This window comes from Agrobacterium sp. 6Ca8 (assembly GCF_055382765.1).
Window position 1 is genome coordinate 1 of sequence record NZ_AP026434.1, and the last position, 115,343, is coordinate 115,343.

A 115,343-nucleotide genomic window follows, 5' to 3' on the forward strand; every position below is an offset into this window, starting at 1 on the left:
TCCAATCTGCGACAGCACGAAAGGTCAGGCGGTGGGCGCCGGACCCGTTGATACTCTAGTCGATGAGTAGAGATTAAACACCTGCCAATGTCTACCCTTCACTTTCCGCCGGCGGGATCGCTCATTGCACATTTGGTGCGCAGGATTCTCAAAGTTAGCCGCGGCAAACTTTCGCTCTGATCGCTCCATGTCAATTTTAAAGGAAGCCAAAAAACGCGTCTCAGCCAGAACGGAGACGAAGTTAGCCGCGGCTAACCGAAAAACTGTCACAAAAAGCAAAACTGATTCTTCCACAATGCCTTAGCGGTACTTCTGCATCCGGGAAAAAAGCCTATTGCGCCAAAAAGAGAATCGGCGCTTATATCTCAGTTGCGGAAAAAACCGTCTTTTTCGAAAAAAACCGCAACTGCAATATCGAGCGAAAGTAGATCCATGACACAGAGTGCCGACTCAAGATTTGCTGCAGGGGCACCCGACCTCACGAGCCTTATACAACAGCATTCGGCTGCATTGTCAGCCCAATTGCAGGCGCATAATGCGAATACGTTTTCACCGCATACCGAAAAGAGTATGCGCCATTTTTCGCCGGCAGAAACCGCCCGGCTGATCGGCATCGGTGAAGCCTATCTTCGTCAGATCGCCGCTGAGCGTCCGGAGCTCGATGCAGCGCAGGCATCCGGTCGTCGTTCCTATTCGGTAGAGGATATGGACGAGATCAGAAAGTTTCTCGATCAGGGCGCCCGCGGCGCGCGTCGCTATCTGCCCCACCGTCGCGACGGCGAGGAATTGCAGGTCATCGCCGTCATGAATTTCAAAGGCGGTTCGGGTAAGACCACGACATCCGCGCATCTGGCACAATATCTGGCACTGCGTGGTTACCGGGTTCTGGCTATCGATCTCGATCCGCAGGCCAGTCTCTCCGCTCTCTTCGGTCACCAGCCCGAAATGGATGTCGGCCCGAATGAAACGCTCTACGGCGCGATCCGCTACGATGACGAACGCCGGCCGATCGCCGAAATCGTTCGCGGCACCTATATTCCCAACCTTCATATCGTTCCAGGCAATCTGGAACTTATGGAGTTCGAACATGATACCCCGCGCGCACTGATGCGCCGCGCACCGGGCGACACTCTGTTCTTCGCTCGCATCGGCCAGGCAATCGCCCAGGCCCAGAATTTCTACGACGTCGTGGTCATCGATTGCCCACCGCAACTCGGTTACCTGACGCTTTCGGCGCTGACGGCAGCAACATCGGTTCTCGTGACAGTTCATCCGCAAATGCTTGATGTCATGTCCATGAACCAGTTCCTTGCCATGACTGGCGATCTTCTCGCTGAAATCGGCAGGGCCGGCGCACGCTCCGATTATAACTGGATGCGTTACCTCATCACGCGTTTCGAACCGAGCGATGGGCCGCAGAACCAGATGGTGGCTTTCCTGCGCTCGATCTTCGGTGAAAACGTCCTCATTCACCCGATGCTGAAGAGCACGGCCGTTTCGGATGCCGGATTGACCAACCAGACGCTTTTCGAGGTGGAAAGAACCCAGTTCACGCGCTCCACCTATGACCGCGCACTGGAAGCCATGAACAACGTGAACGCTGAAATCGAGGGATTGATTAAAAAAGCGTGGGGTAGGGCAGCATGAGCAGAAAACAGATTTTCGCCAATCTTGGCACGCCAGGCACAGACAACGATACCACTCCCGAGCGGTCCCGTCCGCGTGTCAGACCCATCCTCGGTTCTCCCGAACTGGTGACGGATGTGTCGAACTCGCCAGTCGGCATGATCGGCCAGTCTCTGAACGAAGTGTCGGAACGCTCCAAGCGTGCTGAAGAGATCGAAAAACGGCTCGCAGAGGGCCTTACGATCGTTTCGCTCAATCCTGCTGATATCGACCCATCCTTCATACCCGACCGCATGCCAGCCTCGGAAGAGGCGGATGCAGGCCTGGTGGAGGCTATTCGCGAGCAGGGCCAGCAGGTTCCCATTCTGGTTCGCCCGCATCCTGAATTTCCGGGACGTTATCAGGTCGCATTTGGCCATCGCCGTCTGCGCGCAGTTTCCAACCTGGGTATTCCGGTCAAGGCCGTGGTTCGCGATCTCAGCGACGAACAGCTGGTTGTCGCCCAGGGACAGGAAAACAACGAGCGCCGTGACCTAACCTATATCGAAAAGGCGCGCTTCGCCCAGAAACTGCAGATGCGGTTTCCGCGTGATACGATCATGGCGGCGATGTCCCTGCACAAGGGCGATCTTTCCAACATGCTATCGGTTGTCGGTCGCATTCCCGAGGATCTGGTCGATCTTATTGGTCCGGCACCCACCGTCGGTCGCCGTAACTGGATGGATCTCGCAGATCAGCTCTCCTCGTCACAGGTCAAGGAAGCGGCGCGCGCTTATGTACGGGAGCCATCCGTTGCCGCTCTTCCGTCCGAAGAACGCTTCAAGTCGCTTCTGGATTTTCTGAAACCCAAGGCACAGGCAAAGAAAGCCGGTGTCTGGTCTTCGGAAACTGGCAGCAGACTGGCAAAGGTGGTCGAAAGCGACCGCAAGCTGGATATATCCATCGACAAGAACGAGGCGCCGGAATTTGCCGATTTCGTTCTGGAACATCTTCAGGCGCTGTTTGCCGAATACCGGTCCAAGCAGTGATTGTTAATACCAACGACTAACAGGAGACGCATTACAAAAGAAAAAAGCCCCCGAACGTTGCCGCACGGAAGCCTTTCTTTGATCTAAGCAACCAAAGAATCTCATTTCCGCGAATCATAGTCAAGAGTCTTGGCATCGAATTTTTCGGTGAGCGATTTTCTTTTGCCTTGTGAAAGGTGAAAGACATGGACAGCACATGTGTAACGACGCCCTTTGGGCGGCGAGCGATGTCGTTTGGCGTCCTCGCAACTCAGTTTGCCGCGCAGAAAAATAAAAAGACCGAGGCGGTCGATAAATGGAAACTCTACCGTTCGGTCTGTGAAGCCAGACCATTGCTCGGCGTGACCGATCGTTCTCTCGCGGTCTTGAACGCCCTTCTGAGTTTTTATCCGAAAAATGAACTCTCCAGCGAAGCCGGTTTGGTCGTCTTTCCGTCGAATACGCAATTGTCATTGCGAGCACATGGAATGGCAGAACAGACATTGCGCCGCCATCTCTCGGCTCTCGTCGAGGCCGGTCTCATCATCCGCAAGGATAGTCCGAACGGAAAACGCTACGCCCGTAAGCACAGGGGCGGAGAAATCAGCGAAGCCTATGGTTTTTCGCTGGCACCGCTTCTCGCCCGCAAATCGGAAATCGAGGAACTCGCCGAACGCATCGTTCGCGAGCGGCTCGACCTTCAGCGGCTTCGTGAAAACATCAGCCTGTGCCGCCGCGATATCCAGAAGCTTTGCGAAATGATAGCCGCCAGCGGTGAAGTCGTAACGTCAGAAGGATTCCAGGCGCGCTACAATGCCATTGCCCGGTCTCTCGGCCGTAATTCAAAGCCTGTCGAACTCAAGGAAATCGCCGGATTTTTGGTCTCCCTGCGTGCAGAAGTGACCAACTATCTGGAAAATATTGAAAATTCGGAGAAATCGGGCGGCAATGACTGCCAAAATGAGCGCCTCATAAAGAATTCAGAATCCGAATCTATATCTAAACCGCAAAATTTGCGTGAACCGGTAATCGTCGCACCTGCCGACACGACAGTCGTACAGCCAGAATACGCCGTACCCGTCAGTGCAAAACCGTCATCGCAACAGCCAAAGCCTGTTCTTCATAAGCAATTTTTTGTTCCTGATATTGTTTTGGTTGTGAAGGCTTGCCCGGACATTTCCCTCTATGCACCCGGAGGAGCAGTGACTGGATGGCGTGATCTGGAAGTGGCGACATCAGTCATCAAAACCATGTTCAACGTTAGCCAGTCGGCCTACCAGGACGCCCTCACTACTTTCGGTCGACAGGGAACAGCGGCGATTCTTGCCTGCCTGCTGCAAAAGGCAGACCAGATCAGCTCGCTGGGCGGATATCTGCGCAATCTCACCCGTAAGGCCCACGAGGGCGGGTTTGATCTTCAGGCCATGCTTCTGGCGCAACTGCGGGGTCGAACTGACGGGATAGAGAGAAGCATGGCTGTATGAGTTCTTGAGGACGGACAGAAAATGGCGCCGGCTTGCCGAATTCCCAGTCTGCAGCTACATTGACGCTGTTTCTGTAAGACTCCGAAGATTCGCTGTGAGGCTGCCAGTGTTTACGAACAGACTGTGCTGGCAGGGGTTCCCATGGTTAATGCAAAGTAATGAAAGTTAAGCCTTGATTGACTTTCGTTTGAGTTATTCCATGATTGGTTTCAATCGCTTGAGTCCGGGTATCTTTTAGCGGTAGTGCGATGATACGGGCAGGAAAAGCGCGATTTTTATGCGTTTCTTGCGTGACTAGACCGGGGTAATGCCGAGATTTCGATATGGCACGATGTTGGAACTGAACCTTCCTTAAGATCGTGCGTTTCCCTACCTATGTGGGAAGGGGGCGGTGAGCCTATGGTTTTTCCAGACGATATGGAGCTGGCTGTCGCTGTTTACATGGCGGACATTGCCTTGCCTCGACATACCGCCATCGAAAAGCTCTTGAGGGCGGGACTTGAAGATGCCGGTTATTTAACCGGAGGTGAGGGGCGGCCGCCGGAAATTATCGACGGGCAACCAAGTTCAGACTATGTGCAATATCGAACCTATCTGGACGAGGACAGCTGAAAGACGGCTGGAACCAAACCGGGCGAGGGCTGTTTATGGCGCAGTCAATTGTGACAGGATGTGCCGATGTTCTCCAAGTCCCTCTTTATCGCGACAATTGTCATCTCCGCGACGAGCCACCCGATATTTGCTCAGCCTTTAGAGGTCAGCATATTGGAACCGACCAAGACCCCTAGCGCCGAATTCTCGCCTGGGGCGACCGCATCGAATTATATTACCGATGTCTCCGGCAAGACAGTGCGTCTAGTAGGACCGCGTTTTTATCCCGACAATGCGCGGGCGCTGCAGTTTCCCGGCCGGGACTCGAATGTTAATTCTTCGGTTGAAGCGCAACGCTAACGCGATCGCAATAATTCATATTGACGAACAGGGGCAGAATGGGAACCGAAAGCGAAACGTCCGGGCAGAAACCGGATGCGCAAACCTGGATCAAACAGGACGGGCACGAAGCAGAAAAGGCGACCTTTCCTGAACTGTTCTTCGATCTGGTTTTCGTTTTCGCGCTCATTCAGCTTTCCCATGCGCTAGCAAAGGACTTCGGACCGACAGCTGCGCTTGAGGCGGGCATACTGATATTGTCACTTTGGTGGTTGTGGATACACACCACCTGGATCACCAACCTGCTGAATACCGAAAAGGAGCCTGTCCGGATTCTGCTTTTCGTCCTGATGTTCGGCGGGGTTCTTTTGGCCATCGCGCTGCCGGAGGCTTTTGCGGAACAGGGTTTCGTGTTTGCCCTTATCTACAGTGCCATGCAGGTGGGACGGAGCCTGTTTGCACTTTATGCCTTCAAGGGAGAGGACAGGCAGTCTTTTCTGGTTTTTGTGCGCGTGACGATCTGGCTAGTCGTATCGAGCCTGTTCTGGCTGGCTGGTGGGCTTGTCGATCTGACGGATCGAATCCTCCTGTGGGGTATAGCACTCGCGATAGAATATGCCGGACCGGCTTTTCGTTATGTCGTCCCGGGATTGAAAGCAAGCGATGCGGACAAGCTGCATCTTTCCGGCGAGCACCTTGCGGAGCGCTGTGCGCTTTTCGTCATCATCTGTCTCGGGGAAACGATCCTAACCACCGGCCGCACGGCCACGGAATATATGAATTCTGGCCTCACATTCATCGTCTTTTGTTCGGCCTTCGTCAGCACCGTCACAATGTGGTGGATCTATTTCCATCACGGGCAGGAAGAGGCCTCCAGAAAGGCCGAACATGCCGACGAGAAAGCGAAGATTGCCCAGAATCTTTTCAACTACGGACATTTGCCTATAGTGGCCGGCATCATCCTCACGGCAGTTGGAGAGGATTTCAGCCTGTCCCATGCCCATGAAGGGACGACGATGAGGGAGTCACTCGCCATTCTTGGCGGCCCGATCCTGTTTCTAGCCGGTAATATCGGCGTCAAGATTGCTGCCACCTATCAGCGGCCGATCTCGCATTTTGCCGGAGTAGCGGCGCTCTGCCTGCTTCTGCCGGTGCCGGGCGTGCCGCTTTTTGCGCTGCAACTGGCAAGCACGGGGATTTTGCTGCTGGTGGCGCTGTGGGAATATCTGGCGCTGAAAAAATCAGTCGCCAACGCCTAAGCAATGGCGAAATCGCGTGCCCTGTCGTTCCACAGCCGCAGGCTGCGGGCATAGGCCTCTTCAAAAGGCAGAACCATATCATTGACCAGCATCAGGGCAATGGCAGCGGTGGAGACGATGATGGTTTCCGCCCTCTCGTCTCTGGCCGCCCCCGTCCAGACGGCGCGCCAATATTCGAAGGTGGTGAACATGGTCGGCATTTCGGCCGGTGGCGTTTCGCGGGCGGGAATGACGAACTCGACATCTTCGCCCTTGGAAAGACCGAAGATCCGGGTGCTGCGGAAGGGAGTAAATTGTGCGAAATCCCGCGTATTGCCGAGAATGGCAAGGCTCTCGACGGAAAGCAGCCGCGCCGTATCGCGATGAAGCTCCTGATAGGAGGGGCGGGCGACGCCGATAATGGTGCTTCTGGCGCGAAGCGGATTGAGAAGATGCACGACCGTATTGAGCGGCAGGCGCATTTCCAGAATGCCGTGCAGGCCAAGCAGGCTCTGAAACTGTAACGATAGTCCACCGATCGGCAGATAGGCGATCCCTTGCGAGGCAGTGGCCTTGGCCGCCTGCGAAAGTGAATGGCAGAGCGGTATGCCGCAGGCTTCAGCGGCGAGTTCGAGCTTACCGCCATTTTCTCCCTGGCCCACATGGCCGTGTAACAAGACGCTATATCCCGCCATGGATACGAGACGCGCGGAATGCAGGAACCAGGGTGCATCGCGGTGTTTGGGCGACATATAGGCCGGCCAGTCGAGATCGACCGATGCGGGCGCTTGCTGGTCTCTTTTTATATGGCCCCACATGGCTTCGATAAAACCGGCAAGCTCTGCCGCGGTCACACCGCGATATTGCATGGTCGCAAGCAGCGCTCCTATCTGTATGGGATCTGCATCGCCTTCGAGAATGATCGAAAGCGCGTCCATCGCCTCTTGCTGGCTGAGCGGGCGGCTGTTGCCGATGCCCATTGCAGAGGTCGCTATATATTTGGCGAGCCTGTGCTGCGGATCGGCATTGTGGCCGATGCGGGCAAGGCGGTCCGCTATATTTTCCGGTGTCGGCTGACCTTCCAGAAGAACGCTGGGGCGCAGCGAAAGAGGCGGCGCCTTCATCAGCACCGGCCGTTCCCAGCCGCTAACATTGGCGGCGGCGGGAGCTGCCGCTTTTTCCTGTGAATAATCGATCAGGTTTTCCGCCTCCGCCGCCAGCGAACGAATGCGCAGCCGCATGGTCTCGGCAAAGGGGGTGGGTCGCAAACCCTGGCCGGTGCGTAAGAACAGCTGGTCGCCGTATTTCTCGCGCAGCTGCTGTAGTATGCGGCTCATCGATGATGTCGGCAGTCCCATGCCTGCCGCTGCGCGGCTGACGCTTCCTTCCCGCAACAACGCATCGAACGCGACAAGTAGTTTCAGCTGACCAAGCCTGTCGGGCTTTGTCGGGGAAGCTGGTTCTTCTTTTCTCTTGCCGGTTGTCATCTTGCTGTTTTTTTACCCCGCCCCCGATTAGAGGGCGCCTTTTTGCAATTTCTGGAATTTAGAACTGTTCGAAAACAAACGCGTTGCGCCAGACCTCCCTCCTAAATAAGTGGGGGTAAATTCTCAAGTTAAATGCGGGGGCGTAACATGGAATTGAAGTACCGCGGGCAGGATATGGCCGCGACGATAATAAAGGCTGGCATTTCCGTCGCTATGGCGGGAACGGCGCTCAGCGTTGCCTTGCCTGCTGTCGCGCAGCAGGCGACCGACGGAACCACCGTTCTTCAGCAGATCGTGGTGACCGCGTCCGGCTTCGAGCAGAATGTAAAGGATGCTCCGGCCAGCATCACGGTTGTGACGCGAGAAGATCTGGAAAAGGGGTCTTACCGCGATCTGACAGACGCCTTGCGCGAAGTTCAGGGCGTATCTGTCACCGGCATTGCCAATGAGAAGGATATTTTCATTCGCGGATTGCCCGGCGCTTACACGTTGATCCTGGTTGACGGTAAGAGGCAGAGCACGCGCGATGCCCGTACCAATGGTAATTCCGGCTTCGAACAGAGTTTCGTACCGCCGGTTTCGGCGATCGAACGCATCGAGGTCGTGCGCGGCCCGATGTCCTCTCTTTACGGTTCCGATGCCATGGGCGGCGTCATCAACATCATCACCCGCAAGGTTGGCGATGTCTGGTCTGGCTCCGTCACCAGCGAGGGTACGGTTCAGCAACATTCAAAATTCGGTAATAGCGGTCAGGTGTCCTGGTATGCCAATGGGCCGATCCTGAAGGATCGGCTGGGGCTGCAGATCTGGGGCAGGGGCTTCACGAGCGGCGAAGACCGCATATTGAATGGTACGACGGGCGCGAAGGAATATGATTTCAATGGACGTTTGACCTTCACGCCGAATGAGGATCACGACATCTATCTCGAGGCTGGCAAAGCACGGTTGCGCCGCGATGCCGAGTCCGGCGAGACGCTGGCAGCCAATGCAGACGGCACCTACAACACCAATACGCGCGACCATTGGTCATTGTCGCATACCGGCCGGTGGGGACCGACCACGTCTGAATTCTCCTTCCAGCAGGAATGGGCCGAGCGCACCAACTTCACCAGAAACTTTCGCACGGGACGCGTCACTGAAAATCCGCGCTCGCCGGAGGTTCGCAATAGCGTTCTCGACGGCAAGTTCACCACGCCGTTCGAACTGTTCGGCAACCATACGCTCGTCACCGGCGGTCAATATTTCGAGGCACAGCTGAAGGACCAGAATCCGGGACGCCGTACCGGTCGCGACGAAACTTTCTCGGCGACGCAATGGGCGCTCTTCGTCGAGGATGAATGGCGCATTGTCGATAGCTTTGCGCTGACGGGCGGCCTTCGTCTGGATAACCATGAAAAATATGGCAATCATTTCAGCCCGCGCCTTTACGGCGTCTGGAGCGCAACCGACGATCTTACGATCAAGGGCGGCATTTCAACAGGTTTCCGCGCACCGGAAATCCGCCAGATCGCACCGGGTTACGCCTATACGACTGGCGGCGGTGGGTGCACCTATGCCTCGAACGGCACCTGCGGCGTGATCATCGGCGATCCGGGTCTGGAGGCGGAAAAAAGCACGAGTTATGAATTGGCAGCACTCTGGGACAATGGTGATGTTGCCCTCGGTGCCACCTATTTCTACACAGATTTCAAGGACAAGATTTCCAACGCGCTGGTGCTCAATCCGGATGGAACGCCTGCCCGCTGGAGTGAAGATAGCAATTATCGCCTCTGGTACAATTACAATATCGACGACGCGGTCATTCAGGGCATAGAACTGACGGCAGCATGGTATGCGACGCCGGAACTGACATTGCGCGGCAACTATACCTATACGCATTCCGAACAGAAGACGGGCGATTACGAGGGTTTTCCGCTGGCGCGGACACCGGAGCACATGGCCAATCTGAGAGGCGAATGGGTCACCCCGGTGGACGGGCTGGAAGCCTGGGCTTCGGTGAACTACCACGGATCGGAAATCAATGCGGGTCCGCGCATCGGTACGAACGGCAAACCGGTTACGATCAACGGCAAGGCCGGGCGTAAATATGACGCTTACACCACCCTCGACATCGGGGCGAAATATGCGGTGGCCGAAAATGTCGATCTCAACGCGGCGGTTTACAACGTATTCGACAAGGAAGTCGGCGCTGACGATTTCAACACGGTCATGGAAGGCCGCCGCTTCTGGATCAGCATGACCGCCAAATTCTGATCCGCGATATTTAAGAATTCAGAGGCGCCCGATGGGCGCCTCTTTTTACCATCCATACTATTGACCTCAACTATGGTTAAGGAATTATACCGGCTGCTCTCTAGTGTGTTTCCGCGTTTTTCAGAGCGGAGGCCGTTCAGAAAACGGAGCCGGCATGGAAAATACCATCTTTAAACACAGCCTGACGGTTGGGGAGGTTGCGCGTCGTAGTGGCGTCGCCGTTTCCACCATCCATTTTTACGAGGCGAAGGGATTGATCGAAGGCTGGCGCACCAGCGGGAACCAGCGTCGTTATCATCGCGCCGTCCTGCGGCGCATTGCCATTATCCGCATTGCGCAGCGGGCAGGTATCCAGCTCAGCATCATCAGGGACGCCTTGGCGGATTTGCCGCAGGACAGGGTGGCGACGACCGCTGACTGGCGCGTGTTCTCGCAGTCTTGGCGGGAAATGCTGCAGCTTCGTATCAACAACCTGATTATGCTGCGCGACCAGCTTACCGGCTGTATCGGTTGCGGTTGCCTCTCACTTGATGACTGTCCCTTACGCAATCCGAACGATGTTCTGGCCGATGCCGGCGCGGGCCCGCGCCGTCTCGTATCCGTCAAATGAGCAAGGTTTCCGGCTGGCTGCTTTAAAAGCAATTGTTCCTACTCGACGTCGGCCGGAACCCAGACACTGACGCTGCCGCCATTGGTGGAAAACAGACCCTTGCCATGCTCGTCAAGGGTGATCTGCTCGTGACGGTGACCAAGGAAATCGCGCCATACAGCTCCCGCCTGCTCAGGGCCGAGATCAATCTGTTTTTCCGCCGCCTCGCCGTTCGACATCACCACAACGCAGCCCGGCTCATCGGCGGTACCGTGGCGAATAAACGCAACGCAGCTCGGGTCGTCGAAAATATCCGTCTGGGCACCGTTGGAAAAGCGGCTGCGTGCCTCGATAAGCTTCGGAAGGCATTCGATAGCCGGCATGACGATCTCATGGTCGTTGCCGTCATTGCCGGTGTCTGTATAGGTCGTACCGAAAAGATCGGGATAAAAGACGCAAGGCACACCTTCTTCGCGCAGCAGAATGATCGCATAGGCCAGAGGCTTGAACCAGGGTTCTACCGGCGCTTCCAGAGATTGCAGCGGCTGCGTGTCGTGGTTGTCGACAAGCGTGACGGCGTGATCTGGAACAGCGGAAAGCAGCGAACCATCGAAGATAGTGCGCATGTCGAAATCGCCGCCCTGCTTGGAAGCGTCATGGAAGCGGTGGTGAAGGGCGACATCGAAGAGCATCAGCTGCTTGTCCACCAGATCGAGATAGCTTTTCAGCGCGTCTATATCGGGGTGCCAGTATTCCGCGACAACGAAGAGGTCGGGATTAATCGTGTCGCGCATATGGCCTACCCAGTCGCGGAAGAACCATGCCGGAATATGTTTGGCCGCATCCAGACGAAAACCATCCACCTGCACCTGTTCGGCAAGCCACCGGCCCCAATATTTCAGTTCCTCGTAGACAGCCCTGTTTCGGAATTCGACATCCGCGCCCATGAGATAATCGAAGTTGCCGTTCTCCTCGTCGACCTCTTCATTCCATTCGCCGTCGCCATATTCGTTGACGAGACGGAAAATGCCGTCCTCATCAGGCTCTTCGATATGGTCGACGCCGCTGAAGCACTTCAGGTCCCAGATGAATTTGGAATGTGTGCCGTTTCGGCCGGGAAAGGTGAAGCGCGTATAGGCGTGCGCCTCGAAATCCTCGTCCTCTATCTCGGTGCGGTCATCGGGATTGACGCGGCGAACCCGCACCTTCTCTCGTTCATCCGCGCCCATCTTGTGATTGAGAACCACGTCGTGAATGACGCGGATGCCGTTTTCCTTCAGCGTCCGACCGGCCTGTTCGAGGGCAGCGCGATCACCGTATTTGGTCGCGACTGTTCCCTTCTGGTCGAATTCGCCAAGGTCGAAGAGATCATAGGTATCGTAACCTACCGAAAAACCGCCCGCAGAACCCTTGTAGGCCGGCGGTAGCCAGACGTCGGTAATACCCATTCGGGCAAGGCTTTCCGCCTTTTCGGCCACCTCGCTCCATAATTTCCCTCCGTCCGGATAGTACCAATGGAAGAATTGAAGCAAGGTGCGTCCGGCCATATTTCCCTCATGATGGTTAGCAGGTCGCGCCATAAACGGCCCGGCGGCGAAAGGGTTCCGCCACCGTATTGACCAAACTTCGATTGTGAGGGGACCACCTTCCCTGATCGGTCCGGTGGCCTGGTCTATGCGTTATTCCGCAATTTCGAGAAGTGCCGCGCCCGCCTGAAGATAGTCGCCTTCCTTGACGATCAGGCGGACCTTGCCGGCCTTCGTCGCCACGATTTGCGTTTCCATTTTCATGGCTTCCATGACGGCCAGAAGATCGCCTTTGGAAACAGTTTCGCCATCGGTCACCTTGAACGATTGCAAGGTGCCGGAAACGGGAGCGATAATTTCACCTTCCTTCTCCTTGACCGACGCGCCGGGGGCGACGGCATTGCCGCCGCTGACAGCGCCGAGGCCGGAGAGCAGCAGGTTCGGCAGGCCGACAGAAACACGCTTGCCGTCGATTTCCAGAAAGGTGCGCGTGATGGAAGGGTCTTCAGCCGGTGCAGGACGTTCCATGGCGTCAGGCATGGCGGCGAAATCGGTCTCGATCCAGCGGGTATGAACCTTGAAACCGTCGGTGCCGATGAAGTCGTCCGTCTCGATTGCGGCGCGATGGAACGGCAGAACCGTGGCAATGCCTTCGATACGGAATTCTTTCAGCGCGCGGCGCGCGCGGCGCAGAACCTGATCGCGGTCGGTACCAGTAACGATGAGCTTCGCCATCAGCGAGTCGAATACGCCAGGCACGCTGGAGCCGCTGACGACGCCGCTATCCATACGGATGCCGGGGCCGGAAGGAGCATCGAAAATCGAGATCGTGCCGGGTGTTGGCAGGAATCCTCGGCCGGGATCTTCGGCATTGATGCGGAATTCCATAGAGTGGCCGCGCGGTTCCGGCGTTTCAACCACCCGCAGGGTGTGGCCCTCGGCGATGCGGAACTGCTCGATGACGAGATCGATACCGGTGGTTTCCTCGGTAACGGGATGTTCCACCTGCAGGCGCGTATTGACCTCCAGAAAAGAAATCGTGCCATCAACGCCGAGCAGGAATTCGACGGTGCCGGCACCGGAATAGCCCGCGGCGGCACAGATCGCCTTTGCCGCGTCGTGGATTTTTTGTCGCTGTTCGGCAGACAGGAACGGGGCCGGAGCCTCCTCTATCAGCTTCTGGTTCCGACGTTGCAGCGAGCAATCGCGGGTGCCCAGCACCAGCACATTGCCGTGCTTGTCGGCCAAAACCTGCGCCTCGATATGGCGGGGCCGGTCGAGGAAGCGTTCGAGAAAGCACTCGCCGCGACCGAAAGCGGCGGTCGCTTCGCGAACGGCGGATTCGTAGAGATCGGCGATCTCTTCCATCTTCCATGCGACCTTCAGGCCGCGCCCACCACCGCCATGCGCCGCCTTGATGGCGACGGGCAGGCCGTATTCTTCGGCAAAAGCGGTGACTTCGGCGGCGGTAGAGACGGGGCCGTCACTGCCGGCCACCAGCGGTGCGCCGACGCTGGTGGCGATGCGCCGCGCTTCCACCTTGTCGCCCAGCGCTTCAATGACATGTGGGTCGGGGCCGATCCAGCTAAGGCCGGCATCGATAACCGCCTGCGCAAATTCGGCGCGTTCGGACAAAAAGCCGTAACCGGGATGCACGGCATCCGCGCCGGCGCGTTTGGCAATCGCGATCAGCTTGGCGATATCGAGATAGGTTTCGGCGGGGCGGACGCCTTCCAGCGCATAGGCCTCATCCGCCAACCGAACGAATAGCGCATCCTGATCGGGATCGGCATAAACGGCAACCGATTGCAGGCCGTAATCACGGCATGCGCGTATGATCCGCACCGCGATCTCGCCGCGATTGGCAATCAGCACTTTTTTCATCGCTATTCTCCCTACAGACTTTTAGCCGCCGCGATTTCGGCAAAAGGGCCGATCGGGCGGAACTTGATTTTGGCATTGACGGGGATTTGCCCCGCAAGATCGAGATGGTATTCCGCGACCGCGCCGATGACGGGATAGCCGCCGGTCAACGGGTGGTCGGCAAGGAAAAGAACGGGCTGGCCGCTATGGGGAATCTGGATTGCTCCGGTGGCCGTGCCTTCGCTCGGCAATTCGGCACTGTCCCTGCGCTCCATCGGCACTTCGCCGGCAAGGCGGATGCCGACGCGGTTCGATTGCGGCGTGACCTGCCAGAGCTGGCCGGTCAGCGTATCGAGGCCCTTTTGCGTGAACCAGTCGGTACGCGGTCCGAGAACCACGTCGAGCGTCACAATATCGCCGGTTGCTGGCGGATCGAAGGCCGGAGCCTCGTCGACAGACACGCTGGAAAGTCCTGTCTTTTCGCCCTTCAGCGGCAGACTAGTGCCCGCAGTCACGCTTTCTGGACCGACTACGGCGAGCGTATCCGTCGCATAGCTGCCCAGCACGGGCTCGATATCGAACCCGCCACGCACAGCAAGATAACAGCGCATGCCCTTCGGCGGCTGACCCAAGGTTACGATATCGCCGGGTTCGAGAGACACGGGAACATGGGTTTGTGCGGTGAAACTGCGATCTGCGGTCTTGACGGTGATGGGGCAGGGCGCGCCCGCAATGCCGATGACGGCGCGGCTCGTGCTTTTGAAGGAAAAGCCGCCGAGCGTCAGCTCGAGACACGGCGAGTTAACGGGATTGCCGACGATACGGTTGGCGGCGTTAAACGCGCCACGATCCAGTGCGCCGGAGGCGGAGACGCCCTGTCCGGTTTGGCCGAAGCGGCCGAGATCCTGAAAAATGGCGGGCATGGGGGCCGCGAGCACCTCGAAATGCGGGCCTTCTCTTGTCATCTCAGGGCGGGCGGTGCGCGGCGCTGAGGTGGGAACATCAACCGTTCTTCCGGCCTTGTCCATATCGAAGAAACGCACGCGATAACCCGGCTGGAAAAGCGCGCCGGGATCACGGTCTATATCCCACATCTTCACCGGGGTGGTGCCGATGATCTGCCAGCCGCCGGGGCTGTTTTGCGGATAGACGCCGCTGAAGGCGCCAGCCAGCGCCACCGAACCCGCCGGAATGCGGGTACGCGGGCTTTGCCGGCGCGGCACGTGAAGAGCCGTATCGCCGCCAACCAGATAACCGAAGCCGGGCGCGAAACCGCAGAAGGCCACGGTGAATTCGCTTTCGGTATGACGGCGGATGACTTCGTCGATGCTCATGCCGGTCAGTTCGGCAACGTCGGCCAGATCTTCGCCGTTATAATGGACGGGTATTTCCACCAGATTGTCCGAGGGCGCGATTTTTGCGGAGAGATCGCGGCTGGAAAGCCGTGCAACCAGCGCCTCTGCGCCAATCTTTTCGGGGCGGAAACGGATCATCAGGGTGCGGGCAGCCGGAACCGTTTCGTCGATGCCCTCGATCGGATCGTTCTGAAGCGAGGCGAACAGGGCCAGCGTTTCATCGAGATCGGCAAGTTCGACGAGAATGGTGGTGAGGCTGACGGGGAGAAAACGCATCATATCCTCACGCGTGATAGGCAGAATCGGGAATGTCGGTGATGAACATGTGCCCGGGCGCATGGGTAATCGCGAACGGCACGCCGGACGCCATGACTGCAGCCTGAGGCGTCACGCCGCAGGCCCAGAAAACTGGAACCTCGCCGGGTTCAATCCGCACGGCATCACCGAAATCCGGCTTCGCGAGATCCGATATGCCAATTTCTTCCGGCGCGCCGACATGCACGGGCGCACCGTGAACCGCCGGAAAACGTCCTGAAATTGTCGCGGCATCGGCCACGCGCGAAGCCGGGATCGGTCGCATGGAAACGACCATGTTGCCCTTAAATCGGCCGGCCGGCCGGCAGGGGCGGTTGGTCAGATACATCGGAACGTTGCTTTTGTAGGTCATGTGACGGATTTCGATACCCGCTTCGACCATTGGCGTTTCAAAGGTAAAACTGCAACCGATCAGGAAAGCGACGAGATCGTCACGCTCTGCCCAGGCGGCGGTCGCATCCGCCGTTTCCTCGGCAAGTTTGCCGTCCCGCCAGATACGGTAAAGCGGCAGGTCGGTCCTGAGATCGGCACCGGGGGCAAGAAGCGTGGTTGGTGAGCCGGGATCTGAAACATCGAGCACCGGGCAGGGCTTGGGATTACGCTGCGCATAAAGCAGGAAATCGAAGGCCCAGTCGCGCGGCAGCACGATCATGTTGGCCTGTGTGAAACCGGGAGCGATGCCGGAGGTCGGCGCAACGAGGCCGCCACGATAATCGGCGCGGGCCGTCCGGGCGGCATGCGCATTGGTGTGGCTCAGAAAGGATAAGGGTATCGTCATTGGTCGCCCTTTTAGAGAATGGATGCAAAAGAGCGGATTTCGATGCCCTCGGCTTCGAAACGGCGGCGGATTTCCTGGGCGATCGCCACCGCGCCGGGGCTGTCGCCATGCACGCAGATGGATTGTGCTTCGATCTTGATGCTGCTGCCGTCGATGGCTTCGAGTGTTCCTTCGCGGGCAAGCTGCACCATCCGGTCGGCGATTTTGGCAGCGTCGTGCAGTACGGCGCCCGCCTCACGGCGCGAGACGAGTTGGCCTTCGGGCGTGTAGGCGCGGTCAGCGAAGGCTTCCGCGACGACAGCAAGGCCTGCCTTGCGGGCGAGATCGAGGATGGGCGCATTGGCAAGACCCATCAGCACCAGCGAGGCATCGACGGCCTTTATACCGTCGATGACCGCTTGTCCCTGTTTCGCGTCATTGGCGATGCGGTTGTAAAGCGCGCCATGCGGCTTCACGTAACGCACCGTGGTTCCGGCAGCGGCGGCAACACCCTTCAGTGCGCCTATCTGGTAGATGACATCGGCGATCAGCTCTTCGGAGGTCACATCCAGATCGCGGCGGCCAAAGCCGACGCGGTCCGGGTAGGAAACATGGGCGCCGACGACCACGCCTTTTTCGGCAGCGGCCTTGACGGTCCGGTAGATGCCGGCCGGGTCACCTGCGTGAAATCCGCAGGCGATATTGGCGCTGGAAACGATGGCAAGCATCGCCTCGTCATCTCCCATGCGCCACGCGCCGTAACTTTCGCCAAGATCACTGTTGAGATCGATAGCGGCCATGTTTGCCTCCCTTTAGAGCATTTCCAGCAAAAGTGCGTAGCGGTTTTGCGTCGGGAAAATGCGTAATAACAAATATATAGAGCGTTTCCGCTTTTCTCCGAAATGCGGAAACGCTCTAGTTTATTACAGGCCGAGCAGGCCAAAAATGGTGCCGGCGGACTTGTAGCCCATGTACCACGTCAATGCGCATGTCAGAACGCCAAGGCCGAGCAGAATGCGCGAGTAGCGATGGCCGCCCATCAGGTCTTCGCGCTTCCATGCGGCAAACAGGAAGATGCTGAGGCCGATGGGCAGGATAAGACCGTTCAGGCCGCCGACGAAGACCAGCATGGCGGCGGGCGGCGTCGTGATGAGCAGGTAGCAGACGAGCGAGACAGCGATGAAGATGACCGTCGCCATGTTGCGGGCGCGTTCGGTCATGTCCTGCTTGAACACGGGCAGGAACGAGACGGAGGTATACGCCGCGCCGATGACGCTTGTGATGGCCGCAGCCCAGAAGATGATGCCGAATAGGCGGAAGCCGAGATCGCCCGCGGCCGACCGGAAAGCCTGTGCGGCGGGATTGGCGGCCTGGCCCGATGTATCGATGACGACGCCGCTGGCGACAACGCCGAGAATGGCGAGGAACAGCACGTAACGCATGATGCCGGTGACAGCGATGCCGGTCAGAGCGGCGCGGTTGACGGCGGGCAGGTTTTCAATGCCGACCATTCCCCGGTCCAGCAGGCGGTGCGCGCCGGAATAGGTGATGTAGCCGCCAACGGTGCCGCCGACGATGGTGGTGATGGTCGCGAAATTGATCGTGTCCGGCAGGAAGGTCTGGCGGAAGGCATCACCGACCGGAGGCGCGGATACGAATGCAACGTAGAGCGTCAGCACGATCATCAGGATACCGGCGAAAATGATGAACCGGTCGACGGCGAGGCCAGCCCGTTTGGAAACGAAGATGGCGATGGAGAAGATTGCGCTGATGGCGCCGCCGATTTTCGGATCGAGCCCGAAGATGGCGTTCAGGCCGAGGCCGGTGCCGCCAATATTGCCGATATTAAAGAAAAGGCCGCCGATGATGACGAGAATGGCGAGAAGATAGCCGGAACCCGGAATGGCAGCATTGGCGATGTCGGACGCACGCATGCGCGTCAGCGTTACGATGCGCCAGATGTTGAGCTGAACGACGAAGTCTATGAGGATGGAAGCAAGAATGCCGAAGGCGAATGCGGCACCAAGCTGCATGGTGAATGTCGCCGTCTGCGTGATGAAGCCGGGACCGATGGCAGATGTTGCCATCAGGAAGATTGCTCCCAGAAGAGATGCACGTTTTGACATTTTGAGATCGGCAGTCGGGGTGAGCTTTTTCTGCTCCATGGATTTTCTCCGCTCCTGTCGCAATCCGCCCCTCGCGGATGCTTTATGACACCGATCTTGTCTTGTTCCGTGAGATTGTCAATATTGTTCAACAATAAATGATAATCGTTCTTTTATTTTGTCTATTTGTTGGACGTTATGAGTATGAATTCATCACGTTTTTTTGGCGCTTTGCTGAAGCTTTGTGCTATGGGCAATCATGCCGTGTCCGAACATGCCTGTCACGGAATTCCCAATGTTGCATTGCTCTTAAGGAAAGCGCCATGACGGAAACGATAGAGGGTCTGCCGCTTGCGGATCGATTGGCAAAGGGTATTCGCACCCTGCTGATCTCCGGTGAACTGATGCCGGGCCAGCGTCTTTCGGAAGCAGCCTTCAGCGAACGTTTCGAGGTCTCCCGCAATTCGCTGCGTGAAGCCTTTCGTCTCCTGACCAAGGATGGTCTGCTGCGTCACGAGGCCAATCGCGGCGTTTTTGTCGCCGTTCCCACCCTGGCTTCGGTGATTGATATTTACAGGGTGCGGCGCATGGTGGAATGCGGGGCGCTGCGTCAGGCCTGGCACAAGCACCCGGCCATCCGCACAATGCGCACGGCGGTCGATGATGCCAGGATAAAGCGCGACCAGGCAGACTGGTTAGGCGTGGGCAGCGCCAACATGAAGTTCCACGCCGCCGTGGTCGACCTTCTCGACAGCGCTCGTCTCAGCGATTTTTACGAGCGAATCGCCGCTGAGCTCAGGCTTTGTTTCGGCCTGCTGAAAGACCCGGAACAGCTCCATTCCCCCTTTGTGGACATGAACAGCAAGATCCTGTCACTGATGGAAGAGGGCAAGGCGGCTGAGGCCGGTGACGAGATGGAAATCTATCTCAATCTTTCCGAGCGGACGGTTTTGAAGGCGCTCGAACGTGCGTCCTGAGAAATCAGGCGGAGCGGGATGAAAACGTCCCTTTCACGTCCGCTCCATTTTTATATCGGCGCCTGATTGCCAAGTTTGTTGCGGTGCGTCATCAATGCCGACATGACGCTTCGCGACCTCACCATTCTCGTTATAGACGAAAACGCGATCCGCGCCTCGATCATCGAGGAGGGGCTGCGCGAGGCCGGGTATCATCGCGTGACGGTCATCCATGAGGTGCACGGCGTGGCGCGGACCATCGAGACGCTGCAGCCCGATGTCATCTTCATCGACCTTGAAAATCCCAACCGCGACATGATGGAGCATCTGTTTCAGTTGACACGCACGGTCGGCCGGCCGATCGCCATGTTTGTCGACCGCTCCGATACCGCGTCCATCGAGGCGGCCGTTGAGGCCGGTGTTTCCGCCTATGTCGTTGACGGGCTGAAGAAAGAGCGCGTCAAACCCATCCTCGATATGGCGGTCAGCCGCTTCAACGCTTTCAGCCGTCTGCGACAGGAACTTGCCGAAGCAAAATCGGCGCTTGAGGAGCGCAAGGTCATCGAGCGCGCCAAAGGCATTTTGATGAAAATGCGTGGCCTGTCCGAAGAGGAGGCTTTTGCGCTTCTGCGGCAAACGGCGATGAACGAGAAAAAGAAAATATCCGAGATCGCGCAAAGCGTGGTCACCGCGGCCGGTCTGTTGATGTAACGAACCCGCCGGCGGGACAGTCGAGGAGTGTATGATATGGCGGCACAGGAAAAATCGGCCGGTTCAAAAGCGGGCGCGCCGGCAATTGTTGGCAGCGACCGGCAAAAAATCCTGCGGGCAGGTTTTATTCCTCTTGTCGATGCGTCCGTCCTCATTGCTGCGGCGGAATTCGGCTTTGCCGAGCGCGAAGGCCTGACGCTCGATCTCGTCAAGGATGTGTCCTGGGCGAATGTGCGCGACCGGCTGGCATTCCGGCAATTCGACATTGCCCATATGCTGTCGCCGATGCCCGTTGCCTCCATGCTCGGACTCGGCTCCAACCCTTCGCCGACGATCACGCCGTTTTCACTTGGGCGCGGCGGCAATGCGATAACGCTTTCGACGCGGCTTTTTGCCCGGATGAAGGCGTTGACGGGGCTTTCCGAAACGGCGGGGGCGCTGGAAAATGCGAAGGCCTTAAAGCAGGTGCTGGATGACATGCGAGCGCGGGGCGAAGCTACACCGACGCTCGGCATGACCTACCCGTTTTCCTCGCACAATTACGAATTTCGCTATTGGCTCGCCGCTGGTGGCATTCATCCCGATCACGACGTCAAACTGGTGGTCGTACCACCGCCATTGACGTCGGATGCATTGGCGGCGGGCGCCATCGATGGTTTCTGTGTCGGTGCGCCGTGGAACATCGTTGCCGCCGAGCGCGGTGTGGGCAGGATCGTCGCTGCCAAGCAGGATTTGTGGCCGTCTGCGCCGGAAAAAGTGATCGGGATGCGGCCTGAATGGGCCGAAAGCCAGCAGGAAACGGTCAGCCGGCTGCTGACGGCGCTCGATGCCGCCGCACGTTGGTGCGACCTTGCGGAAAATCACGATGAGCTGAGCAGGACACTTGCCGATCCGCGTTATATCGGTGCGCCGCAAAGCATCATCCGCCATGTGCTTGCCGGTGAATTCAACATCGACAGCCAGGGCAACCGCCGGGTCATCGACAAATATTTCCTCTTCCACGGCGGCCATGCCAATTATCCGCGCCAGAGCCAGGCATTGTGGATTTACAGCCAGATGATCCGCTGGGGGCAGACGGAGTTTTCGCAAGGTGGTGTGGAGGCCACCCTGTCCGCTTACCGTCCAGATATTTATCGGGCGGCACTGGGCGATGCCAATGCGCCCGATGATGCCGATATTCGAGTCGAAGGGCAGGAGGCGGGTGACCGGTTCGTGGACGGTTTTGTTTTCGATCCCGCAGACATTGCTGGCTATGTGAATGGCTTTTCCGTGCGCAGTTCTGCCCCGTTTTCCATCTCCCAAGGCGAGGCCTGACAGCGGTCGGCCGGGCAAGCTGCGCAAATTTCAAGCGCGGAATTTATCCATTTGCGCAAACCATAGACAAAATTTCTACTGATTAAAATTTAATCGTCCGATTCAATCTCGGAAATTCCGTTTTTTTTCCAAGGCGATAGCTTCCATAAGTAAAACTGGCACGCCTCTTGCATCTTCGTCTTTGCACTGGTCAACGGCGATCGGGGCGAGCAGGGCGCGGCATAAGCGCTTTCACAGACATAGACGTCGCAAGGTTTTGCTGCCCGGAACACCTCCCGTTCCGAAGGCGCAAACACCGAGCGGCGTTTTTTTATTTTCAGGTTTTTTCGCAAGCGAACGCGCCACCCATGCGGTGGTCCAATAAGGGGAAGATGCGAATGAAAAAGATATTCTCGGGCGATGTCAGCCGCCGCACCATACTGAAGACGACAGCCGCCGCAGCCCTTGTTACCGCCGTGCGCACCGCTTTTCCGTCAGGCGCTTTCGCAGCCACGGCTGAGCCGGAAGTGAAGGGCGCGAAAATCGGCTTCATCGCGCTGACCGACGCCGCCCCGCTTATCATCGCGGCGGAAAAGGGACTGTTCGCCAAGCATGGCATGCCGGATGTCGAGGTTCTCAAACAGGCATCCTGGGGTGCGACACGTGACAATCTCGTGCTCGGCGGCGCATCGAACGGCATTGATGGCGCGCATATCCTGACCCCGATGCCCTATCTCATGCATACCGGCAAGGTGACGCAGAACAACGTGCCTGTGCCGATGGCGCTTATCGCCCGCCTCAACCTCGACAGCCAGGGTATTTCCGTCGCCAAGGAATATGCTGAAACCGGCGTTCAGCTCGACGCGTCCAAGCTGAAGGCGGCTTTCGAGAAGAAGAAGGCAGAAGGCAAGGAAATCAAGGCTGCCATGACATTTCCCGGCGGCACGCATGATCTGTGGATCCGCTATTGGCTGGCCGCCGGCGGCATCGACCCGGACAAGGACGTCTCCACCATCGTCGTTCCGCCGCCGCAGATGGTCGCCAACATGAAGGTCGGCAATATGGACGTCTTCTGTGTGGGCGAACCCTGGAACGAGCAACTCGTCAATCAGGGCATCGGCTTCACTGCCTGTACCACCGGGGAACTCTGGAAAGGGCATCCCGAGAAGGCGCTCGGCATGCGCGCCGACTGGGTGGAAAAGAACCCCAACGCCACCAAGGCATTGCTGATGGCCGTGATGGAGGCCCAGCAATGGTGCGATGAGATGGCGAACAAGGAGGAGATGTCCACGATCCTCGGCAAGCGCCAATGGTTCAACGTGCCACCGAAGGACGTTCTTGGCCGCCTCAAGGGCAATATCAATTACGGCAACGGCCGCGTGCTGGAAAATACCGGTCTGCAGATGAAGTTCTGGCAGGATCACGCGTCCTATCCCTTCCGCAGCCACGACAGCTGGTTCATCACGGAAAACATCCGCTGGGGTAAATTTGCACCCGATACGGACGTGAAGGCGCTGGTTGCCAAGGTGAACCGTGAGGACATCTGGCGCGACGCTGCAAAGGATCTCGGTGTTGCCGATATTCCCGCCTCCACGTCGCGCGGCAAGGAAACCTTCTTCGACGGCAAGGTCTTCGACCCGGAAAACCCGTCGGCCTATCTCGAAAGTCTTTCCATCAAGGCAGCCTCCTGAGGAGGAGACACGGGTGTCGCCCCTCCTCCGCCGGGTTGCCATTTAAAGATGGACACCAAAGGCCGGATGAGGGGCGAGATCCTGACCGCAACCGAAATCCAAAGGAAACGCCATGTCCGCATTGGCTCGAAATTTCAAGGAACAGCCGCAGCAACCGGTGGTACAAAAGGCAAACGTCGTGACCCTTCCGCCCAAACATCCCTCGCGGTTCAATCTGCGTAAACTGGTTGCTGCGGCGGCCCGCAATATCATACCGCCATTTGTCGTCCTCGCCGTTCTGCTGGGCGTCTGGCAGGTGCTCTGTTCCGCCCCCGGCTCGTCCCTGCCGCCGCCAAGCCAGGTATTCGAGGAAAGCTACGATCTCATCGTATCGCCGTTCTTCCATAATGGTTCGCAGGATATCGGCCTCGGCTTGCGCGTGCTGGTCTCGCTGGAGCGCGTGGCATACGGTTTCGGCCTTGCGGCCATCGCCGGCATCATTCTCGGTGCGGTCATCGGCCAGTCGGTCTGGGCCATGCGCGGCCTCGACCCGATTTTTCAGGTCCTGCGCACCGTGCCGCCGCTCGCCTGGCTGCCGCTTTCACTTGCCGCCTTTCAGGACAGCAATCCGTCGGCCATTTTCGTGATCTTCATCACCTCCATCTGGCCCGTCATCATCAATACGGCGGTCGGCGTGCGCAACATTCCGCAGGATTATCGCAACGTTGCGAAGGTGCTGCGGCTCAACCAGATCGAATTCTTCTTCAAGATCATGCTGCCGTCGGCCGCCCCCTACATCTTCACCGGCCTGCGCATAGGCATCGGCCTCTCCTGGCTCGCCATCGTGGCGGCGGAAATGCTGACCGGCGGCGTCGGTATCGGCTTCTTCATCTGGGATGCGTGGAACTCCTCGCGCCTGCCCGACATCATCGTGGCGCTCGCTTACATCGGCGTTGTCGGCTTCATGCTCGACAAGCTGGTAGCGGCGCTCGGCAAGGTCATCACCCGCGGCGCTGCGGCCAACTAAAAGGGCGACCATCATGAACGCTTATCTGAAACTCGATCATATCGACAAATATTTCGACAAGGGCGGTTCGCGCGCCGAGGTGCTGAAAGGCATCAACCTGACCATCGGCAAGGGCGAATTCGTCTCGGTCATCGGGCATTCCGGCTGCGGCAAGTCCACCATGCTCAACCTCATCGCCGGGCTGACCAAAGTCTCAGCAGGCGTCGTGCTTCTGGAAAACCGTGAGGTCAACGAACCTGGCCCGGAACGCGCCGTCGTATTCCAGAACCACAGCCTGCTCCCCTGGCTTTCGGTTTATGAAAACGTCAACCTGGCCGTCGCGAAGGTCTTCAGCAGTACCAAGACCAAAGCGGAACGCCACGACTGGGTCATGCGCAATCTGGATCTCGTGCAGATGGCCCATGCCAAGGACAAAAAACCGTCTGAAATTTCCGGTGGCATGAAACAGCGCGTCGGCATTGCCCGGGCGCTCGCCATGGAGCCGAAAATCCTGCTGCTGGACGAGCCTTTCGGCGCACTGGATGCGCTGACTCGCGCCCACCTTCAGGACGCCGTGATGGAAATCCACGCCCGGCTTGGCAACACCATGGTCATGATCACCCACGATGTGGATGAGGCGGTGCTGCTGTCCGACCGTATCGTGATGATGACCAACGGTCCCGCCGCCCATATCGGCGAAGTGCTTGACGTGCCGCTGCCGCGCCCGCGCAACCGCATCGAGCTTGCATCCGACAAGACCTACCTCAAATGCCGCGAGGCCGTGCTGAAGTTCCTTTACGAACGTCACCGCTTCGTCGAAGCTGCGGAGTAACCACCATGGCGCAAAAACTCGTCATCATCGGCAATGGCATGGCGCCGGGGCGCATGCTGGAAAACCTTTTCGAAACCGCCCCCGGCCTATACGACGTCACCATTTTCAACGCCGAGCCGCGCGTCAATTACGACCGCATTATGCTCTCGCCAGTACTCTCAGGCGAAAAGAGCTATGAAGATATCGTCATCCACAATGACGAATGGTACGCGGCCAACAATGTGACGCTGCACAAGGGCGCCAAGGTCACCGGCATCGACCGCGACAACAAGACCGTAACCAGCGAAAACGGCATCACCGTTTCCTACGACAGGCTAGTGATCGCCACCGGTTCCCTGCCCTTCATCATTCCCGTCCCTGGCCATCAATTGCCGGGCGTTCTCGCCTATCGCGATCTCGACGATGTCACGAAGATGCTTGAAATCGCCGAAGGCAAGGGCCGCGCCATCGTCATCGGCGCCGGCCTTCTGGGTCTGGAAGCAGCTTATGGGCTGAAGCGCCAGGGAATGGACGTCACCGTCATCCATCTGATGCCGACGATCATGGAGCGGCAGCTCGATCCGGCAGCGGCCTATCTTCTGGAAAAGGCGCTGAACGAGCGCGGCATCGACATCATCACCAAGGCCAATACCAAATGCATTCTCGGCGCGGAGAAGGTCGAAGGCATCGAGTTGGAAGACGGTCGCGTCATTAAAGGCGACATGGTGGTGATGGCGGTCGGCATCCGTCCAGCCTCGGGTCTCGCCAAGGAAGCCGGCATCGCCGTCAATCGCGGCATCGTCGTGGATGATGGCATGATGACGTCGGATGCCTCGATATATGCGCTTGGCGAATGCGCCGAGCATCGCGGCATGTGCTACGGGCTGGTCGCGCCGCTTTATGAATCTGCGCGGGTGCTGGCGGACCGGCTTTGCGGCGGTTCAGCCGAGTATCATGGTTCGGTCACCAATACCAAACTGAAGGTCACCGGCATCAACCTGTTTTCCGCCGGCGATTTTGCCGAGGGCGACGACCGCGAGGAAATCGTGCTACGCGATGCCACCGCCGGTGTCTACAAGCGCCTGATCCTCAAGGAAAATCGCATCATCGGCGCGGTTCTTTACGGCGAGACGGCGGATGGTTCGTGGTTCTTCGACCTGATGAAGAAATCGACCGACATTTCCGCCATGCGCGAAACCCTGATCTTCGGCCAGGCCTATCAGGGAGGGTCCCCGCTGGACCCTATGGCGGCCGTTGCAGCCTTGCCGGATGATGCGGAAATCTGCGGCTGCAACGGCGTCTGCAAGGGCAAGATCACCTCGGTCATCACCTCGAAGGGGCTGACCTCGCTGGATGATGTGCGCGCCCATACCAAGGCATCCGCCTCCTGCGGCAATTGCACCGGTCTTGTCGAACAGCTGATGACGCTGACGCTTGGCGACAGCTACAATCCCGCTGCCGTGCAGCCCATGTGCAAATGCACCGATCTCGGCCACGATGATGTGCGCCGTCTCATCAAGGCCAAGGGCCTGAAGACCATTCCCGCCGTGATGCAGGAACTGGAATGGAAGACCTCCTGCGGCTGCGCCAAGTGCAGACCGGCGCTCAACTACTATCTCGTCTGCGATTTTCCCGACGAATATGCCGACGACTACCAGTCGCGTTATATCAATGAGCGCGTCCATGCCAATATCCAGAAGGACGGCACCTATTCCGTCGTTCCGCGCATGTGGGGCGGTGTCACATCTTCCTCCGAACTGCGGGCAATTGCGGATGTGGTCGACAAGTTCGAAATCCCGATGGTGAAGGTGACAGGCGGGCAACGCATCGATCTTCTCGGCATCGAGAAGGAGGATTTGCCGGCGGTCTGGGCCGATCTCGGCAAGGCCGGTTTCATTTCCGGCCAAGCCTATGCCAAGGGGCTTCGCACCGTGAAGACCTGCGTTGGAGAACAATGGTGCCGCTTCGGCACGCAGGATTCCACCGGCCTCGGCATCCGCATCGAAAAATTCATGTGGGGCTCATGGACGCCCGCCAAGCTGAAGCTTGCCGTTTCCGGCTGTCCGCGAAACTGCGCTGAGGCGACATGCAAGGATATCGGCGTCATCTGCGTCGATTCCGGTTTCGAAATCCACTTCGCCGGTGCCGCTGGTCTCGATATCAAGGGTACGGAAGTGCTGGGCCTCGTCCATACCGAGGATGAGGCGCTGGAGCATATCGTGGCGTTGACCCAGATGTACCGCGAGCAGGCGCGCTACCTCGAGCGCATCTATAAATGGGCCAAGCGCATCGGTTACGACGAAGTCCGCCGCCAGATCATGGACGATGCCGACAAGCGCCGGGCCTATTTTGACCGCTTCGTCTTCAGCCAGAAATTCGCGCAGGTCGATCCTTGGTCGGAACGTGTGTCCGGCCACGACAAGCACGAATTCAGGCCGATGGCGGCAATCGGTTTCAACGAGGCAGCGGAGTGAGAACGATGGACAGCAACTGGATCGATATTGGCGACATTTCCGACATCCCGCTGCGCGGCGCGCGCTGCGTGAAAACGCCTATGGGCAAGATCGCCGTGTTTCGCACGGCTGAAAATCAGGTCTTCGCCATCGAGGATCATTGCCCGCACAAAGGCGGCCCGCTGTCTCAGGGCATCGTGCACGGGGCTTCGGTGACATGTCCTTTGCACAATTGGGTCATTTCACTGGAGACCGGCAAGGCGTTGGGGGCGGATGAGGGGGAGGTGAGGACCATTCCTCTCCGCAATCTCGACGGGCGGCTTTCGATTGCGCTCGAAACTTTGATGATTGCGGCGGAGTGATATCAGATGTTGCCGACGATACTCCCCTCTGTCCTGCCGGACATCTCCCCCTCGAGGGGCAAGATCGACAAGTGGCACGCTTCTCGCTTCATCTCTGTTGTCGGAGACGCAAGCTGTGAAATAGAGCCGGTGCCGCAATTGATCTACCCTTTTGAGGGGCAGATGTCCGGCAGGGCAGAAGGGGGTAAACGCCACTTGTTCAGGGGGCAAACCCATGTCCATTGAAACGAAAACCACCTGTCCCTACTGCGGTGTCGGCTGCGGCGTCATCGCCACCGTTGCCGATGACGGCATCGTTTCCGTCAAAGGCGATCCGGACCACCCAGCCAATTTCGGTCGGCTGTGTTCCAAGGGTTCGGCTCTGGCCGAGACCATCGACCTCGACGGACGGCTGCTCCATCCCGAAATCCACGGAAAGCGGGTGGCATGGGACGAAGCGCTTCAACTCGTTGCTTCAAGATTTTCCGAGGCCATTTCCGAGCACGGCCCGGATTCGGTTGCGTTTTACGTTTCCGGCCAATTGCTGACGGAGGATTATTACCTCGCCAACAAGCTGATGAAGGGTTTCATCGGATCTGCCAATATCGATACGAATTCAAGGCTTTGCATGTCGTCTTCGGTCGCCGGCCATCGCCGCGCCTTCGGGGCCGATACGGTGCCCGGCACCTATGAGGATATGGAGCTTGCCGATCTGGTAATCCTCACCGGATCCAATCTCGCCTGGTGTCATCCCGTCCTCTATCAACGGCTTGCTGCCGCAAAGGCGGCGCGGCCGGACATGAAGGTGGTGGTCATCGATCCGCGCCGGACGATGAGCGCAGATATTGCCGATATGCACCTCGCCATCCGCCCGGATGGGGATGTGGCCCTGTTTACCGGTCTTCTGGCCCATCTTTCCGGCAGTTCCGCGTTCGATAATGCTTATGTTGGAAACCACACTGTAGGCCTCGATGCCGCGATGCAGGCAGCGACCGGGCACAGCCTGCCGGAGATTGCCGATAAGACCGGTCTGACAATCGCGGAACTGATTTCCTTTTACGAATTGTTCGAACGCACGCAAAAAACCGTCACCTGCTACAGTCAGGGCGTCAACCAGTCGCAAAGCGGCACCGACAAGGTCAACGCCATCATCAATTGCCACCTCGCCACAGGCCGCATCGGCCGGCCGGGCATGGGGCCGTTTTCGCTGACCGGCCAACCCAACGCCATGGGGGGACGCGAGGTGGGCGGGCTTGCCAATATGCTGGCGGCCCATATGGCGATCGAGAACGCTGAAGACCGCGATCGCGTGCAGCGCTTCTGGGCCTCGCCGGCGATTGCGCAGAAGCCTGGCCTCAAGGCCGTGGATATGTTCCAGGCGGTTGCCGATGGCCGCATCAAGGCGCTGTGGATCATGGCCACCAACCCCGTCGTTTCCATGCCGGATGCCAGCGCCGTCGAGGCGGCGATCAAGGCCTGTCCCTTTGTCGTGGTGTCCGATGTCATCGCCAAGACCGATACCGCCCGCCACGCACATGTGCTGTTGCCATCGCTCGGCTGGGGTGAAAAGGACGGCACGGTCACCAATTCCGAACGACGTATTTCCCGCCAGCGCGGTTTTCTTGACGCGCCCGGCGAAGCAAAGGCCGACTGGTGGCAATTCGCCGAAGTTGGACGGCGCATGGGTTTTGACGCCGCCTTCGGCTACCGGCAACCTTCTGAGGTTTTCGCCGAGCATGCCGCTCTCTCCGGCTTCGAGAACGCCGGAAGCCGCGATTTCGATATTGGCGGGATCGACCGTGATTCCTACAATACGATGACACCGTTTCAATGGCCAAAAGCCGAACCCGGTGAAGCCGCCACGACCCGCTTTTTCGCGGATGGCCGCTTTTTCCATGCGGATAGCAAGGCCCGCTTCATCGCCACGGCACTGCCGGAGACCGGCAGGACATCGGCGGACTACCCGCTGACGCTGAACACCGGCCGTATCCGCGACCAATGGCACACCATGACCCGCACTGGCAAAAGCCCGCGGCTCACTGCCCATATCGCCGAACCCTTTGCCGAACTTCACCCGCGCGATGCACAGTTGCTGGGCATCGAAAGCGCCGATCTGGTGGAGCTTGAAAGCCCGCACGGCAAGGTCCTGCTGCGGGCTCTGGTCAGCGAGAGGCAGGCGCGGGGAGCTGTGTTTGCGCCGATGCACTGGAACGACCAGTTCGCCTCGCAGGCCCGCATCGATATGCTCGTGCCAGCGGTCACGGACCCGCATTCCGGCCAGCCCGCTTCGAAGAATGTCGGCGTGAGTGCACGACGTTTTGTAGCGAAAGCCTATGGATTTGCGATCTCCCGCACCCGGCCTGATGCGCCGGGCTGCGCCTATTGGGCAGTTGCGAAGGCGGATGGCGGCTACCGCATGGAGCTTGCCTTCGAGGAACAGCCGCAGGACTGGACGCTCTGGGCGCGACAGGTTTTCGGAATCGATATCAGGGTTGAGCCTCTGGGTTACAGTGACCGGCAAACGGGCGATCTGCGGCTTGCTTTCTTCGACGGCGATACCCTGCTGGCAGCGCTGTTCGTCGCCAGAGAGCCGGTGGCCGTTGCCCGCAACTGGGCGATTTCACAGCTGAACGAACGCCATGAGGATTTGCGCATGCGTTTTGCGCTGGTTGCCGGGCGTCCCGGTGCCGGTCGCGCCGATCCGGGGGCGACGGTCTGCTCCTGCTTCAATGTCGGGGTCAACCAGATCACGGCCGCGATCCGCAATGGCTGCCACAGCGTCGAAGCCATAGGTGCTGCGTTGAATGCCGGAACCAATTGCGGCTCCTGCCGCGCCGAGATCAGGGGGATCATCGATGGATGCCTTAAAACCGCAGCGGAATGAACCGAACCGCATGGAGAAGCTCGCCAAGTTGCCGGTCTTCTGGGGGCTTGAGGGCAAGCGCGTGGTGCTGGCGGGCGGATCGGATGGGGCCGCATGGAAAGCGGAACTGCTGCTTGCCTGCGGGGCGGAACTTCATCTCTATTGCGAGGAAAGCGAGCTTTCGGAATGCTTTGCCGCGCTCGTCTCGACAAACCAGATGCTGACATGGCATGACCGTTCCTGGGGTCCGGATAGTTTCAAAGGCGCGGAACTGGCGCTGGCGGATTGTGAAACCGACGAAGAGGCGGAAAGATTTTACAATGCCGCGCGCTCAGCCGGCGTGCCTGTCAATGTCATCGACAAGCCGGAATTCTGCCAGTTCCAGTTTGGCTCCATCGTCAATCGTACGCCGGTGGTGGTGTCGATCTCCACCGATGGCGCCGCACCCATTCTGGCGCAGGCCATTCGCCGGCGCATCGAGACTTTGCTGCCGCACGCTCTCAAGGATTGGGGGGCGCTTGCCCAAACCATCCGAGAGCGGGTCAATATACGCCTCGCGCCCGGCACGGCGCGGCGATCATTCTGGGAGAAATTTGTCGACCGGGCGTTTACCGAAAGGCTGGATGAGGGCAGCGAAGAAAGGCTGCTGACAGACATCGGCACGCAGGCCGGTCGGAGAGGATCGGGACGTGGCCTTGTGACGCTGGTCGGTGCCGGACCGGGCGATGCCGAGCTGCTGACGCTGAAAGCGGTACGCGCCCTGCAGGCGGCGGATGTCATTCTGTTTGACGATCTGGTTTCATCCCAGGTGCTGGAACTGGCGCGGCGGGAGGCGAAGCGCATGCTGGTTGGCAAGCGCGGCGGCCGGGAAAGCTGCAAGCAGGAAGATATTAACGACATGATGATCCGCCTTGCCAAGGCCGGCAAAAGGGTGGTGCGGCTGAAATCCGGCGATCCGATGATTTTCGGACGCGCCGGCGAGGAGATCGCGGCGCTGGAGGCTGAAAATATCCCGGTCGAAATCGTACCCGGCATCACCGCGGCAAGCGCCATGGCTTCGCGGCTCGGCGTTTCCCTCACCCACCGCGATCACGCCCAGTCGGTCCGCTTCGTCACCGGACACTCCAGACAGGGCAAGCTGCCGGAGAATATCGACTGGCAGTCGCTGTCGAACCCTTCTGTGACCACGGTTTTTTACATGGGCGGGCGAACCGCTACCAGCATCGAGGAAGCCCTTCTGGCGCATGGTATGCCGGCCTCGACGCCCGTCGCGATCATGATTTCCGTCAGCCGCGAAAATGAGCAGCGCTGGTGTGGTTCGCTCGTGCAACTGGCTGCGGCGGTTGAGCGACTGGGCGTGAACGAGCCTATACTGATCGGCATCGGTGATGCGTTTGGTGCTGCAATCTCTGCGTTTTCCGAAATCGGCCTGCCGGAGCCGGTCCCGATGTCAATTCAGAAAGCCGGCTAATAATCTTGCTGGTCCGTGCGGATACGTTTTTTCGCATACCTCCGCAAGTGGACCTGATCGGCGCCACAAAACCGTCCCTTGACATTGGTTTTTCGTTCGCTCTTCAATAAAACGAAAAAATTGAAAGAGGAGGGAGGGTGAAATGATGCTCACACCGCGTCAGGATGAAATCGTTGCGCTGGCGAAAGCAAGCGGGCGTGTGCTGGTGGACGAGCTGGCCACGCGGTTTTCGGTAACGCCACAGACGATCCGCAAGGACCTCAACGATCTCTGCGATACGCGGGTGCTGACGCGCATCCATGGCGGCGCACTTTTTCCGAGCGGCAACGAAAACGTCAAATACGAGGCACGCCGTGCGATCGCCTCCTCCGAAAAGCAGGCGATCGGCGCCGCTGCGGCTGCCCTCATCCCCAACAACTCCTCGCTTTTCATCAATATAGGTACGACGACCGAGGCGGTGGGCGAAGCGCTGGCGGATCATCACGAGCTGATGGTCATCACCAACAATATTAATGTTGCCAATAGGTTACGGGTTTTTCCGGGCATCGAGGTGGTGATCGCTGGCGGCGTCGTGCGCGGTTCCGATGGCGGCATCGTCGGTGAGGCCGCAGTGGATTTTATCCGCCAGTTCAAGGTCGATTTCGCCGTCATCGGCGTTTCTGCAATCGATGAAGACGGCGCTTTGCTGGATTTCGACTTTCGCGAGGTCAAGGTTGCCCAGGCGATCATGTCCAACGCTCGCCACGTCATTCTTGTATCGGATTCACTGAAGTTCGAGCGGACGGCGCCGGTGCGCATCGGCCATCTTTCACAGGTGCACACCTTCATTACCGATCATTGTCCGGTCGATTCGATCCGATCCATCTGTGCCGATCATGACGTCAGGTTGATTGAAACCGAGGTTGGGGAGTCTTGATCCGAACTGCCCTGGAATTTCGTTTGACATTCGTTTTGTCTTCAAATTAGATGTCCGTGCTTTCAATATATCGATGAGGAGAGCGTCGATGAAAGCGCGGGAGGGTCCATGTCTGACGAGGCAATCCACGATGTTTTCGTGATCGGCGGCGGCATTAACGGCTGCGGCATCGCGCGTGACGCTGTCGGCAGGGGTTATTCCGTTGCGCTTGCGGAAATGAACGATTTTGCCTCCGGCACCTCTTCGGCCGCCACAAAGCTCATTCATGGCGGTTTGCGTTATCTCGAACATTACGAATTTCGTCTGGTGCGAGAAGCGCTGATGGAGCGCGAGGTGTTGTGGGCCATGGCGCCGCACATCATCTGGCCCATGCGCTTTGTTCTGCCATTCCAGAAGGGCGGCGTGCGCCCGGCCTGGCTCGTGCGTCTCGGGCTTTTTCTTTATGACCATCTCGGCGGCCGCAAGCTTTTGCCCGCCACCCGCTCGCTCGATCTGCGCCGTGATCCCGCAGGGAAACCGCTGAAGCCGATTTTTGCCCGGGCTTTCGAATATTCTGACGGCTGGGTGGACGATGCCCGTCTTGTGGTGCTGAACGCCCGCGATGCCGCCGATCGCGGCGCCTTGATCCTCAACCGCACGCAGGTCGTTTCGGCACGCCGCGAAGGCGCCTTCTGGCGGGTCGAAACGAAAAATGGTGCCGGAGAAACCGCGACCTACCGGGCGCGCATGCTGGTAAATGCGGCCGGCCCCTGGGTGGACAAGGTTCTGGCCGCGACATTCGGTAAAAACAATGTCCACAATGTCCGCCTCGTGCAGGGCAGCCACATCATCGTGCGCAAGAAGTTTTCCGATCCGCGCGCCTATTTTTTCCAGAACCCGGACGGGCGCATCATCTTCGCCATCCCTTATGAGCAGGATTTTACCCTGATCGGCACGACGGATCGCGACTATACCGCCGACCCCCGGGCTGTTAAGATCAGCGACGAGGAGATCAGCTATCTTTGCAGCGCGGCGAGCGAATATTTCGCTGAACCGGTGACGTCGGCCGATATCGTCTGGACCTATTCCGGCGTGCGGCCGCTGTTTGACGACGGCGCATCGAAAGCGCAGGAGGCAACCCGCGATTATGTGCTGAAAACCGAAGGAGCTGAAGGCGAAGCTCCGCTTCTCAATATCTTCGGTGGCAAGCTCACCACCTATCGGCGGCTTGCCGAACATGCTCTTGAAAAAATCGGTGATGCGCTGGGTGAAAAGGGCTCGCCGTGGACGGCCGGTTCACATTTGCCGGGCGGAAATTTCGGTGCCGAGGCTTATGCGGGAGAGGTCACGGCCCTGCGGTCGCGTTATCCGTTCCTCGATGAGAGGCATGCGAAGCGGCTCATCCGCTGCTACGGAACGGACGCCGCGTCGATTATTGGCAATGCCGGGGACATGGCAGGGCTGGGACGGCATTTCGGCGGCACGCTTTATGAGGCCGAGGTGCGCTGGCTGATGGCCCGGGAATGGGCGCTGACGGCGGAGGATATTCTGTGGCGCCGCACCAAGCAGGGGCTTTTCTTTACCCAAGAAGAGGTGCGCGGGCTGGAGGATTATATCGATGACATTGCAGGTGGACGCTTGAAGGCAATCTGACGATCCGATCAAAAAGCGGAGGAGGCTTTGGATCACCATGCTTGAATTGCGAAACGTCTCGAAGATGGCCGGCGGTGAATATCATATTCACCCGACCGATCTGACGTTGCAGCGCGGAAGCCTGAACGTCCTGCTTGGACCGACACTTTCGGGCAAGACGACACTCATGCGGCTGATGGCCGGGCTGGACAAGCCAAGTGGCGGTACGATTCTCTTTAATGGGGAGGACGTGACGGGCTGGCCGGTTCAGAAGCGCAACGTCGCCATGGTCTATCAGCAGTTCATCAATTATCCGGCGCTCAGCGTTTATGAAAACATCGCCTCGCCGATGCGCGTTGCCGGCAAGGACAAGGCAACGATCGACAAGGAGGTGAGGAAGGCCGCCGAGCTTCTGAGGCTGACGCCCTATCTAGATCGTACGCCTCTCAACCTCTCCGGTGGCCAGCAACAACGCACGGCACTTGCCCGCGCCATCGTCAAAAACGCCAATCTGGTGCTCCTCGACGAGCCGCTCGCAAATCTCGACTACAAGCTGCGTGAGGAGTTGCGTGAGGAATTGCCGCGTATCTTTGCGGAATCCGGTGCAATCTTTGTTTACGCCACGACGGAACCCTCCGAAGCTCTGCTGCTTGGTGGCAATACCGCGACGCTGAACGAGGGCAAGGTAACGCAATTCAGCCGCACGATCGAGGTTTACAGGCGTCCGGTGGATATCGTAACCGCGAAAATCTTTGCCGATCCGCCACTCAACACCATCGAGGTCATCAAGACGGGCGGCGCCTTCACGCGCGCCGGCCATGCGGTTGTGCCGGTGCCGGCGCATCTTGCTGCCATGCCTGACGGTCCAGTGACCATTGCCTTCCAGCCACATCATCTTTTCCCACAGCAAAAGGGGCAGGCGGCGCAATCCATCCGGGCGCGGACACTGATCTCGGAGATCGCCGGATCGGAAAGCTTCGTACATGTGGAATTTTCTGGCCAGCGTTGGGTGATGCTGGCGCAGGGCATTCACGACATCGAGCCGGACACGGAGATCGAACTGTTTCTCGATACGCGGCACCTGATGGCTTTCGATACGCACGGCCACGCCATCGGCGAAGCGGCTTAAGGGGAGATCGATCATGGCACGCATCACGCTCGATCATATTCGCCACGCTTACAACGCCAAGGCGCAGGCGGCAGGTGATTATGCCCTGAAGGAAGTTCATCACGAATGGGAGGATGGCGGTGCCTATGCGCTGCTTGGCCCTTCCGGCTGCGGCAAGACCACGTTGCTCAACATCATTTCCGGCTTGCTGCGCCCCTCGGAAGGTCGCATCGCCTTTGACGGAACGGATGTCACCGATCTTTCCACCGAAGATCGCAACATCGCCCAGGTATTCCAGTTCCCGGTCGTTTACGACACGATGACAGTCTATGACAATCTGGCTTTTCCGCTGCGCAACCGGCAAGTGCCGGAAGCCGAAGTCGACCGCCGTGTGCGGGAAATTCTCGAGATGACCGATCTTTCCGGCATGGCCAAACGCCACGCGCGCGGACTTACGGCGGACCAGAAGCAGAAAATTTCGCTGGCGCGCGGGTTGGTGCGATCCGACGTCAATGCCATCCTCTTCGACGAGCCGCTGACGGTGATCGATCCGCATATGAAATGGGTGCTGCGCTCACAGTTGAAGCGCCTCCACCGCCAGTCCGGTTTCACCATGGTCTACGTCACGCACGACCAGACCGAAGCGCTGACTTTCGCCGACAAGGTGGTGGTCATGTATGACGGACAGATCGTCCAGATCGGCACACCCGCCGAGCTTTTCGAACGCCCGGGACATACGTTCGTCGGTTACTTCATCGGTTCGCCCGGCATGAATGTGATGCCTGCCAGCATCGATGGCGCAACGGCGGTTGTCGGCGGCCTTGGCGTTCCGCTTGCCGGCGTGCCGGTGGTGGATGGATCGAAGCGGATCGAAATCGGCATCCGCCCGGAATTCGTTCGGCTGGAGCGGGGTGGCATGCCCATCACCGTCGACAAGGTCGAGGATATCGGCCGGCAAAAGATCGTTCGCGCCCGGTTCGCCGGCCAAAAGCTTGCGATTGTCGTTCCGGAGGAGGAGGACATTCCGGCAGAAGCGGGTGTTCGCTTCGATCCGGCCGCTATCGGTGTCTTTGCCGATTCCTGGCGTGTGAAGATGGGGGCCTGACCATGGAAAAGACCTGGAACAACAAAGCGTGGTTCATGGTGCTGCCGGTTCTGGTGCTGGTCGCCTTTTCCGCCGTCATCCCGCTGATGACGGTCGTGAATTATTCGGTGCAGGATACCTTCGGCAACAACCAGTTCTTCTGGGCGGGAACCCAATGGTTTCAGGAAATTCTTGGCTCCGACCGTTTCTGGAACGCGCTCGGACGCAATCTGGTATTTTCCGGCATCATATTGGCGATTGAAATTCCGCTCGGCATATTCATCGCGCTCAAGATGCCCAAATCCGGCATCGGCGTGCCGGTCTGCCTCGTCACCATGGCGCTGCCGCTTTTGGTGCCATGGAATGTGGTAGGCACAATCTGGCAGGTGTTCGGTCGCAGCGATATCGGGTTGCTGGGTTATTACGCCAATCAGCTTGGGCTTGATTACAACTACGTCAACGATCCCGTCGACGCATGGATCACCGTCGTCATCATGGATGTGTGGCACTGGACAAGCCTCGTCGTCCTCCTGTGCTACGCCAGCCTCGTCTCCATTCCGGATGCCTATTATCAGGCAGCAAGGATCGATGGCGCATCGCGTTTTGCGGTTTTCCGGTTCATTCAGTTGCCGAAGATGAAGCGGGTGCTGCTGATCGCGTTCCTGCTGCGCTTCATGGACAGCTTCATGATCTATACCGAGCCTTTCGTCGTCACCGGCGGCGGCCCCGGAAATTCCACCACCTTCCTGTCCATCGATCTCGTCAAGGTAGCGCTCGGCCAGTTCGATCTGGGTCCCGCGGCGGCCATGTCGCTGATCTACTTCCTCATCATCCTGCTGTTGTCCTGGGTGTTCTACACCGTGATGACCAGCCACGACGCGGAGACTTGAGACATGAGCGCCTCTGATGTCACCACAAGCGTGGAACTCAACGGTATCGGCAATCCACCGGTAAGAGCCAGTTCGGCGAGAATATCGGGCCTTGCTGCGAATTCACGATCGCGCCGCCGCCATGGGCCATCGCGCTTTTCCTGGCTGGTGCCGACGATCTACATCATCCTGCTGCTCGTGCCGATCTACTGGCTTATCAATATGAGCTTCAAGACGAACACGGAAATTGTCTCGTCGATGACGCTTTATCCGCACCAGCCGACGTTGCAGAATTACCGGACGATTTTCACGGATTCATCCTGGTATTCGGGTTACATCAACTCGATCATCTACGTCGTCATGAACATGGTGATCTCGGTCTCGGCGGCACTCCCGGCGGCCTATGCCTTCTCGCGTTACCGCTTCCTGGGCGACAAGCACCTGTTCTTCTGGCTTTTGACCAACCGCATGGCGCCACCTGCCGTCTTCGCGCTGCCCTTCTTCCAGCTCTATTCCGCTTTCGGGCTGATCGACACGCATATTGCCGTGGCGCTGGCGCATTGCCTGTTCAACGTGCCGCTGGCGGTGTGGATTCTCGAAGGTTTCATGTCGGGTGTACCGAAGGAAATCGACGAGACCGCCTATATTGACGGCTATTCCTTCCCGAAATTCTTCGTGAAGATTTTCATGCCGCTCATTGCCTCCGGCATCGGTGTCGCCTGTTTCTTCAGCTTCATGTTCTCGTGGGTCGAGCTTCTGATCGCCCGCACGCTGACGACGACCGACGCCAAGCCGATTGCCGCGACCATGACGAGAACCGTTTCTGCCGCCGGCATGGACTGGGGCCTGCTTGCCGCCGCCGGCGTGCTGACGCTCATTCCCGGTGCGCTGGTGATCTGGTTTGTTCGCAATTACATCGCCAAGGGCTTTGCGCTGGGGAGGGTTTGACATGACGAAGATGCCCGATTTTACCTGGATGGCATGGACCTGGCAGACGGCCGCGTTTTTCGGTGCCATCGCCGTGTTGCTGGTTGGGATGTGGTTCTGGGAACAGCTCTCGCCCGGCGGCAACCCCCGCTTCGGCCTGCTGCGTTTCGAGACAACGCGTGGCGACAGGTTGTTCATTTCGCTGCTCGGCAGCGCTTTCATTCATCTTGCATGGCTCGGGCTGGTCGGCCCGAACCTGTGGTGGGCTCTCGCTCTATCGGCGGTTTACGCAATTGGCGTTTTCCGTTTCGTCTAGAGTAGGAAGAACGGTGCGGCGGAGGAAAACCGCACCCGGCAGACTTCGTGCAATCGCAACCCTTGGGAGGACTGATATGCGACGGCATCTGATGACGACGACGGCAGCCATGCTGCTGGCAATGACAGGTTCCGCTTTCGCCGGAATGGAGGAGGCAAAGCAATTTTTGGACAAGGAAATCGGCGATATGTCGTCGCTTTCGCGTGCAGATCAGGAAAAGGAACTGCAATGGTTTATCGATGCCGCGAAACCTTTTGCTGGCATGGACATCAAGGTCGTTTCCGAATCCCTGACAACACATGAATATGAATCGAAGGTCCTGGCACCGGCGTTTACCGCTATTACCGGCATCAAGGTCACGCACGACATCATCCAGGAAGGTGACGTCGTCGAAAAGATTCAGACCCAAATGCAGACCGGCCAGAACCTCTATGACGGTTGGGTGAATGACAGCGACCTCATCGGCACGCATTGGCGTTACCAGCAGGTGCGCAACCTCACGGATTTCATGGCCAATGAGGGCAAGGACGTCACCAATCCCGGCCTGGATCTCAAGGACTTCATCGGCAGCGCCTTTACGACGGCACCGGACAAGAAGCTCTACCAGCTTCCCGACCAGCAATTCGCGAACCTGTACTGGTTCCGCTACGACTGGTTCAACGACGACAAGAACAAGGCCGATTTCAAGGCCAAATACGGCTACGACCTTGGTGTGCCCGTAAACTGGTCGGCCTATGAGGATATTGCCGAATTCTTCACCGGCCGTGATGTCGGCGGCAAGAAGGTCTTTGGCCATATGGACTATGGCAAGAAGGACCCGTCGCTTGGCTGGCGCTTCACCGATGCCTGGCTTTCCATGGCCGGCAACGGCGACAAGGGCCTGCCAAACGGCCTGCCTGTCGATGAATGGGGCATCAAGGTCAACGACAAGTCGCAGCCGGTCGGCTCGTGCGTGGCACGCGGCGGCGATACCAACGGTCCGGCGTCGGTCTATTCCATCGAGAAATATCTCGAATGGCTGAAGAAATTTGCGCCGCCAGAAGCGCAGGGCATGACCTTCTCCGAATCCGGTCCGGTGCCGGCGCAGGGTAACATTGCCCAGCAGATCTTCTGGTACACAGCCTTCACTGCCGATATGGCCAAGCCCGGCCTGCCTGTCGTAAACGAGGACGGTTCGCCGAAATGGCGCGTCGCACCTTCCCCGCATGGCGTCTATTGGAAGGACGGCATGAAGCTCGGTTATCAGGACGTGGGTTCGTGGACGCTGATGAAATCCACCCCTGACGATCGCGCCAAGGCCGCATGGCTTTATGCGCAGTTCGTAACTTCCAAGACCGTGGATGTGAAGAAAAGCCATGTTGGTCTGACCTTCATTCGCGATACCACCATCCATCACAAGAGCTTTACGGACCGGGCCGCCAAGCTTGGTGGTCTGATCGAGTTCTATCGCTCGCCCGCTCGCGTGCAATGGTCGCCAACCGGCACCAACGTGCCTGACTATCCGAAGCTGGCACAGCTCTGGTGGCAGGCAATTGGCGATGCATCTTCGGGTGCCAAAACCGCTCAAGCCGCAATGGACTCGCTCTGCGCCGAGCAGGAAAAAGTCATGGCCCGTATCGAGCGCGCCGGTGTGCAGGGCGATATCGGCCCAAAACTGGCGGAAGAACACGATATCGACTACTGGAACAAGGACGCCGTTTCGAAGGGCAATCTGGCACCGCAGCTGAAGATTGCCAACGAAAAGGAAAAGCCGGTCACCGTCAATTACGACGAGCTGGTCAAAAGCTGGCAGAAGTAATGTCTGCGTGAAATCTTAAACCGGGGCGGCTTTGCCGCCCCGTCATTGCGTTTGAAAGGGAGTGACATAATGGGCGGTTATATTCTGGCGATCGATCAGGGGACGACATCGACAAGGTCGATGGTCTTTGATCGCGACATGCGGGTCATCGGTGTCGGCCAGCGAGAATTTCCGCAGCATTTCCCGGCCTCCGGCTGGGTCGAACACGATGCCGAGGATATCTGGAAAAGCGTGCTTGAAACAATCCGGCTGGCGCTTGCCGATGCCGGTATCTCCGCTTCCGATATCGAGGCGATCGGCATCACCAACCAGCGCGAAACGACCGTGCTGTGGGACCGTAATACGGGTGAGGCCGTGCATCGGGCCGTTGTCTGGCAGGATCGCCGTGCTGCACCAATTTGCGAGGATCTGAAACGAAGGGGGCTGGAGCCGCTCTTTTCGAAAAAGACCGGTCTGCTGCTCGACCCCTACTTTTCCGGCACGAAGCTGAAATGGCTTCTCGACAGCGTCAGCGGCCTTCGCGAAAAAGCCGTGAAGGGCGAAATCTGCTTCGGCACGGTCGACAGTTTCCTGATCTATCGCCTCACCGGCGGTCGCCGCCATGTGACCGACGCCACCAATGCCTCGCGAACGCTGATCTACAATATCGAGGACAATGCCTGGGATGACGAATTGCTGTCCATCCTCGACATTCCCAGCGCCATGCTGCCGGAGGTGCTTGATTGCGCAGCCGATTTCGGCGTAACGGACAAGGCGCTTCTGGGTGCGGAAATTCCGATCCTCGGCGTCGCCGGTGATCAGCAGGCTGCCGTTATCGGTAACGCCTGCTTCGAACCCGGCATGATGAAATCGACCTATGGCACCGGCTGCTTTGCGCTTCTCAATACCGGCACCGACCGGGTCGCCTCGACAAACCGGTTGCTGACGACCATTGCCTATCGCCTCGATGGCGTGACGACCTATGCGCTCGAAGGCTCGATCTTCATTGCCGGCGCCGCCGTGCAATGGCTGCGTGACGAGCTCGGTTTCATATCGGTCGCGTCTGAAGTCAGCGCGCTTGCCGAAAAGGCTGATCCCAAGCAGCGGGTCTATCTCGTGCCGGCCTTCACCGGCCTTGGCGCGCCCTATTGGGATGCCGAAGCGCGGGGCGCGATTTTCGGCCTGACGCGTGGCACCGGCCCTGCGGAGTTTGCCCGTGCGGCTCTCGAAAGTGTCGCCTATCAGACCTTCGATCTTCTGGACGCCATGCGCAACGACTGGGCGGGCGACAATGGCAAGACGGTGCTCCGGGTCGATGGCGGCATGGTTGCCTCGGATTGGACCATGCAGCGGCTGGCGGACATTCTCGCTGCACCGGTCGACCGGCCGGTATTCCTGGAAACCACCATTCTCGGTGCGGCATGGCTCGCAGCATCGCGCGCCGGCATCTGGCCGGACCGGGAGGCCTTTGCTGCCCATTGGAAACGGGATCGCCGTTTTCTGCCAGATATGGATGAGACTGAGCGTAAGAGCGCCATCGCGGGGTGGCGTGATAGTGTTGGCCGCTGCCTCTCGAAACGGGAAGATTGACGCAAGCAAGCGTCTTTTTTACGCAAAACTGCCCGGTGCGATGCTCTTGCTGGATACCAGATCGGAAAGGGCGCGCACCAGTTTTGTGTCCGCGCCCTTACTTGGCTGAAGCACGAATTCCACGTCTTCGAGCGCCGGCAGCACATCAGCCGCAATCTCCCTGAGGCCGGCTGGCGCCATGCTGCGCGGTTGCACGAGGATCCCCATGCCTGCCCTTGCGGCAGCGGTCAGTCCGCTAAGGCTGCCGCAGGTGCAGACGATCCGCCACGCGAGACCTGCCCGATCCAGCGCTTCCTGTGCCGCCTTTCGAGTAATGCTTGGCGGCGGAAAGGCGATCAACGGCAGGGCGTCCGGTTGGCTCAGCATTCGCTCCGGGTCACGCGCGAGCCATACCAGAGGTTCGCGGTACAGGAAGTGGCCGAGCTTATCACCGAGTCGACGTTTCGCGAGCACGACGTCCAACTCGCCATTATCCTGCATCTGGTAAAGCACGCCGCTCAGCGACACCGTCAGCTCCAGATCGACCAAGGGATACAGGCGGATGAATTCTTCCAGAATGGCGGTGAGCCGGCTGGCGACGAAATCCTCGGAAACGCCGAGCCTTAAGCGCCCGCGCAGGCGGTTTTCGCTGAATAGCGATGAAACCCTGCTGTCGATCTCCAGCATATTGCGGGCATAACCGAGCAGCGCCTCGCCTTCGCCCGTCAGCTTCACCTGATGGGTGCTGCGCGCAATCAACCGACGGCCAAGTGCCGCCTCAAGCCGCTGAATATGCTGGCTGACGGTGGATTGGCCGATACCCAGCCGCTCGGCAGCCAGCGTGAAGCTGCCGGTTTGCTGAAGCATCACGAAGCTGGCAAGATGTTGAAGGTTCAGCATTTATCTCATATCGTGATAACTGTTAGTCTTTGCATCCGAATTCATGATGAGCGATAGTATGGGATATTTCAAGAAAAACCGATGTCGGAAAGACCTCCCATGACCCGCTTCCTGCCTGACCGTTTCACCATGATGCTGGTGGCCACCGTGATCCTGGCTTCCCTTTTGCCGATCAGCGGACAGCCAGCGGTGTATTTCGGGCTTGCCACGAAACTGGCAATCGCATTGCTGTTTTTTCTCCACGGCGCGCGGCTGTCGCGGGATGTGGTGATTGCGGGTATCTTGCACTGGCGCCTGCACATGGCGATCCTTCTCGTCACCTTCGGCCTTTTCCCGTTGCTGGGCGTGGCGATCGCTTTCATTCCCGAGAGCATTCTGCCGGCACCGCTTTATATGGGTGTGCTGTTTCTCTGCGTCCTGCCTTCGACGGTGCAATCGTCCATCGCCTTCACATCCATGGCAGGCGGAAACGTGCCTGCCGCGATCTGTTCAGCCTCCGCCTCGAATATTTTCGGTATGGTGCTGACGCCGCTGCTGGTCGGGCTGCTGTTCACGGTCGGTGGCCATGGTGGTGGATTTTCGCTGGATGCGTTCCTGCAAATCTTCCTGCAACTGCTCTTGCCCTTCATCGCCGGCCAGGTGCTGCAGCCGTGGATCGGTGACTGGATCAGGGCACGCAAGAAATTGCTGTCGCCGGTCGATCGCGGTTCCATCCTGATGGTGGTCTATCTTGCCTTCTCCGAAGCAGTTATCGAAGGCATATGGCAGACGTTTTCCGTGCGCGATATCGGCGTTGTCATCGGCATCAATATTGTTCTTCTGGCGCTTGTTCTCTGCGTGACGATGTTCGGCAGCCGGGCGCTCGGTTTCGACAAGGCGGATGAAATCACCATCACCTTCTGCGGGTCGAAGAAGAGCCTTGCCAGCGGCGTGCCCATGGCAGGAGCGATCTTCGCCGGCCAGAGCATCGGCGCAATCGTATTGCCAATCATGCTCTTCCATCAGATTCAGCTGATGGTCTGCGCAGTGCTGGCCCAGCGTTATGCCCGCAAGGCCCATGAAAAAGCAGCGATAACGGAAACTGTCGCTGCGGAAGGCGCGGCAGTATCCACCCGCTGAGGGATGAATTTTCGGCAAACAAAAACGGCCCCTTAACGGGGCCGTTCGTTTGATATCCGGATCGGCTTAGTTGACCTGGGCCGGCGTGATCTGTGCTTCGATCGTCTTCGGCGCATCTGCGCTGTCGGAGGAGATCGCGATACGGCGCGGTTTCATGGCTTCCGGAATATTGCGGACGAGATCGATGTGAAGCAGGCCATTCTTCAGGGAAGCGGTCTGGACTTCGACATGATCGGCCATCTGGAAGCGGCGTTCGAAAGCGCGCGTGGCAATGCCGCGATACAGGAACTCGCCTTCAGACGACTTCTCATCTGCAGCCTTCTCGGCTTTCACCGTCAGCGTATTGGCACGGGATTCTATGCTTAGTTCCGTTTCATCGAAACCGGCAACCGCCATGGTTATACGATAGGCGTTTTCACCCGTCCGCTCGATGTTATAGGGCGGATAGGACTGGGCCTGTTCGGGCTGGCCGAGGCCGTCGAGCATCGAAAAAAGACGGTCGAAACCAACGGTGGAGCGATAGAGGGGGGAAAAATCGACGTGACGCATGGTGTCCTCCTTATGAAGCGACTGTTTGCGGTTGATCCGGCGTCCCGTTCTGGCGACGGCCGGACATATGGCGCGGCCCCGTTCTGGCGGCCGCATGAATGAGATGGGAATGGCTTGGCGCTCCGTCAAGGGGGCGCATTAAAGCGGAAAGGGCGACAACAAGATGAACCATCGCTGAACATCCGGTTCCAGCATCGTTCAGTTTGAGAGCCATAAATATCCGTCATCGGAGACATGCTCCGTGGCAGAAGCAATAACGTCCCTTCTTCTTCTGTCCTATTCGCCGGAACCGCGACTGCTTTAACCGACGGTTCCGGCAATTTTTTCTTTGACCTTCCGCCGCCGCCGACCTATCCCGAAAAGGCAGAGAAGCCGGAAAAGACCGATGATCGAAGCCACATTGCGCGAGAGCGAAGACAACCCGGTTCCCGGCAACCATACCGTCGGTTATTTCACCGGCCACGGCGGCAAACAGCTTCGATACGCGATCTTCCGCGCCAGCCGACACATTGCGCGCGGAACCGTGGTTCTGCTGCATGGTCGCAACGAATGTATCGAGAAATATTTCGAGACCGTCAGCGATCTGACGGCCATGGGATTCTGGGTCGCGACCTTCGATACGCGCGGGCAGGGCGGTTCCGAACGGTTGCTGAAGAAGCCAGGCGCCGGGCATGTACGACGTTTTTCCGACTACAAGCGCGATATAAGTTTGTTTCTCGAACAGGTGGTGCTGCCGGATACCAGGCTGCCATTCTTCATGATCGCCCATTCAACCGGCGCACTTGCAGCACTGGCCGCAGCACCCGGCCTGTCGAACAGGATCGACCGTCTGGCGCTTTGTTCGCCCTTTATCGAGCTGGACAGCCAGCAATCCGTTCCTTCGTCCGTCATCCGGCTGGTCGCGACCGCTTTAAGCCTGTTGGGTCTTGGAAAGCTTCAGCTCGGCAGGGATCAGCGCGAACGGGATTTCGATGGCAACCCGCTGACCTCTGACGCCAGACGTTTTGCCAGAAATCTTGCCCTGCATCGGCAATTTCCGGAACTCTTCATCGGCGCACCGACAGCGCGATGGGTTTATGAAGCGCTGAAAACAATGGGTCGGGTGACCCGTCAGGACCATCTGACGGACATAACCATTCCCACCCTCATTCTCGCGCCGATGCTGGATACGATCACGCCCTATAAGGCGCAGGAGGAACTCTCGCGCAACTTCCGCGCGGCGCAGCTTCTTCCCATAACCGGTGCTCGCCATGAATTGCTGCATGAGCGCGACGTTTTCCGCAAACAGGCGCTGGCGGCCATCGACGCCTTTTTCGCGCCGGAATGACGCGGCGATGACGGGGATGGTGCGGTTTGCGCCAGCCCCGTCAGTCGCACCATCTACAGTTTTGAAAGAATGGCGAGCGCCTGTTCGTGCACGGCTTTGGAACCGGCTGCCAGAATGCGGCCGCCATTTTCCGGACGACCCCCATCCCAGGTGGTGATGATGCCACCCGCCTGTTCAATCACCGGAATGAGCGCGCCGACATCATAGGGCTTCAGGCCCGATTCGATCACCAGATCGACATGGCCGGCGGCAAGCAGGCAATAGGCGTAACAATCCACGCCATAACGGAAAAGGCGAACCTGATCCTGCACCTTGTCGTAAAGGGGCTTTTCTTCCGTCGTGAAGATATGGGGTGTCGTGGTGAACAGCACAGCATCCGACAGCGAAGCGCATTCGCGCGTGCGGATCTTGCGTTCACCATCCGGCCCGAAATACCATGCGGCCTCGCCGTCGGCGAAATAACGCTCTTTCGTGAAGGGCTGGTCCATGATGCCCATCGAAGCGCGGCCGGCCGACTGGAAGCCGATCAGCGTGCCCCAGACCGGCACGCCGGAAATGAAGGCGCGTGTGCCGTCAATCGGATCGATAACCCAGATATGTTCGCGATCGAGACCGACATTGCCGTGTTCTTCACCAAGAATGCCGTGTTGCGGGAAACGTGCCTCGATGAGGGCGCGAATGGCGCTTTCTGCTGCCTGATCGCCTTCCGTCACCGGGTCATAGCCGCCGTACTCCTTGTTGGTGACGGCAATGCCTGTGCGGAAGCGGGGAAGCGTTTCAGCGCTGGCGGCTTCGGCAAGTTTGAAGAAGAAATCCCGGTCGGGCAGCATGCGAAACCTCATTGCCTGAATTATTGGGCCTGAATTGTATGGCGAAATGCATAGACCGGAATTGCACCCGCCGTCCACACGTACGGATGCAGGCAAGGCCGATTCCAAATTTTCAGCATAAGCCTAAAAAAAGTGCATAAAATAAAATGATTGACAATTGTGCATATAGTGCGTAGCGTGACCCTGCAGTCTTTGACTGTAAATACCCTCCTTGGGTGTTTCCTCCCTAGACTTGACCGCGCCAAGGCGCGGTTTTTTTTGCCCGCGCGTGGCCAGGCGGTCTGGAACAGGGATCTGAAATATCCTGGAATTTGATGTGTTATTCGGCGGCGAGCGAGGTTTCGATCGCGTATTCCGAAACGAAAGCGCCGAGCTGGCGCATGAAGATTTCAAGCGATGCCTGAATGGCGGGAAAATCTGCTTTCTTCGAAAGCGTTTTTTCATCGACGTACAGCGCCCGATTGACCTCGATCTGGAGCGCGTGAAGAGAGCGGATCGGTCGGCCGTAATGTTCCGTGATGAAGCCGCCGGCATAGGGCTTGTTGCAGACCGCAACGAAACCCAGTTCTTCAAGAAAATGCAGAGCGGCGCGGGAGACCTCCTGGGAGGCACTGGTGCCGTAGCGATCGCCTATAATGACATCCGGCCGCAGGTTCGAGCCGGCAACGCGGATATTGCCCGGCATCGAATGGCAATCGATCAGTACCGCCATGCCGAAATTGGCGTGGGTGCGTGACAGCAGCCGGCGCAGGCAGGCGTGGTAGGGTTTGTAAATCGTCTCGATCCGTGACAGCGCCTCGTCCACCGGCAGGCGGTGGGCATAGATGTCCATATTCTCGGCGACGATACGGGGTACCGTTCCCAGGCCGCCGGCAACCCGCATGGAGCCGATATTGGCGTAGGGAGGCAGAGTGCCTTCGAACATGCGCGGATCAAGCTCGTAGGGCTCGCGATTGACGTCGAGATACGCGCGGGGAAAATTGGCTTTGAGCAGCGGCGCACCGATGTCGGGCGCAGCGGCGAACAGCTCGTCAACGAAGTGATCTTCCGAGCGCCGGATCTCGTGCGAATCAAGCCGCGCCGATTCCAGAAAGGAGATGGGGTAACAGCGACCGCTATGGGGTGAATTATAGACGAATGGCAGGGTTTGAACGGCAGGTTCCGTTACTTCGAACAGCTCGTATTCACCCGTTATCCAGTCCATTCAGTGCCATTTACCATGTCGTAAACTATCAGGATGTTCATGTTGCCAGTTACGGTGCGGCAAGTCCATACTATCGACCATGCAGCGCTATACCGATTCTTGTGTTCACATGATATTTACCGTGAAAATCCTATAATCGGGCTAGGGTATCTCAAACATTGAGCAGTTACGGTCACTTATGATGAATCAGAAAATTCTTCTCGCTGAAGACGATAACGATATGCGCCGCTTTCTCGTCAAGGCGCTGGAAAAAGCCGGTTACAAGGTTTCTTCCTTCGACAATGGCGCAAGCGCTTACGACCGGCTTCGCGAAGAGCCTTTCTCGCTGTTGCTGACAGATATCGTCATGCCCGAAATGGATGGCATCGAGTTGGCCCGGCGCGCGACTGAACTCGACCCCGACCTGAAAGTCATGTTCATCACCGGCTTTGCGGCCGTCGCGCTGAACGCCGATTCGAAGGCTCCAAAGGATGCCAAGGTGCTTTCCAAGCCGTTCCATCTTCGCGATCTGGTGGATGAGGTCAACAAACTCCTTGTGGCGTAAGGGGTCTCAAAAAACCTTCACAAAACCGAAAAAAAGCAGTTGACGCATGAACCGGTTTTGTGGTCTATCCGCCGCCACGGAGGGCGTGTAGCTCAGCGGGAGAGCACTACGTTGACATCGTAGGGGTCACAGGTTCAATCCCTGTCACGCCCACCATCCGAATTCTTAAATATCAAGGCCTTGCGAGAAATCGCAGGGCCTTTTTGCATAGTGGCCTGAGTGTTAATCGAACCTGTCCCCTATGGAGTATGCGTCAACGGTCCCATCACAGGAACCCGCTGCGACACCGTCATAGATACCACTCCAAATAGGGCAAAGAGGATCGGCAGGAGGACTTTGCGGCCTTCCATGCGGCATGGACATGGAGGAGGGCGTGATGAACCGAAGCGTTTGCGCGCTACCCGCTATTCGGCGTCCTGAGTGCATCGCGCCTAGCCATCCCTTGGTCTTAAGACATCCGACTGCCGCCAGCTGATTGGTATAGGCAAGCAGATTGACTGCCTATTCGATCCGCGGAGTTCGCTCGAGCGACGGGCTATCCTGTAGCAGCCTCCAACTGTCCATGCGCCCCGCAATAAATTTCACTCAAAAAAATAAAATGCAAACCGGATTGACGCTTGCCCGGTTTCCCGATATCTCAAACGTCATGCAATAAATTACACGAATTAAAATTTATTGCGGATTGGTCATTGTCCTTGGGAGGGGAATATGTTGGCTTTTCTGAAATCGACCGTTGCCGCGGGTGTTTTAGCCGTGGCGATTTCCGCAGGCGCCGGCTCTCAGGCCGCTGCTGCGGGCAAATTCGCCTGTGAACCGGGCGAGACCTATGTGATGAACGTCATGGTTTCCAGCCACCCCTATTGGGTGCCGGTGTTTGAAGGTTTCAAGCAGGCCGCGAAGGCCTTGGGCTGCGAGGCCGTTTTCACCGGCACGCCCGAATACGACATCACCAAGCAGATCGCGTCCTTCGAGCAGGAACTGGTGAAGAAGCCGAAGGGTATATTGCTGCATCCGATGCAGGCCGATCCCTTTATCGAGCCTATCAACAAGGCGATCGACTCCGGTGTTTCGGTGACGACTTTTGCGGCGGATTCGCCGAAGTCAAAACGCACCGCCTACATCACCTCGGACAATGTTGCCGAGGCGAAGTTTGCGGCTGACGAGATCGTCAAGAAGCTGGGCAAGAAGGGCGAATATGCCGTTCTCGAAAATCCGGGCCAAAGCAACCATGATCTGCGCGTCACCGCACTGATCGATTACATGGGGCGCACTTATCCGGAAATGAAGCTCGTCGGCCGCCAGGCGACCAACCAGGATGCAAACGTCGCCTATCAGGCGGTGGGTGCCCTGTTGCAGGCCAACCCCAATCTCGGCGCATTGTGGATTCCTGAAGCCGGCTCGGCTGAAGGCGCAACGACCGCTGTTCTCGAGGCCAAGAAGAAGGTCCTGATCCTGCATGCGGATATTACCCCGGCGACGCTGGAGCACATCAAGCAGGGCAACATCTACATGTCCATCAATCCCAATCAGGGCGTTCAGGGCTTCATGGGTTTCATGAACACCTTTCTGGGTGCCCATTCGGATCTGATCGACCCCTTCAACGACTACAAGGTATCAGGCTTCAACCCGATGCAGGTGCCTTCGATGGACAATGGTTTCGCCGTGATTACCAAGGCGAACGCCGCTTCCTTTGATCTCAATGACTATATGAAGGGGCGCTGACGCGCCGCCCTGAAACCGGCGAGGTTTACGCCTCGCCGGCAAAGGGGAGCCACGTTCGGGAGGGGCGTTATGGGCGAGGTCATCCTCAACATGACGAATATTCACAAGGCGTTCGGGCCCGTGCGGGCGTTACGCAGTGCTGCCTTTGAGCTGCGGCGGGGAGAAATCCATGCGCTCGCGGGTGAAAACGGCGCCGGTAAATCGACGCTGATGCATATTATCGATGGCATTTTGCAGCCCGATGGCGGCGAAATCCTGCTGGACGGCAAACCGGTCAAGATTTCCTCGCCCAATGCGGCGAACCGGCTCGGTATCGGTTTCGTGCATCAGGAGATTGCGCTTTGCCCGGAAATTTCGGTTGCCGAAAACATGTTCATGTCGGAGACCGGCCAAAGCAAATCCTGGTTCATGAATTATCGCGATCTTGGCAAGCGGGCGGCAACCATCCTCAAGGAAATCGGCGATATCGATCCCGCCAGCCGCGCCGGTGATCTGTCGATTTCGCAACAGCAGATCGTCGAGATTGCCAAGGCGCTGACGCTGGACTGCCGTATCCTGATCCTTGATGAGCCGACGGCGGCTTTGACCGAAACCGAGGCCCAGACCCTTTTCCGGATCATGCACCGGCTGGCGGAACGCGGAATTGCGATCATCTATATCTCGCACCGGATGGCGGAGATTTTTGAGCATTGCGACCGCATTACGGTGATGCGCGACGGTTGCCACATCAGGACGGAGAATATCTCCGAGATTTCTCCGGAGGAAGTCGTCAACAGCATGGTGGGACGGGTGCTCGACAAGCTCTACCCACCGAAACTTGCAGAAGAAGAGAAATCGAATGACGTCATTCTCTCTGTTCGGGGACTGAACGAGGCAAAGCGCGTTTTCGATGTCGATTTCGATCTGCGCCGGGGCGAAATCCTCGGGCTCGCCGGCCTGATCGGCGCAGGTCGAAGCGAAATTGTGCGGGCGGTCTGCCGGCTGGAGGGAAAACCAAAAGGCGAGGTCACGTTGCGCGGCCGGCCGCTGAGGCTCAAGGACTATCGCGACAGCATTCGCGAGGGGCTGGTCTATCTGTCGGAGGACCGCAAGGGCGACGGGCTGTTTCTCAACATGTCCATTGCCGCGAATGTCTCGGCGCTCGATGTCGGCAGGATATCAAACGGCATGGGCTTTATCGAACGGCGCAAGGAAATGAAGCGCGCCGACGAGTTGGGACGCCGGCTGAAATTGCGGGCAAACAGCGTCGGTGACGCTGTCTCCACCTTGAGCGGCGGCAACCAGCAGAAGGTGGCACTGGCAAAGATGCTGTCGGTGGAGCCACAGGTCGTCTTTCTCGACGAGCCGACACGCGGGGTGGATGTGGGCGCAAAGGCCGAAATCCACCGCCAGATCCGGGAATTGGCACGCGAGGGTGTGGGCGTGATCGTCATATCCTCTGAATTGCCGGAACTCATCGGTGTCAGCGACCGCGTACTGGTCGTGCGCGAGGGGCGCATTGCCGGCGAGGTTGAGGGTGAGGACATGACGGAAGAAAAGATCATGCAGCTTGCATCGATCAATATTGCAGAGAGCCCGACAGGGGCCTGAGGGAGCGGGAAAATGGCAACATCGGAAACACCTTCGGGCATTGCAGAAGTGGCGGTTCGCCGCACAGGCTGGTGGGAACCGGCGCTCAAGGCACGGGAGACCGGACTTATCGTCATCATCCTCGCCCTTTTCGCGGTGATGTCTTTCATATCCCCGTATTTCCTGACGGTCGACAATCTGCGGGCCATGGCGATGGTTTTCGCCATCGAAAGCATCGTCGTGGTCGGCATGACGATCCTGTTAATCTCGGGCGGCATTGATCTATCCGTCGGTTCCGTCACGGCGCTTGCGATGGTTGCGGCTGGCTGGCTATTCCTCAACGGTGTCGATCCCTGGGTCGCGGCCGGGCTGGCAATCTGCCTCACCACGTTGGTCGGCATGGCCATGGGATTTCTGACAACGGTCATCGGCCTGCATCACTTCATCGTATCGCTCGGCGTCATGGTGATTGCGCGCGGCGTCTGCCTGCTCGCAACGGGGGGCCGGCCGCTCGGTCTCTACTCGCTGCCTCCGGAATTCAAATTCATCGGCCAGGGCGCGCTTGGCGGCATTCCGCTGGTGCTGATCATATTCGCGGTGGTGGTCGTCTGCTTCGATCTCTTGCTGCGGCGCACGACGGCATTCCGTAAGGTGTTCTATACCGGCAGCAATCCGAAAGCGGCGGCTTATTCCGGCATCCGCGTCGGCCGGGTGGTGTTTGCCACCACCACGCTTTGTTCGATGCTGTGCGGTTTCGCAGGCGTGATCTACATGGCCCGCTTCGGGTCAGCACAGCCGAGCTTCGGAGTCGGCATGGAACTTAACGTGATTGCAGCCGCGGTCATCGGCGGCGCCAGCCTTTCGGGCGGCTCGGGCACCATTCTCGGCGCAATCCTCGGGGCGATCCTTCTGTCGGTCGTTTCCAGTTCACTTGCCTTGCTCAATGTGTCTGTCTACTGGCAGGACATCATCAGGGGAAGCATATTGCTGACGGCGGTCCTGTTCGACCACTATCTTGTCAAGCGTCGCCGCTGAGCGCCTGTGGTAATTGGAGATATACGATCATGCTGGATACCAAGGACGATTTCGATCAACAGAGGCAGATGTACTCCGTCCTGGTGCTGCATTTCATCGAGGGCGTGAAGCAGTCGGAAATTGCCGAGCGGCTCAATCTTTCCCACACCAAGGTGAACCGTATGATAGCGGCGGGCCGCAAGGCAGGCATGGTAAAGATCACTATCGCCAGTCCCTATCAGAGGCTGGTGGACCTCGAAAACGAGATCACACGCCGCTTCGGCCTCAGACAGTCGGTGGTGACACCGACGGTGTCCGACAATCCGGAAACCGCGCTGCAGATGGTCGGACGCGTGGCCGCCAACCACTTGCTGGAGACTATCCGCGACGGCGACGTGATTGCGATTACCGGCGGCAAGGCGGTGAGTGCCGTCGTCGATAATCTGGAGGCCGAGCGCCGTTTCGATGTGCGGGTAGTGCCGCTGACCGGCGGTGTCCAGGGCAAGCACTATACGGATGTCAATCATCTGGCCACGCAACTGGCGGAAAAGCTCGGCGGCAGCGCGTCGCTCATTCATGCGCCGCTATTTGCCGAGGATGAGGAACAGCGTGATCTCCTGATGAATGTCGCTTCGATCCGCGAAGTGTTCGACTTAGCGCGACAGGCGCAGGTGGCGCTGGTTGGCATCGGTTCCGTGGAGGCGCCCGGTTCCGGTTATTACGATCTGCTGCCGGATGTGGCCCGTGGCGGGCAGGCGCTGGTGGATGCGGGCATTGCCGGGGAATTCCTTGCCCATCTCACCATGGCGGATGGGCAACTGGCGCGGATCGATCTCAACTCGCGCGTGGTGGCGCTGGACCCCGGGCAGCTTGCCCGGTGCCCGAACATCATCGGCGTGGCGGCCGGGGCCATCAAGGCCGGACCGGTGGCAGCCACGCTTGCCGGCCGCTATCTGACCTCGCTCGTCGTGGACGAGGCGATCGCCGGCTATTTACTGGATCAGGAAGAGGGGGAAACTTCGTGACGGACAATTCAATATTGACCCGGACGATTGGCGGCAGCGGTATCAGCGCATCAGCCGTGGGGCTGGGCACCTGGGCCATCGGCGGCTGGATGTGGGGCGGCACCGATGAGCGGCAATCCATCGCCGCTATCCAGGCCTCCATCGATGCGGGCATTTCCCTGATAGATACCGCGCCGGCCTATGGCATGGGGCTTGCGGAAACCATCGTCGGCAAGGCGATTGCCGGCCGGCGCGACAAGGTGGTGTTGGTCACCAAATGCGGGCTGGTCTGGCATGTGAACGAGGGCGCCTATTTCTTCCACCAGGATGGCAAGCCCGTTCACCGTTATCTCGGCGCCGCTTCGATCCGGCATGAGGTCGAAGAGAGCCTGAAGCGGCTTGGAACCGACTATATCGACCACTATGTCACCCACTGGCAGGATGCGACGACGCCGATTGCCGAGACGGTGGAAACGCTTGTGCGCCTGAAGGACGAAGGCAAGATCCGTTCGATCGGCGCGAGCAACGTCTCGCCGGAGGATTTGGTAGCCTATATCGCCACCGGCGCGCTGGATGCCATCCAGGAAGAATATTCAATGGTGCGGCGGGACATCGAGACGACACTTCTGCCGCTTTGCCGCACGAGTGCTGTTTCGGTCCTGAGCTACTCGTCGCTGGCGCTCGGTCTTCTGTCCGGCAAGGTCGGACCCGAACGGGTTTTTGCAGGGGATGATCAGCGCAAGGGCAATCCGCGTTTCAGCCAGGCAAACCGCGAGAAGATCGCGCGGCTGACGCGGCGTCTGGAGCCGGTCGCCAAAGCGCATGGGGCGTCGATTGCGCAGGTCGTGATTGCCTGGACGATTGCCCAGCCCGGCATAACATTCTCGCTGTGCGGCGCGCGCGATCCGGCTCAGGCGGTTGAAAACGCTGCTGCGGCCCGCCTGCGCCTTGCGGAAAATGAACTGGCTCTCATCAGCGCCGGCGTTGCCGAGCATCTCGTGGGGCTCGATGCGTAAATCATGTAGCTGAGACGGTGCTTCAGGCGAATATCGCATAATTTTCGCCACCCCTCTCTCTCGTCGCTTTAAACGTTTAACAACATTGGGACGCTGGTTGTTAGCCAGCGAACGGTATTCCTATGCCCAGTTTTCGCGAGGACGCTCTACGCCGCATCCGGCAAGACGGTGATTTCGACGCCGTCGTCATCGGTGGCGGTATCAATGGTATCGCCGCCTATCGCGATCTCGCTTTACAGGGACTGCGGGTGCTTCTGGTAGAGCGCAACGACTTCTCGTCCGGTTGCAGTGCCGCACCCTCGCGCATGATCCACGGTGGCCTGCGGTATCTCGAAAACGGTGAATTCGGCCTTGTGGCGGAATCGCTGCGGGAGCGTGATGCGCTTCTGACGCTGGCACCGCATATGGTTCATCCGCTGCCGACGACGATCCCGATCTTTTCAACCTTCAGCGGCTTGTTCAACGCGGCTGCGACCTTTGTGGGTTCCGGCGGAAAACCTGCCAGCCGAGGGGCACTGGCGATCAAGGCTGGCCTCATGCTCTATGACTTCGTCACCCGCAAAAATCGCATCCTTCCCCGACACACCTTCCGCAACGCACGCAAGACGTTGCAACGCTGGCCGGGCCTGACGCCAGGCATCAGATATTCGGCCACCTATTACGATGCGTGGATCAGCCAGCCCGAACGGCTTGCGCTGGAGCTTCTGATCGACACCCGGGCCGATGCGCCGCAAAGCATTGCGCTGAACTATGCCGAGTTTGTCCGTGCTGGCGGCGACTATCGTCTTAAGGTGGAGGGCACGGACGAAACCTTGCCCGTCCGGCCACGCATTATCGTCAATGCGACGGGCGCCTGGATCGATGAGACGATTGGAGCGCTAACGACCACACAGGCTGCGGGGAGGGCGAAACCGACCGTTTCCGGCACCAAGGGATCGCATCTGATCCTCGCCAACGAGGCGCTCTTTAAGGCCTTGAACGGCCATATGATTTTTTTCGAGAATGCCGACAACCGTGTCTGTATCCTCTTTCCCTATCTTGGCCGGGTTCTCGCTGGTTCGACGGATATCAAGGTGGATCGTCCCGAACGGGTGCGATGCGAACCGGAAGAGCGTGATTATATTCTCGATGCGGTCCGTCAGGTCTTTCCGCATATTTCCATCGACCATTCCGACATCGTCTACAGTTTCAGCGGCATACGCCCGCTGCCGCGCAGCGACGCCGCTTTTACCGGAAGAATATCCCGCAGCCATTTCATCCACCGCGTGGAGGGCGATCCGCCGCAGCTCTGCATGATCGGCGGCAAGTGGACGACGTTCAGAGCCTTTGGCGAACAGGTGACCGACGAGGCTCTGGCCTTTCTCGGACGCAAGCGGCTGACTGGCACAATGAACCGCCCGATCGGCGGCGGCAGGAACTTCCCCAGCGGTGCCGGGCGCCTGCCGGCCCTGCTGTCGGAGGAATTTTCGATCGACCGGGACCGGGCCGAGTATCTGGCATCGGCCTACGGTTCACGTGCCTTCGAGTTGATGGGTTTTTGTCGGGGCCGTACGGATGACAGTCCGCTTTGCGAAAAACCGCCGATCACGGCGGCAGAGGTGGTCTGGCTGATCCGCTGCGAACATGTCCGCCATCTGACGGATCTCATCCTGCGCCGCACGACGCTTGCCATTACCGGCGTCATCGATGCCGATCTGATCGATGCGATCCTTGGCGTCGCAGCGCGCGAGCTGGGATGGGCGCCACAGCAGGCGGCGGACGAACGGCAGCGGCTCGTTGATGAACTGGAGACCTTTTACGGGGTCACGACGGCAATGCTTAAACACAGATGCAAGGAGAATGCATGATGATGCGGATTTCGAAAAAGGCGCGCATGAACCGGCTGTTCCGCAATGGTGGATGCTTGGACGTTGCCATTGATCACGGGGTTTGCAACGAGCCGAGCTTCCTCGTCGGGCTGGAGGATATGGCTCAAACTGTCGACAGGCTGGTGGAAGCAGGTCCCGATGCCATCCAGATGACCTACGGACAGGCGGACCTATTGCAGCAAAGGCCGCAGCGCGACAAGCCGGCGCTCGTCATGCGCATCGACATGGGCAACCCCTATAATTCAACGCGCCACAGAACCATGTGGTCGCAGCTCCAGAACTATCACGATCCGATCATCGGCGCGCTGGAGATGGACGCCGCCTGCGTCGTCGTGAACCTGTTCATGTTGCCGGACGAGCCGGAACTGTTTCGCCAATGCGTCGAGAATATCAGCCGCGTGCGCGCCGATTGCCATCGTTACGGCATGCCGCTGATGATCGAACCGCTGGTGATGTTGCCCAATGATGTGCGCGGCGGTTACCAGGTGGATGGCGATGCTGAAAAGATCGTCACCCTGGTGCGTCTTGCCTCGGAAATGGGAGCCGATATCATCAAGGCCGATCCCACCAGCAATCCGCTGGATTTTCACAAGGTCATCGAGGCAGCGCGGTGCCCGGTTCTGGTGCGGGGCGGGGGGCGTGAGGACTTGCGCAACGTGCTGGCGAAATCAGCGGCACTGGTGGCCGAAGGTGCGAACGGGATGGTCTATGGACGCAATATCTACCAGCATGACAACCCCAAGGCCGTCGTTGCCGCCTTGATGGCTATCATCCATCAGGGTGCGGGCAGCGAAGAAGCATGGGACATCTATAATCGTGGCTGATAAAAATCATATATTGGGTCTGGATGTCGGCAACACGGTGATCAAGGCGGTGCTGTTCGACACGGCCGGCCGGCAGGTCGCGCAACACGCCATCGACGGCCATTCGACATTTCCGCAGCCCGGTTACGTCGAGCGCGATCTGGAGGAGTTGTGGCGCAACGGATGCGAGGCGATCCGCCAGCTTCTGGCAAAATCGTCCGTCGATCCCCTGAGCATCCTTGCCGTCGGTTGCGCCGGCCACGGCAACGGTCTCTACCTGCTGGACAAGGATCAGCAGCCCCTGATCGGTATCCAGTCGCTTGACAGCCGAGCCGCCGATGTGGCGGTAGAGCTTGACCGGAAAAGCGGCGTGCAACTACAGAACCGTTGTCTGCAACGGCCTTGGCCCGCGCAAACGCCCAGCCTGCTGGCCTGGGTGAAAAGGCATGCGCCCGATACATATGCCCAGATCGGAACGGTGCTGTTCTGCAAGGATTTCCTGAACTTCCGCCTGACCGGTTGTCTTGCCAATGATATTTCCGATCTCAGTGGTGCGGGGTTGCTTGCCTTCTCCGAAGCGAAGCTCGACCGGGAACTCCTGTCGCTCTACGGGCTTGAGGATGCCGTCGCCTTTTTTCCGCGCCTCGTAGAATCGGCGGATATCGTCGGCCATGTGACAGCTGAGGCTTCGGCTCTGACGGGGCTTTCCGAGGGCACACCTGTTATCGGCGGTTTTTTCGATGTCGTCTCCAGCGCCATGGGGTCGGGCGTCATCAACGCCGGGGAGGCTTCTATCATCGCCGGCACCTGGAGCATTAATCAGGTTTTCGCGGATAAACCGGTCATCAGCCCCGATGTCTTCATGGTCACGACCTTTGGACGTGGCCGCTATGTCAATATCGAGTCCAGCGCCACCTCTGCGGCCAATCTTGAATGGTACGTGCACCGTGTTCGCGGTGACCATGGTGACCATGCCTTCGAGCGCTGCAACGATCTGGTCGGTTCCGTTTCGCAACGCGCCGACGATCCGTTCTTCCACCCGTTCATCTTCGGCTCGCGACTGGGCGCGGAATTTCGGGGCGGGTTTTATGGTCTGGCGGGATGGCATGGCGAAGGCCACATGCTGAGAGCCCTGTTCGAGGGTGTGTGTTTCGAACACCGCCGCCATATCGGCGTTCTCAGGGAAGCGGGGCTGCCGATCGACAGTGCCGTCATGTCCGGCGGCGGTTCCCGCAGCCAGCATTGGCCGCAGATCATGGCGGACGTTCTTGAAATCCCGCTGCGTGTCGCGGAGGCCCGCGAGACCGGCGCGCTTGGTGCGGCCATCGGCGCGGCCGTGGCGGTCGGTCTCTATCCCGGCTATGAAGCGGCGGTCGCAGCGATGACCCGCGTGGCCAGTGCCTACCGGCCGGATGCGGGGCAACTCCCGCATTATCGGCGGCGCTACGGCCTCTACACACAATTGACCGACCAGTTGCGCGGCTTCTGGAGTGATCTGCGTTTGCAGGACTAAAGGCTCCCGGTTTTCCTGATCAGCGGCACGCAATGATGCGTGCCGCTGAGCTTGCTCGTAGCTTGCAATATATGCTGGCGTTTCGGAAGGTTCGGATATCGCGTAATATTTTGTATGTACTGTAATATTACGGTTTTATAATTTATTTCTGTTTTCTTAATTGCGCTAAAAATATGAATTAAAGTAATTTTTAAGCATAGTTTTCTAATATTATCCTCCGGTCTGGTTGTTGACATTTTGGGCTTGCGCGCAGTGACCTCAGCCGTCGCGGCCGGGATTTTTTGTGAGGATGAGACATGCTGTTTAAATCGACAACGGGCCGTAATATCTTCGCAGTCGCCGCGTGCGGCGTCGTTGCAACAATCGCGGCTTCGGCCGTGCTGTTTTATCGGTCCTTTGAGGATACGAGGGCCAACAGTATGGAGCGTATGCAGCAGATCGCGCAAGCCGAAGCTTTGACGACCGAGAAAAATATCGGCGGCATGATTCACATCGTCAATAGCCTCGGCTCGGTTCTGGAATCGATGAAGCAGTCGGGCGATGCCGATCGGGGCAAGGCCGATCAGCTTATCCGGCACATGCTGGCGAACAATCCCGATTTGCTTGGTCTCTGGACCGGATGGGAGCCCAATGCCTTCGATGGCAAGGATGCGGACTTCGTCAACAAGGAGGGATATGATGCGACTGGTCGTTATGTACCCTATTGGGTGCGGAGCGGAGGCAAAATAAGCAACACCGCATTGACGGATTATACCACCGCGGGTCCAGGCGATTATTATCAGTTGCCCTTCACATTGAAGAAAACAGTCGTCATCGAACCCTATTCTTACGCAATCGATGGCAAGGAGGTTCTGATTACCTCGGTCGCCAAACCTGTCATCGTCGACGGTAAAACTCTGGGCGTCGCTGGCCTCGATCTGTCGCTGGAGGAAACGAACAAGGCGTTGTCAGCCGTCCGGCCGATGGGAACGGGCTTCATGAGCCTTGTGAGTGGCGGCGGCAAGATCATCAGCCATCCCGATGCGACGATAATGGGTAAGAACCTCGCAGATGGCGGCGCACAAACTGAAGGCTGGGATAAACTGATCGCCAATCCCGGAAAAGAGCTGGAAATGACGGCACAGGACGGCACGGTTTCCCTTGCCGTCGCCTTGCCGGTCATGCTCACCGGCGACATGAAATGGTACGCAATCGTCTCGGTTCCGGAGGACACGGTCTTTGCGCAGCTGCATGCAATGATGCGTGACGCCGTCCTGACGATCGTAACGGCGGCGGTGCTGCTGGCGATGGCCGGCTGGTTTATTGCACGGCGGTTCATCAACCGCATCACGAATGTCATCGATGAGACCGCCCAGATCGCCCGGGGAAATCTCCAGCTGACATTGAAGGATATCGAGACCAGGGACGAGATCGGCGATCTTGCCCGCTCGCTTGACGTTTTGCGCGAAAACAATCGTGAAAAAGCCTTGCTGGAGCAGGAAGCGGAAGCCAACCGAACTCTTGGCGAACAGGAGCGGGTGGCCCGCGAACACAAGGCGGCCGATGAGGCGAGCGGTATCCGTTTCGCGGTTGACAGTCTGGCTCAGGCGTTGGCCAGGCTCGCAGATGGCGACGTGTCCTGTCGTATCAACGATCCCTTTGTCGAGCGGTTCGATGCCGTGCGCAACGATTTTAACGGTTCTGCCGGGAAGTTGCAGAACGCGCTTCTGCGGGTATCGGATAATGCTGCCGGTATTGATGCCGGCGCTAATGAAATCAAGGCAGCCTCCGATGATCTGGCAAGGCGGACGGAACAGCAGGCTGCTGCCGTGGAGGAAACCGCCGCAGCTCTTGAAGAGATCACGATAACCGTGAAAGACGCCGCGAACCGCGCGCATGAGGCGGGCCGTCTGGTTTCCCGCACGCGCATCGGTGCGGAACGATCGGGCGAAGTCGTGCGTCAGGCCGTGATCGCGATGGAGCGGATCGAAAAATCCTCGAACGAGATTTCCAGTATCATCGGTGTGATCGACGAGATTGCCTTCCAGACGAACTTGTTGGCGCTCAATGCCGGCGTGGAAGCGGCGCGAGCTGGCGAGGCGGGCAAGGGTTTTGCCGTGGTGGCGCAGGAGGTGCGCGAACTTGCGCAGCGTTCTGCCGGCGCGGCGAAGGAAATCAAGTCGCTGATCACAAAATCGAACCAGCAGGTCGAAGAGGGCGTGCATCTCGTCGGCGACACCGGCAAGGCGCTCGACGCGATTGTCGCCGAAGTGCAGGAGATCAACCAGCACGTCGCCGCGATCGTCGAATCCGCGCAAGAGCAGTCGTCCGGCCTTCAGCAGATCAATACCGCCGTGAACCAGATGGATCAGGACACGCAGAAAAATGCCGCGATGGTGGAAGAAATGACCGCCGCAAGCCACAATCTTGCAGGCGAGGTCGATGCGCTGAACCGGTTGCTCGGCCAGTTCGAGCTGGGTTCAGGCGCACTTGCTCATCGGGGGGCTCTCAAGGCGGCTTGATCGGCCGCCACGGGGTTTAGTTCGCTTCACGTGAAGCGCCGCCAACCACAGGAAGCGGCCTGACGAAGCGCTGTTCCAGAACCTCGCTTCCCCACTGGCTGCCGGGACGTTCCTGTACACAGGTAAAACCCTGGGCCTCGTAAAGATGCCGTGCCGCCAAAAGTCCGTTGAAAGTCCACAGATGGGTTTCGGCGAACGCTTTTTCGTCCGTGAACGCAAGGGCGGTTGCCAATAGCCTTCGCCCGACGCCGCCGCCACGCACGCCATCATCGACGATGAACCAGCGCAGATGCGCGGTTCCCGGTCCCAGATCTTCACCGTCGATTGCGACGGAGCCGATGATATCGTCTCCACGCATTGCCACCCAGATCGCATTTTGCGGGCTTTCGAGCCGGTTGCAAAAGGAGGCCAGACCTTCGGCAACAACGGATTCGAAGCGCTGGCCGAAGCCTGATGTTCGGGCATAATAAAGCGCATGCATTTGCGTGATACGGGCAATAAGGCCGGGCCTGTAGCCCCTGACGATTTCGATCGGGGAAGCCGCGGCGTCGGCCCGGTCTCCCAGCGCGTCGGCATAAAGGCGAAGCCCGTCAAAGATTTTTTGGCCATCCGCAGGCGCGAGCCGCGACAGTGCGTTTGATACCTGTCGGTTGGCAAAAGTGTGGATGGCTTCGACCCGCTTCTGTCCTCGCCCGGCGAGGCGCAACCGCTTGATACGACTATCCTCTTCGTCCGTTTCTTCCAGAACATCGCCCGAAAGAACCAGTTTGCGAAGCATGCGGCTGATGCTCGACTTTTCAAGCCGAAGCATCTTTCCCAGATCGCGTGCGGTAATGCGTGGGCATGCCTCGATCTCGATCAGGGCGTGCACGGCGGAGGGCGGCAGATCGGTGCCGGCAAAGTCTCCACCCATAAAGCCGAGTTCGCGCACGAGCCGACGCGAGGTGGAGCGGATATCGTTTATGGGAAAGGGTCTTTCGGACATGCCAAAATCCATTATGGTTGCATCATGCAACCATAATCATATTCGATCGGTCTTGCCAAGGTCACCACTGCGCAGCGCCGATAGCGTGAAAACCTCCCGAAACCGCTGTGGTGGTTTCAAAGGGGTCGTTCGGTACGGGTGATTATCCGACTATATTGTCGATAAGCTCGACAGGCCTCGATTTCCTCGCGCTGACACCGCTCTAGTCACGAAACCGCAGGTTCCGGCGTGTCAGTTGGTCGACGGTGGTGCAGCCCATCAGCTTCATGCCGCGCTCGATTTCGATGCGCATCAGCTCAAGCGCCCGCTCGACACCCGGCTGTCCGGCGGCGGCAAGCGGGAAAAGGTAATAGCGGCCAAGCCCCACGGCCTTCGCCCCCAGAGACAGGGCTTTGAGGACGTGCGTTCCGCGCTGAACACCGCCATCCATCATGACATCGATACGGTCACCGACTGCGTCGACAATCTCGGCCAGTTGGTCGAAGGCGCTACGCGAACCATCGAGCTGGCGACCGCCGTGATTGGAAAGCACGATGCCGCTGCAACCGATATCGACGGCGCGTCTGGCGTCCTCCACGGACATGACACCCTTCAGACAAAAAGGGCCGCCCCATTCACGCACCATCTGTGCGACGTCGTCCCATGTCATGGATGGGTCGAGCATTTCGGTGAAATAGCGACTGATGGAGAGCGCGCCGCCGTCCATTTTGATGTGGCCGTCGAGCTGGGGCAGGCTGAAGCGCTCATGCGTCAGATAATTGATCCCCCAGGCCGGCTTGATGGCGAATTGCGCAATGCCGGAAAGATTGAGCTTGAACGGAATGGCAAAACCGGTGCGCTTGTCGCGCTCACGGTTCCCACCCGTGATGCTGTCCACCGTCAGCATCATCGTCTGCACACCCGCAGTCTTGGCGCGCGCCATCATATCGCGGTTGAGACCACGGTCCTTGTGGAAATAAAACTGATAGACCTGTGGGCCGCCGCTGATCCGGCGCGCTTCCTCGAGGCTGGTGGTGCCGAGTGAAGAAACGCCGAACATCGTGCCGAATTTTCCGGCTGCGGCCGCAACCGCCCGCTCCCCCTGATGGTGGAAGAGACGCTGAAGCGCCGTCGGGGAACAATAGACCGGCATCGCCAGCTTCTGCCCCATGACGGTGACAGACATGTCCACATCGGCCACGCCCCGCAACACGTCGGGAACGAGATCGCAATTGTCGAAGGCGGTCGTGTTTCTCCGGTACGTCACCTCATCGTCGGCAGCACCGTCGATGTAGTTGAAGATCGGTCCGGGAAGACGCTGTTTAGCCATTCGGCGAAAATCGTGGAAATTGTAGCAGTCTTTAAGTTGCATTTGTTAGTCCACCGATCCGCTCTGCAAACGTTAAAAGATGAAACCTGTCCCGGGAATTCTGCGTCTCATACGTCCGTCAAGCTGCCTCAGCTGCGCAGGCCCGGCGCTTCCTGTCCGGTGCTTTCGACATATTCCGTATATCCGCCGCCAAATTGGTGGATACCGTCAGGCGTCAGTTCCAGCACCCGGTTGGAAAGGGCGGCCAGGAAATGGCGGTCATGCGAAACGAAAAGCATCGTGCCTTCATATTCCGACAGGGCCTTGATCAGCATTTCCTTGGTGTCGAGGTCGAGATGGTTCGTCGGCTCGTCCAGCACGAGGAAATTCGGCGGGTCGAACAGCATGGCAGCCATGACCAGACGGGCCTTCTCACCGCCGGACAAAACGCGGCAGCGCTTCTCCACATCGTCACCGGAAAAACCGAAGCAGCCGGCAAGGGCGCGCAGCGGTGCCTGCCCGGCTTTCGGGAAACGTTCCTCCAGCCATTCCAGAATGGTGCTGTCGCCGTCCAGAACATCCATGGCGTGCTGGGCGAAATAACCGAGCTTGACGCTGGCGCCGAGAGTTACATTGCCGGAATCCGGCGTGGTCGTGCCAGTCACGAGTTTCAGCAAGGTGGATTTTCCGGCACCATTGACGCCCATGATGCACCAGCGCTCCTTGCGCCGCACCATGAAGTCCAACTCGCCATAGATCGTGCGGCTGCCATAGGCCTTGTTCACTTTCTTCAGCGCGACGACATCTTCGCCAGATCTCGGCGCCGGCGCAAATTCGAAAGCTACCGTCTGGCGCCGCTTGGGCGGCTCGACGCGGTCGATCTTTTCGAGTTTCTTGACGCGGCTCTGCACCTGTGAGGCATGCGAGGCACGCGCCTTGAAGCGCTCGATGAACTTGATTTCCTTGGCGAGCATCGCCTGCTGGCGTTCGAACTGCGCCTGCTGCTGCTTTTCGTTCTGCGCACGCTGCTGTTCGTAAAAGCCGTAGTCGCCGGAATAGGTGGTGAGGTTGCCAGCGTCAATTTCGATGATCTTGGTAACGATGCGGTTCATGAATTCGCGGTCGTGCGAGGTCATCAAAAGCGCGCCGTCGTAGTTCTTCAGAAAATCTTCGAGCCAGATCAGGCTTTCGAGATCGAGATGGTTCGAGGGTTCGTCGAGCAGCATCACGTCCGGGCGCATCAGAAGGATGCGGGCGAGCGCCACGCGCATCTTCCAGCCGCCGGAAAGTTTGGCGACGTCGCCATCCATCATTTCCTGACTGAAGCTCAGCCCGTCCAGAACCTCGCGCGCGCGGCCCTCCAGCGCGTAGCCGTCCAGTTCTTCATACCGCGCCTGCACTTCGCCGTAACGCTCGATGATGGCGTCCATTTCGTCCATCCGGTCGGGATCGGACATGGCGGCTTCCAGCTGCCGAAGTTCGGCTGCGACTTCGCTGACCGGGCCGGCGCCTTCCATGACTTCGGCCACGGCGGAACGGCCGGACATTTCGCCGACGTCTTGGTTGAAATAACCGACCGTCATGCCCTTTTCGACGACGACCTGTCCCTCGTCGGGCTGTTCCTCGCCGGTCATCATTCGGAACAGCGTGGTCTTGCCAGAACCGTTGGGGCCGACAAGGCCGATCTTCTCGCCGCGATTGAGCGCAGCGGAGGCCTCGATGTAGAGAATGCGGTGACTGTTCGACTTGCTAATATTTTCGATGCGGATCATGACAGGGGCCTGTGAATGGGAGCGGCTCTCCTATGCCATGTGTCGCCGGCGCTGTCACCTGCCGCGCACGCTGTGCCAGCCATCCAACCCGGCAAGGTCGCCCCGGGAACATCGCTCCCCGGAAGCGGGGTCGTTTCCGGGGGATGCTGGCTTGATTTTCCGTTAATTGGTCAGCGTTGCCAAACTGCCGGCAGCCTTGCGGGCAATTTCCCCGAAGGCGGTAACGATCTGCTCCATGTTTTCAGGCGCGTAATAATTGTCGAGACTGGACGCACAATGTTGCAGCAGCGACTTGCCCTTGTCCGGCGCCATGAACGCGACGCTGAAAATCTTGATACCGTCTTTCTTGGCCGTATCGCAGGTATTGCGCACAGTCTGGTCGATGCTGGAACTCCAGGAGGAGCTGTTCCCCGTCATTTCGCCATCCGTCATGAGAACGATGTATCGCTCGAAGGATTCGCTTTTCTTGTCCTTGTGTTCTTTCGCTTCAACGGTATTCGCTTTTTTAAGGGCGTTGTATGCGGCATTCAGACTGCTGCGGGCATCCGTACCGCCAGACGGAAACTCCGGGATCTGTTTGTCGACATAGGTGGCAACGCTGCTAGTACCCCAGGTGATAGGCTGGGCCGCGTAGGTCTCATGCGTATAGACCGAGGCTCCTGTTCGAACCAGTTCGGAACCGCCGTTGGCGGTATAAGTGGGATCGGCCTTGTTCAACGTCGCGACGAGATAGCCGACCGCGGTTTTTAGCGAAGTAGCCTTGTTGACGTAGCAGGGCGATGTATTTTTGAGATTGGGATAACTCCCCCAGTTATCGACCGTGTAGTTCTGGCAAGACGTTTTCTTGGTGTTGAGCGTATCGGTCTTGAAGGACATCGAACCCGAGCGGTCGAGCACCAGATACATGGAGATCGGCGCGCCCTTGTTGACAGTGCTTACCGCGGTGCCTGTCGCGGCAAGGTCGAGTGTTTTCGCCCCGAAGAACCCAAAGAGCGGATTAAGCTGCATCTGGTAGTTTATCGTGGTCTGGATGGTGTAGGTCTTGCCGCGCGCATCGTCCGTTGTGCCAATATTGACTGGAGAGTTTTTCTCGAGCGCCTTCTTCTCCTCATCGGTCAGGGTCTTTTCCATCTGGCTGGCGATGAAGGCCTTGGCGATTTCCTTGATTTGTTCGTCCGTCAGAGCGCCTTCTTTCAAGCGTGCCTCGGTCGCCGCCGCGAGAGCCGCCGAATCCGCCGTGTTCTGCAGGTCCGCTTTCACCTGCATCACATTCGCCAGCTCCATTCCGGCTCCGGCAAAACCAAGCAGCACCGGCAGCAATATTGCCGTCATCATGCCAAAATTGCCGCCCGTATCGGCAAGGAAACGGCGCGTCATTTTTTGATATGCGGAGGAGATCATAACGGGCTCACTAATTAGAACATTAGACTGAGCGCAGGAAACCCGCAAACGATGTAGAATCCACTAATGCAGACGGTTAAATTTTATACGTCGCTCAAATTGGGGCAGTTTTTCAAGTATTAATTCGAGTATGCTCATAATAACACGTAATGTATCATTACTGGACGGGAATGACGTCGACGGCCTGTTTGATCTGCTGGTTGCCGTAGCTCTTCAATACGCCGATCACCGGCGCGACATCGGAATAGTCCCGGCCATAGCCAACGACGATATGGTCGCTGCCGGCAACGATATCGTTTGTGGGGTCGAGCTCCAGATAACCGGCGGCCTCACCGCACCATACGCGAACCCAGGCATGCATCGCATCGGCACCTTCCAGACGTTCCTTGCCCGGCGGGGGGATAGTGCGCAGGAAGCCGCTGACGTAACCGGCGGGAATGCCGAGGCTGCGCAGCGCCATGATCATGATATGCGAAAAGTCCTGGCATACGCCGCGTTTCAGCTTGAAGGCTTCCGACGGTGTCGTATCGACAGTCGTCGCCTCACCGTCATAGGTGAAGTCCTTGTGTATGCGTTTGCACATCGAGAGTGCGATTTCGCGAATGGTCATTCCGGGCTTCAGCAATTCCCGCGCATAGGCCGATATCGCCGTATCCGTCCCTAGCCTCGGGCTGGCGCCGATGAAGTGATGCGGTGACTGGAAGTCGACCGACCAGACGTCGGCAAGGTCTTGCGGCAGGCGTGAAAGCTCGGGTGAAAAATCTGCCGTCAGCGCAGGTGCCTCCACCATCACACGCGCCTGCATGCGGATATCCAGCTTTTCGTGCGGCGCGCGCAGATGCACTGAGGTGGCCGATTGATGAAAGAAATCTTCAAAGACCGCCCGTTCTTCCGGCACCGGCGAAACATCTATGGTGCCGGCGATGAAGCGCTGACGGCCCGGGATCGACAGGGGCAGCACGCGGATGATGTGGCGCGCGCCATGGGCCGGCGTGTCGTAGGTGTAACCCATATGCAGGGAAAGGTCATAAAGCATCGGGTTATCCGAGATATGTCTGGGCCAGAACATCGGAGAGATGTTCCATGTCCGTTTCGAGCTGGCGGTAGATCGCGCCGTTCATGTTTTCCGGCGTCATGACGGCAAGGCCGGAATGCAGCCGCATCGCCTCCCGGTAAAAGGGCGACATCTGGCCGTTCGTAAAGGCGTTCGGCAGCTGCTCCACCTCGGTACGAATCTCGTTCAGCTGAAACAGGATGGACCGTGGATTGAGCGGATCGAGCGCCAGAAGATCGGTGACGGTCAGACCCGCCGTGCTGACATTGTAGCGGCGGCGATGGGTCATGACGCTGTCACCGATTTCGAGCAGCATGTCATAGGATCCATCTGGCGCATCCGGTCCGGTCATGTGGCCGAGAAGCCTTGTCATATGCAGGCCACGTTCGAGATAGCGGCCGATCGACAGGAAACGCCAGCCGGTGAAACGATACATGTTTTCGTGCACGAGACCGGCGAAGCCTGCAAGCTTGCGAAGGAGGATCGTCATGGCATGGGTCGCGTCGTCGCCCGGCGAAACCTTTGCGTGGAACCGACGGGCAGTCTTGGCAAGGTCATTCAGCGCAAGCCATCCGTCCGGCGAAAAACGGTCTCGGATGTTGCTGGCGGAATAAAGCGCGCTGTTGATGTTGTTCAGCAGGCTTTCCGGCACGGCATCGTTCATTTCCACATCCAGCGCTTCGAGATAACGCGTCACATGCGCAAGCAAGGGCTGACGTGGGTCGGCGGATTCGGCATAACGTCCGTGCCAGGCGCGCAAGATGCGCAATGCGCCTTCGGAACGTTCGATATAGCGGCCGAGCCAGAAGAGGTTGTCCGCCGCACGGCTTGGCAGGCTGCCCGGCATATTGCGGGTGAAGCTTTCTTCCGCCGGTAAAAGCGTGGTGCGTTCCACCGGCTTGTCGCTGACGATCCAGACATCCGCAGCACTGCCGCCTGATTGCATGGCGATGGCGGATACATCGTTGCTGCTGCCGATCCGCGCAAAGCCGCCCGGCATGATCTGCCAGCCATCCTGGGTGCGGGCGGCAAAAACGCGAAGGCTCATCGGGCGCGGCACGAGCTTGTTGTCGATATAGGCTGGCGTGGTGGAAAGCGTCACCACCTCTTGGCCGACAAGCCTGTGGCCATCGGAGGCGAGCCAGTCGCTGATCGATTCCTTCGCCGTTTCACGCAAGGACGAGCCGAGCACGGACTGACCGTTGTCTTCGAAGAAGGGCAGCCGGGAATAGGCCGGGCCGATGACCATGCCCTCGATATTGCCGGCAACGTGGCGGCGCTCGGATTCCTGTCCGCACCACCAGGTCGCGATGGACGGCAGTTTCAGGTCTTCGCCAAGCAGGTGGCGACAGACGCGCGGCATGAAGGACAGCAGGGCCCGTGTTTCGAGAATGCCGGTGCCGAGCGCGTTGACGATTGTCAGTGCTTCATTGCGCAGCGCCTGGACCATGCCGGGCGTGCCGATGTGGGATTGCTGGTTCAGTTCCAGCGGATCGGAATAGGAGGCATCGAGGCGCCGCCAAAGCACGCCGATCGGTTTCAGTCCGGCCACGGTCCTTACCATCACGCGGCCGTTGACCACGGTCAGATCCTCACCCTCTAGCAGCATGAAGCCGAGATAGCGGGCGATATAGGCGTGTTCGAAATAGGTCTCGTTTGCGGGGCCGGGCGTCAGCACCGCGATGCGGTCATCCGGATGTTTTCTGTGCGACTGCAAGGTGTCGCGGAAAGCGCCGAAAAATGAAGCGAGACGGTGAACATGGGTTTCGGCATAGATGTCGGAAAGCGCGCGTGTGGTCGCCACCCGGTTTTCCAGCGCAAAACCTGCGCCGGAGGGCGCCTGTGTCCTGTCGGCAAGTACCCACCAGTTGCCATCAGGTCCGCGTCCAATCTCGAACGAGCAGAAATGCAGATAATGGCCGCTTGCCGGTTTTACGCCGACCATCGGCCGCAGATATTCCGGATTGGAGGCGATCAGTGCCGGCGGTACGTAACCTTCCTTCACCAGCCGGTTTTCGCCGTAAAAATCGGCGACCATGGCTTCCAGAAGATTGGCGCGCTGTTTAAGCCCTTCGGAAAGAACCGTCCATTCCTTGTCGTCGATCAGCACCGGGATATGGGAGATCGGCCAGTTTCTTTCGCTGCTGCCCTTGCTGTAATCGCGGTAAAACACGCCCGCATCGCGCAGATAGCGGTCGGTGCGGGCAAAGCGCTCATGCAGTTCGCGTTCCGACATGCGCGACAGGGCACCGAGCAGGGTTTTCCAGACCGGTCTGACCTTGCCGTTGGTATCGAGCATCTCATCGGCCACGCCGGGCAAGGTGGAGTAGTCAAGCCCGCGCGATTGCGCGCTCGTTTCCGTCTTGCGTTCCGTGGCCGGGGCTTTGGACAATTTATACTCCGTATGGCCGGCGCAGATCGAGCGTCAGCGGAAATTCTGGCGACACGGTTTCCGCCATCAACGGATATTGCCCGGCCGTATGTCCCCATGGTTCGAAACGGGCAAGGCGGCGTGCCTCGGCCTCGTTGCCGTTGACGGGAAAGGTCTCGTAATTGCGACCACCCGGATGAGCAACATGGTAGATGCATCCGCCGATCGATCGTCCCGACCATGTATCATAAATGTCAAAGGTCAAGGGCGAATTGACCGGCAGAACGGGATGCAGGCCGGAAGAGGGCTGCCACGCCTTGAAACGAACACCGGCGACCGCAACGCTTCGGTTTTCCGTCGGAGTTAGCGGAACGGTGCGACCGTTGCACGCCACGGTATAGCGCGCAGGGTTGGAGGTTTCGAGGCGGACCTGCATACGCTCGACGGAGCTGTCGACAAAACGCACGGTTCCCCCGATGGCACCCTGTTCGCCCATAACATGCCAGGGCTCCAGAGCCTGGCGCAATTCCAGCTTCGCGCCTTCGTATTCCACCTCACCGAAGAAGGGGAAACGGAACTCCTGCTGGGCTGTGAACCATTCCGGCTTCAGGTCGAAGCCATTTTCCCTCAGGTCTCCGAGCACGTCCATAAAGTCCGCCCAGATGTAGTGCGGCAGCATGAATCGGTCTGCAAGTGCCGTGCCCCAGCGCACGAATTTGCCGGCGGCGGGGTTTTTCCAGAAACGGGCGATGAGGGCGCGCACCAGCAATTGCTGGGCGAGCGACATGCGGGCATTGGGCGGCATTTCGAAGCCGCGGAACTCCACAAGGCCAAGGCGGCCGGTCGGCCCATCCGGAGAAAACAGCTTGTCGATGCAGATTTCGGCGCGGTGGGTGTTGCCCGTCACATCCGTCAGGAGGTTGCGGAACAGGCGGTCGACCAGCCATGGCAGCGGCGGCGCACCCTGGCCAGGGGCAGGCACCTGCGCCAGCGCGATCTCCAGTTCGTAAAGACTGTCGTGGCGGGCTTCGTCGATGCGGGGCGCCTGACTCGTCGGTCCGATGAACAGGCCGGAGAACAGGTAGGAAAGCGATGGGTGCCGCTGCCAGTGCAAGACAAGGCTTTTCAGAAGGTCGGGACGGCGCAGGAAAGGGCTGTCATTCGGGTTGGCCCCGCCCACGACCACATGGTTGCCACCACCGGTGCCGGTGTGACGGCCATCGATCATGAACTTGTCAGCGCCCAGACGCGTCTGTCGCGCCTCTTCATAGACCGCCGTGGTGATGTCGACACAATCCTTCCAGCTTGCAGCCGGGTGGATGTTTACCTCGATGACGCCGGGATCGGGCGCTACACGGATGACATTGATACGCTCGTCATGCGGCGGAGCATAACCTTCGATATGGACGGGCAGCCCGAGCTCGGCCGCTGCCGCTTCTGCCGCTGCGACCAGTTCCAGATAATCCTCGATGCGTTCGACAGGCGGCATGAAGACGCAGAGCCGTCCATCGCGCGGTTCCACCGACATGGCTGTGCGCACCGCGCCGCCGATTTCACCAAGCGTCTGCTCGATGCGTTCTTGGCCGGATGCCTCATCCGCATGGAAAGACGCTTCCGGCATGGTGCGTCCGGAGGGCTGGAATTTCTCGGGAAGCGGCCCTCGCGGGATCGAGGGGTCAGCTTCATGGATATAAGGATAGGCGGATGGCGGCACATGGGGCAGGGTGCCAAGCGGCAGGCGGTAACCTACCGGGCTATCACCCGGAACGAGGAAAATCTTGCCGCGCCGTGTTTTCCATTTCTCGCTGACCCAGCGTTTGTCTGTGGTGGGCTTGGCGTTCCACGCCTGCACCGGAAGAATATAACCCGTCGGTGTCGTAAGCCCGCGTTCGAACACGCGGGCAAGGCGATTGCGTTCTTCCGGGTCTTTCAGTTTCGAGTTGGACGGATCGACATTTTCGGGAAGACTACCTTCCTTGATGATCCATTCGGCCGGATCCTCATAGGCCGGAAGCACCAGATCCGGCTCCACACCGAGATGAGTGGCGATACCGCTCAGTAGCTTTTGCGCGTCGTCGGCCGCAACACCGGTATTTGCGCCTTCTTCGGCTATCAGCGCAGGGTTCTGCCAGATCGGCAGACCGTCCTTTCGCCAGTAGAGCGAAAATGTCCAACGCGGCAGGCTTTCGCCTGGATACCATTTTCCCTGCCCGTAGTGCAGGAAGCCGCCGGGCGCGAAACGTTCGCGCAGGCGGCGGATCAACACGTCCGCTTTTTCGCGTTTCGTCGGTCCAACCGCGCCGGTGTTCCATTCCTCGGATTCGAAATCGTCGATGGAAACGAAGGTCGGCTCGCCGCCCATGGTCAGCCTGACGTCATGGGCGTTCAGAACCTGATCGACCTTTTCGCCGAGTGCATTGAGGCTCTCCCAGCTCTCATCGGAGAAGGGTTTGGTGATGCGCGGGGTCTCGGCAACGCGCCGAACCTGCATGTCGAAAGCGAATTCCGTATTGGCCTCGCCGAAATAACCGCCGGAAATCGGCGCGGCATTGCGGAAATGCGGCGTTGCCGCCAGCGGAATATGGCTCTCGCCGGTCAAAAGCCCCGAAGTGGGGTCGAGACCGACCCAGCCGGCGCCCGGCATATAGACCTCGGCCCAGGCATGCAGATCGGTGAAATCGACCTCTGTCCCTGACGGGCCATCCAATGCCTTGAGATCCGGTGTCAGCTGGATGAGGTATCCGGACACGAAACGTGCGGCAAGGCCGAGATGTCTCAAGATCTGGACGAACAGCCAGCTGGTGTCGCGGCATGAACCCTTGCCGGAAGCCAGCGTTTCTTCCGGCGTCTGAACACCCGGTTCCATGCGGATGACGTAACCGATTTCCTGCTGCAGACGGGCGTTGAGGCCGACGACCATATCCACCGTCGGCTGTCCGGGTGTGTGGTCCACGGTGGCCATGAAGGCGGAAAGCAGGGGGCCGGTCGGTTCCGGTTTCATGTAGATGGACAGATCTTCCCGCAGCTCCTGCGGATAATCGAACGGCCACTTGGTCGCCTCTTCCTCAACGAAGAAATCGAACGGATTGTAAACCGTCATATCGGCGACAAGATCGACCTCGATCTTGAATTCCGTCGCCGGCTCGGGAAAAACGAAACGGGCGAGATAATTGCCGTATGGGTCCTGTTGAAGGTTCACGAAATGATTGGACGGTGAAACCTTGAGAGAATGGCTGATAACATGGGTTCTGGAGTGCGAGGCGGGCTTCAATCTTATGATTTGCGGTCCAAGGCGAACCGGATTGTCGTATTTATAATGCGTCAGATGATAGATGCTCGCTTTGATCGCCATTAATCTGCCTTGCCCGGTTTTCCGGTTTATGCGGTTTGTCCGCCCCTCTGAAATTATTTGGATTTTGTGCAATGCAGGAAAAGAAAGCAAGGATCATTTCCGGAGGCAACCGCATTGTTGGCGGAGGCGCCGATGTTTGCCGGCGCGAAGAATTGCCGCGGCTTTTTAATTGTCTCCCTGAGGATTTCTCCGCGGTTGTGGACAAGGTCGAACGGCGTGTTATTGCTGGGCATCGCAAGGTGCAGGATCGCAAACCGCTTTCTTTGCCGACTGACGTTTCGGAATGGAATGAATGGCAACAACGGTGACCGACGATCAGCGCAAGAGTGCGGCGAACCTTTCGGGCTTCGATCTCGATTTTCGTTCGCAACTGCGCATGATGGGCAATGCCTTCTGGACGTCGCCGGTTCGCAACCGGCTGATATTGCTGTCGATTGCCCTGCTCACGGTGATATTGCTCACCGCTTACGGGCAGATCAGGCTCAATGAGTGGAACGCGCCGTTTTACAATGCGCTGGAGCGGCGCGATCTTGACGCCTTCCTCCACCAGCTCGAAGTCTTCGCGATCATTGCCGGGCTGTTGTTGCTTCTTAATGTCATTCAGACTTGGCTTAACCAGATGACGGCGCTGAACATGCGCGAGGGTCTTGCCAAGGATATGGTGGACCAGTGGCTGAAACCGGGGCGCGCCGCCCGCCTTGCCAGTTTCGGCACGATTGCGATCAATCCGGACCAGCGTTTGCACGACGATGTCCGCAACCTTGCGGAAAGCAGCACGGCGCTTTCCATCGGCCTTGTGAATGCGACGATCCTGCTCATCAGCTTCATCGGCGTTCTGTGGACATTGTCGGCAGGCTTTTCCATCACGATCAACGGCGATCCGGTCGCGATTCCCGGATACATGGTCTGGGCGGCGATCCTTTATGCGGGCTCGGCGTCCCTGCTCAGCAACCTTGTCGGCTATCGTCTGGTCGGCCTGAATGCTGAACGTTATTCAAAAGAGGCCGAACTACGCTTCTCCCTGATGCGGGCCAGCGAAAATCTGGCGGCGATTGCGCTTGCGCGTGGTGAAAAAAACGAGCGGCGGCGGATCGGCGTCGATATCGATGCCGTGCTCGGCGTAATCCGCGGGCTCGCTTTAGCAATGACACATCTGACCTGGGTGTCGTCGGGCTACGGCTGGTTGGCGGTTGTGGCGCCCATTCTTATCGCAGCACCAGTTTATTTTTCCGGCAACCTCACCTTCGGCGGGCTGATGATGGCCGTCGGCGCCTTCAACCAGGTCAATACCGCACTTCGCTGGTATATCGACAATTTCGGGCCGATTGCCAGCTGGAAGGCGACGTTGCAGCGTGTTTCGGTGTTTCGCAACGCTCTGATCCAGATGGATAGCGTTGAACAGCACGGCCTCGCAATCGATCTTCAACGGAGTGCCGACAACGAAAAAATCCGTCTTCGGTCGGTGACTATCTGCCGTGATGCGGGCGGGCAGGATCTGGAGCGTGGTTTCCGGCTGCGCGAGGCCGAGGTTGAAATCGGGCGGGGTGATCGTCTGATGATCAATGGCGAACAGGGCGTGAACCGGCGGCTGCTGTTTGCCGCCATGGCCGGCCTGTGGCCATGGGGGCAGGGCAGGATCGAAATGCCCGAACAGTCCGACACGCTTTTCATTGCCCAGCACGGCTATTTGCCAACAGGTACGCTGCGCGAAATTCTGGCCTATCCACGCGCGCCCCAGCGGTTTGTGGAGGCAGACTATGTCGCGGCGCTGACCGCGTGCGGTCTCGGTGAAATGGCGCCCCGGCTTGATGAACACATTCGCTGGGACAAGAAGCTGGATTCGGATGAACAGGCCAGCATCAGGATCGCCAATGCCCTGTTGTTGAAGCCGAAATTCATCGTCATCGACGATTTGCTGGAAGGGCTGGAAAAACAGACACAGGATACGCTGGCGGAGGTTTTGAATGGGATCGACGGCGTAGCGATTATCTATATCGGCAGATCAGAGACATTTTTGTCGGTTCTTACCCCGGCTTTGGCCCATCTGGACCATGCCCCCATGAAGGAAAATACCGCAAAGCCGGATATCGCTCCAAAATAAGCCGCCGGGTTATGCTGCTGTTGACATTATCGTGCGGATCAAAGCCGCAAATGCCATTTTTCGAGGTCCAGCCGCTGCTGTTTGGCAAGGCTTATGGTGCCGTCCGGCTCCATCTGCGAGCGCAGAACAAAGGTGCCGGTCGCCAGGCTGATGGCAATGACGCTGGCAACCGCGAGAATGATACGGTCGTAGCGCTGCTGTATCTTATTGTTTCCACTCCAGTCATAGGCCATTCGCACGCCCTCGCGGTTTTTTGGAATCGTGCCGCATCATGGTTAACCGAAGCTTACGATGGCTTCGTGATTCCTTGCTGTTTTGGAAGGGCTGCCGCGAAAAATCGGCTATTGGCTGAGGGGGCGCGGTTGTTTAAATCCGGCAGCGGGAGGTTCTTGAAAGGAATTTGATATGGAACAGCAACCGCCCGCCGATATGGAACTCACGCTCAGAACGCTTGCCATGCCGGCTGACGCCAATCCGGCCGGCGACATTTTCGGCGGTTGGGTGATGTCGCAGATGGACCTTGCCGCCTTCGTCCGCGCCAATGATGTGGCAGGCGGGCGTACCGTCACAGTGGCGGTTCATGAAATCGTCTTCAAGAAACCGGTCAAGATCGGCGATACATTGTGTGTCTATACCAGGATCGAAAAGGTTGGGCGCACCTCCGTCACGCTCAAGATCGAGGCCTGGACCCGCAGGCACTATCAAGATTCCCGGGAAAAGGTTACGGAGGCCGTCTTCATCATGGTAGCGGTGGATGACAAAGGCGAGCCGCGCCCTGTGCGCAAAGAGGCGTAAGGCGCTTGCCTTCGAAGCAAACTTCCGACCGTTCGCAGGCAGCCGAAAGAGCGTGAGGCTCTTCGGCTCCGCCAATTCGATCTCCGAACGCGCAATACTTTAGAAATATCCAATTTATTTATCAATTTTTGCGATCAAGGTGTGGAATAGGGCGGGGATCAGGCTGTGACCATTCCAGGTGTTGTTATTGTTGGTGGCGCTCACGGCACGCTTGCCCTTGCCCGCAGCCTTGGCGCCCTTGATGTGCCTGTGCACTATATCACCCATGATTCACCGCTGCCGGGCTGGTCGCGTTTCGTGAAGAACACGATCCGCTGGTCCGGTCCTCTTGATGCAGGGGCGATGGCGTTTTTACGCGATATGGCAGACAAGCATCATCTGAAAGGGTGTCTTCTGGTGCCATCAGGGGATGGCGAGGTTCAGCTCGTTTCACAACATCGCGATGAGCTTTCCGCCCTTTACAAAATCGTCCTGCCTGATTGGTCCTCCCTTCAATGGTTGTGCGAGAAACCGCTGCTCTACAAACGCGCGGCGGAACTCGGTGTCAGCTTCCCCAGGACCTATGCCATGGTCACGTCCGATGACGCCGATGCGCTGGACGTGACGTTTCCCGTTATCCTGAAGCCGAATATGGGCGGGGGCGATACCGCGATTTCCCGGGCGAAGGTTATCCGCGCCGATGACAGGCAGGCTCTGAAAGCCGCTTTTGCCGCTGCGAGCGGCGAGATCGGCGCGGGCAATGTCGTCGTGCAGGAGCTCATTCCCGGCGGGGGAGAAAGCCAGTTTTCCTATGCGGCGCTCTGGCGCAATGGCGAGCCTGTTGCAGAATTCACCGCCCGGCGCCTGCGTCAGTATCCCGTCGATTTTGGTTACACCAGCACCTGTGTCGAGGTTGTCGACAACCCTCAAGCGATCGATGCGGCAAGGAAAATATTGAAATCGGCCGGTCACAGCGGGTTGGTCGAGGTGGAGTTTAAGCGGGATGGCAGGGATGGATCGCTGAAACTTCTCGATGTTAATCCGCGCCCATGGTCGTGGTTCGGCCTGTGTTCAGCGGCCGGCATCGATCTCGGCGCGCTGCTGTGGCAGGTTGCCAACGACATGCCGACCGGCCAGATGCTCGATGCGCGGCAAGGTGTGTCATGGTCCTATCTTGTCCGTGATGCCATTGCCGCATTGACGTTGAATCGACGGGGACAGGCGGGAATTGGGGACTATGTCGCCTCTCTGCGCACAATCCGCAGCTGGGCGGCTTTTGCGGCGAACGATCCTTTGCCGGGCCTTATCGACCTGCCGCTGACGGTCTGGAGAGTCATCAAAAAACGGGTTCTGCCCGGTTTGAAGTTGCGGTAATCGGTAATGGTGTTTTTGCGGTCAGTAAAACGCTCTCTGAAATATGGGGTCATAAGGGCGGGGCTGGAGGTGGCTTCCATGCCGGCGGTTCGTGCGGCTTTTCCGGCTCTTGCCGGGCGTGGCGTGATCTTCACGCTGCACCATGTTCGTCCGGACGAGGAAGCGTCAGCTTTTGCGCCGAATGCACACTTGTCGATCACGCCACAATTTCTGGAAGAGGCGATAGAGGCGGCGCTCGAATGTGGTCTCGTTCCCGTTCATCTGCACGATCTGCCGGGCCTGCTCGCCGATAATTCCGAGAAACGGTCGTTCTGTGCTTTCACGCTTGATGATGGCTATCGCAACAATGCCGAATATGCTGCACCGATTTTTCGAAAATATGCTGTTCCTTATACGATTTTCATCACGCCGGGTTTTGTGGAGCGGACGCGTAGCGTGTGGTGGGAAACCACTGCCGCGCTGACGCAAAAAGCCACGTCCTTTGAATTCGATTTTGGGACAGGGCCGGAGGAGATTAAATCCGGCAGCCTTCCACAAAAAGCGGAAGCCTTTGCGCGTCTGGAAAACTTCGTTCAGATATTCGCGGAGGACGAGGCGGTGGAGAGGATCGACCGTGTCGCGGGGCAACATGGTATCGATCCGATCGCGATCGTGGAAAAACTCGTCATGGATGCGGCCGAACTCAAGGCGCTGTCGAGCGATCCCCTGGTCCATCTCGGCGCGCATACCATGATGCATGTGAACATGCGCAAGATCGATGCGGCGCGCCTGGCCTACGAAATCGAGGAATCGACAAGACGGGTGGAGACCTATGTCGGCCGTCGGCCGAGGTCCTTTTCCTATCCCTATGGCTGGATAAAGGCCGTGGGAGAACGCGAGGCGAAAGCGGTGTTTGATGCGGGATTTCCCGTAGCTGTTACCACGCAGGCCGGTATTCTTGGGGCCGATAGCCTTGAAAAGCCGATGCTGTTGCCGCGCGTTTCGCTGAACGGCCGCTTTCAGAAAAAGCGCTTTGTCAAAGCGCTCATCTCAGGCCTGCCTTTCCGCTTCGTCTAGCGATCAACCTCTCCCTGCCATCTTTCGCCGATGACGACGACATGTGTCGGTGCGGCTAATCGAGCTGTCGTGTTGTTTTTGTTATTCACATCCATTTATCTATTGATTATAAATAAATTTATCGAAGGAAAACATTACAACTTTTCTTAAGGTTTCGCCCGTGCTGTTGATTTTTTCCGATGACCTGACCGGTGCGCTTGATGCGGCCGCCCCCTTCGCCGGGCGTGGGCTTTCGACTGAAGTTGCGATTGGTCTTGACGGCGTCCGTGCAGCGGTGGCCGATGCGCCGGCCGTCCTCAGCGTCAATCTGGGTTGTCGGGATGGCAAGGCGGATGAAGCCCGCCGCCGCACGCAGGAACTGATAGCACTGGTTCCGGCCGATACAGTTCTGTTCAAGAAGATCGATTCCCGCCTGAAAGGACATATCGCCGCGGAAATGGATGCTGTTTCCTATCGTCATGCGCTTGTAGCGCCAGCCATTCCGGATTTTGGACGCATCGTCGTAGACGGTTCCGTGTCCGGCTTTGGCGTTGAGGGCACGATTTCGGTTCATGAAAGACTGGGCGGTCACGCCAGCCGCTGCGCAATACCAGACACCCTATCGCATGCGGACATCAGGGAGGCTTTGCTTGCCGGGCGCGCAAACGGGGTTGATCTTCTGGTGGGCGCGCGAGGGCTGGCCGAGGCGCTGGCCGAAATGATGACAGCGCAGGCGGTGCCCGAGGCGGCAGCTATTCCCGCGGGTAAGGGGCTTTTCGTCATAGGTTCGCGTGACCCGATCACCGTTGAACAAATTGAAATCCTTAAAGGAACGGGTTTGGTATCGGTCACCGATGCACCCAATGGCGTCGTGCCGTTTCACGCGCATGCTCGTTCCAGCCTGACGCTCGTTTACGCGACGCAAGGGGCGGAAGATCTTTCCCCGCTCGAGGTTTCAGACCGGCTGGCGTATGGCGTCGTGCCGCTTTTCACCACCGGGACCGACACGTTGCTTTTGTCCGGCGGCGCCACGGCCGAAGCGGTGCTGCTTGCCATGGGGGTATCGCGTCTGCGCCTTGCCGGCGAGTGCCTCCCCGGTCTTGGTGTCGGCTGGTCCGGCGACCAATGTATCATTGCGAAGTCAGGTGGTTTTGGGCAAGCTGACACGTTGAGACGGATTGCGAAAATGATGCTTGGCGAAAATGACGCTGGAGAAAGCTGACCAGATGGGGCTGATGAAAGAAACGGCGCGCAAGGCACTTCCGGACATTATTTTCGAGAGAATGCACCGGGCGATCAAATCCGGCGCCTACAAGCCGGATGAACGGCTTCCGACCGAACATGAACTCGCCATGGAATTCGAAGTGTCGCGACCTGTGGTCCGCGAGGCGCTTCGGCGGCTGCGCGAACAGGGGTTCATCTATTCGCGAAGGGGTTCCGGCAGCTATGTGCGGGCATTCGGCCTGCGCGAGCCGCTGGGCTTCGGCCAGCTCGAAAATGTCGCTGACCTGCTGAACTGTTATGAATTCAGGCTGACTCTGGAGCCGGCAGCGGCGGCGGCGGCGGCCCTGCGGCATGATGGCGAGAGGCTCGTCGCAATCAAAAAGGCGCTCGAGCTGATGCGGGACGCCACCAATCGCCAGTCCCACCGTGAGGATGCCGATTATCAGTTCCACCTTGCCATCGCGCGGGCGGCACGGAATAGCTATTTCTCGACTGCGATGGAGGCTCTCAAGGACCACATTGCGGTGGGAATGAAGTTTCACGGCATGTCGGTGAAGCGTGAGGCATCCGGCCTTACCCGCGTGTTTGCCGAGCACGAGGCGATTGCGGTGGCGATTGCCGAAGGAGATGCCGAGGCCGCGCGGCGGCTGATGCACGACCATCTGACGGGATCACGTGACCGCCTCTTCGAGTCTTCGCATACGGATTGAGGCAAGTGACGGCGAGCCGGTGCGCGCGATAGCGCACCGGACTTTCGATTAGAAAGCGCGGCGGTAAATGCCGAGCACGTCATCAACGCTCATATCGGCGGGATTGTTGTCCATCAGCCGGCGGATTGCGTGAGCGTCTTGCGCATAACGGGGAAGGTCGGTTTCGCTTGCCCCGTGCCGCGCAAGGGACATTTCAATGCCGAGGCCGGCGCAGAAATCTGTCGCTGCCTTGCGAAGATCATCGGATGAAAGATGCTCGCGAAGCCCAAGCGCTCCAGCCACCTCCGCCGTCTTTGCCGAAACGGCGTGCTGGTTGAAAGCCAGAACATGCGGGAAGACGATAGCGTTTGCCAGCCCGTGCGGCAGGTTGAGAAGCGTGCCGAGCGGATAGGCGATGGCGTGACCCGCCGCCGTATTGACCGGGCCAAGGCAGATGCCGCCATAGTAGGAGGCGAGCATCATTCCTTCGCGGGCTTCGGTATCCGCGCCGTCGCGAACGGCGCGCGCCAGATATTTGCCCACCAGCGAAAAGCCCATGCGGGCAAAACCGTCGATCATCGGATGGGCCTTGCGATTGGTGAAAGCCTCCACGCAATGCGCCATGGCATCCACCCCCGTCGCCGCTGTCACGGCTGATGGCACGGAATAGGTGAGTTCCGGATCGAGCACCGCGAAATCGGCAATCAGATGAGGGCTTTCGACCGCGACCTTGCTGCCCTTGACGGGTTCGGTGATGAGCGAGCGAATCCCGGCTTCCGAGCCGGTTCCGGCGGTGGTGGCAATCTGGACGAGCCTGGTGTCGCGCCCTGCGACCCTGTTCGGTCCTGCCACATCCTCAAGCGTCTGGCTGGAATTCCAGAGTGCGGCGACGAGTTTCGCTACATCCATCACCGAGCCACCGCCGAGGCCGATGACGAGATCGGGTTTGGCGGCGCGCGCTGCGGCCAGTGCTGCATCGAGCGTCCCTGTGTCCGGTTCGCCGGGAATGGCGTCGAAGACAGTGAAAGGACCCTGCAATTGCAGCCGGTCGGCAAATTTCGCTGTCAGCGGCGTGGCGATCACCAGGGTGGAAACGGTTTTGCCGGCCCAGGCGCCGACCTGTGAAATGGTGCCGGCGCCAACGGCAAGCCTGCGCGGCTGATGAATGAGAATGGAGGCTGTGGACATCGTGTTCATCCTCTTGCGCCCTTGCCCGCCACGAGCTTGCGCGCATAGGCTATGGCCTCATTCATGTTGCCGTGATTGGCGATGCCTTTGCCGGCGATGTCGAATGCCGTTCCATGATCGACCGAAGTGCGATCAATCGGCAGATCGACCGAGACATTGACGGCGGTATCGAAGGCGACGAGCTTGATCGGGATATGGCCCTGATCGTGATATTGCGCGACAACCAGATCGAAAGTGCCCGAATAGGCGCGGTGGAACACGGTATCGGCGGAGATCGGCCCGTGTACCTCGATGCCTTCAGCGCGCGCGGCGGCAACCGCTGGCGCAATCTGGTCGTCATCCTCGGTGCCGAACAGACCGTTTTCGCCGCAATGCGGATTGATACCGGCAACCGCGATGCGCGGCCGCTCGTAACCGATGCGTTTCAGATGGGCATTGCCAGCGCGGATGGTCGCCAGTACCCGCTCCGTCGTTGCCCGGCGAATGGCTTCCTGCAGGGACACATGGGTCGAGACGTGAATGACCTTCAGCCGCTCGGAGGCAAGCAACATGTAGGCGGCTGAAGAACCGGTCAAGCTGCGCAGCATGCCGGTGTGGCCGTCATAATGGTGGCCCGCAAGATTGAGGGCCTCCTTGTTAATCGGAGCAGTGACGATGCAGCCGATTGCGCCCGCTTCGGCATCCCGCACCGCTTTTTCAATGAAACGGAAAGCGGCGTCTCCGGCAACCGGCGACAGCGTGCCCCATGGCAGCGGCGCACCCTCCACCGGCAGATCGACCACATTCCGAGTAAGATCGATGTCGATGCCAAGCGCACCCCGCGCCGCTTCCAGCGTGGCAAGGTTGCCATAAATCCGCGTTGCTTCCCTATCCGGGGCGGACATTTCCGCAAGCGCGCGGACGGTGATTTCCGGGCCGACGCCGCAGGGGTCACCCATGGTGATACCAATGATGTTGCTCATCCGATTCTCCCGTCCTTGGCGTCTGCCCAGCCGGGCGCCAACTGGACATATTTGATTGCGCGGCGATGATAGGTGTAGCTTGCGTGCAGGGTACCGTCCGCTGCCTCCAGAAGCCATGGATAGGACATTTCCAGATTGCGGCCGTCGGTCGAATCGTTGGACAGACAGGTGCCCGGCCCGTCCTCGATCAAAATCCGGGTAGGAAAGCTGCGGCCGTCGTCATCGGACAGGCAGATGGAAACCGGCGCGCGCGGCACGCCCCATATGGGCACACATCCACCGCTCGGATCGGCATCCGGTCTGTCGTCTTCCTCGCCCAGTTCGTCATAAAGCGAGGCGCGGCGGTCGCTGGATTGCGCGGCGTTGATGGGGTTGCAGATCATCGCCAGCCTGCCGTCTGCGAGCCTGATCGTGGCGATGGAGGAATTGTTGTTCGGCACGTCGGTCGGCAGCGGTTCTGTCCATGAGCGACCGCCATCTGTGCTTTCCGTGCGGTAAACGAAATCGGCCTGACGGCGGCGAAAAAAAGCGGAGTAACGCCCATTCGTGCCCCCAACCGGGCTCATATGAACGCAGCCGGTCGAGCCCGCCAGCTCCTGCAATTGCCAAGTGAGGCCGTTATCTTTCGATATGCCGAGTGCTGCGGTATCGTGGCTGCCGTTCCATTTCTGGCCGGGGCGTTGGACGCAGCGGAAGATCGGCAGAAGCCATGCGCCGTCATCGCGGATGCGAAGCGGCGCACGGATGAAGCAGCCTTTCGGAAGATCGAGAAAACGGCCATCTTCGGCGGACAGCTTTTCCGGCGTTGCCGGGTCGTGGACGACCCGCGCCATGCGGATGCGGCATTCGTCCTGATTGCCGGAGGGCTGGGCGGTGTGAAACAGCCAGAGAGTGCCATCAGGTGCGGTGAAAATAACCGGGTTCTGTTCGGAATGGGCGGGATCGTTGCTCAGGCGCTGCGGTGCTCCCCACCGGCTCGCGCCGGGTGTGAGCGCTGACGCGAAGATCGAAATATCCGATTTTCCCTCCAGCGTTCCGCCAAACCAGGCGCACAGCAGGGTGCCGTCCTGCAGAAGGTGCAGAAAGCTCGCATGGTTCTGGATCATCGGCGATGGCAGGAACGCTTCGTGCCGGTTTTCCGAAACGGCATGGATGGCTCCGGTCATGGCGTGAGCAATGTCATCAGGGGTCATCGTGGTCTCCTCTTGGTCTGATGAAAATGACATATTCAAAAAGTTGTCAAGTTTATTTAAGACAAAAAGAGGTTCTAAAATTTTTGATGACTTAAAATAAATATATGTTTTATAACGATAAAACTTCTGTACTAGGTCTCAATAAAAAATCCTTCTTAAAAATAATTTGACAAAAAATGTGATAGCGTCGATGCTTTGATAACGGGTGGAGGAGACGATCATCCGCACGCCATGCTCCTCAATGCAGGAGACGGGGCTTTTGAATGCCTCTTGCGGCACGCCGCCATGTTGCTGAATTTCTGATCTGGGAGGAGAACGGAATGAAGAAGTCATTGATTGCGGGCGCCCTTGTTATGGGTTGCCTTAGCGCCGCGATTTCGCCGGCGCTTGCGGCGTCGGGGCCGATCAAGATCGTGCTGGCGGAAGAGGCTGACCTGCTGGAGCCTTGCATGGCGACCCGCTCCAATATTGGCCGTATCATCATGGAAAATGTCAGCGAGACGCTGACCGAGCTTGATGTGCGCGGCAAGAACGGCGTGCAGCCGCGCCTCGCTGAAAAATGGGAGCAAAACGCGGATGGCAGCTGGCGTTTCCACCTGCGTGAAGGCGTGAAGTTTTCCGACGGCACGGGTTTCGATGCCAAGGATGTCAAGCATAGCTTCGAACGCATCATGAGCGACAAGAATGCATGCGAATCCCGTCGTTACTTCGGCGGTATGACCGTCACCCCCACGATTGTCGACGACCATACGATCGACTTCAAGACAGAGCCGGCCCAGCCCATTCTGCCGCTCCTGATGTCGCTCGTCACCATCGTGCCCGAAGAAACCAAGATGGAATTTATCCGCGAGCCTGTTGGCACCGGACCTTACAAGCTGACCAACTGGACACCGGGCCAGCAGATTGTTTTGACTGCACGTGACGACTATTGGGGCGCCAAGCCGCAGGTGACGGAAGCGACCTATCTTTTCCGCGCTGATCCCTCGGTTCGCGCCGCCATGGTGCAGACCGGCGAAGCCGATCTTTCACCCTCCATTTCGCAGCTCGACGCGACAAACCCGAAGACCGACTTTTCCTATCTCGACAGCGAGACGGTCTACATGCGCCTCGACCACAACATCGCGCCGCTGAATGACGTGCGGGTGCGCCGTGCACTCAACCTCGCCATCGACCGGCAGGCTTTCCTCGGCACGCTGGTTCCCGAAGGTGCTGTGCTGGCCACCGCACTCGTTCCGCCGACCACGCTCGGCTGGAACCCTGATGTCAAGGTTTTCCCCTACGACCCTGATGGCGCGAAGAAGTTGCTGGAGGAGGCAAAAGCTGCTGGTGTGAAGGTGGATACGCCGATCACCATCATCGCGCGCACTGCGAACTTCCCTAATGTCACCGAGATCATGGAGGCGATCCAGCAGCAATTGCAGGAAGTCGGCTTCAAGATCGACCTCAAATTCGTGGAAGTGGCCGAGCACGAAAGCTATTATTCCAAGCCCTTCAAGGAAGGCCGGGGACCGCAGATCGTCGCTGCCATGCACGACAATTCCAAGGGTGATCCGTCCTTCACCATGTTCTTCAAATATGCCACCAAGGGCACGCAATCCGGCTTCTCGGACCCCAAGGTGGATGACTTGATCGAACGAGCATCTGCAGCCGTCGGCGATGAACGCGCCAAGCTCTGGTCCGAGCTCATCGCCTACCTGCATGACGATGTCGTGGCGGATGTGCTGCTGTTCCACATGGTTGGCTTCTCACGCGTCTCCGAACGGCTGGACTTCAAGCCCACCATCGCCACCAATTCGATGCTGCAGCTTTCGGAAATCGGCATCAAGTAAGCCGGTATCTCATCTGCCAAAGAGCGGCGGCGGAGCTTTAGCTTCGCCGTCGTGCTGAACACCGGAGGTAACCATGCTGAGCTTCATCCGAAAACGTTCCGTTGCGAGCCTGATCTCCCTGATCGGCCTCATCGTAATGGTTTTCTTCCTCTCCCGCCTGACGGGCGACCCGGCCGCACTGTTTTTGCCGGTGGAGGCTTCGGAGGAATTGAAGCAGCAGTTTCGTGCGCTGCATGGGCTGAACGATCCGCTGATGGTGCAGTTCCTGCGCTACGCGGGCGACGTGATGACGGGGGATCTGGGTGAATCGCTCAGGAAAGCCCGCCCTGCGCTGGATGTGGTGCTGGAGGCTTTCGTCTGGACTCTGTGGCTTGCGGTCATCACCATGTCGCTCGTCACCACCGCAGCAATCGTCGTCGGTTCGCTTGCCGCTTTCCGCTCCGGTGGCTTCTTCGATCGCATGGCCTCCACCATTTCGCTCATCGGCGCTTCCGTGCCGGATTTCTGGCTTGCGATCGTGGCGATCGTGGTGTTTTCCGTCAATCTCGCCTGGCTGCCCACTTCAGGCACCGGCTCGGTGCTGCACTGGATATTGCCGATCTCGGTTCTGTTCGTGCGCCCCTTCGGCATCATCGTTCAGGTGGTGCGCGGCTCGATGATCGGTGCGTTGTCCTCTGCCTATGTCAAAACGGCGCGCGCCAAGGGTGTGAAATCGGGTCCGATCATCTTCATCCACGCCTTGCGAAACGCCATGCTCCCGGTCATCACCGTCATCGGCGATCAGGCGGCAAGCCTTCTCAACGGCGCAGTCATCGTCGAAACCATCTTTGGTTTCCCCGGGGTTGGCAAGCTGATGATCGATTCCATTCTTCAGCGCGATTTCAACGTCGTGCTGGCAGCAATTCTTGTGACCGCGCTTGCGATCTTCCTGATGAATCTTCTGATCGATATCGCCTATGCGCTACTCGATCCGCGTATCCGGCACTGAGGAGACGTTCAGCCATGAGCCTTTCAAACGCCGATACAGAGATCATTGATGATCCATCCTTTGCAACGCGCATGCTGCGCATGTTGTGGGCGGATAAATTCGCCCTCTGCGCCGCGATCTTCCTCATCGTCGTCATCATTCTCGCCTTTGTCGGCCCGGCGTGGCTTGGCGAGCTGGCGACGAAGCAGAACCTGCGTGGACGCAACCTTGCCCCGTTCGAATGGCAACGCGAATGGTATTTCTGGCTGGGGGCGGATGCGCTCGGTCGCCCGCTGCTGGCGCGCATCGTCGCCGCCACGCAAAATACGCTGATGATCGCCGCCGGTGCTGTTTTCCTTTCCGCCGTCACCGGCACCGTGCTTGGCCTGATCGCCGGTTTTTCCTCCAACCGTGTTGGCCAGATCATCATGAGGCTGGCGGACGTGATCATGTCGTTTCCGTCACTGTTGATCGCGGTCATCGTGCTTTATCTGCTCGGCTCATCCATCCTCAACCTGATGCTGGTTCTGGCGATAACCCGCATCCCCGTTTACATCCGCACCACAAGGGCCGAAGTGCTGGAGGTGCGTGAACGCATGTTCGTACAGGCGGCGCGCGTGATGGGCGCATCCGGCAAACGTATCCTGTTCCGCCATATTCTACCCGTGGTCCTGCCGACGCTGACAACGCTTGCGACGCTTGATTTCGCCTATGTGATGCTGGCGGAAAGCGCGCTGTCTTTCCTTGGTATCGGCATTCAGCCGCCGGAAATCACCTGGGGCCTGATGATCTCGCAGGGGCGGCAGTACCTCACCAACGCCTGGTGGCTGTCCTTCTGGCCGGGCCTTGCCATCATACTCACCACCCTGTCGCTCAACCTGCTGTCCAACTGGCTGCGCATTGCGCTCGACCCCGTGCAGCGCTGGCGGCTGGAAATGAAAGGCCGCAAACATGGCTGACCATCTTCTCGATGTGCGCAACCTTTCCGTGGAGTTTCACACCGCAGGCGGTGTCGTGCATGCGGTGAAGGATGTTTCCTATCATATCGACCGTGGTGAAACGCTTGCGATCCTGGGTGAAAGCGGCTCAGGCAAATCGGTATCGTCCTCGGCCATCATGAACCTCATCGACATGCCGCCCGGACGTATCAGCGGCGGCCAGATATTTCTTGATGGCAAAGACCTTCTGACAATGCCGGCTGAGGCCCGCCGCGAGATCAATGGCCGGCGCATCGCCATGATCTTTCAGGACCCGCTCAGCCATCTCAATCCGGTCTATACCGTCGGCTGGCAGATCCGCGAGGCGATGACCACCCATGGAATGGACAGGGCGAAAGCCGAAGCGGAGGCGAGGCGGCTTGTCGCGCGTGTTGGAATTCCTGATCCGGACGGAGCCTTGAAGAAATATCCGCATGAATTTTCTGGCGGCCAGCGCCAGCGTGTGATGATCGCCATGGCGCTTGCGCTCCGGCCCGATCTCCTGATCGCCGACGAGCCGACCACGGCACTCGATGTGACGGTTCAGGCTGAAGTTCTTGCCCTGCTCAAGGAATTGCAGCGGGAAACCGGTATGGCCGTTCTCATCATCACCCATGATCTTGGCGTCGTTGCCGAAATCGCCGACCGCGTGGTCGTGATGGAAAAGGGCGTGCTGGTGGAGGCAGGCACGGTTCGCGAGGTCTATCGCAACCCAAAGCATCCCTATACCCGCAAGCTCATCAGCGCCGCCCCCGGCAGGGGCGAAATGCACGAGCCGAATGCGACCGGCGAACCGCTCCTCCGTGTGCGCGATGTGCGCAAACGTTATGGGGCATTCGAGGCACTGAAGGGCGTTTCCTTTGACCTTATGGCGGGGGAAACCATAGCTGTCGTCGGCGAAAGCGGTTCCGGCAAATCGACACTCGCGCGCATTCTGCTCCGGCTCGACGAGCCGGATGCCGGCAGCGCCGAGTGGAAGGGGCGTGATCTCTTCAAGCTTTCGCCTGCCGAACTCTTTGCCCTCAGGCGTGATTTACAGATGGTGTTTCAGGATCCAACCCAGTCGCTGAACCCCCGCATGACCGTGTTCCAGCTGGTTTCCGAAGCCTGGGTGATCCATCCGGACATACTACCCAAAGCGAAATGGCGCGAACGGGTCGCGGAATTGCTGCATCAGGTCGGCCTCTCGCCGGAACATATGCGCCGTTATCCGCATCAGTTTTCCGGTGGCCAGCGGCAGAGGATCGCGATTGCCCGCGCGCTGGCGCTGGAGCCGAAGCTCATCATCTGCGATGAAGCGGTCTCGGCGCTCGACGTGTCTGTCCAGGCGCAGGTTGTTGCACTTCTTGACAAGCTGCGCCGTGAAATGGGCCTCTCCTTCATCTTCATCGCGCATGACCTGCCGGTGGTCCGCGATTTTGCCGATCACGTCATGGTCATGCAGCGGGGAGAGGTTGTGGAATTCGGGACTGTCCGGCAGGTTTTCGAAGCGCCGCGCGAGGCCTATACGCGCGCACTTCTTTCCGCCAGCCTCGATCCCGACCCCGATATGCAGTCTGTGCGTCCGATCGATGCCGATCACACTATTGGAAATCCAAGCGGAGTTCTTTCATGACCAAACAAGCCTTCGTCGCGCTCGTGACCTGTTTCAACGAGGACGAAACCATCAATTACGAAGCGACCCGTGCGCAGGTGCGCCGTCAGGTGGCGGCCGGCAACAACATCATGTGCGCCGGAACTAACGGCGATTTCACCGCACTGACGCATGAAGAAAAAATCCGGCTGACGGAAGAGGTGGTGGACGAAGTTGCGGGCCGTGCGAAGGTCATCGTCAATGCCGGCATGCCCGCCACTTTCGAAACGCTGCAACTCGCCAAAGCCTTCGACCGCATCGGCGTCGACGGTATTGCCGTCATCACACCCTTCTTCATCGCCTGCACCCAGGATGGGCTGATCCGCCATTTCTCGACTGTAGCCGACGCCGTCGAAACACCGGTCTATCTTTACGATATTCCCGCCCGAACCCAGAACCACATAGAGCCGGAAACCACCCGCAAACTTGCCGCCCATGGCAACATTGCCGGCATCAAGGATTCGGGCGGTGCGCAGCAGACGCTGGAAGCCTATCTACAGGTAGCAAAGGAGATGCCCGGTTTCGAAGTCTATTCCGGCCCGGATCATCTCGTTCTCTGGTCGTTGCAGAACGGTGCCGCCGGCTGCATCTCCGGCCTCGGCAACGCGCTCCCGCATGTACTTGCCGGCATTCTCAATGCTTTCAACGCCAGCGATATCGCCGAGGCCGAACGCCAGCAGGCGATCTATACGGATTTTCGCACCGATCTCTATGCGCTCGGTTTTGCGCCCGCCATGGTCAAGCGCTCGCTTTACCTTCAGGACCCATCCGTCGGCGCCAGCCGGCAACCCGCCCTTCTGCCGGATCAGGAACAGGACGATCGGATCGTGGAAATCTTACGTCGCTATCACCAGCTGTGACGCCACCGCCCGAATGTGACGTGCAGGAGTGAAGCCGTGTGGCGCCACGTGAAAATATCCACAAAACGGCCAGAAGCCGAAGCATTTATACAGCCTTGTCCGTGACGAATAATTTGTGACACAAACACGAAATTTCCCTTGTCAGTCCCGCCATTGATGTTTATGAGGAGCGCGCAACGCAAGCGTTCGCGCATGCGGAGAGGTGGCAGAGTGGTCGAATGCACCGCACTCGAAATGCGGCATACCTGCAAGGGTATCGTGGGTTCGAATCCCACCCTCTCCGCCATAATTTACTCTGAGCCGTAAGATTTTTCCACGATAGCCTGATTTCATTCGTTGGTCGCTTTGATGCTACAGTCTGGTAGGGAAGCCGGTGCCGCTTTGCGCCAGCGGAGGCAGACTGGCTGGGATAGCGGTTGGCTTCCATTTCGTTGCGTCCCACCCGCGATCTTCAGCACCTGTTGGAGGCCCACATGGCCACGCTCCCGAAAAATTGGGATGCCGGCAAGTGCTCTCTCATATCCGCCATTGCCTCTTACGGCAGAGGCGCTATCATAATTGTGTTGTAGGACGATAAGCTTTGGGAGGAGCGATACGTGAGACGGATGTGGCCAGACGAATTTGCCTTTCTGCTGGACGGCGCGGAAGAGGTTGACCTGCATATTCCATCGGGGGCACACGACGACAGTTCGCCCGAAGAAACGATATCCAAGAAGGCTTTGAAAGCCCGCATCAGCCAGCAGGATTTTGAAAAGATTTGGCATCTTGCAGAGGCTCGCTATCGGCTGACCGGCAGGTTTTCGGGCAAGGCGATTACGCTGATCGCCAACAATCCTCACTATCAGAAATGGCATCCCTCCGACGGCGGCAGCGTCGAGAGCGTGTCCGATAGCGGTCAGAAATACACGACGCGCTATGTGATCGTGCATTTTCTCGTTGATGATGTTCGCGAGCTGGTCGAAGCCTGAACTCCGCAGGAACGGTTCTTGCCATTGACTGGTCGAGGGGCCTTTCGAAATCCAGCGGTGCCGGGTAATTCTTGGCACCGCTTGGCGGCGTCTTAGGCGTGAGCTTCAATATCAGCGTAAGACTACGATGGACAGCGCGTGTCCGTAGTCCACTGAAATGCCTCTATACTGGTGCCGTCTTTGATCTCTCCGATGGCAGAGTGACGTACTGACCTTCCGCAGGCTTTACCGATGCTGCGATGTAAAAATTTCCTCTGAATTAAAATAGTTTTCCTTTAAAGAAGGAAAAACGCTTTATGCCGGAGGATCACATGGCAAAGGACAGCACAAAGACCGAGCCTGCGCTTTTGTCGCAGGACCCGCATGCGGTTCGCGAGCCGAGGGTCAATAATCTCGAAATGGCGATCGGCCATGAGGTGCGTGCCTATCGCAAGAAGCTGGGCATCACGGTCACCGATCTCGCATCGGCCACCGGCGTATCGGTGGGAATGCTCTCAAAGATCGAAAACGGTAATATTTCGCCGTCCCTAACCACGCTGCAGACGCTTTCAAAGGCGCTCGGCGTGCCGATCACGGCGTTTTTCCGTGGCTTCGAGGAGCCGCGCAGCGCCACCTTCGTCAAGGCGGGCCAAGGGGTGAACATCGAGCGTAGAGGCACCCGCGCCGGCCATCAGTACAGCCTGCTTGGCCATATCGACAACAATACCAGCGGCGTCACCGTCGAGCCCTATCTCATCACGCTGACGACGGACTCGGATGTATTTCCTACCTTCCAGCATGAGGGCATGGAGTTCCTCTACATGCTGGAGGGAGAGGTGGTTTATCGCCACGGCGAGCAGCTTTTCACCATGCAGGCGGGTGACAGCCTGTTTTTTGATGCTGATGCGCCGCACGGACCGGAGGAGCTGGTGAAGCTTCCCGCTCGCTATCTGTCGATCATTTCCTATCCGCAAAGGCGGCTGACAAATGATTGAAAAGTTGCCTTAGAAGAAAAAAATATTCCTGATAGTTGACGAGATGGAATTCCATATGCTAGCTCTTCATTCAGAAACGAATGGAGGTGCCTGTCGATGTGCGGCATTGTTGGACTATTCCTGAAAGACAAAAGCCTTGAACCGCAGCTGGGTGAGCTGCTTTCGGACATGCTCGTGACCATGACGGATCGTGGACCGGATTCCGCCGGCATCGCGATCTATGGAAGCGCTGCCGATGGCAGGGCAAAAGTGACCATCCAGTCGGCCGATCCCGTCGCCGATTTTTCGGGCCTTGCCGAAGCGCTGAAGGAAAATGGCGTTGAAGCTTCGGTTGCGGTGAAAAGCACCCACGCGGTCCTGGATATTCCATCGGCAAAGCTCACGGAAATTCGCTCGGTCCTCGCCGCCATCCGTCCCAATGTGCGGGTGATGGGCTCCGGCGACAGCGTGGAAATCTACAAGGAAACCGGCCTGCCGAAAGATGTCGTCGCCCGTTTTGGCGTGCGCTCTATGGCGGGCAGCCATGGCATCGGCCACACCCGCATGGCAACGGAATCGGCTGTGACGACGCTTGGCGCACACCCCTTCTCCACCGGTGCCGACCAGTGCCTGGTGCATAACGGTTCGCTCTCCAACCACAATAATCTGCGTCGGGAACTGGTACGCGAGGGCATGACCTTCGAAACCCAGAACGACTCGGAAGTGGCCGCCGCCTATCTCACGGCTGAAATGGCCAAGGGCAAGGATCTGGGCGAAGCGCTGACCGGCGCGCTCGATGATCTCGACGGGTTCTTTACCTTCGTCGTCGGCACCAAATCCGGTTTCGGCGTGGTGCGCGATCCCATCGCCTGCAAGCCGGCGGTGATGGCCGAGACCGATCAATATGTCGCTTTCGGCTCTGAATACCGCGCGCTGGTCAATCTGCCCGGCATCGAAAATGCCCGCGTCTGGGAGCCGGAGCCGGCGACCGTCTATTTCTGGGACCATGAAAAGGCCGCGTGAAACCGTCATCGGCGCATATTGCGAAAGTCATATCCATGCCAGTTTTCGATCTCTCCCACACGCCTTTGCGTGAACTCAACAGCGCGCTCCATGGGCTTTCCTCGGGCGCAAACGACACCGAATTCGAAGTTGTCAATCCGCGCGGCCACCATGCCGTCGCTGTTGGCATCGACAGCCCCGTCATCGTCGATGTCCGCGGCTCGGTCGGTTATTATTGCGCCGGCATGAATGATGGCGGCACCGTCACCGTTTACGGCTCGGCCGGGCCGGGCGTTGCCGAAAACATGATGTCGGGCACCGTCGTCATCGAGGGCGACGCTTCGCAATACGCAGGTGCCACCGGTCGCGGCGGGCTTCTGGTCATCAAGGGCAATGCCGCTTCCCGCTGCGGCATTTCCATGAAGGGCATCGACATCGTCGTGAAGGGCAATATCGGCCACATGTCCGCTTTCATGGGTCAGTCCGGCCACCTCGTTGTCTGCGGCGATGCGGGCGATGCGCTGGGTGACTCCCTTTATGAAGCGAAGCTTTTCGTGCGCGGCTCGGTCAAAAGCCTGGGTGCCGACTGCATCGAGAAGGAAATGCGGCCCGAACATCTGGAGAAGCTTGCCGAACTTCTTGAAAAAGCCGGCGTCTCCGATGTCAGCCCAAGCGAGTTCAAACGCTACGGTTCGGCCCGCACGCTCTACAATTTCAACATCGACAACGCCGACGCGTATTGAGGCGAGGGATTTTCCGATGAGCTATCACAACCCCTTCACCCCACCGCGCAAGTCCGCGACTTTCGATGATCACACGCTGGCGGAAATCCGCCGTGCGGCTGCAACCGGCATCTATGATATTCGCGGCGCAGGCACGAAGCGGAAGGTGCCGCATTTCGACGACCTGCTGTTTCTCGGCGCGTCCATCTCGCGTTATCCGCTCGAAGGTTATCGCGAGAAGTGCGATACGACCGTCACCCTCGGCACGCGCTTTGCCAAGAAGCCGATCACGCTGAAAACGCCGATCACCATTGCCGGCATGAGCTTCGGCGCGCTTTCCGGCAACGCCAAGGAAGCGCTCGGCCGTGGCGCGACCATTGCCGGCACGTCCACCACGACGGGCGATGGCGGCATGACGGATGAGGAACGCGGCCACAGCCAGACGCTGGTCTATCAGTATCTGCCGTCGCGTTATGGCATGAACCCCAAGGATTTGCGCCGTGCGGACGCCATCGAGGTGGTCGTCGGCCAAGGCGCGAAACCGGGTGGCGGCGGCATGCTGCTTGGCCAGAAGATTTCCGATCGCGTCGCCAATATGCGCAATTTGCCGAAGGGCATCGACCAACGTTCCGCCTGCCGTCATCCTGATTGGACCGGCCCGGACGATCTGGAAATCAAGATCCTTGAACTGCGCGAAATCACCGATTGGGAAAAACCGATCTACATCAAGGTTGGTGGTGCGCGCCCCTATTACGACACCGCACTTGCCGTAAAGGCCGGTGCCGATGTGGTGGTGCTTGATGGCATGCAGGGCGGCACGGCGGCCACGCAGGACGTCTTCATCGAAAATGTCGGCATGCCCACGCTTGCCTGTATTCGCCCCGCAGTACAGGCGCTTCAGGATCTCGGCATGCATCGCAAGGTGCAATTGGTCGTGTCCGGTGGCATTCGCTCGGGTGCGGATGTCGCCAAGGCTCTGGCGCTTGGTGCCGATGCGGTTGCCATCGGAACGGCGGCGCTGGTGGCGCTGGGCGATAACGACCCGAAATGGGAAGACGAATACCAGAAGCTAGGCACTACGGCCGGCGCTTATGATGACTGGCACGAGGGCAAAGACCCCGCAGGCATCACCACGCAGGACCCAGAACTTGCCGCACGTCTTGATCCAATCGCCGCCGGTCGCCGCCTCGCCAACTATCTGAAGGTCATGACGCTCGAAGCCCAGACCATCGCACGCGCCTGCGGCAAAAACCATCTCCACAATCTGGAACCGGAAGATCTGGTGGCTCTAACCATGGAGGCTGCGGCAATGGCGCAGGTTCCGCTGGCGGGAACAAACTGGTTCCCGGGTAAAGGCAGCTTTTAAAAAACACAATGGACGGGCGCATTTGGGAGGATGTGGCCGTCTTTTTTCGATGAAGTGTCTGATATTCAAAAAAAGGGGAATGACGTGACACTGGACCTCTCCAAGTTTGCTGCCGAAAAAGGCATCAAATATTTCATGATCAGTTATACCGATCTCTTTGGTGGCCAGCGCGCCAAGCTGGTTCCTGCAGAAGCGATTGCCGATATGCAGAAGGGCGGCGCCGGATTTGCCGGTTTCGCCACATGGTTCGATCTGACGCCCGCCCATCCCGATCTCTTCGCAGTGCCGGACGCCTCCTCGGTCATCCAGCTTCCCTGGAAAAAGGATGTGGCCTGGGTTGCTGCCGATTGCGTCATGGAAGACCAGCCTGTGGAACAGGCGCCGCGCGTCGTTTTGAAAAAGCTCATCGCGGAAGCGGCCGGGCAAGGGCTGCGGGTCAAAACCGGCGTGGAACCGGAATTTTTCCTCATTTCGCCGGACGGCGCGAAAATCTCCGATGAGTACGACACGGCGGAAAAGCCCTGCTACGACCAGCAGGCAGTGATGCGTCGTTACGATGTGATCGCGGAAATATGCGACTACATGTTGGAGTTGGGCTGGAAACCCTACCAGAACGACCATGAGGACGCGAACGGCCAGTTCGAGATGAACTGGGAATATGACGATGCGCTCCAGACGGCGGATAAACATTCCTTCTTCAAGTTCATGGTCAAGTCGGTTGCCGAAAAGCACGGGCTGCGCGCGACATTCATGCCGAAGCCTTTCAAGGGGCTGACCGGCAACGGCTGCCACGCTCATATTTCGGTCTGGGATCTGGACGGCAAGGTCAACGCTTTTGCCGACAAGGCAATGCCTTTCGGGCTCTCCGCAAAGGGCAAGACGTTTCTGGGCGGCATCATGAAACATGCCTCCGCTCTTGCGGCCGTCACCAATCCGACGGTTAATTCCTACAAGCGCATCAACGCGCCGCGGACCATCTCGGGCGCGACCTGGGCGCCGAACACGGTGACCTGGACCGGGAACAACCGCACCCACATGGTTCGCGTGCCAGGGCCGGGGCGTTTCGAACTGCGTCTGCCGGATGGCGCCGTGAACCCCTATCTGCTGCAGGCCATCATCATTGCGGCCGGTCTGTCGGGTGTCCGCTCACAGGCCGATCCCGGTCCGCATCACGATATAGACATGTATCGCGAAGGTCATACCGTGACGAATGCGCCGAAACTGCCGCTCAATCTTCTCGATGCGCTGCGCGAATACGAGAAGGACGAGGAACTGCAGCAGGCATTGGGCATGGAGTTCTCAAAGGCCTATCTCAAGCTCAAGCAGGGCGAGTGGAACTCTTATTGCGCGCAATTCACTGCCTGGGAGCACCAGACAACGCTCGACGTTTGAGTTCGGGTTTCCCCGCCGCCCTCGCGGCTTTTCCCCGCGCTCATCAGACAGCGCGGGGTTTTTCCAATATCGATGACAGAGAGAGTGCCGGATGACGAACTTCGTCCTGACCGTAACCTGCAAGTCCACCCGAGGCATCGTCGCTGCCCTTTCAGGCTTTCTCGCTGAAAAAGGCTGCAACATCGTCGATAGTTCGCAGTTTGATGATCTCGGCACTGGCCGTTTCTTCATGCGCGTGGGCTTCATTTCCGAAGAGGGAGCAAAGCGTGACGACTTGATGGCTGGACTGATGCCGATCTCGCAGAAATTCGGCATGGAAGTGGCGCTTCATGACCAGTCCGAGCGGATGAAGGTCCTGCTGATGGTCTCGCGCTTCGGCCATTGTCTGAACGATCTGCTTTACCGTTGGCGCATCGGCGCCTTGCCGATCGATATTGTCGGCGTCGTCTCCAACCATTTCGATTACCAGAAAGTGGTGGTCAATCATGATATTCCCTTCCACCACATTCCGGTGACGAAGGAAAACAAGCCACAGGCTGAAGCCCGGATCATGGATATTGCCGAAAGCACCGGAACCGAACTGATCGTGCTTGCGCGTTATATGCAGGTGCTTTCCGACCGGATGTGCGAGACGATGTCGGGGAAGATCATCAACATCCACCATTCTTTCCTGCCGTCCTTCAAGGGCGCCAACCCTTACAAGCAGGCCTATCAGCGCGGCGTGAAGCTGATCGGCGCGACGGCCCACTATGTCACCGCCGATCTCGACGAAGGTCCGATTATCGAGCAGGATATTGTGCGTATTACCCATGCCCAGAGCGCGGAGGATTATGTTTCGCTCGGCCGGGATGTCGAGGCGCAGGTTCTGGCACGCGCCATCCACGCCCATATCCACCACCGTACTTTCATCAATGGTAACCGCACCGTGGTCTTCCCGCCAAGCCCGGGCAGCTATGCATCGGAACGGATGGGGTGACGCGGCATTACGACAAGCTGGTCGCGCGCTGTTGCCATAAACATGGTGCGCGGCTAAATAAGTTGGTACGCCATAATATAAAGAGCCAGAACCTGTTTTCACGCCCGGCGGGCGGAAGCGGGATGTGCCAAACGAGGTGATACCATGACCGGTGCTTTGCAGGGAACTGCCATTCGCGTTGAGCGTCCGACCAAGACGCTGAGGGAGCTTGCGCTTGACAAGGTGCGCGACGCCATCGTGAACGGTTACTTCCGTCCGGGAGACCGCCTTGTGGAGCGCGATCTCTGCGCCCAGCTGGGCGTTTCCCGCACCATCGTGCGCGAAGTCCTGCGGCATCTGGAGTCCGAGGGGCTGGTGGCGAATTTGCCGAACAAGGGGCCGATGGTTGCGCTGCTCGATCTCGCCGAGGCCAAGCAGATTTACGAAATCCGCGGTGCGCTGGAGGGAATGGCGGCTCGCCTTTGTGCGGAGCGTCGCGATCCCGCCATTGTCGAGGCGCTTGAGGCTTCACTCGAGCATATTCGCGAAAGTTACGTTGCCAAGGATATGCCCGGTGTTCTCGCGCATACCTCGTCTTTTTATCATACGCTGTTCAGCAAGATCGACCGGCATGTCGCCTGGGGCGTCGTCAATTTGCTGACGGTGCGAATCAACCATCTTCGCTCCATGACGATCAAGACGAAAAGCCGCGATACCGAAGGTCCGGCCCAGATGAAAAAGATCGTCGATGCGATCCGGAAAGGTGACGGGGACGCCGCTTACAAAGCCGCTCTCGATCATGTCACCAGCGCATGCGCTATCGCCGAAGCCGTTCTCACCGCGCAAAAAACGGCTGACTGACGGTTTTTGGCGCTCCGTTCTGCTTGTCTTGCGGTTGCCCAGTTGGCGGCCGCAAGCTCTTGGTTTTTTGATTTTATGGTTGTTTTACAATAATTTAGAAAAACAAATGACCGCTTATTGACAGGGCAATCCGTTTGGTGTGATGGTATGCCATAATAAATAATATAAAGAGCGGAGCTTAATATGAACTGGAATCCGATTTCCCGGAAATGCATAGCCGTGCGCGCCAAAACCTCTCTGGCGGGCTTTGTCATCAGTCTTCTTGCCGGTGCGGCCGTTGCACAGGACTGCACGCCGAAAATATCCAACGATCACCTCATCAAGCCCGGCCATCTCGTGATGGCGACCAGCCCGACATTGCCGCCCATGGCCTATGCCGACCAACAGGGCGTGCTCAAAGGCCTTCGTATCGAGTTGGGTTATGAAATCGCCAAGCGCCTCTGCTTGAAGCCCGAATATATCAGCACGGAATATGCCACCATGGTGCCGGGCCTGCAGGGCGGCCGCTGGGACATGATCAATGCTGGCCTGTTCGTGACGGCGGAGCGGCGCAAGATCCTGTTCATGATCCCCTATGAGAGTCTCGCCATCAGCATTTCAACGGCCGTCGGTGCATCCGAGCCCATCACCAAGGTGGACGATCTGGCCGGCAAGGCTGTCAGCACCGATATCGGTGGCTATGCCGAGCGCAAGATCAAGGAATTGAACGAGGACTTCAAGAAACGCGGTCTTGCGCCGATGACCATAAACCTGTTCGACAATTACGCGACCGTCTATCAGGCGCTGCGGGCAGGTCAGGTTCAGGCCGCGGTCTCCATCGATCCTGTCGCCAAGCAATACCAGGATCGCGGCGAGTTCACGCATGCACTTTCCGGCATGTACCCTACGCCCGGTTCGCTTTCCTTTGGAAGCAAGGACGTCGCCAGTGCCGTCTCTGCTGCTCTCAAGGAAATGAGGACCGATGGTTCGCTTGAAAAGCTGATGGGTGGTTATGGCGTGAGCATCGCGCCCGGCGATCTCGCCGTTCTTGGTCCAGAAGGCTGAAATCTCCTCCATCTGAACTGTCAGCGCGGCGGGAGAGTTCTCGCCGCGACCATTCCCGCATGAATTGGAGAAAGACGTGAAGGGTTGGAACTGGGAAGGTTTCTTCGAATATCTGACGAATTATTATCTTTTCGAGGGGGCGATGGTGACGCTCGGCCTCACGGTTTTTGCCATGACGGCGGGTCTTGCGCTGGGCTTCGTCATTGCGGTGATGCGCATGTCGAAATACCGGTTCCTCTCCGGACCGGCCTATTTCTACACCTGGATATTTCGTGGCACGCCGCTGCTGGTGCAGCTCATCATCATCTATACCGGCCTGCCGCAGCTCGGCATCAAGCTGACGGTTCTGCAGTCCACCCTGATCGGCCTATCGCTCTGCGAGGCCGCTTATCTGTCGGAAATCGTCCGGGCAGGTATTGCCGCGGTTCCCAAAGGCCAGATCAATGCGGCGCGCGCCATCGGCATGACCGAGGCGCAGGTGATGCGCTACATAGTTGCGCCGCAGGCCTTCCGCATCATCATTCCGCCGCTTGGCAATTCCGTCAATGGCGTGCTGAAGACAACGTCGATCGCCTCCATCATTTCCATGGAGGAGCTGCTGCGCCGCACGCAGGTTCTTATCCAGGAAAAGTTCCTCGTTCTGGAGCTCTTCATGGTCGCGGCCCTTTATTACCTCGCCATGACGACCGCCTGGGAACTCATCCAGCGCCGTATCGAGAAACGATTCGGCAAGGCCTACGGCCCAATGTCGGCTGACGTACACTAGGGAGAAGTCCGATGTCTCAAGCAACCAGCATGATCGAACTTCAATCCGTCAACAAATGGTACGGTCCGACCTTTCAGGTTCTGACCAATTGCAGCCTGAATGTAGCCAAGGGCGAAGTCGTCGTGATCTGCGGTCCGTCCGGTTCGGGCAAGTCGACGCTGATCAAATGCGTCAATGCGCTGGAGACGATCGGCAACGGCATCATCACCGTCAACGGGGTTGAGGTGACCAACCCCAAGACCGATATGCCGAAGCTGCGCTCCAAAGTGGGCATGGTGTTCCAGCATTTCGAACTTTTCCCGCATATGACGATCCTCGAAAATCTGTGCATCGGGCAGGAGAAGGTTCTCGGCCGCTCCCCTGCGGAGGCGCTGGTCAAAGCCAACGCCCTTCTGGAGCGTGTGGGGCTTACCGCGCATGCGAAGAAATATCCCGGTCAGCTTTCCGGCGGTCAGCAGCAGCGCGTCGCAATCGCCCGCGCGCTGGCGATGGATCCGGTCGCCATGCTTTTTGACGAGCCTACATCGGCGCTTGATCCGGAAATGATCAACGAGGTGCTCGACGTCATGGTCTCGCTTGCGCAGGAAGGCATGACGATGATGGTGGTGACGCATGAAATGGGGTTTGCCCGCAAGGTGGCTGACCGCATCGTCTTCATGGATGGCGGCGAGATCGTCGAGATCGGCGAGGGGGACAGCTTCTTCACCAATCCGAAAACGGATCGCGCACGCTCGTTCCTGTCGAAAATCCTGGCGCATTGAGGCCACGGTGACCGGAGCGGGATGACGAAGTCCCGCTTCAGATCGCGTGCCTTAGGCCGTTCCGAACAACGCAGAATGATAGTGGCGGAGAACCGCAATGATAAACCGTGTCCTGATGCCTCGCGAAATGCTCATCGGCGGTGGCAGCCGTTTCCGATTGCCGTCACTGCTGAAATCTCTGGGGGTGAAGCGCCCTCTGCTCGTCTGCGATCCAGTCATGCAGAAACTCGGCCATGCGGATGCGCTTTTGCAGGCGCTTGGCGGCGAGGGTATCGATGCCGCCATTTTTGCGGATGTCGTGGAAGATCCAACGGATATATCCATCGCCACACTGGTGAAACGCGTTTCCGGGGGCGGTCATGATGGTCTCGTCGCACTCGGCGGCGGTAGCGCCATGGATACGGCGAAAGCAGGTGCCATCGTTGCAACTAGTGGCGAAGAGCTGCGGGCGCTGAAAGTTCCAAGGATCGTGGATTTTGCCGTCATGCCGGTAATTACCATACCCACAACCGCAGGAACCGGATCGGAAGTAACACGCGCCGCCGTCGTGACGGATACGGCTGCCAGCGAAAAAATGCTCATCCTCGGCACTGCCGCTTTGCCCGTTGCGGCCATCATCGATTACGAGCTGACGCTGACCTGCCCTTACCGCGTCACGGTAGATACCGGCATAGATGCGCTGACCCATGCGCTGGAAGCGCTGGTTAACCGCAACGGTAATGCCCATTCCGAGGCGTTGGCGCTGTCCGCGCTGAAACTGATCGGGGCAAATCTCGAAAAAGTCGCGAACGACCCGCAAAACCGGGAAGCACGCGAAGCGATGATGCTCGGGGCGACGCATGCGGGTCTTGCCGTTTCCAACACATCCACAGCGTTGATCCACGGCCTCAGCCGGCCGGTCGGTGCCTTTTTCCATGTTCCGCACGGCATGTCGAATGCGATGGTACTGCCGTTGGTCACACAATTTTCGTTGAATTCCGCTCTACCGCAATATGCCGCCGCCGCCCGCGCACTTGGTTGCGCGAGTTCGACGGACAGTGACCAGATAGCAGGCGCAAAGATGGTGGAGGCTTTCATCGGCCTGAACAGGCGGTTGAAGGTGCCGACCCCGCAGGAATTCGGTATCGACAAAACCCGCTATCTCGATCTTTTGCCGGAAATGGTGCGGCAAGGCCTCGCCTCCGGCACACCGGCAAATAACCCACGGGTTCCGACGGCAGCGGAAATGACGCGCCTTTACGAACTGGCCTTTGACGGTCGCATGGAAGGCCCTTGAGCCATAACATCCTGTAAGAATTGTCATTTTTCGCAACTTCAAGCCACAGATTTCCGCCACTTGACACTTACATATTATGGCATACCATAAGACATCATATTTATCGGAGAGAACGCCAATGCCCATCCAGATCCGTAAGACCCTGTTGCAGGTCGAAACAACGTTGATTGAAGGAGGCAAGGCCGCAGCGACACCTTTGAAGCTGTTCACCGCCATCGCGGTCGTGAAAAATCCCTGGGCTGGAAAAGGCTTCGTGGATGACCTCAAACCGGAAATCCACGCCGGGGCGCCGGTGCTGGGCGAACTGCTGACGAAGATGATCCTCGATGCCGTGGGTTCCGGCGAAGCGGTGGAGGCCTATGGCAAGGCGGCCGTCGTCGGGCTGGATGGTGAGATCGAACATGCCTCCGCGCTCATTCACACGCTGCGTTTCGGCAATCACTATCGTCAGGCTGTGGGTGCCAAGTCCTATCTGGCCTTCTGCAATACGCGTGGTCCCGGCAATGCGCCGATCATGATCCCGTTAATGGACAAGAACGATGAAGGCCGCCGTTCGCACTACCTGACTATCCAGACCTCCGTTCCCGATGCTCCGGCTGCCGACGAGATCGTCGTGGCGCTCGGTGCTTCAGTCGGCGGCAGGCCTCATCACCGCATCGGCGACCGCTATCAGGATCTGAAGGATCTCGGTCAGGATGTCGCCAACCCGGCGGGCGTTTGAGGGTGATGCAAATGCAGGAGGCCGCCACCACGTCACGGGTCAATGCTGCAAAGGCAGGTGCTGCTGTGCTCCCTCGCAAGGTGACCGAGGGCGGGGCGGCCTATTTCGAGGCAGGCGCCGGTGAAGACCTGATCCTCATCCACGGCGTGGGAATGCGGCTGGAAGCCTGGAAGCCGCAGATCGAAATCTTTTCAAAGACGCACCGTGTCATCGCGGTAGATATGCCGGGGCATGGCGGCAGTGAACGCCTGCCAGCGGGCAGCTCGCTCAAGGATTTTGTCGGCTGGTTCGGCCGGTTTCTTGACGATATGCGGATCGCGCGTGCCAATGTGGCCGGGCACTCCATGGGTGCGCTGATTTCCGGCGGTGCCGCTGCAACCTTTGGAGATCGAATTGCGCGCGTTGGTTATCTGAACGGCGTCTACCGCCGTGATCCGGCCGCGAAGGCTGCGGTTCTTGCACGCGCGGCTGCCATCCGGACCACTGGCGTGGACAAGGAAGGCCCTTTGTTACGCTGGTTCGGCGACGATCCAAAGAGCCAGCAGGCGCGGGAGTTGACGCGGGGCTGGCTGGAAATGGTCGATCCCGAAGGTTACGCGGTTGCCTATACCGCATTTGCGGACGGCGACGAGACCTATGCGGATCGGTGGCCCTCGGTCATCTGCCCGGCTCTTTTCCTGACGGGTTCGGACGATCCCAATTCGACGCCTTTGATGGCCGAGCAGATGGCGGCGATCACACCGCGCGGTTACGCCCGCGTCGTTGAGGCGCACCGGCATATGGTCAACCTGACCGCACCTGAAACTGTCAATGCAATGATGGCCGAATGGCTGGCTTTAGAGGAGGAGCCGCAATGACTGTTGCAACCCTTGATCCGCGCGCTTTGCGCGATGCATTCGGCGCTTTCGTTACGGGAGTAACGATCGTGACCACCCGGGACGATGCAGGAAAGCCCATCGGTTTTACCGCCAACTCCTTCACCTCGGTTTCGCTCGATCCGCCGTTGCTGCTGATCTGCCTTGCCCGCAGCTCGCGCAATTTCATGACGATGACCGGCACCAAAAACTTCGCGGTCAATATTCTGTCGGAAAGCCAGAAGGACCTCTCCAACACCTTCGCCCGGCCGGTCGAAGACCGTTTCGCCACCGCCAGCTGGTTGGATGCGCCGAAGGGCTCCCCGGTCTTTGCAGACGTCGCGGCCTGGTTCGAATGTTCGATGCAGGAGGTTATCGAGGCCGGCGATCATGTCATTCTGCTCGGCCGTATCGAGGCTTTCGACAATAGCGGCCTGAACGGCCTCGGTTATGCGCGCGGCGGCTATTTCACGCCGATGCTGGCTGCAAAGGCGGTATCGGCAGCGGCAGAGGGCGATATCGTCGTGGGCGCCGTTCTGGAACGGCGCGGCGAGATTTACCTCGTTGGCGACGACGTGCTGTCGCTTCCCGGCTGTGTCGTGGCAAGTGGCGATCCGGTCGCGGCGCTGACATCACGTCTCGAAGACCTGACGGGTCTCTCCGTCAAAACGGGATTTCTCTACTCGGTTTATGAGAACAAGACGGATGGGCGCCAACACGTCGTCTATCACGCGCTTGCCGATGGCGATCAAGCGCCGCGCGAGGGCCGATTTCTGTTGCCCGGCGCGCTGGCTTCGGCAAAATTCGACTCCGGCGCTACGGCGGATATCGTCAATCGTTTCGTGCTGGAAAGCTCGATCGGCAACTTCGGCGTCTATGTCGGTAACGAGACTGCCGGCAAGGTTCATCCCATCTCCATGAAGGGGCCAAAACCATGAAATTCTCCCTCTTCGTTCACATGGAGCGGCTGGACGCCTCCCAGGACCACAAGACACTCTACGAGGAGTTCGTGACACTATGCGAGATCGCCGATCGTGGTGGCATGCATGCCATCTGGACCGGCGAACATCACGGCATGGATTTCACCATAGCGCCCAACCCCTTTGTAACGATCGCCGATCTGGCGCGGCGTACGAAGACGGCACGCCTGGGTACGGGAACGGTGATCGCGCCTTTCTGGCACCCGATCAAGCTTGCCGGAGAAGCGGCGATGGCGGATCTGATCTGTGACGGCCGTCTTGATATCGGCATCGCGCGTGGCGCCTATTCGTTCGAATATGAGCGGCTGCTTCCAGGCCTCGATGCCTGGGGCGCCGGCCAGCGGATGCGCGAGCTTATTCCGGCTGTCAAAGGGGTTTGGGCGGGTGACTACACCCACGACGGCGAATTCTTCAAGTTCCCGGCCACCACATCGGCTCCCAAACCGCTGCAGCAGCCTTTTCCGCCCATCTGGGTGGCGGCGCGTGATCCGAATTCGCATGAATTCGCTGTCGCCAATGATTGCAATGTTCAGGTGACGCCGCTCTGGCAAGGCGATGACGAGGTGGAAACCCTGATGGGCCGCTTCAACGATGCCTGTGCGAAAAATCCGGATAAACAGCGGCCGAAAATCATGCTGCTGCGCCACACCTATGTCGGTTCCGGTGAAGCCGATATTGCCCAGGCGGCCCATGAGATGAGCGTCTATTACAACTACTTCTTTGCATGGTTCAAAAACGAAAAGCCCGTTCATCAGGGGCTGATCGAGCGTATTGCGCCGGAGGAGATTGCCGCAAACGCCATGCTTTCCGGTGATGTCATGCGCAAGAACAACGTTGTCGGCGATGCCGATGAAGTCATTACCCGGCTTAAGGCCTACGAGGCCATGGGCTACGACGAATATTCCTTCTGGATCGATACCGGCATGAGCTTCGAGCGCAAGAAGGCCTCGCTGGAACGCTTCCTTTCCGATGTCATGCCGGCTTTCAAGGAGTAAGATGATGCGCCGTTTCCAGTGTTACATCGACGGGCGCTTCGAGGATGGTGAGGCGAGCTTTTCGAGCCTCGACCCGGCAACCGGTGAACCTTGGGCAGAAATGCCGGAAAGCCGCGAAGCGGATATTAGCCGCGCCGTCGAGGCCGCGCATCGGGCGCTTTATGACGATGCCGCCTGGTCGAAACTGACGGCGACGCAACGCGGCAAGCTGCTCTATCGGCTTGCCGATCTGGTTGCCGAAAATGCAAAGACGCTTGCCGAGCTCGAAACCCGTGACACCGGCAAGATTATCCGCGAGACCTCGGCGCAGATTGCCTATGTCGCGGACTATTATCGCTATTATGCGGGCTTGGCTGACAAGATCGAGGGCGCTTACCTGCCGATCGACAAGCCGGACATGGATGTCTGGCTGCGGCGCGAGCCCGTGGGTGTGGTGGCCGCGATCGTCCCGTGGAACAGCCAGCTTTTTCTGGCAGCCGTTAAAATCGGCCCGGCGCTCGCTGCCGGCTGCACAATCGTCATCAAGGCCTCGGAAGATGGACCGGCGCCGCTTCTGGAGTTCGCCCGGCTGGTGCAGGAGGCTGGTTTTCCTGCCGGCGTCGTCAATATAGTCACTGGTTTCGGTGCGTCCTGCGGCACGGCACTCACCACGCACCCGAAGGTGGCCCATATCGCCTTTACCGGCGGGCCGGAAACGGCGCGTCACATCGTTCGCAACTCGGCCGAAAATCTTGCCTCCACGTCGCTCGAACTCGGCGGCAAATCGCCAATCCTCGTCTTTGCTGACGCCGATCTCGAAAGCGCCGCCAATGCGCAGGTCGCGGGAATTTTCGCGGCGACCGGTCAGAGCTGTGTTGCCGGATCACGGCTGATTGTCGAGAGAAGCGTGAAGGATCGCTTCCTCGGGATTTTGAAGGCGAAGGCTGAGGCGATCCGCGTCGGCTCGCCGCTGGACATGGCAACGGAAGTGGGGCCGCTCGCGACCGAGCGGCAGCGCAAGCATATTGTCTCTCTGGTCTCTGCTTCCGAAAAAGCCGGTGCGAAGGTGGTGACGGGCGGTCTGGCGGTGGATGGCGCTGGTTATTTCTACCCTCCGACCATTCTCGATTGTGACGGCATTCGTTCGCCGTCCATGGAAAGGGAGTTCTTCGGCCCGGTTCTTTCGGTTGTTTCCTTCGAAACCGAGGCGGAAGCGATCGCTTTGGCCAATGACACGGTCTATGGCCTCGCCTCGGGCGTCTTCACGCAGAACCTGACGCGCGCCCATCGACTGATGAAGGCGATCCGCGCCGGTGTGGTTTGGGTGAACACCTATCGCGCCGTCTCACCGATTGCGCCTTTCGGGGGGTTCGGTCTTTCCGGTGATGGTCGCGAAGGCGGGCTTGCGGCAGCGCTCGATTACACGCGCACGAAGACCATATGGCTTAGAACCTCCGATGACCCGATCCCCGATCCATTCGTGATGCGGTGACGCGATGTTTTACGAAATCCGCACCTACCGGCTGAAGAACGGCGCCATTCCGGCCTACCTTAGGGTTGTCGAGGAGGAAGGCATCGAAATCCAGAAAAGCCATCTGGGCGAGCTGGTGGGTTACTTCTTTTCCGAGATCGGGCCGATCAATGAAATTGTCCACATCTGGGCCTTTTCCAGCCTGGATGACCGCGAAGAACGGCGCGCGCGGCTCCTGGCCGATCCACGCTGGTTGTCTTTCCTGCCTAAGATCCGCGACCTCATTGAAGTCGCCGAAAACAAGATCATGAAGCCGGCGCCTTTTTCACCGCTGAAGTGAATCTGCCGGCCGCGAAGTGCATGCCAACAACAAGCTCTAAAACGGAGTAAGGGAACATGAGATCGAAACTGGTATTGATGACATGCGCAGCAATTTTCGCCCTGGGCGCATCCGCACAGGCGAATGATCTGGTTTTTTCCAGCTGGGGAGGAACCACGCAGGACGCGCAGAAGGCGGCCTGGGCCGAAAAATTCATGGTGGCGACCGGCATCAACGTGCTTCAGGATGGCCCGACGGACTATGGCAAGCTTAAAGCCATGGTCGAGGCGAACGGCGTGACATGGGATGTGGTCGACGTGGAAGGTGACTACGCCGCGCAGGCCGGGCCGAAGGGCCTGCTGGAGAAGCTTGATTTCGCCGTCATCGACAAAACGAAGCTCGACCCTCGTTTCGTCACTGATTACTCCGTCGGAAGCTTCTATTATTCCTTCGTCATCGGCTGCAATGTCGATGCTGTGGCCGCCTGCCCCAAGAGCTGGGCCGACCTTTTCGATACGGCAAAGTTTCCCGGCAAGCGCACCTTTTACAAATGGTCCGCACCCGGTGTGATCGAAGCAGCCCTGCTGGCCGATGGTGTTGCCGCCGACAAGCTGTACCCGCTTGATCTCGATCGCGCCTTCAAAAAGCTGGACACGATCAAATCCGATATCATCTGGTGGTCTGGCGGCGCGCAATCGCAGCAGTTGATCGCTTCTGCGGAGGCGCCCTTCGGCAGTGTCTGGAACGGCCGCATGACAGCGCTTGAGAAAAGCGGTGTGAAGGTGGAGACCTCCTGGGAGCAGAACATCACGGCAGCGGATTCTCTCGTCGTTCCCAAGGGAACGAAGAACAAGGACGCGGCGATGAAGTTCATCGCTCTTGCGACCTCCGCGCAGGCGCAGGCGGATATGGCGTCTGCCACGGGTTATGCCCCGGTCAATGTCGAATCCGCAAAGCTGATGGATCCGGAAACGGCAAAGACCCTGCCTGACCAGCAGACAGCGAGCCAGGTCAATGCCGACATGAACTACTGGGCGCAACATCGCGACGAGATCGGTGAGCGCTGGTACGCCTGGCAGGCCAAGTAAGGCAACGGCGCGGGCAGCCAAAAGCGCCCGCGCAAATTTTCACCTCCGGGGAGGTTTGGGCATGGTCTCGCTTACCGATGAAACAGAAAGCCCGAAGACGAAGGTGCGGATGCCCTTCCGGCCCGGCAATTTTGCCGCCACCCTGCCGGCATTCGTTCTGCTTGCCCTGTTCTTCGTCGTGCCGGTTATCATCCTGCTGTCGCGCAGCGTTACCGAGCCTGTTCTGGGCTTTGGCAATTACGCCGCATTGCTGGGCAGCTCCACCTACCTGAAGATTTTCTTCAATACATTCGCGGTCTCGGCGCTGGTCACGCTCGTAACGCTGGTCATCGGTTTTCCTGTCGCGTGGGCGCTTGCCATCATGCCGTCGCGGCTTGCCTCCGTCGTTTTCGCAATTTTGCTTCTGTCCATGTGGACCAATCTTCTGGCACGCACCTATGCCTGGATGGTGCTGTTGCAGCGGACGGGTGTCGTCAACAAGACGCTGATGGGCCTTGGCATCATCGACAAGCCGCTTGCACTGGTCAACAACCTGACCGGCGTCACGATCGGCATGACCTATATCATGCTGCCATTCATCATCATTCCGCTCTATGGCGTCATCCGCAAGATCGATCCGGCCATTCTCCAGGCGGCGGCGCTGTGCGGGGCAACCCGCTTTCAGGCGCTGACCCGCGTTCTCATTCCACTTGCCGCTCCGGGTATGATCTCCGGCGCGCTGATGGTGTTCGTCATGTCGCTTGGCTATTTCGTCACCCCGGCGCTGCTGGGCGGCACGGCGAACATGATGCTGGCCGAGCTTATCGCGCAATTCGTGCAGTCTCTCGTCAACTGGGGCATGGGCGGGGCAGCGGCGCTGGTGCTTCTGGTGGTGACGCTGACACTTTACGCAATCCAGCTGAAATTCTTCGGCGCGGCCGGGGCAGGGGGGCGCTGACATGCTTTTGAACTACAACAGCCTTGGCGCATGGAAGTGGCTGCTCCTTTTCATCACGGTGCTGACAGCGGCATTCCTTATCCTGCCGATTGTCTTCATCGCCGCTTTGTCCTTCGGCTCGTCGCAATGGCTGATCTTTCCGCCGCCCGGCTGGACGCTGAAATGGTATGCGGATTTCTTTGCCGATCCGAGGTGGCTGGATGCTGCCTGGACAAGCCTGCGTATCGCCGTGATGGTCACAGTCCTGTCGGTGTTGATCGGCCTCGTGGCCTCCTTCGGCCTGGTGCGGGGGCGTTTCATCGGGCGCGAGGGTCTGCGGGCTTTGTTCATGACGCCGATGATCCTGCCTGTCGTGGTGCTGGCGGTGGCGCTTTATGCTTTTTTCCTGAAGCTCGGCCTTGCGGGCACCACCACGGGCTTTGTCATTGCCCATCTTGTCGTGGCGCTGCCTTTCTCCATTCTGGCGTTGACCAGCGCGCTCGAGGGTTTCGATAAATCGATCGAAGACGCTGCAGTGCTATGCGGCGCGAGCCCGCTGCAGGCCAAAATCCGCATCACCTTGCCGGCCATCAGCCATGGCCTGTTCTCAGCCGCGATCTTTTCTTTCCTCACTTCCTGGGATGAGGTGGTGCTGGCGATCTTCATGGCAAGTCCAACGTTGCAGACGCTGCCGGTGAAAATCTGGGCGACGCTGCGGCAGGATCTGACGCCGGTGATCGCCGCTGCATCGACGCTTCTCATCGCGGTGACCATCATTCTCATGCTGCTTGTCGCGGCTGTGCGAAAAGGATTGAAAACATGACCAAACCGCTCCTGCAAATTCGCGGCATCGCCAAGCAATACGGACCGGTCGTCGCCGTTCAGGACGTCAATCTCGAGGTGCAGCCGGGCGAGTTCATGACGTTTCTCGGACCATCCGGTTCGGGCAAGAGCACGACGCTCTACATTCTGGCCGGTTTCGAACAGCCGACGGCGGGCGACATCCTGCTGAACGGCGAAAGCCTGCTCTCCACGCCGTCGCACAAGCGCAATATCGGCATGGTCTTCCAGCGTTACACGCTGTTTCCGCATCTGTCTGTTGGCGAGAATATCGCCTTTCCGCTGAAAGTGCGCCGAAAGAGCAAGGCGGAAATCGATGCGAAGGTGAAGGATATGCTCAGGCTCGTTCGTCTCGAAGGTTTCGAGGACAGAAAGCCTGCGCAGATGTCGGGCGGCCAGCAGCAGCGCGTGGCCTTGGCAAGGGCGCTCGCTTATGATCCGCCGGTTCTTCTGATGGACGAGCCGCTCTCGGCGCTCGACAAGAAGCTCAGGGAAGAGATCCAGTTCGAAATCCGTCGCATCCACCAGCAGACGGAAGTAACGATCCTTTACGTCACCCACGATCAGGAGGAGGCCTTGCGTCTCTCCGACCGGATCGCGGTGTTTTCAAAAGGCGTGATTGACCAGATCGGTACGGGGCCGGAGCTTTACGCTCACCCCACCACCCGCTTCGTGGCCGAATTCATCGGTGACAGCGACTTCATCGCCTGCGATCTCCTCGCCGCCTCGGGCGGCAAGGCGACGGTTTCGCTCGGGCAGAATATCGTCTTTGACCAAATTCCGGTTCATGGCGAAGCTGCGCCGGGAAAAAAGGCGGCGCTGATGCTGCGTCCGGAGCGTTTACAGCTCAGCCGCAACAGGCCGGGCTCTTACGCCGGTTTTCAGGCCACCGTCAGCGATATCACCTTCCTTGGCAACAACGTCCATGTCGTCGCCCATACAGGTTCGGGAGAGCCCTTTGCCGTGCGCCTGCCATTTGGCCATGAGGCGATTTCGGGCCTCAACCGTGGTGATCTCGTGCATCTGACCTTCGATCCCGCGTCGGCGCAGGTTTTTTGTTGAGGGTCGGAAATATGCATCTTAATGATCCCATGCTCGTCGGCGAGCACGGGAGAACATCTCTACCGGCAATGCGCGCCGACCATCAAGAAACTGGGACTGGAACTTGGCGGCAATGCGCCCTTCATCGTCGACGACGCCGATCTCGATGCGGTCGTGGAGGGAGCGCCGATTTTCCCAGAAGTTGGAGCCGCGGACAAAACCGTTGCATTTCAATGAGCCATCATGCCCCAGGCAAGTGAACCTAGGGCAAAAAGCCCGAATAAGACAAGGATCACTCCGGACAGGCGGGAAACCCAGCGGGCAAAGGTGGTGGGAAGGCGCTGCCGGGCAAATGCAACGCCGCCGCTCAACATGAACCACCACAATAAAGACCCTAGAAAAACGCCCGCGACCACAAAAAACGCGCTCGTCGCTCCCGATGTGTCAGCAAGGCCGAGACCCGCGAAAATTGCTGCAAAGGACAGTATCGTCATGGGGTTGGTGATCGTCAGGAAAAAGGTCGCGGTGATGGTGCCGAGCAGATCGCGCGCTCCAACCTTGGCCGCTTCTGCCAGAGGTTTGGGCCTCAGGCTTTTCCAGCCGAGCCACAGCATGAAAAGGCCGCCAACGATTTTGAGCGGCGTATCGATTGTCGCGAGGGTCGCCGCGAAAGCGGAAAAGCCGAGCGCTGCGAGGCTGGCATACACGGCATCTGCCAGAGCAGTCCCAAGGCCACCTGCCACTCCCGCCCAGAACCCGCGCTCAAGGGTCCGGTTGATGCAGAGGGCGCCGATGGGGCCGAGCGGGGCTGCGACCGCAAGGCCCAGCACAATGCTTTTCAAAACGAGCATCAGTTCCATCAGTCCACGCTTTCCTTCGGCATAAATGGTCCCGGCACGACAGAAGACAGGGCGATGATCGTTTCGGTACGGGCAAGGAACCCGTTCTGTTTCATTGTCGCCAGAAAGGTTTCGATCTCCGCCAGCGACCCGACGTGAACTTTGACGAGGTAGGACCACTGCCCGGTCACATGGTGACATTCCGCAATAGCGGACTGCGACGCCGCATAGACACGAAACGCGGCCTCGTCCGCATCCGGCGCCAACGCGATCCACACGAAGGCGATCACGGTCAAATCGAATGCGGATGGATCGGCATCAACGGTGATGCGACGGATCGCCCCGCTGGCCGTCAGGCGTCGGATGCGCTCGTTCACGGCCGAAGCGGAAAGCTCCACGACATTTCCGATATCGGCCAGAGAGCGGCGGGCGTCTTCTGCAAGAAGACTGATGATTTTGCGGTCTGTTGAATCCATTTCCGCAGATAATCATTTTTATTATGATAATGAAAGATATTATGCGGAATTTTAGTGAATCGAGCGCAAGCCTTGAGCCGAGGCAAAGATTCCCCCGCAGCTTCGCCGTGCCTGTAATCTTGGCGGAAGCTTATGCTGTTTCAGCGATTACGGTCGCACTATCCATGCTTCCGGCAGCGTTTCCTGCAAGGCTTGGCGGATGATCGTGGCGAGATGGGCGCTGATTGGATTTTCGTCTTTTCCGGAGCGAAGAAGGCTGAGCCCCAGCGACGGGAGTTGCGGCAAACCGTTGGTGAGTGGATCGAGAACCCGTACGGAAGGCGGCCGGCCGAACGGTGTGCGAAGTGCGATGCCAAGGCCTGCGGCTGTCGCAGCCCACAACCCGCCGAGGCTCGGGCTGACGAATGCAATGCGCCAGGCGATACGCTGTTGATCAAGGTGGTTGCAGGCAATGCTACGTAAAAGGCACGGCGCTTCCAAGACTGCAAGTGGAAGCGGCTCTTTCCCGCCGGTCTGCCAGACAGTTTCTGTTTCCTCCGCGCCCAGCCAGCACAGTGGCATGGATGCAACCGTTTCAGCTGGCGAAGCCGTGTCGTCGTTCCAGGCCAAGGCGAGGTCAAGATGGCCGGACTCGACCTTCTCCCGCAATTCGCTATTGCGAGCGATGCGCCCTTCGATCCGAACCCGCGGATGGGCGCGTGCGAAACGGCCCAGCACCTGCGGCAACACGGTTTCTCCGAAATCCTCCTGAATCCCGAGGCGGATCCAGCCTGCGAGTTCCGGCCCGCGAACGGCGCTGATCGCCTCGTCATTCAGGCTCAATAAGCGGCGGGCATAGGACAGCAGCACTTCGCCGCTCTCGGTCAGCGCCAGCCCCCGGCCGGATTTGCGCACCAGAGCGGTTTCGGCCTGGTCCTCCAGCTTCTTGAGTTGTGCGCTGACCGCAGAGGTCGAACGCCCCAGTCTGTCTGCGGCCTGCGCGAACGACCCGGTCTCGATGCCAATCACGAAACTGCGGAGCGCGTCCAGATCCAGATGGGTAAGGCGCAAATTAAATGTCCCTAAAATCAGGACGTAATGTCCTGAATAATTTGATTTTCAGGATGATGATGTCGTTTCATAGTATGGCTGTCAATCCTCTTGAACGGAGCGCATTCATGCCTTTCACCCGAATATCTCTGCTTGCGGGCAAATCCACCGACTATCTCAAGGCGGTTTCCGACAGTCTCGACCGCGCGCTTGTCGACTGCTTTGACGTTCCGGAAAACGACCGCTTCGCTGCAATCCACCAGCACCAACCGGGCGAACTGATCTTCGACCGAACATATCGCGGCGGCCCTCGGTCGGATGATTTCATTTTCTTTCATATCACCACGGGTAAGACGCGATCGCCGGAAACCAAGGCGCGCTTCTATGCGAGGCTCGTCGAAAATCTGGCGGTGTCGCCCGGTGTGAGGCCGGAGGATGTGATGGTCGCCATCGTCAACTCGACGTTTGATGACTGGTCCTTTGCATCAGGCGTTTCAGCAGGCACACCAGCGGATGGGAGTGGCCGATGACCGATTTTTTCGAGATGCAACCGGCCTGTCCATCCACCATGAGCGTGCGTCGAGCCGGTGACGGAATAGTTGCGGCACCTGAGGGTATCTCCAGCGGGGTCTTCCTCGTCCAGATGCTGTTATCGAGCCGGATCGATGGCGAGATGACGGCAATGCGCGCTTTTGTGCCGCCGGGGGTCGTGACCCATTGGCACAGTCATCCGCGCGGCCAGCTTCTCTTCGTGCTGGATGGCATCGGTCTCGTCCAACGCAAGGGTGACGATCCGCGTGAAGTCCGTGCCGGAGATGCGGTGTGGTTTGCGCCCGGCGAAGCCCATTGGCATGGCGCCGCGCCGTCCTGTCCCTTCAGCTATCTCAGCGTCCAGCCGGTCAGGAGTGGAACTGCCGTCCACTGGATGGA

General features: G+C 58.7%; 100 protein-coding genes, 2 tRNA genes and 1 pseudogene (1 of these 103 running past the window's edge). 78 read left to right on the plus strand and 25 right to left on the minus strand.

The window, feature by feature from the left end:
* Positions 1-432 precede the first annotated feature (432 nt).
* The 6 genes from repA to ACZ5A6_RS14220 all read left to right on the plus strand — a co-directional run bounded on the left by repA (position 433) and on the right by ACZ5A6_RS14220 (position 6,306).
* Positions 433-1,647, plus strand: a complete 1,215-nt coding sequence (gene repA / locus ACZ5A6_RS14195) for a plasmid partitioning protein RepA (RefSeq protein ID WP_026330729.1) — start codon at positions 433-435, stop codon at positions 1,645-1,647.
* On the plus strand, positions 1,644-2,654 hold the full coding sequence (gene repB / locus ACZ5A6_RS14200) for a plasmid partitioning protein RepB (protein ID WP_065662385.1): 1,011 nt from the start codon (positions 1,644-1,646) through the stop codon (positions 2,652-2,654). The genes repA and repB overlap by 4 nt, the downstream gene beginning before the upstream one ends.
* 185 nt (positions 2,655-2,839) lie before the next feature.
* Positions 2,840-4,117, plus strand: coding sequence for a plasmid replication protein RepC (gene repC / locus ACZ5A6_RS14205; RefSeq protein WP_075807636.1), 1,278 nt, complete (start codon positions 2,840-2,842; stop codon positions 4,115-4,117).
* A 399-nt stretch (positions 4,118-4,516) separates the two neighbouring features.
* Positions 4,517-4,729 (plus strand): hypothetical protein, encoded by a 213-nt coding sequence (locus tag ACZ5A6_RS14210; protein ID WP_112191654.1) that lies wholly within the window; start codon positions 4,517-4,519, stop codon positions 4,727-4,729.
* Between the two features lie 66 nt (positions 4,730-4,795).
* Positions 4,796-5,068: a hypothetical protein gene (locus ACZ5A6_RS14215; RefSeq protein ID WP_112191653.1), complete on the plus strand. Its 273-nt coding sequence runs from the start codon at positions 4,796-4,798 to the stop codon at positions 5,066-5,068.
* A gap of 38 nt (positions 5,069-5,106) precedes the next feature.
* Complete coding sequence (locus ACZ5A6_RS14220; protein ID WP_112291759.1) at positions 5,107-6,306, plus strand: low temperature requirement protein A; 1,200 nt, start codon at positions 5,107-5,109, stop codon at positions 6,304-6,306.
* Here the strand turns inward: ACZ5A6_RS14220 and ACZ5A6_RS14225 are convergent.
* A complete protein-coding gene (locus ACZ5A6_RS14225; RefSeq protein WP_112291761.1) occupies positions 6,303-7,772 on the minus strand; it encodes a glycosyl transferase family protein in 1,470 nt (489 codons plus the stop codon). The genes ACZ5A6_RS14220 and ACZ5A6_RS14225 overlap by 4 nt on opposite strands.
* A 147-nt stretch (positions 7,773-7,919) precedes the next feature.
* Here ACZ5A6_RS14225 and ACZ5A6_RS14230 point away from each other — a divergent pair, with 147 nt between their 5' ends.
* Positions 7,920-10,025 (plus strand): TonB-dependent receptor domain-containing protein, encoded by a 2,106-nt coding sequence (locus ACZ5A6_RS14230; protein ID WP_112291763.1) that lies wholly within the window; start codon positions 7,920-7,922, stop codon positions 10,023-10,025.
* 154 nt (positions 10,026-10,179) lie between these two features.
* On the plus strand, positions 10,180-10,635 hold the full coding sequence (gene soxR / locus ACZ5A6_RS14235) for a redox-sensitive transcriptional activator SoxR (RefSeq protein ID WP_013761951.1): 456 nt from the start codon (positions 10,180-10,182) through the stop codon (positions 10,633-10,635).
* A gap of 38 nt (positions 10,636-10,673) precedes the next feature.
* Here the strand turns inward: soxR and amyA are convergent, their stop codons facing one another.
* The 6 genes from amyA to ACZ5A6_RS14265 form a co-directional block, all read right to left on the minus strand.
* Positions 10,674-12,161, minus strand: coding sequence for an alpha-amylase (gene amyA, locus ACZ5A6_RS14240; protein WP_080849916.1), 1,488 nt, complete (start codon positions 12,159-12,161; stop codon positions 10,674-10,676).
* Between the two features lie 132 nt (positions 12,162-12,293).
* Positions 12,294-14,024, minus strand: a complete 1,731-nt coding sequence (locus ACZ5A6_RS14245; protein WP_025595303.1) for an acetyl/propionyl/methylcrotonyl-CoA carboxylase subunit alpha — start codon at positions 14,022-14,024, stop codon at positions 12,294-12,296.
* Between the two features lie 11 nt (positions 14,025-14,035).
* Positions 14,036-15,634: a 5-oxoprolinase subunit B/C family protein gene (locus tag ACZ5A6_RS14250; protein WP_026330727.1), complete on the minus strand. Its 1,599-nt coding sequence runs from the start codon at positions 15,632-15,634 to the stop codon at positions 14,036-14,038.
* A 7-nt stretch (positions 15,635-15,641) separates the two neighbouring features.
* Positions 15,642-16,451, minus strand: a complete 810-nt coding sequence (locus tag ACZ5A6_RS14255) for a putative hydro-lyase (RefSeq protein ID WP_112291765.1) — start codon at positions 16,449-16,451, stop codon at positions 15,642-15,644.
* Between the two features lie 11 nt (positions 16,452-16,462).
* Positions 16,463-17,230: a LamB/YcsF family protein gene (locus tag ACZ5A6_RS14260; protein ID WP_003511617.1), complete on the minus strand. Its 768-nt coding sequence runs from the start codon at positions 17,228-17,230 to the stop codon at positions 16,463-16,465.
* Positions 17,231-17,353: 123 nt separating this feature from the next.
* Entirely contained in the window at positions 17,354-18,595 is a 1,242-nt protein-coding gene (locus ACZ5A6_RS14265; protein WP_003511614.1) for an NRAMP family divalent metal transporter, read from the minus strand.
* 263 nt (positions 18,596-18,858) lie between these two features.
* On the opposite strand from ACZ5A6_RS14265, the gene ACZ5A6_RS14270 reads away from it, so the two are divergent.
* The 19 genes from ACZ5A6_RS14270 (at position 18,859) to glpK (ending at position 42,308) form a co-directional block, all read left to right on the plus strand.
* Complete coding sequence (locus tag ACZ5A6_RS14270) at positions 18,859-19,512, plus strand: GntR family transcriptional regulator (protein ID WP_003511611.1); 654 nt, start codon at positions 18,859-18,861, stop codon at positions 19,510-19,512.
* A 102-nt stretch (positions 19,513-19,614) separates the two neighbouring features.
* Positions 19,615-20,202 (plus strand): ANTAR domain-containing response regulator, encoded by a 588-nt coding sequence (locus ACZ5A6_RS14275; protein ID WP_013761946.1) that lies wholly within the window; start codon positions 19,615-19,617, stop codon positions 20,200-20,202.
* Between the two features lie 36 nt (positions 20,203-20,238).
* Entirely contained in the window at positions 20,239-21,516 is a 1,278-nt protein-coding gene (locus ACZ5A6_RS14280) for a CmpA/NrtA family ABC transporter substrate-binding protein (RefSeq protein ID WP_065687981.1), read from the plus strand.
* Between the two features lie 377 nt (positions 21,517-21,893).
* The gene (locus ACZ5A6_RS14285; RefSeq protein WP_035199775.1) at positions 21,894-23,186 is read left to right on the plus strand and encodes a CmpA/NrtA family ABC transporter substrate-binding protein; all 1,293 of its coding nucleotides are present in this window, start codon (positions 21,894-21,896) and stop codon (positions 23,184-23,186) included.
* A gap of 112 nt (positions 23,187-23,298) precedes the next feature.
* Complete coding sequence (gene ntrB / locus ACZ5A6_RS14290; RefSeq protein ID WP_065687979.1) at positions 23,299-24,192, plus strand: nitrate ABC transporter permease; 894 nt, start codon at positions 23,299-23,301, stop codon at positions 24,190-24,192.
* 13 nt (positions 24,193-24,205) lie between these two features.
* Positions 24,206-25,003 carry an ABC transporter ATP-binding protein gene (locus ACZ5A6_RS14295; RefSeq protein WP_003511595.1) on the plus strand — a complete coding sequence of 266 codons (798 nt, stop codon included), beginning with the start codon at positions 24,206-24,208 and terminating at the stop codon, positions 25,001-25,003.
* 5 nt (positions 25,004-25,008) lie between these two features.
* A complete protein-coding gene (gene nirB, locus ACZ5A6_RS14300) occupies positions 25,009-27,456 on the plus strand; it encodes a nitrite reductase large subunit NirB (RefSeq protein ID WP_025595309.1) in 2,448 nt (815 codons plus the stop codon).
* 5 nt (positions 27,457-27,461) lie between these two features.
* Positions 27,462-27,797, plus strand: a complete 336-nt coding sequence (nirD, locus tag ACZ5A6_RS14305) for a nitrite reductase small subunit NirD (RefSeq protein WP_003511593.1) — start codon at positions 27,462-27,464, stop codon at positions 27,795-27,797.
* A gap of 214 nt (positions 27,798-28,011) precedes the next feature.
* Positions 28,012-30,660, plus strand: a complete 2,649-nt coding sequence (locus ACZ5A6_RS14310; protein ID WP_112291771.1) for a nitrate reductase — start codon at positions 28,012-28,014, stop codon at positions 30,658-30,660.
* Positions 30,632-32,110, plus strand: a complete 1,479-nt coding sequence (gene cysG / locus ACZ5A6_RS14315; protein WP_162696568.1) for a siroheme synthase CysG — start codon at positions 30,632-30,634, stop codon at positions 32,108-32,110. The genes ACZ5A6_RS14310 and cysG overlap by 29 nt, the downstream gene beginning before the upstream one ends.
* A 142-nt stretch (positions 32,111-32,252) precedes the next feature.
* A complete protein-coding gene (locus ACZ5A6_RS14320) occupies positions 32,253-33,026 on the plus strand; it encodes a DeoR/GlpR family DNA-binding transcription regulator (protein WP_112291773.1) in 774 nt (257 codons plus the stop codon).
* A 108-nt stretch (positions 33,027-33,134) separates the two neighbouring features.
* Complete coding sequence (locus ACZ5A6_RS14325) at positions 33,135-34,658, plus strand: glycerol-3-phosphate dehydrogenase (RefSeq protein ID WP_112291775.1); 1,524 nt, start codon at positions 33,135-33,137, stop codon at positions 34,656-34,658.
* 37 nt (positions 34,659-34,695) lie between these two features.
* Positions 34,696-35,766 carry an ABC transporter ATP-binding protein gene (locus ACZ5A6_RS14330; protein WP_112291777.1) on the plus strand — a complete coding sequence of 357 codons (1,071 nt, stop codon included), beginning with the start codon at positions 34,696-34,698 and terminating at the stop codon, positions 35,764-35,766.
* Between the two features lie 13 nt (positions 35,767-35,779).
* Entirely contained in the window at positions 35,780-36,850 is a 1,071-nt protein-coding gene (locus ACZ5A6_RS14335) for an ABC transporter ATP-binding protein (RefSeq protein WP_013761936.1), read from the plus strand.
* Positions 36,851-36,852: 2 nt separating this feature from the next.
* The gene (locus tag ACZ5A6_RS14340) at positions 36,853-37,719 is read left to right on the plus strand and encodes a carbohydrate ABC transporter permease (RefSeq protein WP_003511582.1); all 867 of its coding nucleotides are present in this window, start codon (positions 36,853-36,855) and stop codon (positions 37,717-37,719) included.
* 3 nt (positions 37,720-37,722) lie between these two features.
* Entirely contained in the window at positions 37,723-38,646 is a 924-nt protein-coding gene (locus tag ACZ5A6_RS14345) for a carbohydrate ABC transporter permease (RefSeq protein ID WP_003511581.1), read from the plus strand.
* A 1-nt stretch (position 38,647) separates the two neighbouring features.
* On the plus strand, positions 38,648-38,941 hold the full coding sequence (locus ACZ5A6_RS14350; protein ID WP_003511580.1) for a DUF2160 domain-containing protein: 294 nt from the start codon (positions 38,648-38,650) through the stop codon (positions 38,939-38,941).
* A 76-nt stretch (positions 38,942-39,017) separates the two neighbouring features.
* Positions 39,018-40,739 (plus strand): ABC transporter substrate-binding protein, encoded by a 1,722-nt coding sequence (locus tag ACZ5A6_RS14355; RefSeq protein WP_003511579.1) that lies wholly within the window; start codon positions 39,018-39,020, stop codon positions 40,737-40,739.
* A 69-nt stretch (positions 40,740-40,808) separates the two neighbouring features.
* Positions 40,809-42,308, plus strand: coding sequence for a glycerol kinase GlpK (gene glpK, locus ACZ5A6_RS14360; protein WP_013761933.1), 1,500 nt, complete (start codon positions 40,809-40,811; stop codon positions 42,306-42,308).
* An 18-nt stretch (positions 42,309-42,326) separates the two neighbouring features.
* Here glpK and ACZ5A6_RS14365 read toward each other — a convergent pair whose 3' ends face one another.
* The gene (locus ACZ5A6_RS14365; RefSeq protein ID WP_003511576.1) at positions 42,327-43,187 is read right to left on the minus strand and encodes a LysR substrate-binding domain-containing protein; all 861 of its coding nucleotides are present in this window, start codon (positions 43,185-43,187) and stop codon (positions 42,327-42,329) included.
* Between the two features lie 99 nt (positions 43,188-43,286).
* Here ACZ5A6_RS14365 and ACZ5A6_RS14370 point away from each other — a divergent pair, with 99 nt between their 5' ends.
* The gene (locus ACZ5A6_RS14370; RefSeq protein ID WP_112291779.1) at positions 43,287-44,306 is read left to right on the plus strand and encodes a bile acid:sodium symporter family protein; all 1,020 of its coding nucleotides are present in this window, start codon (positions 43,287-43,289) and stop codon (positions 44,304-44,306) included.
* Between the two features lie 66 nt (positions 44,307-44,372).
* On the opposite strand, the gene hspL is transcribed toward ACZ5A6_RS14370, so the two are convergent.
* Positions 44,373-44,855 (minus strand): heat shock protein HspL, encoded by a 483-nt coding sequence (gene hspL / locus ACZ5A6_RS14375; protein ID WP_019564988.1) that lies wholly within the window; start codon positions 44,853-44,855, stop codon positions 44,373-44,375.
* Between the two features lie 385 nt (positions 44,856-45,240).
* Between hspL and ACZ5A6_RS14380 the strand changes: the two genes are divergently transcribed.
* Positions 45,241-46,182, plus strand: coding sequence for an alpha/beta fold hydrolase (locus ACZ5A6_RS14380; protein ID WP_003511570.1), 942 nt, complete (start codon positions 45,241-45,243; stop codon positions 46,180-46,182).
* Positions 46,183-46,235: 53 nt separating this feature from the next.
* Here ACZ5A6_RS14380 and hisN read toward each other — a convergent pair whose 3' ends face one another.
* A complete protein-coding gene (gene hisN / locus ACZ5A6_RS14385; RefSeq protein ID WP_112291781.1) occupies positions 46,236-47,012 on the minus strand; it encodes a histidinol-phosphatase in 777 nt (258 codons plus the stop codon).
* A gap of 319 nt (positions 47,013-47,331) precedes the next feature.
* Positions 47,332-48,216, minus strand: coding sequence for an N-formylglutamate amidohydrolase (locus ACZ5A6_RS14390; RefSeq protein WP_003511568.1), 885 nt, complete (start codon positions 48,214-48,216; stop codon positions 47,332-47,334).
* A gap of 181 nt (positions 48,217-48,397) precedes the next feature.
* Here ACZ5A6_RS14390 and cpdR point away from each other — a divergent pair, with 181 nt between their 5' ends.
* The 11 genes from cpdR (at position 48,398) to ACZ5A6_RS14445 (ending at position 61,770) form a co-directional block, all read left to right on the plus strand.
* Positions 48,398-48,760 (plus strand): cell cycle two-component system response regulator CpdR, encoded by a 363-nt coding sequence (gene cpdR, locus ACZ5A6_RS14395; protein WP_003497910.1) that lies wholly within the window; start codon positions 48,398-48,400, stop codon positions 48,758-48,760.
* Positions 48,761-48,841: 81 nt separating this feature from the next.
* Positions 48,842-48,916: transfer RNA gene (locus tag ACZ5A6_RS14400), tRNA-Val, on the plus strand.
* Positions 48,917-49,468: 552 nt separating this feature from the next.
* Positions 49,469-50,482 carry a substrate-binding domain-containing protein gene (locus tag ACZ5A6_RS14405; RefSeq protein WP_003511565.1) on the plus strand — a complete coding sequence of 338 codons (1,014 nt, stop codon included), beginning with the start codon at positions 49,469-49,471 and terminating at the stop codon, positions 50,480-50,482.
* A 69-nt stretch (positions 50,483-50,551) separates the two neighbouring features.
* Positions 50,552-52,072: a sugar ABC transporter ATP-binding protein gene (locus tag ACZ5A6_RS14410; protein WP_112291783.1), complete on the plus strand. Its 1,521-nt coding sequence runs from the start codon at positions 50,552-50,554 to the stop codon at positions 52,070-52,072.
* Between the two features lie 12 nt (positions 52,073-52,084).
* Entirely contained in the window at positions 52,085-53,086 is a 1,002-nt protein-coding gene (locus ACZ5A6_RS14415) for an ABC transporter permease (protein WP_111803342.1), read from the plus strand.
* A gap of 29 nt (positions 53,087-53,115) precedes the next feature.
* Positions 53,116-54,090, plus strand: coding sequence for a sugar-binding transcriptional regulator (locus tag ACZ5A6_RS14420; RefSeq protein ID WP_019564982.1), 975 nt, complete (start codon positions 53,116-53,118; stop codon positions 54,088-54,090).
* Positions 54,087-55,085, plus strand: coding sequence for an aldo/keto reductase (locus tag ACZ5A6_RS14425; protein WP_112291785.1), 999 nt, complete (start codon positions 54,087-54,089; stop codon positions 55,083-55,085). Before ACZ5A6_RS14420 ends, ACZ5A6_RS14425 begins: the two co-directional genes overlap by 4 nt.
* 122 nt (positions 55,086-55,207) lie before the next feature.
* The gene (locus ACZ5A6_RS14430; RefSeq protein ID WP_111803344.1) at positions 55,208-56,932 is read left to right on the plus strand and encodes a glycerol-3-phosphate dehydrogenase/oxidase; all 1,725 of its coding nucleotides are present in this window, start codon (positions 55,208-55,210) and stop codon (positions 56,930-56,932) included.
* 2 nt (positions 56,933-56,934) lie between these two features.
* Complete coding sequence (locus tag ACZ5A6_RS14435) at positions 56,935-57,777, plus strand: class I fructose-bisphosphate aldolase (protein ID WP_111795568.1); 843 nt, start codon at positions 56,935-56,937, stop codon at positions 57,775-57,777.
* The gene (locus tag ACZ5A6_RS14440; protein ID WP_162632839.1) at positions 57,770-59,269 is read left to right on the plus strand and encodes an FGGY-family carbohydrate kinase; all 1,500 of its coding nucleotides are present in this window, start codon (positions 57,770-57,772) and stop codon (positions 59,267-59,269) included. Before ACZ5A6_RS14435 ends, ACZ5A6_RS14440 begins: the two co-directional genes overlap by 8 nt.
* Before the next feature lie 296 nt (positions 59,270-59,565).
* Positions 59,566-61,770, plus strand: coding sequence for a methyl-accepting chemotaxis protein (locus ACZ5A6_RS14445; protein ID WP_065687970.1), 2,205 nt, complete (start codon positions 59,566-59,568; stop codon positions 61,768-61,770).
* A gap of 16 nt (positions 61,771-61,786) precedes the next feature.
* On the opposite strand, the gene ACZ5A6_RS14450 is transcribed toward ACZ5A6_RS14445, so the two are convergent.
* The 7 genes from ACZ5A6_RS14450 to ACZ5A6_RS14480 all read right to left on the minus strand — a co-directional run bounded on the left by ACZ5A6_RS14450 (position 61,787) and on the right by ACZ5A6_RS14480 (position 73,993).
* Positions 61,787-62,755 carry a GNAT family N-acetyltransferase gene (locus tag ACZ5A6_RS14450; protein WP_464111081.1) on the minus strand — a complete coding sequence of 323 codons (969 nt, stop codon included), beginning with the start codon at positions 62,753-62,755 and terminating at the stop codon, positions 61,787-61,789.
* 202 nt (positions 62,756-62,957) lie between these two features.
* Complete coding sequence (locus ACZ5A6_RS14455; RefSeq protein ID WP_111801866.1) at positions 62,958-64,106, minus strand: alpha-hydroxy acid oxidase; 1,149 nt, start codon at positions 64,104-64,106, stop codon at positions 62,958-62,960.
* A gap of 86 nt (positions 64,107-64,192) precedes the next feature.
* Positions 64,193-65,815 (minus strand): ABC-F family ATP-binding cassette domain-containing protein, encoded by a 1,623-nt coding sequence (locus ACZ5A6_RS14460; protein ID WP_003511539.1) that lies wholly within the window; start codon positions 65,813-65,815, stop codon positions 64,193-64,195.
* A 162-nt stretch (positions 65,816-65,977) separates the two neighbouring features.
* Positions 65,978-67,216 (minus strand): vWA domain-containing protein, encoded by a 1,239-nt coding sequence (locus ACZ5A6_RS14465; RefSeq protein WP_065662414.1) that lies wholly within the window; start codon positions 67,214-67,216, stop codon positions 65,978-65,980.
* A 157-nt stretch (positions 67,217-67,373) separates the two neighbouring features.
* Positions 67,374-68,252, minus strand: coding sequence for a transglutaminase family protein (locus tag ACZ5A6_RS14470; protein WP_003511536.1), 879 nt, complete (start codon positions 68,250-68,252; stop codon positions 67,374-67,376).
* 4 nt (positions 68,253-68,256) lie between these two features.
* Positions 68,257-70,662: a circularly permuted type 2 ATP-grasp protein gene (locus tag ACZ5A6_RS14475; protein WP_003511535.1), complete on the minus strand. Its 2,406-nt coding sequence runs from the start codon at positions 70,660-70,662 to the stop codon at positions 68,257-68,259.
* A 1-nt stretch (position 70,663) separates the two neighbouring features.
* Positions 70,664-73,993: a transglutaminase family protein gene (locus ACZ5A6_RS14480; protein WP_112291789.1), complete on the minus strand. Its 3,330-nt coding sequence runs from the start codon at positions 73,991-73,993 to the stop codon at positions 70,664-70,666.
* 71 nt (positions 73,994-74,064) lie between these two features.
* Between ACZ5A6_RS14480 and ACZ5A6_RS14485 the strand changes: the two genes are divergently transcribed.
* Together ACZ5A6_RS14485 and ACZ5A6_RS14490 are read left to right on the plus strand one after the other, a co-directional pair.
* Entirely contained in the window at positions 74,065-74,301 is a 237-nt protein-coding gene (locus ACZ5A6_RS14485; RefSeq protein ID WP_162693136.1) for a hypothetical protein, read from the plus strand.
* A complete protein-coding gene (locus ACZ5A6_RS14490; RefSeq protein WP_112291791.1) occupies positions 74,286-76,094 on the plus strand; it encodes an ABC transporter ATP-binding protein/permease in 1,809 nt (602 codons plus the stop codon). The genes ACZ5A6_RS14485 and ACZ5A6_RS14490 overlap by 16 nt, the downstream gene beginning before the upstream one ends.
* A gap of 38 nt (positions 76,095-76,132) precedes the next feature.
* Here ACZ5A6_RS14490 and ACZ5A6_RS14495 read toward each other — a convergent pair whose 3' ends face one another.
* The gene (locus tag ACZ5A6_RS14495; RefSeq protein WP_013761913.1) at positions 76,133-76,327 is read right to left on the minus strand and encodes a hypothetical protein; all 195 of its coding nucleotides are present in this window, start codon (positions 76,325-76,327) and stop codon (positions 76,133-76,135) included.
* Between the two features lie 172 nt (positions 76,328-76,499).
* On the opposite strand from ACZ5A6_RS14495, the gene ACZ5A6_RS14500 reads away from it, so the two are divergent.
* The 5 genes from ACZ5A6_RS14500 (at position 76,500) to ACZ5A6_RS14520 (ending at position 81,211) form a co-directional block, all read left to right on the plus strand.
* Positions 76,500-76,889 (plus strand): acyl-CoA thioesterase, encoded by a 390-nt coding sequence (locus ACZ5A6_RS14500; protein ID WP_003511527.1) that lies wholly within the window; start codon positions 76,500-76,502, stop codon positions 76,887-76,889.
* A 165-nt stretch (positions 76,890-77,054) separates the two neighbouring features.
* Positions 77,055-78,242, plus strand: coding sequence for an ATP-grasp domain-containing protein (locus tag ACZ5A6_RS14505; RefSeq protein WP_112291793.1), 1,188 nt, complete (start codon positions 77,055-77,057; stop codon positions 78,240-78,242).
* 78 nt (positions 78,243-78,320) lie between these two features.
* On the plus strand, positions 78,321-79,298 hold the full coding sequence (locus ACZ5A6_RS14510) for a polysaccharide deacetylase family protein (protein WP_464111082.1): 978 nt from the start codon (positions 78,321-78,323) through the stop codon (positions 79,296-79,298).
* Between the two features lie 160 nt (positions 79,299-79,458).
* Positions 79,459-80,499, plus strand: coding sequence for a four-carbon acid sugar kinase family protein (locus ACZ5A6_RS14515; RefSeq protein ID WP_065660428.1), 1,041 nt, complete (start codon positions 79,459-79,461; stop codon positions 80,497-80,499).
* A 4-nt stretch (positions 80,500-80,503) separates the two neighbouring features.
* On the plus strand, positions 80,504-81,211 hold the full coding sequence (locus ACZ5A6_RS14520) for a FadR/GntR family transcriptional regulator (protein WP_003511522.1): 708 nt from the start codon (positions 80,504-80,506) through the stop codon (positions 81,209-81,211).
* A 48-nt stretch (positions 81,212-81,259) separates the two neighbouring features.
* Here the strand turns inward: ACZ5A6_RS14520 and ACZ5A6_RS14525 are convergent, their stop codons facing one another.
* Genes ACZ5A6_RS14525 through ACZ5A6_RS14535 form a run of 3 tightly spaced genes read right to left on the minus strand, consistent with a single transcriptional unit; the run spans position 81,260 to position 84,533 of the window.
* The gene (locus tag ACZ5A6_RS14525) at positions 81,260-82,387 is read right to left on the minus strand and encodes an iron-containing alcohol dehydrogenase (RefSeq protein WP_112291797.1); all 1,128 of its coding nucleotides are present in this window, start codon (positions 82,385-82,387) and stop codon (positions 81,260-81,262) included.
* Entirely contained in the window at positions 82,384-83,340 is a 957-nt protein-coding gene (gene pdxA / locus ACZ5A6_RS14530) for a 4-hydroxythreonine-4-phosphate dehydrogenase PdxA (protein ID WP_003511520.1), read from the minus strand. The genes ACZ5A6_RS14525 and pdxA overlap by 4 nt, the downstream gene beginning before the upstream one ends.
* On the minus strand, positions 83,337-84,533 hold the full coding sequence (locus ACZ5A6_RS14535) for a sialidase family protein (protein WP_112291801.1): 1,197 nt from the start codon (positions 84,531-84,533) through the stop codon (positions 83,337-83,339). The genes pdxA and ACZ5A6_RS14535 overlap by 4 nt, the downstream gene beginning before the upstream one ends.
* 320 nt (positions 84,534-84,853) lie before the next feature.
* On the opposite strand from ACZ5A6_RS14535, the gene ACZ5A6_RS14540 reads away from it, so the two are divergent.
* The 29 genes and pseudogenes from ACZ5A6_RS14540 to ACZ5A6_RS14680 all read left to right on the plus strand — a co-directional run.
* Complete coding sequence (locus ACZ5A6_RS14540) at positions 84,854-86,362, plus strand: ABC transporter substrate-binding protein (protein WP_065660504.1); 1,509 nt, start codon at positions 84,854-84,856, stop codon at positions 86,360-86,362.
* Between the two features lie 73 nt (positions 86,363-86,435).
* Positions 86,436-87,350, plus strand: coding sequence for an ABC transporter permease (locus ACZ5A6_RS14545; protein WP_003511517.1), 915 nt, complete (start codon positions 86,436-86,438; stop codon positions 87,348-87,350).
* Positions 87,351-87,364: 14 nt separating this feature from the next.
* Positions 87,365-88,288, plus strand: coding sequence for an ABC transporter permease (locus ACZ5A6_RS14550; protein WP_112291803.1), 924 nt, complete (start codon positions 87,365-87,367; stop codon positions 88,286-88,288).
* A complete protein-coding gene (locus tag ACZ5A6_RS14555; protein WP_111801861.1) occupies positions 88,281-89,921 on the plus strand; it encodes an ABC transporter ATP-binding protein in 1,641 nt (546 codons plus the stop codon). The genes ACZ5A6_RS14550 and ACZ5A6_RS14555 overlap by 8 nt, the downstream gene beginning before the upstream one ends.
* Complete coding sequence (locus ACZ5A6_RS14560; protein WP_112291805.1) at positions 89,918-90,799, plus strand: dihydrodipicolinate synthase family protein; 882 nt, start codon at positions 89,918-89,920, stop codon at positions 90,797-90,799. Before ACZ5A6_RS14555 ends, ACZ5A6_RS14560 begins: the two co-directional genes overlap by 4 nt.
* Before the next feature lie 196 nt (positions 90,800-90,995).
* Positions 90,996-91,085, plus strand: a tRNA-Ser gene (locus tag ACZ5A6_RS14565).
* Between the two features lie 319 nt (positions 91,086-91,404).
* On the plus strand, positions 91,405-91,767 hold the full coding sequence (locus ACZ5A6_RS14570) for a hypothetical protein (RefSeq protein ID WP_003511512.1): 363 nt from the start codon (positions 91,405-91,407) through the stop codon (positions 91,765-91,767).
* A gap of 296 nt (positions 91,768-92,063) precedes the next feature.
* Positions 92,064-92,741 (plus strand): helix-turn-helix domain-containing protein, encoded by a 678-nt coding sequence (locus tag ACZ5A6_RS14575; protein ID WP_019564961.1) that lies wholly within the window; start codon positions 92,064-92,066, stop codon positions 92,739-92,741.
* A 96-nt stretch (positions 92,742-92,837) separates the two neighbouring features.
* On the plus strand, positions 92,838-93,743 hold the full coding sequence (locus ACZ5A6_RS14580) for a class II glutamine amidotransferase (RefSeq protein WP_019564960.1): 906 nt from the start codon (positions 92,838-92,840) through the stop codon (positions 93,741-93,743).
* A gap of 35 nt (positions 93,744-93,778) precedes the next feature.
* Positions 93,779-94,465, plus strand: coding sequence for a GltB/FmdC/FwdC-like GXGXG domain-containing protein (locus tag ACZ5A6_RS14585; RefSeq protein WP_003511508.1), 687 nt, complete (start codon positions 93,779-93,781; stop codon positions 94,463-94,465).
* Between the two features lie 16 nt (positions 94,466-94,481).
* Positions 94,482-95,810 carry an FMN-binding glutamate synthase family protein gene (locus ACZ5A6_RS14590; protein ID WP_003511507.1) on the plus strand — a complete coding sequence of 443 codons (1,329 nt, stop codon included), beginning with the start codon at positions 94,482-94,484 and terminating at the stop codon, positions 95,808-95,810.
* Positions 95,811-95,894: 84 nt separating this feature from the next.
* Positions 95,895-97,202, plus strand: coding sequence for a type III glutamate--ammonia ligase (glnT, locus tag ACZ5A6_RS14595; protein WP_065660505.1), 1,308 nt, complete (start codon positions 95,895-95,897; stop codon positions 97,200-97,202).
* A gap of 91 nt (positions 97,203-97,293) precedes the next feature.
* The gene (gene purU / locus ACZ5A6_RS14600) at positions 97,294-98,178 is read left to right on the plus strand and encodes a formyltetrahydrofolate deformylase (protein ID WP_003511505.1); all 885 of its coding nucleotides are present in this window, start codon (positions 97,294-97,296) and stop codon (positions 98,176-98,178) included.
* Positions 98,179-98,322: 144 nt separating this feature from the next.
* Entirely contained in the window at positions 98,323-99,018 is a 696-nt protein-coding gene (locus ACZ5A6_RS14605; protein ID WP_003511504.1) for a GntR family transcriptional regulator, read from the plus strand.
* A gap of 183 nt (positions 99,019-99,201) precedes the next feature.
* The gene (locus tag ACZ5A6_RS14610; RefSeq protein WP_112291807.1) at positions 99,202-100,062 is read left to right on the plus strand and encodes a transporter substrate-binding domain-containing protein; all 861 of its coding nucleotides are present in this window, start codon (positions 99,202-99,204) and stop codon (positions 100,060-100,062) included.
* A gap of 76 nt (positions 100,063-100,138) precedes the next feature.
* Positions 100,139-100,828: an amino acid ABC transporter permease gene (locus tag ACZ5A6_RS14615; protein WP_003511502.1), complete on the plus strand. Its 690-nt coding sequence runs from the start codon at positions 100,139-100,141 to the stop codon at positions 100,826-100,828.
* A 29-nt stretch (positions 100,829-100,857) separates the two neighbouring features.
* Entirely contained in the window at positions 100,858-101,589 is a 732-nt protein-coding gene (locus ACZ5A6_RS14620) for an amino acid ABC transporter ATP-binding protein (protein ID WP_025595347.1), read from the plus strand.
* Between the two features lie 97 nt (positions 101,590-101,686).
* Positions 101,687-102,865 (plus strand): iron-containing alcohol dehydrogenase, encoded by a 1,179-nt coding sequence (locus tag ACZ5A6_RS14625; RefSeq protein ID WP_111801859.1) that lies wholly within the window; start codon positions 101,687-101,689, stop codon positions 102,863-102,865.
* A 118-nt stretch (positions 102,866-102,983) separates the two neighbouring features.
* A complete protein-coding gene (locus ACZ5A6_RS14630; RefSeq protein ID WP_003511499.1) occupies positions 102,984-103,586 on the plus strand; it encodes an amino acid synthesis family protein in 603 nt (200 codons plus the stop codon).
* 11 nt (positions 103,587-103,597) lie between these two features.
* The gene (locus ACZ5A6_RS14635; protein ID WP_013761895.1) at positions 103,598-104,443 is read left to right on the plus strand and encodes an alpha/beta fold hydrolase; all 846 of its coding nucleotides are present in this window, start codon (positions 103,598-103,600) and stop codon (positions 104,441-104,443) included.
* Entirely contained in the window at positions 104,440-105,378 is a 939-nt protein-coding gene (locus ACZ5A6_RS14640) for a flavin reductase family protein (protein ID WP_013761894.1), read from the plus strand. Before ACZ5A6_RS14635 ends, ACZ5A6_RS14640 begins: the two co-directional genes overlap by 4 nt.
* On the plus strand, positions 105,375-106,415 hold the full coding sequence (locus ACZ5A6_RS14645) for an LLM class flavin-dependent oxidoreductase (protein WP_013761893.1): 1,041 nt from the start codon (positions 105,375-105,377) through the stop codon (positions 106,413-106,415). The genes ACZ5A6_RS14640 and ACZ5A6_RS14645 overlap by 4 nt, the downstream gene beginning before the upstream one ends.
* Before the next feature lie 4 nt (positions 106,416-106,419).
* Entirely contained in the window at positions 106,420-107,886 is a 1,467-nt protein-coding gene (locus tag ACZ5A6_RS14650; RefSeq protein ID WP_111842217.1) for an aldehyde dehydrogenase, read from the plus strand.
* Positions 107,887-107,890: 4 nt separating this feature from the next.
* A complete protein-coding gene (locus tag ACZ5A6_RS14655) occupies positions 107,891-108,205 on the plus strand; it encodes an NIPSNAP family protein (RefSeq protein WP_019564951.1) in 315 nt (104 codons plus the stop codon).
* 56 nt (positions 108,206-108,261) lie between these two features.
* The gene (locus tag ACZ5A6_RS14660) at positions 108,262-109,272 is read left to right on the plus strand and encodes an ABC transporter substrate-binding protein (RefSeq protein ID WP_026330721.1); all 1,011 of its coding nucleotides are present in this window, start codon (positions 108,262-108,264) and stop codon (positions 109,270-109,272) included.
* Between the two features lie 109 nt (positions 109,273-109,381).
* Positions 109,382-110,209 carry an ABC transporter permease gene (locus ACZ5A6_RS14665; RefSeq protein ID WP_370647636.1) on the plus strand — a complete coding sequence of 276 codons (828 nt, stop codon included), beginning with the start codon at positions 109,382-109,384 and terminating at the stop codon, positions 110,207-110,209.
* 1 nt (position 110,210) lies between these two features.
* A complete protein-coding gene (locus tag ACZ5A6_RS14670; RefSeq protein ID WP_013761889.1) occupies positions 110,211-111,011 on the plus strand; it encodes an ABC transporter permease in 801 nt (266 codons plus the stop codon).
* Positions 111,008-112,090, plus strand: coding sequence for an ABC transporter ATP-binding protein (locus tag ACZ5A6_RS14675; RefSeq protein ID WP_112291809.1), 1,083 nt, complete (start codon positions 111,008-111,010; stop codon positions 112,088-112,090). Before ACZ5A6_RS14670 ends, ACZ5A6_RS14675 begins: the two co-directional genes overlap by 4 nt.
* A 36-nt stretch (positions 112,091-112,126) precedes the next feature.
* Positions 112,127-112,261: pseudogene (locus tag ACZ5A6_RS14680) on the plus strand (aldehyde dehydrogenase family protein); the annotation flags it as partial.
* A 38-nt stretch (positions 112,262-112,299) separates the two neighbouring features.
* On the opposite strand, the gene ACZ5A6_RS14685 reads toward ACZ5A6_RS14680, so the two are convergent.
* The 3 genes from ACZ5A6_RS14685 to ACZ5A6_RS14695 all read right to left on the minus strand — a co-directional run bounded on the left by ACZ5A6_RS14685 (position 112,300) and on the right by ACZ5A6_RS14695 (position 114,434).
* Entirely contained in the window at positions 112,300-112,929 is a 630-nt protein-coding gene (locus ACZ5A6_RS14685) for a LysE family translocator (RefSeq protein ID WP_112291811.1), read from the minus strand.
* Positions 112,929-113,384, minus strand: a complete 456-nt coding sequence (locus ACZ5A6_RS14690) for an Lrp/AsnC family transcriptional regulator (RefSeq protein WP_112291814.1) — start codon at positions 113,382-113,384, stop codon at positions 112,929-112,931. Before ACZ5A6_RS14690 ends, ACZ5A6_RS14685 begins: the two co-directional genes overlap by 1 nt.
* 147 nt (positions 113,385-113,531) lie before the next feature.
* Entirely contained in the window at positions 113,532-114,434 is a 903-nt protein-coding gene (locus ACZ5A6_RS14695; protein ID WP_112291816.1) for a LysR substrate-binding domain-containing protein, read from the minus strand.
* A 107-nt stretch (positions 114,435-114,541) separates the two neighbouring features.
* Here ACZ5A6_RS14695 and ACZ5A6_RS14700 point away from each other — a divergent pair, with 107 nt between their 5' ends.
* Positions 114,542-114,943 (plus strand): tautomerase family protein, encoded by a 402-nt coding sequence (locus ACZ5A6_RS14700; protein WP_019564945.1) that lies wholly within the window; start codon positions 114,542-114,544, stop codon positions 114,941-114,943.
* On the plus strand, positions 114,940-115,343 hold the 5' portion of the coding sequence (locus ACZ5A6_RS14705; RefSeq protein ID WP_112178511.1) for a cupin domain-containing protein. It continues 31 nt past the right edge of the window; 404 of the gene's 435 nt are visible here — the first part of the coding sequence; its start codon is at positions 114,940-114,942; its stop codon lies beyond the right edge, outside the window. Before ACZ5A6_RS14700 ends, ACZ5A6_RS14705 begins: the two co-directional genes overlap by 4 nt.

What these genes read in the sequence shown, in the direction of transcription:
- repA (WP_026330729.1), top strand. Translation starts at nt 433, where the DNA reads ATGACACAGAGTGCCGACTCAAGATTTGCTGCAGGGGCACCCGACCTC.
- repB (WP_065662385.1), top strand. Translation starts at nt 1,644, where the DNA reads ATGAGCAGAAAACAGATTTTCGCCAATCTTGGCACGCCAGGCACAGAC.
- repC (WP_075807636.1), top strand. Translation starts at nt 2,840, where the DNA reads ATGGACAGCACATGTGTAACGACGCCCTTTGGGCGGCGAGCGATGTCG.
- ACZ5A6_RS14210 (WP_112191654.1), top strand. Translation starts at nt 4,517, where the DNA reads ATGGTTTTTCCAGACGATATGGAGCTGGCTGTCGCTGTTTACATGGCG.
- ACZ5A6_RS14215 (WP_112191653.1), top strand. Translation starts at nt 4,796, where the DNA reads ATGTTCTCCAAGTCCCTCTTTATCGCGACAATTGTCATCTCCGCGACG.
- ACZ5A6_RS14220 (WP_112291759.1), top strand. Translation starts at nt 5,107, where the DNA reads ATGGGAACCGAAAGCGAAACGTCCGGGCAGAAACCGGATGCGCAAACC.
- ACZ5A6_RS14225 (WP_112291761.1), bottom strand. Translation starts at nt 7,772, where the DNA reads ATGACAACCGGCAAGAGAAAAGAAGAACCAGCTTCCCCGACAAAGCCC.
- ACZ5A6_RS14230 (WP_112291763.1), top strand. Translation starts at nt 7,920, where the DNA reads ATGGAATTGAAGTACCGCGGGCAGGATATGGCCGCGACGATAATAAAG.
- soxR (WP_013761951.1), top strand. Translation starts at nt 10,180, where the DNA reads ATGGAAAATACCATCTTTAAACACAGCCTGACGGTTGGGGAGGTTGCG.
- amyA (WP_080849916.1), bottom strand. Translation starts at nt 12,161, where the DNA reads ATGGCCGGACGCACCTTGCTTCAATTCTTCCATTGGTACTATCCGGAC.
- ACZ5A6_RS14245 (WP_025595303.1), bottom strand. Translation starts at nt 14,024, where the DNA reads ATGAAAAAAGTGCTGATTGCCAATCGCGGCGAGATCGCGGTGCGGATC.
- ACZ5A6_RS14250 (WP_026330727.1), bottom strand. Translation starts at nt 15,634, where the DNA reads ATGCGTTTTCTCCCCGTCAGCCTCACCACCATTCTCGTCGAACTTGCC.
- ACZ5A6_RS14255 (WP_112291765.1), bottom strand. Translation starts at nt 16,451, where the DNA reads ATGACGATACCCTTATCCTTTCTGAGCCACACCAATGCGCATGCCGCC.
- ACZ5A6_RS14260 (WP_003511617.1), bottom strand. Translation starts at nt 17,230, where the DNA reads ATGGCCGCTATCGATCTCAACAGTGATCTTGGCGAAAGTTACGGCGCG.
- ACZ5A6_RS14265 (WP_003511614.1), bottom strand. Translation starts at nt 18,595, where the DNA reads ATGGAGCAGAAAAAGCTCACCCCGACTGCCGATCTCAAAATGTCAAAA.
- ACZ5A6_RS14270 (WP_003511611.1), top strand. Translation starts at nt 18,859, where the DNA reads ATGACGGAAACGATAGAGGGTCTGCCGCTTGCGGATCGATTGGCAAAG.
- ACZ5A6_RS14275 (WP_013761946.1), top strand. Translation starts at nt 19,615, where the DNA reads ATGACGCTTCGCGACCTCACCATTCTCGTTATAGACGAAAACGCGATC.
- ACZ5A6_RS14280 (WP_065687981.1), top strand. Translation starts at nt 20,239, where the DNA reads ATGGCGGCACAGGAAAAATCGGCCGGTTCAAAAGCGGGCGCGCCGGCA.
- ACZ5A6_RS14285 (WP_035199775.1), top strand. Translation starts at nt 21,894, where the DNA reads ATGAAAAAGATATTCTCGGGCGATGTCAGCCGCCGCACCATACTGAAG.
- ntrB (WP_065687979.1), top strand. Translation starts at nt 23,299, where the DNA reads ATGTCCGCATTGGCTCGAAATTTCAAGGAACAGCCGCAGCAACCGGTG.
- ACZ5A6_RS14295 (WP_003511595.1), top strand. Translation starts at nt 24,206, where the DNA reads ATGAACGCTTATCTGAAACTCGATCATATCGACAAATATTTCGACAAG.
- nirB (WP_025595309.1), top strand. Translation starts at nt 25,009, where the DNA reads ATGGCGCAAAAACTCGTCATCATCGGCAATGGCATGGCGCCGGGGCGC.
- nirD (WP_003511593.1), top strand. Translation starts at nt 27,462, where the DNA reads ATGGACAGCAACTGGATCGATATTGGCGACATTTCCGACATCCCGCTG.
- ACZ5A6_RS14310 (WP_112291771.1), top strand. Translation starts at nt 28,012, where the DNA reads ATGTCCATTGAAACGAAAACCACCTGTCCCTACTGCGGTGTCGGCTGC.
- cysG (WP_162696568.1), top strand. Translation starts at nt 30,632, where the DNA reads ATGGATGCCTTAAAACCGCAGCGGAATGAACCGAACCGCATGGAGAAG.
- ACZ5A6_RS14320 (WP_112291773.1), top strand. Translation starts at nt 32,253, where the DNA reads ATGATGCTCACACCGCGTCAGGATGAAATCGTTGCGCTGGCGAAAGCA.
- ACZ5A6_RS14325 (WP_112291775.1), top strand. Translation starts at nt 33,135, where the DNA reads ATGTCTGACGAGGCAATCCACGATGTTTTCGTGATCGGCGGCGGCATT.
- ACZ5A6_RS14330 (WP_112291777.1), top strand. Translation starts at nt 34,696, where the DNA reads ATGCTTGAATTGCGAAACGTCTCGAAGATGGCCGGCGGTGAATATCAT.
- ACZ5A6_RS14335 (WP_013761936.1), top strand. Translation starts at nt 35,780, where the DNA reads ATGGCACGCATCACGCTCGATCATATTCGCCACGCTTACAACGCCAAG.
- ACZ5A6_RS14340 (WP_003511582.1), top strand. Translation starts at nt 36,853, where the DNA reads ATGGAAAAGACCTGGAACAACAAAGCGTGGTTCATGGTGCTGCCGGTT.
- ACZ5A6_RS14345 (WP_003511581.1), top strand. Translation starts at nt 37,723, where the DNA reads ATGAGCGCCTCTGATGTCACCACAAGCGTGGAACTCAACGGTATCGGC.
- ACZ5A6_RS14350 (WP_003511580.1), top strand. Translation starts at nt 38,648, where the DNA reads ATGACGAAGATGCCCGATTTTACCTGGATGGCATGGACCTGGCAGACG.
- ACZ5A6_RS14355 (WP_003511579.1), top strand. Translation starts at nt 39,018, where the DNA reads ATGCGACGGCATCTGATGACGACGACGGCAGCCATGCTGCTGGCAATG.
- glpK (WP_013761933.1), top strand. Translation starts at nt 40,809, where the DNA reads ATGGGCGGTTATATTCTGGCGATCGATCAGGGGACGACATCGACAAGG.
- ACZ5A6_RS14365 (WP_003511576.1), bottom strand. Translation starts at nt 43,187, where the DNA reads ATGCTGAACCTTCAACATCTTGCCAGCTTCGTGATGCTTCAGCAAACC.
- ACZ5A6_RS14370 (WP_112291779.1), top strand. Translation starts at nt 43,287, where the DNA reads ATGACCCGCTTCCTGCCTGACCGTTTCACCATGATGCTGGTGGCCACC.
- hspL (WP_019564988.1), bottom strand. Translation starts at nt 44,855, where the DNA reads ATGCGTCACGTCGATTTTTCCCCCCTCTATCGCTCCACCGTTGGTTTC.
- ACZ5A6_RS14380 (WP_003511570.1), top strand. Translation starts at nt 45,241, where the DNA reads ATGATCGAAGCCACATTGCGCGAGAGCGAAGACAACCCGGTTCCCGGC.
- hisN (WP_112291781.1), bottom strand. Translation starts at nt 47,012, where the DNA reads ATGCTGCCCGACCGGGATTTCTTCTTCAAACTTGCCGAAGCCGCCAGC.
- ACZ5A6_RS14390 (WP_003511568.1), bottom strand. Translation starts at nt 48,216, where the DNA reads ATGGACTGGATAACGGGTGAATACGAGCTGTTCGAAGTAACGGAACCT.
- cpdR (WP_003497910.1), top strand. Translation starts at nt 48,398, where the DNA reads ATGAATCAGAAAATTCTTCTCGCTGAAGACGATAACGATATGCGCCGC.
- ACZ5A6_RS14405 (WP_003511565.1), top strand. Translation starts at nt 49,469, where the DNA reads ATGTTGGCTTTTCTGAAATCGACCGTTGCCGCGGGTGTTTTAGCCGTG.
- ACZ5A6_RS14410 (WP_112291783.1), top strand. Translation starts at nt 50,552, where the DNA reads ATGGGCGAGGTCATCCTCAACATGACGAATATTCACAAGGCGTTCGGG.
- ACZ5A6_RS14415 (WP_111803342.1), top strand. Translation starts at nt 52,085, where the DNA reads ATGGCAACATCGGAAACACCTTCGGGCATTGCAGAAGTGGCGGTTCGC.
- ACZ5A6_RS14420 (WP_019564982.1), top strand. Translation starts at nt 53,116, where the DNA reads ATGCTGGATACCAAGGACGATTTCGATCAACAGAGGCAGATGTACTCC.
- ACZ5A6_RS14430 (WP_111803344.1), top strand. Translation starts at nt 55,208, where the DNA reads ATGCCCAGTTTTCGCGAGGACGCTCTACGCCGCATCCGGCAAGACGGT.
- ACZ5A6_RS14435 (WP_111795568.1), top strand. Translation starts at nt 56,935, where the DNA reads ATGCGGATTTCGAAAAAGGCGCGCATGAACCGGCTGTTCCGCAATGGT.
- ACZ5A6_RS14445 (WP_065687970.1), top strand. Translation starts at nt 59,566, where the DNA reads ATGCTGTTTAAATCGACAACGGGCCGTAATATCTTCGCAGTCGCCGCG.
- ACZ5A6_RS14450 (WP_464111081.1), bottom strand. Translation starts at nt 62,755, where the DNA reads ATGTCCGAAAGACCCTTTCCCATAAACGATATCCGCTCCACCTCGCGT.
- ACZ5A6_RS14455 (WP_111801866.1), bottom strand. Translation starts at nt 64,106, where the DNA reads ATGCAACTTAAAGACTGCTACAATTTCCACGATTTTCGCCGAATGGCT.
- ACZ5A6_RS14460 (WP_003511539.1), bottom strand. Translation starts at nt 65,815, where the DNA reads ATGATCCGCATCGAAAATATTAGCAAGTCGAACAGTCACCGCATTCTC.
- ACZ5A6_RS14465 (WP_065662414.1), bottom strand. Translation starts at nt 67,216, where the DNA reads ATGATCTCCTCCGCATATCAAAAAATGACGCGCCGTTTCCTTGCCGAT.
- ACZ5A6_RS14470 (WP_003511536.1), bottom strand. Translation starts at nt 68,252, where the DNA reads ATGCTTTATGACCTTTCCCTGCATATGGGTTACACCTACGACACGCCG.
- ACZ5A6_RS14480 (WP_112291789.1), bottom strand. Translation starts at nt 73,993, where the DNA reads ATGGCGATCAAAGCGAGCATCTATCATCTGACGCATTATAAATACGAC.
- ACZ5A6_RS14485 (WP_162693136.1), top strand. Translation starts at nt 74,065, where the DNA reads ATGCAGGAAAAGAAAGCAAGGATCATTTCCGGAGGCAACCGCATTGTT.
- ACZ5A6_RS14490 (WP_112291791.1), top strand. Translation starts at nt 74,286, where the DNA reads ATGGCAACAACGGTGACCGACGATCAGCGCAAGAGTGCGGCGAACCTT.
- ACZ5A6_RS14495 (WP_013761913.1), bottom strand. Translation starts at nt 76,327, where the DNA reads ATGGCCTATGACTGGAGTGGAAACAATAAGATACAGCAGCGCTACGAC.
- ACZ5A6_RS14500 (WP_003511527.1), top strand. Translation starts at nt 76,500, where the DNA reads ATGGAACAGCAACCGCCCGCCGATATGGAACTCACGCTCAGAACGCTT.
- ACZ5A6_RS14510 (WP_464111082.1), top strand. Translation starts at nt 78,321, where the DNA reads ATGCCGGCGGTTCGTGCGGCTTTTCCGGCTCTTGCCGGGCGTGGCGTG.
- ACZ5A6_RS14520 (WP_003511522.1), top strand. Translation starts at nt 80,504, where the DNA reads ATGGGGCTGATGAAAGAAACGGCGCGCAAGGCACTTCCGGACATTATT.
- ACZ5A6_RS14525 (WP_112291797.1), bottom strand. Translation starts at nt 82,387, where the DNA reads ATGAACACGATGTCCACAGCCTCCATTCTCATTCATCAGCCGCGCAGG.
- pdxA (WP_003511520.1), bottom strand. Translation starts at nt 83,340, where the DNA reads ATGAGCAACATCATTGGTATCACCATGGGTGACCCCTGCGGCGTCGGC.
- ACZ5A6_RS14535 (WP_112291801.1), bottom strand. Translation starts at nt 84,533, where the DNA reads ATGACCCCTGATGACATTGCTCACGCCATGACCGGAGCCATCCATGCC.
- ACZ5A6_RS14540 (WP_065660504.1), top strand. Translation starts at nt 84,854, where the DNA reads ATGAAGAAGTCATTGATTGCGGGCGCCCTTGTTATGGGTTGCCTTAGC.
- ACZ5A6_RS14545 (WP_003511517.1), top strand. Translation starts at nt 86,436, where the DNA reads ATGCTGAGCTTCATCCGAAAACGTTCCGTTGCGAGCCTGATCTCCCTG.
- ACZ5A6_RS14550 (WP_112291803.1), top strand. Translation starts at nt 87,365, where the DNA reads ATGAGCCTTTCAAACGCCGATACAGAGATCATTGATGATCCATCCTTT.
- ACZ5A6_RS14555 (WP_111801861.1), top strand. Translation starts at nt 88,281, where the DNA reads ATGGCTGACCATCTTCTCGATGTGCGCAACCTTTCCGTGGAGTTTCAC.
- ACZ5A6_RS14560 (WP_112291805.1), top strand. Translation starts at nt 89,918, where the DNA reads ATGACCAAACAAGCCTTCGTCGCGCTCGTGACCTGTTTCAACGAGGAC.
- ACZ5A6_RS14570 (WP_003511512.1), top strand. Translation starts at nt 91,405, where the DNA reads ATGTGGCCAGACGAATTTGCCTTTCTGCTGGACGGCGCGGAAGAGGTT.
- ACZ5A6_RS14575 (WP_019564961.1), top strand. Translation starts at nt 92,064, where the DNA reads ATGCCGGAGGATCACATGGCAAAGGACAGCACAAAGACCGAGCCTGCG.
- ACZ5A6_RS14580 (WP_019564960.1), top strand. Translation starts at nt 92,838, where the DNA reads ATGTGCGGCATTGTTGGACTATTCCTGAAAGACAAAAGCCTTGAACCG.
- ACZ5A6_RS14585 (WP_003511508.1), top strand. Translation starts at nt 93,779, where the DNA reads ATGCCAGTTTTCGATCTCTCCCACACGCCTTTGCGTGAACTCAACAGC.
- ACZ5A6_RS14590 (WP_003511507.1), top strand. Translation starts at nt 94,482, where the DNA reads ATGAGCTATCACAACCCCTTCACCCCACCGCGCAAGTCCGCGACTTTC.
- purU (WP_003511505.1), top strand. Translation starts at nt 97,294, where the DNA reads ATGACGAACTTCGTCCTGACCGTAACCTGCAAGTCCACCCGAGGCATC.
- ACZ5A6_RS14605 (WP_003511504.1), top strand. Translation starts at nt 98,323, where the DNA reads ATGACCGGTGCTTTGCAGGGAACTGCCATTCGCGTTGAGCGTCCGACC.
- ACZ5A6_RS14610 (WP_112291807.1), top strand. Translation starts at nt 99,202, where the DNA reads ATGAACTGGAATCCGATTTCCCGGAAATGCATAGCCGTGCGCGCCAAA.
- ACZ5A6_RS14620 (WP_025595347.1), top strand. Translation starts at nt 100,858, where the DNA reads ATGATCGAACTTCAATCCGTCAACAAATGGTACGGTCCGACCTTTCAG.
- ACZ5A6_RS14625 (WP_111801859.1), top strand. Translation starts at nt 101,687, where the DNA reads ATGATAAACCGTGTCCTGATGCCTCGCGAAATGCTCATCGGCGGTGGC.
- ACZ5A6_RS14630 (WP_003511499.1), top strand. Translation starts at nt 102,984, where the DNA reads ATGCCCATCCAGATCCGTAAGACCCTGTTGCAGGTCGAAACAACGTTG.
- ACZ5A6_RS14635 (WP_013761895.1), top strand. Translation starts at nt 103,598, where the DNA reads ATGCAGGAGGCCGCCACCACGTCACGGGTCAATGCTGCAAAGGCAGGT.
- ACZ5A6_RS14640 (WP_013761894.1), top strand. Translation starts at nt 104,440, where the DNA reads ATGACTGTTGCAACCCTTGATCCGCGCGCTTTGCGCGATGCATTCGGC.
- ACZ5A6_RS14645 (WP_013761893.1), top strand. Translation starts at nt 105,375, where the DNA reads ATGAAATTCTCCCTCTTCGTTCACATGGAGCGGCTGGACGCCTCCCAG.
- ACZ5A6_RS14650 (WP_111842217.1), top strand. Translation starts at nt 106,420, where the DNA reads ATGCGCCGTTTCCAGTGTTACATCGACGGGCGCTTCGAGGATGGTGAG.
- ACZ5A6_RS14655 (WP_019564951.1), top strand. Translation starts at nt 107,891, where the DNA reads ATGTTTTACGAAATCCGCACCTACCGGCTGAAGAACGGCGCCATTCCG.
- ACZ5A6_RS14660 (WP_026330721.1), top strand. Translation starts at nt 108,262, where the DNA reads ATGAGATCGAAACTGGTATTGATGACATGCGCAGCAATTTTCGCCCTG.
- ACZ5A6_RS14665 (WP_370647636.1), top strand. Translation starts at nt 109,382, where the DNA reads ATGCCCTTCCGGCCCGGCAATTTTGCCGCCACCCTGCCGGCATTCGTT.
- ACZ5A6_RS14670 (WP_013761889.1), top strand. Translation starts at nt 110,211, where the DNA reads ATGCTTTTGAACTACAACAGCCTTGGCGCATGGAAGTGGCTGCTCCTT.
- ACZ5A6_RS14675 (WP_112291809.1), top strand. Translation starts at nt 111,008, where the DNA reads ATGACCAAACCGCTCCTGCAAATTCGCGGCATCGCCAAGCAATACGGA.
- ACZ5A6_RS14685 (WP_112291811.1), bottom strand. Translation starts at nt 112,929, where the DNA reads ATGGAACTGATGCTCGTTTTGAAAAGCATTGTGCTGGGCCTTGCGGTC.
- ACZ5A6_RS14690 (WP_112291814.1), bottom strand. Translation starts at nt 113,384, where the DNA reads ATGGATTCAACAGACCGCAAAATCATCAGTCTTCTTGCAGAAGACGCC.
- ACZ5A6_RS14700 (WP_019564945.1), top strand. Translation starts at nt 114,542, where the DNA reads ATGCCTTTCACCCGAATATCTCTGCTTGCGGGCAAATCCACCGACTAT.